The organism is Nocardia sp. NPDC005998, from assembly GCF_040614395.1.
In the GTDB taxonomy this organism is placed as follows: Bacteria; Actinomycetota; Actinomycetes; order Mycobacteriales; family Mycobacteriaceae; genus Nocardia.
The window spans coordinates 55,766-170,528 of record NZ_JBEXUI010000012.1; the positions used below are offsets into that span (position 1 = coordinate 55,766).

Genomic DNA, 114,763 nt, shown 5'->3' on the forward strand with positions numbered 1-114,763 from the left:
CCGACAGCCAGATTGGAATAGAACGTCAACGAGCGCCCACCGTTCATCCACAGCAATCCGAGAACCAATGTCCCATAGGCGATATCACCCGAACAGTCACCAAACCGTAAGGCAGACATTAAGAAGGCGTTTTGAAGCTATGTGTCCGAGGCGGCGGGATAGGGTGAAGATCATTGCGAGGTAGACCATGGAATCGTGGTGGTCGGGTCGGCGTTCGTAGTCGCGGACGCATCGGCGGTGCTCGAGGATCCAGTTGAAGGTTCTTTCCACAACCCAACGGCGCGGCAGGACGTGGAAGCCCGACATGTCATCGGTGCGTTTGTGCCATCCGGTCACCCAGTTGCACTCTGACTTGGCGCAGCTCGCTATCGACGCTAGGGGGTTCACCCGCGACGGATGTCAGTGTGCCGATTGTCGTGTGAAATATCGGCTGTATCCCGCGAACATGGATCGATAGATGTCCGCGAACCAGGCTGCCGCAGCCGAACTGGCATCCGGTTGTGTCGCGTCGAATGTCGATGCGATGTGTACCACACAACCTCCGTCGGCTAGATCGTCGACATACGTGGTGGCGACATATCCTACGACGTGCTGATTGTCAGCCTTGATGTAGTGGATTCGCCGTGTTTCGTCGTTCTGGTAGAAGATCGTTTCCTCGACGACTCCACCATCGCTCAACACCATTCGCCGGGTACGGGGTACCGATCCCGGTGCGCCGACCAACTCGCAACTGATCAGTTGAGGGCCTTGGAGTCCACCTTCTTCGGCAGGCAGCCACCAGCGCGACATACCGGCCCAATCGCAGATCAGCTCCCAGACTTGCTGCGCGGGCGCGGATATCTCTATCGAGTCGTGTAGTGCTACCCGGCCGCTTCCGCGGTGGTCGGGTGAGCCGTCGATTTCCATCAGTGGATTACTTCCTCGAATTCGAAGATCATGCTGCGAAGCATGTCGGGCTTGGTCAGGTTCTCCACGTCGCGCGCGGCCGCCTCACCCTCGGGCGAGGCGAATGCCGCTTTCAGGGCTGCCATGTCGTCCCATTCCAAGGACGAGACCCAGAAGTACGGCTCACCACGACCCGGTGTCGGAGAGTGACCGAAGGCGAACCGGCGCAGTCCAGGCAGCACCTTGATCAGCGGAATGTGCGACTCGCAGTAGTGCCGCTCGAAGGCATCGGGGTCCTCGGGTGTTGCGTACAGCACGAGGTAGCGGACCATGTCTCGTTCATCCTTTTCGGTTGTGGATCGGTCTCAAACGCTCTCGATGGGCAGGGTTCGGGGCATGCCGAACCGAGGGAACAGGCCGGTGTCGAGGAAGGCGGTGAGTTGAGCGATTCGGGTGCCATCCAGCGTCAGCACCGTGATCCCATGTGCGTGGGCTATGCCTGCGTGGTGATCTCGCAGATAACGCGCGAATGCCGGCTGGCCGTTGGCTCGGGTGGGTATGAGCCGGAATCGCCGTGTGCCGTGCGCGAAGCCCCACTCGGTGAAGAAACCCGCGATGGCGTCACAGCCCTGGTATTCCTGTGTCAAAGGCGGCATCGAGAATATCGCGTCGTCGGTGAGCAGCTCGACCATCGCTGGTACATCACAACGCTCGAACGCGGCGACAAAGGCGTCGACGACGCGCCGCTCGGCAACAGAATTCGGCAGCACCGGGCGCTGGGGTGCCCGCTGCCGGGTCGAGAGTGCCTGTCGGGCTCGTTTCAGTCCACTGGCCACCGCGTCCGACGTCGTGTCAAGCAGGCCCGCGACCTCGTCTCCTCGGTATCCGAGCACATCGCGCAGTACAAGGACGGCCCGTTGGCGAGGCGGCAGCGTTTGCACCGCAGCCACGAACGCCAACGACACGGCTTCACGGCTCTCCAGTAGCGCCTCCGGGCCGGGCTGCGCATCAAATCCCTCCGCCGCGTCCGGGTAGGGCTCCAGCCACGGCACCTCGCACAGCCGGCCCGTCTCGGGAAGCTCGTTCGACGAAGTCGCGGTGACCTCTTGCGCGCGGCGGCTGTGATCGCGCAGGGCGTTCAGGCACCGATTGGTGGCGATCTTGTAGAGCCAGGTACGCAGCGAGGAACTCCCCGCGAAACGGTCCATTCCCCGCCACGCCGCCAACAGCGTCTCCTGAACGAGGTCTTCGGCTTCGGCAACCGAACCGACCAGGCGATAGCAGTGCACCTGCAGTTCTTGCCGGTATGGCCCGGTCAATTCACCGAATGCCTGCCCATCGCCCTGCCGCGCTTGCGTCAGCAAGAAGTCGTCCATCATCCCGTCCTTACGATGATCGGGCCTATTCATCTCCCACTTGTATAGACACCAACTACCCAGAAAACGGGGCGCGCCGATCTCGCACCGCACTGCCTCGTCCGGCAGCGCCGGGTGCTGCGGGTAGGTGGCGGCTTCGATGCTCTCCGGGCGACGACTCGCGACGAGGCGAATTCCGGCTTCCTACTCAACGGACCCGACGCCGGGCGGCCGGGTTGTTGTCGGCGTGGAAGCGCCGCAGCCCTTCGTCGGGCACCTGCGCGTTCTCAACCAGGCTGCGCACCGACCGCTGCCCGGACAGCTCCGCCAGCACCGGCGTGGGGCAGCCGCGAAGTCCGCAGTTGGTGCAACGTATGCGGGCCGTCGTCGTAGTGCTCGGTGCGCCGGGTGTCTGGTCGAGTGGACCAAAAAGGTTCTCGCACTGACGATTCAGGTGATCAAACGCACCGATGACATGTCGGGCTTCCACGTCCTGCCGCGACTGTTCTACCAGTCGGGCACGGAGTCACCGGCGCTAACATGTATGCCGAGGTGTCGACTCTTGCTTCGCACCTACGACTTGTCTTGGCGTGGACGAGATGCAGCGGGACTCTGCGTTCCGCGCGGGTCGGGCAGCCGGTTGTCGTTCCGTCGACGGCCCCGGATGCCGAAAGCGTCGCTGTCGCACCGGAATCAATGGTTCCTGCCTCGCCCACGACGCATCGCTCACCACCTCATCAACCACAGCAAGAATCTCAAAGATATTGCGCGGCAAGCCAAACCGACACGCCATTCATTCTGAACCGAGTTCTGAGCACAGTGCACACCATTAATCTGCCACGGCGCAAAGCGCTCGGGCAGATCCCGCCACGGGCGGCTGATGCGCAACCGATACAGCATCCCGTTCACCACCAGGCGATTGTGGTGAAGTTGACAACAGCATCATCCAAGTTGCACCGCGGCAGCTAGCTCGAACCACTGGGCCGACGCGCACAGGCGTCGGCTGGTCAGCGCAGCAGGGACCGCGCGGTCGGCGCCAAACGCAATTGCTGCACCGGCTCCGACAGTCGCTTCAACAGCTCTGGCCGCACTTGTTCCACCCACACTCGCGAGCGAGCGAGCACATCGAGGTGCTCATCGAGCCGGTCCGCATTCTCGAACAACGCGAATGAAACGAACACGGTCTCGGCGCGAACCGGAAGCATCGCGAAGGTATTCGGCGCTGGCTCGGTGACGTAGCTGCCGATCAGTGCTGCCCCGGTGGCGGCAAGAACGGGCTGCACTTGGCTATTGAAGAATTCGGCGAACTCGCCGGTCGCAATGTCGGGTTTGTAAATCGTGGCCAGGACACGCGATTGCGGCAACAGCGTCGCTTCCACCCCTGGGCGATCGGCAGGGAGCGAGAATTCGGAGGTCGACGTCGCCGGACGCAGTAGCAGCGCGTTCGTCGTATCGACCATCGTGGCGCGGGCGGCCGCGGCGTGCTCTTGCCAGGCAGCTCCATCGATATAGAAGGCCGTCAAACCCGCAGTGCGGGCGGTCATGTCACGGAAGGCACGTATCCAGACGAAGCGGTCCGGATCATCCTCATCGCGGAACTGGGCAATTACGCGAATACCCACGGCCTCTTGGGTTTCCACGAACTCTCGATCGAACAGGTCGATGAGCACATCACGGCTGCCTGGTCGCAGCGTGTACTGCCTGAACTCGACGACCGGCCAGTGGTTTTGGGTCACCATTCCCACAATGCCACTGTCGATACGCGCATCGCGAGCGGTTGGCCGGCCCCGGGGAATCGAACCCCTGTGGTGCACCCTTTCTACCTGCGGCAACGATTGTCGCACCGCTCTGTCCTGCAGTTACTCGGGACTGGTGCACCTCGGCACCTGCGGCGTAGGGAAATGCCGAAGAGCGAGTGTTCGCATGGTGGTGTCAGTGCAGTTGCGAGCCGACATCAGTCCGGCATGTCCACCGCCGCCGTGCAGCGCCGGTGCTGTGTCCGGTAACTCGATTGCCAGACGAGCCGCGCGCAGGGCACAGGGGTGGTGTGATGTCTAGCGCGCAAGTCGGGGGACAGGCAACTGGGGTGAACGACAATTCCGCCCACCCCGTTGCGAGAATCAATCTAGTGGGGCCAGCACCTGGGAGCAGTGCTGTCCATCCAACAATCCGAGCTTCCTGTGGGTACCAGCAGTGGGCCGAACAACCCTAAAGCCATCGATATGAACAACATGGCTTCAAACCTTTCGTAATGTGAACAGAACCTGGACGGTAGTCCGCCGCCGCGTCGGTGTGCAGCCCCAACTCCCAGGGGCGCCGTTTCGCGGCCTCAGGTACTGCCGACGAGGCCGCGACTTCCCAAGGAAGGTGCGAAGATTCGCGGCCAGGGGGAGAGAACAATGCCAGGCGTCGTCACCGGCACGGAGAGAATGCGTTCCGACTCGGTCGGCGTCGATTCGACGTGAGACCGTTCAGAATCAGTGCGCCGCTCCGTCTTCATTCACATGAAGCTCACCGTTCAGACGTTCCTGACCCTCGACGGCGTGATGCAGGCCCCCCGACGGACCTGAGGAAGATCTCAACGGCGCCTTCACCCACGGCGGCTGACAAGCCCCGTTCCCGGACCAGGCCGTCGGCGAGTTCGTCACCGCGCTCAACAGCCACGCCAGCGCGTTTCTGTTCGGTCGCAGAACGTTCGAAATCTTCCGCAGCTAGCTAGTCGGGTTTCAGCCAGATACCGTCGGGATTCAAAATAGGGGCCTTTCGTGGACGACGTCCACGAAACGTGCCGCCGATCGCTGCCCACTGCTACGGTCGTGCCATGTTCGCTCTCGTGGTGAAGTTCGACTTGTTCGACCAGGACGCGGCCGACGCGTTTGACCAACTCGTCGCCGACACCGTTCGGCAGATCATCGAACACGAGCCCGGCACGCTGGTCTATGCGACCAACACCGTTGACGGTGAACCGCTCTCGCGGATCTTCTATGAGGTGTACCGCGACCGCGATGCGTTCGAGGAGCATGAGCGGCAGCCACACACCCGGCGGTTCCTGGACAAGCGCAGCGAATACGTCGCGTCATTCCGCGTCGAGTTCCTGGCCCCGGCCGTCGCGAAGGGCCTACCCGCCTAGAGTCGCTGGGCAATCCCGCACCACATGGCGAACCCGTGCACGCTGTCGACGGCGCGGGCTTCAGCGCGTGCAAGTGCTCGAGCGGTCTCGTGAACCATTGGGTTGTAGCGGGTCTGCGCCGGTGCGATCGACTTCGCAGTGAGCAGCGCGTCGAACGCACGACGACGGTCGCCGTGAAGTAGGTAGGCGCGCGACAGGTCGATGTAGTGGTGGCCTGCACGCTCTTTCGGTGCGTCGGCGGGGAGTACCAGAGCGCGGGCGCGGTTGAGTGCCTCGGTGCCGTCCATCGCTTCGACTGCCAGCGCGACCGACCAGATGCCGACGTTCGTCGGGCCGAAGCTGAGGACCTGGTCGCGGTCGTCGCCGAGTCGCTCGGCAGTGGCTCGAGCCTCGGAGAGATGCTCGTCCGCCAGGCTACGGCGGCCAGATCGTGACGCAGCCAGACCGGATTGCAGGTGCAGCCCACCCCACGCGATCAGGTCGTCACGGCGGCCGACGCCGAGCCGAGGCTCGATATCGCCGCGGCATCGCTCGAGGAAGCTGAGCGCAGCCGTCCAGTCGCCGCCAGAAGTGAGCAGCGCTGCGCGCTGAAACTGGGCTGTTGCCTTCCAGAGCGGGTTGTCAGCTTCGGCGGCGGCCCATGCGATTCGATCTACGGCGAGCGCGGCGAGGTCGGAGTAGCCGAGCTTGTGCGCTAGTGAGTGCGCGGAGTAGTACAGCTCGCACAGCATCACTAATGCGCGATTACGGTCGTCGCCGGTCGCGCGGTGCACGGTGGCGCGTAGTTCGCCGAGCAAGCCAGGTAGGTGCTCGCCGAGCTTGTGGAAACTTGCCGCCCGCCGCCAGGTGCACACTTTGTCGACTTCGGCGGCGAGCTGCGGAAGGAGGCGGGGCTCGGCTACAGCGGCGTTGTCGATGTCGTAGGCGGCCAGCTCAGTACGAAGCACGGCGATCGCAGAGCGCACTTCGGTGTCCGGGCCAGGTGCGGGCGCGTACGGTTGCCCGGTCAGGTCGGTCACCGACAGCCGCAAGGCTTTCGACACGGCGCCGAGAAAGGCGGGCGTTGCTGGCGCTCGTCGCTGTTCGACAGAGCGGATGAGCGCCGTCGACACGTTTGCTTTCTCTGCCAGTTCCTTTTGCGTGAGTCCCGCCAGTCGTCGGGCCTCACCGACTCGGGCAGCTACTGCCGCGCGATCTGCGCTCATGGTCACCACCGTTTCATTGAACGCCGTGCCAAGTCCGTAGTGCTAAGAGTACGAAAATCCTTCGCACTTCACAGTCGGAAGCTGCGCCATCGTTCTAGACACGCCGCGTCGCCGAGTCGACCCTCATCCTCGGCGGCGGGGCGAATCAACCGTCTACCTGCCGGGGGTGGCCCTGTGGTCGCATCGTCCGATTCAACACTGCCGCAGCGTGATCCGTTCGTCGGACCGCCCGGTACATACTGCGGCGCACCAGGCGATGTGGTCGAGGTGTTCGCGGAAGCGGTCCGCAAGTGGGCAGATCTACCCGCACCCACAGCCCCAACGGCGAAGCCCTGCCCCCGCTGCACCTATGAGGACGCCGAGCCGGACACCGGCATTTGCCGCTACTGCACGGCCGCCATCGAATGCGCAAGCGGCGCATTGGTTGTCGCGATGAGCGATGCCAACGCCGGAACTGATCGCCCGGCGGGGTGGTTGCAGCGCGACGACGGATCATGGGCGCCTGTCGACGATCACGGGTATGTCGGCCAGACGTTCGCGTTCGAATTGGATGACCACCACGAGATCGACGAGCACGCCGTGATCACGGTCGAGCCGATCTCGATCGACGACACGGAGGTTGACTAGCCGTGTCGACGACCGGACTTGTATGTGGCACGGTCGCCGGGGTTTTGACGTTGGGCGTCGTGCTCTTTTACGTACTGCCGTACCTCGTCGACCGTCCGGTGCACGTCGACGGTGAGCGTCCCAGCGCGGAGATACTCGCGCGCATCGCTCGCGACCAGTGCCACCGTGCGCCGGATCATCCGTACAGCGTCGATGAAGCGCGCCGCGTATTCCGTCAGCGCATCAACTGCGACGCCGACTCATGCGGCGCAAAACATGAGGCTGTCTGGACTTTGATCGACGCGGGGGTGCTGCGGCCCGCCGCATATGTCGAGCGGTAGGGCGCCTCGTTCGAGGCGGTTCTGATCTCTCCCGTGGGGTGCGGGAGTAGTAGGTAATGGAGGGATATCTATGAGATTCAACGCGATTCGGGCATCCATCACGGTTGTCGCTGTCAGCGCCGCACTACTCGGCGGGCAGGCGCTCACCACCACATCGGTCGCGCACGCCGGGCCGTGCTTGCTCGGGCACGTCGACCCAAACAACGACAACAGTGCGTGCAAGGGCAGCGACTCGGCGAACTGGACGGAATCCGAGGCGAATCCAGACGGAAGCCCCACACTGTCGTGTTCCCGGCTCAATAAGGGAGCGGGCGTCAAGACCTGGACCGGTAAAGGCTGGCGGAAATGGAAATGCATGCAGATAACCGAGCTCGGCCAAGAGTATTGGAAATGGTATGAAGTCCTCGGCACCTAGGCAGGAAGATGGGTTGATGAACGATATCCCCCGCACGCCGGAGGTCGATCAGATCCTCGCCGCCGCCGAGCAGCTCGGGCAGCGTGACGGGTACGTGGGCGTCGAGCACCTGTTTCTCGCCATCCTCGGCGACCTCGAAACGGTGCCCACGCGACAGTTGCAACGCATGGGGGTCGATCTCGACGGCATCATCGCGCAGCTGAGGGAAACGATGGATAGCGAGAGTTTCCGAGAGGTCCGCAACCGCGCTCGGTTCCTCGATGGCCGCGAGGTCGAGCACTTCCCGGACGGCCGAGTGGTCACCGAATATCCGGATGGCCGCGTCGTCGAGCACTACGAATAGGGCTGAAACGCCGAACGTGCCCCGCCTCCGTTGATTCGGAGGCGGGGCACTGTTGTTCGTCGGACAGACCGACCGAGGCGGACTGGTTTCCGGAATCTGTTTCTGCTAAAAATCTGCCCTGTCAGGATGAGTCGGCACGCGACGACTCCTGTCCGGGGGAGCCGCCCTGTCGGGGCCTGTCAGGTCGCATCCCATCCAGTTTCCAGGGGAGAAATTGACGTACCAGCATCCGGCCGAGCCCCATGGCCAACCGCCCCGCCCAATGCCGCAGAGGCATACGCCGAAGAAACCCCAGCAACCGAACCGCGTGGATCATCGGCGGCTCAGTCGTTGCGCTGTTCGCGATGCTCTTGGTAACCGGCACCGTGACCGGCAAGGGCGACGACAAGGCAGAAGCCGCACCCGCGATGGCGTTGGACTGCGTGCCCGGCGTGTGGCAGGGCCGGATAGTTATGCGGGCGACGTGGGACACCGGGACCGATGAGGGCCGAAACGAGACCATACCCACCTTCATCCAGTGCTAGGTTGGCCCCCGATGAAGCTGCTCCATATCAGCAGCGGCCTGACCACGTGGCAGGGCCGCTGGTTTAGGCTGCGTCACAATCTGTACTTCCGGTTTAGGCGTGTCTCCCGTGAGCCCGGCTACACCGGTGAGAACCAGTGGAATCCTCATCGTGAATACGGCTGGTGGGTCATCCGTCCGGCCAGTGGATGGCGTCGGATCCGCTGGATAACCCCGGCCCTGCACTACACGCGCGCCATCCCCGCTGATGACATGTACGCCGTCGGCAGTTGGATGCTGGAGAAGCTGGAGAAGTAAGGCCGGTAATCCGGATATAGCGTCCAGGGTCCGGTTGCGCCCCGCCTCCGAATCAACAGAGGCGGGGCTGTGTCCAGTGCCAGCCGACCCGGCACCGTCTCCGGCCCGAATCTCGGCGATGCGCCGCTCGCTCCGTTCCGACGCCACTGGACACCGCCACGGCTACTCCCCGGCTCACCGACGGGCCGGGGAGTTGGCCGCCTCTCGTCAAAGCCATATCGTCGTCTACCGACACAGACCTGCCTGCGCCGCCGATGCTCCGCCTGGTCGGCAGCCGAAGCCGTCCGATCGTATGCAGGCGATGCTCGACTGGTTGACCGTCGGATCCACCTCATGCGTTCTCGCGCTGGGCTTTATCAGTCCAGCCGGGGCCGAACAGCTGACCGTGACCGGGAGGTGTTCTACACCTGTCCGGTCGTCCGCTGGGACCGCGACTTCCAAATCAGCAGTGCGGCTTGTGCGATGAAGAAGATGCCGCCGCCGGTGGCGTAGACGGACAGGACATCCAGAGATGGGGCGGGGCCGATGGCTTGGCTGACGTAGACGGCGCCGACCAGGAAGGATAGGCCGCCGGAGATCAGGGTCGGCCATTGTTTGCCCAGGGTGGGGCCGCGGCGGTAGAGGCCGACGGCCAGTTGAGCCGCACCGGATATCGTTGCCCAGATACCGAATACGGCCAGCACGGCGGCCACACCGCCAATGGTTCCGGCAATGCCGAGGGCGATGGCGACCAGGGTGCTCAATGCGCCGTTGAGGGCGGTCACGCGGCGTTCGGAGCCGTCCGGCACCGCGAGGTAATCGATGGCGGAGGACACCGCATCGATGAGGGGGTAGGCGATCAGGAGGGTGAGCGCGACGGCGTTCAGGGGGTCGTGGGCCGCGGCGAAGGCGATAGCCCACACTATCGCCAGGAAGCCGCGGACCAGATACAGGCGGATCATCGACGAACGTTCGGACGTCGAAACAGGCTGGACCGCAGTGGTGTTCATGAAAACTCTTCCATTCGATCGGTGTGAATGAACAAAGGCAGTGGAATCGCTAGCCGATGAGATCCCGTACGGTGGGTCCCCGCCCGTGCAGTACCGCGAGCTCGGCCCAGCTCCACAGCGCCGCCGTACCCGCGAAAACCGTTGCCACACTGCGCTGCTCGCCCCATCGGAACGCGCGAAACGGGAACATATCGATCACTCCTTGGATGCGAAGACGAATTCCCGGACCGCGGAGTCGAAGCGCTGGGGTTCCTCCAGATGCCCCATGTGCCCGCTGTGTTCCAGCACGACCAGGCGCGAATCGGGAATCAATTCGTGCAGTTCCCGTCCCCAGCGCGGCCCGCAGATGACATCGTGGCGGCCCACGATGACCAAGGCCGGGACGGTCAGGTTCGGCAGATCGGCGCGGTCATCGATGAGATCGGGAGACAGGTCCGCGTCCAGTCCCGAGATATAGCTCGCCCGCAGGCCGGCCCGGAAGCGAGCCCACCGCTGTTCATTTCCCCAGTAGTCGGCGAAGTAGGACGGCAGGATTCCGCGCGCGACGGAGAGGGTCTGTTCGTCGCTCGAAATATCCTGCATGGCAGCGAATGCCGCGAGTACCTCATCCAGTTCGGGCCGGTCCGCGTGCGCGGCGGCGAACTCCTGGATTCGGCGCGTGGCTTCGGTCCCGTGCTCGGGGCCGGTGACCGGTGCGCCCTCGTACAGGACCACGCCCGCGAGCCCGGTCGGTCGGTGCAGTGCGTGATAGGCGGCGACGAACGCCCCGTGCGAGTGGCCGAGCAGATACACCTCGGGCACGCCCAGGTGGTCGATCAGCCGTTGCAGGGCGCGGCTGTAGCGCTCCCGGATGTAGCCGTGCGGATGGGTGGGCAGGCGACCGGATTCGCCGGTGCCGAGCGCTTCGACGTACACCATGGTCAGGTGTTCCTCCAGGGCGGGCATGCGCAGGTAGTCCCAGAAGATCCCGGGTCCGCCGGGGTGCGCGAGGCATACCGGTCCACTGCCGTGCACGTGGTACCGCTGTGCGATGCCATCGGAGTCGAAGGTGTGGGTGCCGGGCGCGAGGGTCTCGCGGATCGAAGGCGGTGTGGACATCACGCCGCCCGCAGCGGGCCGATGAACGACTTGCGCAGCGCGGACGGTCCGACCAGGGGCAGCAGTGCCGCCAGGATCTTGCCCTTGAACGCCTGCGGGGTCCGGGTCAGTTCGACATCGACGCGGCAGCCGGGCAGATCCGGTGTGATTCGGAAGACCCAGCCACCGCCCGCGCCGAAGAGCTTGGAATCCAGGGTGGTGACGGTGACGGTGTCACCGGCCGGATCCCAGTCGTAGCGGGCGCGTTCCCAGGCGGCGGCGGTGCCCTCGGTGACCTCGGCCCAGGTGTCGCCACGATCGTGGACGACGAAGTGTTCGGCGTCGATGCTCGGCCACACCTCGGCACGGGTGGGCCCGAAGTCGGTGAGCACGTGCATGACCTCGGCGGGAGACAGCGTGGACATCAGGTGAAAACGGACGGTAGCCATGGAAATACCTTCGCCGCCGACGGCATGGCGCCGAATCAGTCAGTTGACGCTGTCTTGACGTAATCCTGTTTCGGTAGGGTCGCGACCGGTCCCGTATGCCATAGCGGGTCCGGGAGGAGAGCGCCACACATGCCGATGTTCGGACGAGATGCCGAGCTGAAAGACCTGTCCGCCCTCGTGGACGGCCCCGGCGACCAGAGCGGCATCCTGATCGAAGGCGAACCCGGGATCGGGAAGTCGACGCTCGTCGAGCAGACTGCCGCCGCCGCGGCCATCGCGGGGCTGCGGGTGCTGCGAACCGCCGGAGTGGAAGCCGAACGCAATCTCGTCTTCGCCGGACTGCATCGACTCCTGTACCCGCTGCGCCGCGAGTTCGACGCCCTGCCGCCGCGTCAGTTCGACGCGCTGGCGACCGCCTTGGGCATGTCGGATGCCACCGACGAGCCGAGCATCCACCTGGTCGGGCTCGCCGCCCTGACCCTGCTCGCCGATACGGCGGCCGACCGAGCGGTACTGGTTGTCGCCGAGGATGTGCACTGGCTCGATCTCGCCAGCGCCGAGGTGCTCGCCTTCGTCGCACGCCGCATCGACTCCGAACCCGTTGCCATGCTCGCTACCCTGCGTGACGGCACGACCTCACCGCTGCGCGATGCCGGACTGACCGTCATGTGTATCGGTCCGCTGCCCGATGACGACGCGAACGAGCTACTCGACAGCACCGCACCGGAGCTGCCCGCTCAGGTCCGCCACCGGGTGCTCGCCGAGGCTCACGGCAACCCGCTGGCGCTGACCGAACTGCCGATGGCCGTAGCGGATCTCACCGACACCGCCCTGGCGCTGCCTTTGACCGAACGTCTCGAACAGGCCTTCTCAGCGCGCGGCGCCGCACTGCCCGGGCCGACCCGGTCCGCGTTGCTCGTCGCGGCCCTCAACGACGGCGACTCGGCCGCCGAAACACTCACTGCCGCAGGGATCCTCCTGCAATCCGCGGTGACATCCGAGGTGCTCGCGCCCGCCGTGGCGGCCCGGTTGATCAGCGTCGGTTCCGGCACGGTGACTTTCCGCCATCCGCTGGTTCGGTCGGCCCTCGCGGCGGCGGCGACCGCCGCGGAACGCCGCCGCGCTCACCTGGCACTCGCCGAAACACTCGATGACTTGCCGGAACGCCAGGTGTGGCATCGTGCGGCGGGTGCCGCTGGCGCCGACGAAGACGTGGCCGCGGCCCTCGAGGGCGCCGCCGAACGATCCCGGCACCGCGGCGGCACGGTCGCGGCGCTGGAACGCGCCGCGGCCCTGAGCGTCACCCCCGGTCGACGCGCGGATCGCCTGCTGCGCGCGGCCGAACTGGCCGTCGACTCCGGTCACCGGGACACAGCCGAACGGCTGGTCGGCGCCGCGCGCACGCTCCCCCTCACGGCGGAGCAGGAGGCGACCGCGAAGTGGGTGCTCAGCGGGTTCGAGGACGGAATGCGCGACAATCCTTCGCACATCGGTGAACTGGCCGCGCTCGCGACCTCCGTCGCTGCCGATGGGTTTCCGGATGCCGCGCTGCGGATCCTGTGGGGTGCGGCAGCGCGATGCTTCTGGTCCGAACCCGGGCCCGATATCCGGCGCGCGGTACTCGCGGTCGCCGACACCGTCGGCATTCCCGAAGGTGATCCGCGCAAGCTCGCGATCGACTCGATCGTGGCCCCGTTCGAGCGCGGAGAACAGGTCCTCGGCCACCTGCGTGTGCTGGCCGCGACCACGGGGCGCGATACAGAGACCGATCACTTTCTCAGCAGCGCGGCCTATCAGGTCGGCGCTTTCGACCTCGCGGCACACTTCGCCGGTGCGGCCGCACCCGGATTCCGTTCCGCCGGGCAGCTGGGGCTGCTGACCCGGGCACTCGCGATCCAGGCCTGGAGCCTGGCCCGGGTCGGTGACCTCGCCGCCGCCGCGCCCATCGCAGCCGAGGCCGTGGCCTTCGCCCGGGAAACCGGGCAGCCTTTCATGCATGCGACCGTCACCACGGTGCAGGCCGAAATTGCGGCTCTGCGTGGGGACTACCCGCAGGCCGCGGCGCTCACGGCCGACGCCGAACGGACCGGACTGGCCGCCGGCGCGCGCCCAGTGCTGGCCACCGTGCAGCTCACTCGGGCGCTCATCGCGCTCGGCGAGGGCCGATTCGATGACGCCTACGCCGACCTGGCCCGCATCCACAATCCGCGCGACCCATCGCATTCACCGGCGTTGTGCGCATATTTCCTCTCCGAACTCGCCGAGGCCGCGGTCCGCGCGGGGCGAACCGACGCCATGGCGGACCTGCTGCGCGAACTGGAGCCGACGGCCGCGTCCACGCCATCGCCCGCTCTGCACATCGGAATGCGTTACGCCCGAGCGGTTCTCGCCGGTGACAAGGCCGGGGAGCTGTTCGCCACCGCACTGGCGGCGGATCTCACCGGCTGGCCCGCCGAACGCGGCCGCCTGCACCTGGCCTACGGCGAATGGCTGCGGCGACAGCGCCGGGTCGTGGAATCCCGCACCCATTTGCGCATGGCCCGAGAGATTTTCGACGCCCTCGGCTTCGCCGCGTGGAGCGAACGGGCCCGCCTGGAGCTGCGTAGCGCGGGAGAATCCAGCCCGAATCGCGACCCGGACGCCCGGGAACGGCTCACCCCGCACGAGCTGAGCATCGCGCAACTGGCGGCACAGGGGCTGACCAATCGGGAGATCGGGCAACGGCTCTACCTGTCGCACCGGACCGTCAGCACCCACCTGCACCGCATCTTCCCGAAGCTCGGCATCAGTTCACGCGGGGACCTCGCGGCACTGCTGCCCGCCTCGGACGAAACGGCCGATTGATCGACCGGTCGCCGGTGCGACCGATCGACACCGATTACGTCATCCGACGCACGCGGCGGCGCCGGTGCGCTGCCTAGCGTCGATGGCATGAACATCAACCGACGACGACTTTTCAGTGGAGTGCTGGCGGCGGTCCTGGCCGCGGGTACCCTCAGCGCCTGCGCCACGGACTCCTCCACCACGCCCGCGACCGCCACGCCAGGCTCGGCCCTGCGGGCGGGATCGGGAGCCAACACCAGCCTGGGCCCCATCAAGAAGATCGACGCCGGTGTCCTCTCCGTCGCCTACGCCGAATTCGGGCCCGCCACCGGGCAACCCGTGATCCTGCTGCACGGCTGGCCCTACGACGCGTACAGCTACGCCGATGTCGGCCCGCTGCTGGCCGCGGCCGGATACCGGGTGCTCGTCCCGTTCCTGCGCGGCTACGGTGAGACCACCTTCCTGTCCGCGCAGACCGTGCGCAACGGACAGCAGTCGGCCATCGCGCGCGACATCATCGACTTCATGGACGCCCTGCACATCGACAAGGCCGTCCTCGGCGGATTCGACTGGGGCGCACGCACGGTCGACATCATTGCCGCACTGTGGCCGCAACGCGTCAAGGCAATGGTCGCGGTGAGCGGATACATCATCACCCAGCAGGCCGCACAGCAGCAGCCGCTGGCACCCGAAGCCGAACTCGGCTGGTGGTATCAGTACTACTTCGCCACCGAACGCGGCCGCCTCGGCTACAACCGTAACCGACACGATTTCAACAAGCTCATCTGGCAGCGTGCCTCCCCAGCATGGAATTTCGACGACGCCACCTACGACCGCAGCGCAACCGCCTTCGACAATCCCGACCACGTCGACATCGTCATCTCCAACTACCGGTGGCGGCTGAGCCTGGCACCGGGCGAACCGCAATACGACGCCTACGAACAGCAACTCGCCACCGGACCGGCCATCACCGTGCCCGCCATCACCATCGGCAGCGACTTCGACGGCGCGGCCAAGGACGGAAAACCCTACGCCGCCAAGTACACCGGCAAACATGAGCACCGCATCCTCGACGGCATCGGGCATAACGTCCCGCAGGAAGCGCCGCACCCGTTCGCCCAGGCGATCATCGACGCCGACCGTCTGTGAGGGCGCGAAACCCCTTGCCGTGCAGTCGATATCCGGCTCCGGGCACTGCGTGTGCCCGGAGCCGGACGCGGTTACAGGGCGGCGCGCTGCTGGATGCGGCCGCTGCGTTCGAGCTCCACGACGGTGTCGATCCCGATCCTGCGCAGGAACGAGTAGTCGTGGCTGACCACCAGGATCGCGCCACGATAGTCGGCGAGAGCTTCGACCAGTTGCTCGACACTGGCGATGTCGAGGTTGTTGGTCGGCTCGTCCAGAATCAGCAGCTGTGCCGGTGGATCGCCGAATAACAAGCGCGCCAGCGATACTCGAAAGCGTTCACCGCCCGACAGCGTCGAGACGGGCCGTTCCACACTGCTGCCGCGGAGCAGCAAGCGGGCCAACCGATTGCGGATCGTGGCGGGCGCGGTGGCGGTGGCCACCGCGTGGACGTTGTCGAGCGCGCTGGCTTGCTCGTCCAGGCTGTCCAGACGTTGCGGCAGATATCCCACCCGATCGGTGAGCAGGGTGCCGCGTTCCGGGTGGCGGCCCGCGAGCAGGTTCTCGATCAGCGTCGACTTGCCCGCACCATTGGGGCCGATCAGGGCGACGCGTTCCGGGCCCTGAATGACGACGCGCCGGTCACCGTCGCTCAGTTCCGCAATGCGACGATTGCGCGGCACATCCGGATCGGGCAGTTCGAGATGGATGTGTTCGTCGCGGCGGACCCGAGCGGACGTGGCATCCACGATGTCCTGGGCCGCACGGATTTTCGCATCGAGAGTGGTGCGCATCGCCCCGGCCGACCCTTGCGCCCTGCTGGCCCGGTTGCCCGCGAGAATCCGCGGAATTCCCCCGTCCCGCTGTGTCGCGCGGGCGGTGCGCTCACGTCTGGCGAGCTTGGTCTCGGCCTCGATCCGCTGCCGCTGCTCGACCTTCAACGCCTGTTCAGCGGTCCGAGCCGCCTGTAGGGCCGCCGCCTGCTCCTGTTCGACGTACTGTTTCCAGGCGCTGTAGGGCCCGCCGAACACCTCCAGCGCCGCGCTACGCAATTCCGCGGTGGCATCCATCCGCTCGAGCAATTCGAGATCATGACTCACCACGACGAGGGTGCCCGGCCACGAATCCACGAATTCGGCCAGCTTGGCTCGGGTTTCGCGGTCGAGGTTATTGGTCGGCTCGTCGAGCAGGGTGATCGGGGTGCGCTGGATCCGCAGTCCCGTGATCGCGACGAGCACGGCTTCACCACCCGAGATCTCCCCTACCTTGCGGTTCAGATCGCCGGCGCTGAAACCGATTTCGTGTAGCGCCTCGTCAGCGCGGGATTCGATGTCCCAGTCGTCATCGATCGTCTCGAAGTGCTCGTCCGCGGTTTCGCCGGACTCGATCGCGTGTAGGGCTGCGAGTTTGCCTGCGATACCGAGTAATTGCGCGATGGTGGCCTCGCGGCCGAGGGTGAGGGTCTGCGGGAGGTAACCCACCGCACCGCTGGTTTCGATGCGCCCGGACGTCGGCATCAGGATTCCGGCGATCAGCCGCAACAGCGTCGATTTCCCGGCGCCGTTGCGGCCGACCAAACCGGTGCGCCCGGTGGTCAGCGTTGCGTTGAGCCCGGATACCGCGACGGTGCCGTCGGGCCATTCGAAGGACAGATTCTGCAAGGTGATCGCAGCGGACATGGGGGTGGACATGGGTCGTCGACTCTTTCCTGCTCGCGAACGAGCGGCCGCAAGTTTCACGCCGTGGTCGAGGTGACCGTCGGCGCGCATGATTTCGGAACTTTGCGGAGGCAGGCGAAGGCGAGAATGTCTCGGGCCGTTCGAAGACACCGAGGGAGAATGTGCGATGGGAAGCGCCGCCTTCGACTGGGCGGCTAGATTCTGTCGACTTCCTCGATGAGCACGTGACTACCCTACCAGCGGTGTCAGATAGTGATGGTCTGGTATTCGGTGTACTGGCCCAGACCCACAGCCCCGTATTCGCGACCGATCCCACTGGCCTTGAAGCCCCCGAAGGGACCGTCGAATCCGATCGGTGCACCGTTGACGGTGACCGTACCGGTCCGGATTCGGCGGGCGACGGCCACAGCCGCGTCCTCGTCCGCCGACCACACACCACCGGAGAGCCCGTAGTCGGAGTCGTTGGCGATGCGGATCGCATCGTCGATGTCGTCGTAGGCGAGAACGACCAGGACCGGGCCGAAGATCTCCTCCCGCGCGATGCGCATGGTCGGCGTCACATCGGCGAACACCGTTGGCGTGACATAGAAGCCGTCCCGCAGACCGGGTGGAAGCTGCGGGCCGCCGCAGACCAGGCGCGCGCCTTCGCCGATACCGACCTCGATATAGTCGCGGACCCGCTGTTGCTGATCGCCGCGGACCATGGGGCCGATGAAGGTGGCCGGGTCGCGTGGATCACCGACCGGCAAGGACTCGACCAGCGTTGCCAGCGCCGCGACGACCTCCTCATAGCGGGAGCGCGGGGCGAGGATCCGCGTGTGGGCGATGCAGGACTCTCCGTTGTTCAGTAGGGAACCGAACTTCAGGCCATTCATCACCGCCGTCAGATCGGCATCGGGCAGGATCACCACCGCCGATTTGCCGCCAAGTTCGAGACCGACCCGTTTGAGCTGCTCGCCCGCGATGGACGCGATCCGGCGACCGGCCCTGGTCGAGCCGGTGAACGCGATCTTGTCCACCAGTGGATGCGATATCAGGTACTCGCTCGTTTCCCGTTCGGCGGGCAGCACACTGATCACTCCGTCCGGCAGGCCGATGCGATCCACCAGCTCGGCCAGCAGGCCCATGCTCAGTGAGTTCTCCGGAGATACCTTCAGCACCACCGAGTTTCCGGCGAGCAGGGCGGGCAGGATCTTCGATGTCGCTGAGGAGAAGGGCGAGTTCCACGGGATCACCGCAGCCACCACGCCGACCGGTTCGCGCCGCACCACGCTGCGCACGCGCGCATCCGGGTCCGACGAGGTGAGCGTGCGCTCCCAGTCGAAATTCTCGGCGGCTGCGAGGTAGGCATTCGCCTGCCGGGTCAGACCGGCCTGACCGGCCTTGGTGAACCATGCGGCGGAACCGTTTTCGGCGGTAATGAGCTCGGCGATCCGGTCGGCCTGTGCCTCGCGCAGCTCATTGAACCGTCGCAGCACGGCGATTCGCTCGGCGGGCGGGGTGTCGCGCCACACGTGGCCTTCGAAAGCCGCGTGCGCCGCCACCACCGCCCGATCCACATCGGGAGGTTGCGCCTGCGCCGCCCGGCCGATGAGCGATCGATCGTGCGGAGACAGGATCTCCAGCAGTGCCGGTTCGCTGGGTTCGGTCCACGAACCGCCGATGTAGAGCCGGTCGTAGGTGATCATCTGTTTTCTCCTGGGGTTGGCGAATTGTGTTGGTCGCGATAGGTTTCCAGCAGCCGCAACCAGACTTCGCCGATGGTGGGGAACGCTGGCACCGCATGCCAGAGGCGGTCGATCCGGACCTCCCCGGTGATGGCGATGGTGGCCGAGTGCAGCAGTTCGGCGACGCCAGGTCCGGCGAAGGTGGCGCCGACGATCACTCGGCGCTCCGGGTCGATGAGGACCCGAGCGTGTCCTCGATAGCCCGGATCGTGCTGGATCGCGCCCGCGACCCTTCCGATGTCGTAATCGATAACGTCCACCACCCGCCCGGCGCGGGCGGCATCCTCGGTGGTCAGGCCGACCGCTGCGATCTCCGGATCGGTGAACACCACCTGCGGCACTGCCTCGAGGTCGGCGGTCCCGGTGTGCGGGCCCCATCTCCCGGTGTCCAACGTGAGCCCGCGTGCCCGGGCGGCAATGACCGCCCCGGCGATTCGGGCCTGGTATTTGCCCTGATGGGTGAACAGCGCACGGTGATTGACGTCGCCGACCGCGTACAGCCACTGGCCCTCGACCGCGGTCACAGTGAAGGTGTCGTCGGTGATCAGCCACTGGCCGGGTGTCAGGCCGACGGTGTCGATGCCGAGATCCTCGGTGCGAGGTGCGCGTCCGGTCGCCAGCAGCAGTTCGTCGGCGACCAGCCGCGTGCCGTCGGCGAGGGTGAGGTGGATGCCGTCATCGGGTCCACCCGCCCGTTCGGCCGCGGTGATGGTCGTGCCGAACCGCAGCTCTACACCGGCCTCCCGGAGCCGCTCGGCGACCAGGTTCGCGGCGAATGCCTCCATGCGGCCCAGCAGCCGGGACTCGCGGGCGATGAGGGTGACCCGCGCACCGAGCGCTTGCCAGGCGGTGGCCATTTCGACGGCGACCACCCCGGCTCCGAGAATCGCGAGCCGGTCGGGTACTTCCCGGGCACCGGTGGCTTCGCGACTTGTCCACGGCCGCACCGCATCCAGGCCCGGCAGCGGCGGCAGGGCCGCGGACGTGCCGGTGCACACAGCCACCGCGCGCCGAGCGGCGAGCCGCACGATGCCGCCCTCGGGCGTGTGCACGGTCACCTGCCGCGGTCCATCGAGTCGGCCATGGCCACGAATGAGGTCGACCCGCACGGAGTCGAGCCAGTTGACCTGGTCCCGGTCGTTCCAGCCGGCCGCCATGCGGTCACGGTGTTTCAGCACCGCGGACACGTCCAGGCGGCCGGTGACCGCGCTACCGACTCCCGGAAAGCGTACGGCCTCGCCGTAGAGCAGGGCGGGGCGCAGCAGGGCCTTGCTGGGTTCACAAGCCCAGTACGAGCATTCGCCGCCGACCAGCTCGGATTCAACGATCACGGTGCTCAATCCGGCGGCGCGGGTGCGGTCGGCGACATTCTCACCGACCGGCCCGGCCCCGATGACCACGACGTCGTAGGTACGAACTTCCTTGTCGGACATGATGTTCCCTTCGATAGACCAGTCATCGGCCGGGTGCGCGCTGCGTGATTTCCTGGAGGAACCAGTCGTTGCCGTCCGGATCTGTGAACGCGGCGAACGATCCGTAGCTGCGCCGCTGCGGATCCACCCCGGGGACCCGGCTTTCGGTTCCGGCATGGTGGAACACACCGGTCGCGTCGCGGAACGGTCCGTCCACGGCGATCCCGCGTTCGGTCAACTCCGCGATGGTCTTCTCGATATCGGTGACGATCAGATGCAGGCCCCGCAGAGATCCGGGCACGGCCGCGGTGACGCCGGTGCCGAAGATGATCGAGCACGCCGAACCGGGCGGGGTGACCTGCACGACGCGATAGCCGTCGTCCACCGGGAAATCGGCATCGAGACGGAAGCCGAGCCGCTCGGTGTAGAAGGCCTTGGCGCGGTCGACGTCGGCGACGGGCAGGACGACGACTTCCAGTTTCATATCCATGATTCGTGTTCTCCTCGAAGGTCTTTCGGGATGATCAGTGGGCGGATTTCACGGCGGCCTGCTCGATTACCTCGGCCACCCGATCGGGATGCGAGACGGCGACCGAGTGCGAGGCCGCCACCTCGGTGACCTGCGCGTGCGCCCGTTCGGCCATGAATCGCTGCGCCGCGACCGGGATATTGAGGTCCTCGGTGGTGATCACGTCCCAGCTGGGCCTATCGGTCCAGGCGGCGACGGTGGCCTTCTCCTGGAGCGCGGCTTGGAGGATCGGGCGCTGGGAGGCGGCGGCCAGGGCGGCGCGGTCGGCGGGGACGTCGGCGGCGAACTGGTCGCGGAACTTGGCCTGCTGGATATACAAATCGGTACCGGTGCTGCCGTCTGGATTGGTGAACGGGACCGGATCGAGCGTGCCGGGCAGGGTGGACCCGGGGAACTTGCCGGTCAGCTCGAGCGCGGTCTCGCCGGGCGCGGGCAGGAACGCCGCCACGTACACCAGCGCCTTGACCTGATCACTGCCGGCCGCGGCGGCGCTGATGACCGATCCGCCGTAGGAGTGCCCGACCAGTACGACGGGTCCGTTGATGTGGCTGATCAACCCGCGCAGGGTGCTGGCGTCGGCAGCGGGCCCGCGCAGCGGATTCGCCGCCGCCACAACCGGATAGTGGTCCTTGCGGAGTTTGTCGATGACGTCGTTCCAGCTCGATCCGTCCGCGAACGCGCCGTGCACCAGGACGATGGTCGGCTTCGGCGCGTCCTCGGTCGGCCCGGCGTGAGTGGTGCTGGCGGTGCACGCGACGGCGAGGCTACCGGCCGCGACTGCGGCCGTGACCGCCGCGATCGCCCGGCCCGCGCGCCAGATCCGGGGGCGTCGAATGTCGACCATGTCATTGTCCCTTCGAGGAGCGGTGAAGCACGTTGTGCGGCTTCCACTCTGGTTCCCGCTCCCCCGCCGCCACATCTGTCAACCGACGCAGACCATGACGTAGTCAGCACCCGACGCACCCGCCGAGCCCCGGCCGGTTACCGTACCGGCACTGCGGCCGAGAGCCGCCGAAGCTGGTCGTCGGAGAGCCGCAGATCCCCCGCGGCGACGTTGTCCGCGAGGTGGGACTGCGAGGTCGTGCCCGGAATCGGCAGCATCACTGGCGATCGGTGCAGCAGCCAGGCCAGCGAGACCTGTGCGGGTGTCGCGCCGACCTCGGCCGCCACCTCGGCCACGGGACCGTCGGCGACGGCGTGCGCACCGGCCCCGATCGGGAACCAGGGAATGAACGCGATGCCCTGTGCCGCAGCGTATTCCACCACGTCCTCGTGACCGCGCTCGCCGATGTTGTACAGGTTCTGCACACTGGCGACCGGAGTGATCGCGGCCGCCTCGCGCAACTGCTCGACACTCACCTCGGAGAGACCGATATGGCGCACCTTGCCCTCGTCGACGAGTTGCTTCAACGCGCCGACCTGATCCGCCAAGGGGAACGCAGGGTCGACGCGATGCAGTTGCAACAGGTCGATGCGGTCGAGTCGCAGTCGGCGCAACGACAATTCGGCCTGCTGACGCAGGTAAGCCGGATGCCCGAGCGGAATCCACTCCGGCGGCGCGGGCCGCACCGCACCAACCTTGGTCGCGATGACGACCTCGTCCCGATACGGTGACAACGCCTCCGCGATCAGCGACTCGTTCTCGCCGAGTCCGTATGAATCAGCGGTGTCGAACAGATCCACCCCGAGCTCCACGGCACGACGCAAAACCGCGATGGCGGCCCGCCGATCATCCGGCGCGTTCCAGATGTGAAACATGGCGTTCGAGAAGCCGGGCACCTGCGGTGCGGTCAATCGCATGGTGCCGTATCCAATTCGACGCACCGCCAGGTCTCCGCCCAGCTGAAATGTCGTTGTCATCGGCTCGATCTCTTTCTCTTCATGAGCTGCGAATCGCGGCCTGCAGTGGCCGCGTCGACGAAGCTAGGTTTCGCGGGCGCGCCGCCGCGAGCGTCGAATGACGTAATCACCGTCGGTGCGGCCGAGTCCGGGGAAGGTGCGATGCAGATGCGAGCCGACCGTGCGGGTCGCAGGCCAGGGCATCGAGTTGGGGTCCCGTCACCGTGGCGGGCTGGTCATCGAGGACACCGATCTGACCCGGGTGATCGCGTCGATCGGCGCAACCTCCCGATGATCACTCTGCTTCAGCTCTAGCCAGCACAGATCAGTTCCAGGGGGCCAGATCAGTGGCGGTAGGTGCCAGCTGCACCCCGAAGGTCCACGATCCGATCATGCCGAAACCGAGCGCCGGTTCAGCCGTCTTGACAATTGACCGCGCCGGATGGTGAATGACAGTGCGCCGGTTCGAGAAAGGGTCCATCGTGCAGCCTGGGGATGACAGTGTGTTGGATGGCTTTGCCCGGCGGGCGGTTTCGCTGGAGGGTGCGGAGAAGACCGTCTACGTGGCCGGGTCCGGTCCGGCGGTGATCCTGATGCCGGAGATGCCCGGCATCAGCCCCGACGTGGTGCGGCTCGCCCGGTGGGTGCGCGATGCCGGATTCACGGTGTACATGCCGTCGCTGTTCGGGGTCGACGGCGCATACCCCACCGTCGAACTCGGGGACCGGATCGCGAGACGGGCCTGTATCAGCAAGGAGTTCCGCGCCTTCGGCGGCGGGGAGACCAGCCCGATCGCGGTGTGGCTGCGAGCATTGGCGCGGGTCGCACACGAAGAGTGCGGCGGTCCGGGTGTCGGCGCGATCGGTATGTGTTTCACGGGCAATTTCGCACTCACGATGACTCTCGAGCCCTCCGTCATCGCCCCGGTCGTCAACCACCCCTCACTCCCCCTGGACAACCCGGCCGCCCTGGAGCTGTCCCCGGACGATGCCTCCGCAATCAAGCGACGCTTCGAACGCGACGACCTGCAAGCGCTCGCCTACCGCTTCGAGGGCGACAAGTGGTGCACCGCCCAACGTTTCGCCGCCTACCGCCAACTCCTCGGCGACCGCTTCGACGGCCGCGTAATCCCGGCCGAGTACGCCAACCAGGAACCGCCCCCGTTCTTCCGCGACACGGTCGAGACCCCGCACAGCGTGGTGACCGCCCACTTCGTGGACGAGGAAGGGCACCCGACGGTGCAGGCTCGGGACGAGATCCTGGCGTACCTGCGCAGCAGGCTCCGCACGTCCTGAGTCGGCTGTGCGCGCCGAGCGATGAGCAGACCGGCGTCAAGGCCGTATCTGCCGAGGTAGATGACAAGATCCGGCGCCCCGTGAGTGACGTAGGTGCGGTCATCTAGGTAGGTGCATGGTGAGTGCGAGCCATTCGGTGATGGCGATGGCGCCGCGCCCCTCGGGACCGAGCGCTCGATCTTCATAGCGGCGTCACCATTGATGGTCACAGTGATGTGGCTGCCCGAACACGGCGGCACGAGTCTGCCCGCCCCCCCGGACTGTGATGCCTGTGGAAGAAGTACCCCGGTCGAGCCGCATAAGTGGCCTGCCGCCAACTGCGAACGACAGTCGAATGTGCGACCGCCGCATCGGGCCCCCCGCGCGGCATCCGCAAAACCTCGAGACGATCCACAACCACCCGCCCCAACTCTGCCGAACCAACAAATCCGCAAACCTGATCGGTCGAGAATGCGCTGATGCAGGGGTGCTCTCGGCGTTTGCCTGCATCAGCGCATGGTGATCGCTTGTCCAATATTCGGGGGTGTCGTGTGGGTGGCTGTCGCGGACCTGCCAGCGGCGGCGGGGGCATCGTGCGGCGCGGGGTCGCGACACATTGGCAGGGCAGCACGTTTCGGATGCCGTGGCCGCAAGTGAGCGGCCGGGATATTCTGGCTGGTGCCCGCCGGGTAGCTCACGAGTAGCCAATGGTTGAGATCGATCCGCTCGAGACACAGCGTGATGTTGGTAGTGATGTCGTCACGGAGTTGAATGCTGCCGGTTTCGCGGACGCGGAGGAGATCGGGCGGGGCGGGTTCGGGGAGGTGTATCGATGCACCCAGATCGATGTGGACCGCACGGTGGCGGTGAAGGTGCTGACCGGCGAACTCGACGAGAATCGGGAGCGTTTCTTTCGCGAGCAACGTGCAATGGGGCGGCTGACCGGGCACCCGAATATTGTCGACATGCTCGAGGTCGGTGCGACCGGAAGCGGTCGCCCGTACCTGGTGATGCCGTACCACCAGCGCGGCTCGCTCGATGCGCGCATTCGCGGCGACGGCCCGTTACCGCTGCCGGAAGTGCTGCGGCTCGGGGTGAAGATCGCGGGTGCGCTGGAGACGGCGCATCGGGCCGAAATTCTGCATCGCGATATCAAGCCGGGAAACATCCTGCTCACCGACTACGGCGAACCCGCGTTGACGGACTTCGGTATCGCCCACATCGCCGGTGGGTTCGAGACGACGACCGGCACGATCACCGGTTCGCCGGCGTTCATCGCTGCCGAGGTGCTGAGTGGGGAGGCCCCGAGCCGGGCATCGGATGTGTACGGGGTTGGGGCGACATTGTTCTGTGCCCTGACCGGGCACGCGCCCTTCGAGCGCCGCAGCGGTGAGCAGGTGGTCGCGCAGTTTCTGCGGATCACCGAGCAACCGGTCCCTGATCTGCGCGAGCGGGGAATCCCGGGCGATATGTGCGCGGTGATCGAGTCGGCGATGTCGCGCGAGCCGCGGGACCGCCCGACCGCTGCGGCGCTGGGAGAGCAACTGCGGCAGGTAGAGCGCAATCATGGTTTCGCGGTCGACGAGATGGCCCTGCAAACCGAAATAGGAGCCGAGCGTGCATCAGTTGCGACATCGGTGCCTGCACCGGAGACAGGTGTGGGGAACCTGCCGCTCGAACTGACCAGCTTTGTCGATCGGCGGATCCAGGTGGCCGAGGTCAAGAACCTGCTGGCCGGGTCGCGTCTGGTGACGCTCACCGGGATCGGCGGGGTCGGCAAATCACGGCTCGCACTGCGAGTCGCCCACAAAATGAAACGGGACTTCGCCGGCGATGTGTGGCTGGTCGAGTTGGGTGATCTGCGGGATGCAACATTGGTGGTCGACGTCGTGGCCGCCGCCCTCGGTCTGCGCAGCCAAGATGCGCGACCCGTACTCGAAGTGCTGGCGCAACTGTTGTCCCCGCGCAGCCTGCTGCTGGTGCTGGACAACTGCGAGCAGGTGATCGATGCGGTCGCGAAACTGACCGAGTCGCTGTTGCGGACCTGCCCGCAGTTACGGATTCTGGCGACCAGCCGCGAAGCTCTGAACGTGGGCGGGGAGTCGGTATTTGCGGTGCCCCCGTTGGGAATTCCCGATCCGACGAGCAAGCCGACGCTGCGAGCAGCGGCTCGGTACGACGCTGTGACCTTGTTCGCCGAACGAGCTGCCGCGGCCGTACCGGGCTTCACGGTAACCGACGACACCAGCCTCAGCGTGGCCCGGATCTGCGCCCGACTGGACGGGTTGCCGTTGGCGATCGAGCTGGCCGCAGCCCGCCTTCGGACGATGTCGCCCGAGCAGATCCTGTCCCGGCTGGACGACCGGTATGCCCTGCTGACTCGCGGGAGCCGGGGCGCCCCGATGCGACAGCAGACCCTGCGCTGGTGCATCGGCTGGAGCTATGACCTGTGCACCACGGTTGAGCAGCAACTGTGGAACCAACTGTCGGTCTTCTCGGGCGGTTTCGAGCTCGACGCCGCCGAACAGGTGTGCAGCACCATCTTGACCGAGGCGGAATTGCTCGATGCGTTATCCGCGCTGGTGGACAAGTCGATCCTGATCCGCGAGGAAACCGATGGCACCATCCGCTTCCGGATGCTCGAGACCGTCCAGGAATACGGGAGGCAGAAAGCCGAAGACAGCGCAGAGTACCCAGAATACCTTCAGCGCCACCTGGATTGGTGCGAGCGATTGGCTCTCCGAGCAGAGGCGGAATGGATCAGCCCACATCAGCCGCACTGGGTTGCCCGACTGGAACGGGAGTTGCCGAATCTGCGGAAGGCGCTGGAATTCAGCCTGACGGAGTCGAACGAGAGCGGGGTCCGAATTGTCGCCGCCCTATATCCCTTCTGGGTTTGGCGTGGGTGGCTCAGCGAGGGACGTCACTGGTGCGAACGCGCGCTCGCCCATACGACCGGTGTGCAGACCGCCGACCGAGCCAAGGCACTCTACGGAGCCACTGCCATGGCCGCGATGCAGGGTGAACCAGGAGCGACCACAGCCTATGTGACCGAACTCCAGACCCTGGCCGAGCAGACGGCGGACCCCTGGGTCAGAGCCTTGCTTGCACATTCCGAGGGCACCAAGGCTCTCGCCGAGGACGACGGTGATCTGGCCCGCGCCGACAGAAACCTGGCCGACGCGGTAGGAATATACGAAGCACGCGGCGACCTCATATTGCAGCTGGACGCCCAGTTCTTGCTCGGATGGGTTCATGCACTGCAAGGCCACACATCACAGGCCATTGCCTGTCTCGAGAAGACGATCGCCATCACCAAATCCTCCAAAGAAGCGTTGGAACGGGCGTGGGCGATGTGGGTAACGGGATTCGCGGAGTGGCGAGAGGGCGAGTCCAACCGGGCCGAGCAATTGTTGAAGGAGGGTCTTCGGTTGGCCGAACTGGTGGCCGATCCGCTCGTCGCTGCGGCCTGTACGGAAATGCTGGCCTGGATCGCCAGCAAACAGCACTATGCCCGGCGCGCGGCTATCTTGATGGGTGCCGCCGACTCGTTGGGCAACGCTGCTTGCAGCTCCGCATACATATTTCGCAATTTGCGCGTCTATCACGAGGAATGCGCTCGGAACAGCCGCAAGGCGCTCGGACAACGAGCATTCGAGGGCGCCTACCGTGCAGGCGCCGCGATGAGTCTCGATGCCGTGGCCGACTTCGCGCTCGGCGACGAATCCGAAGCCGCGCCGGTCCGTGCTCCGGCAGGGAATTTGACCAAGCGTGAGCGCCAGGTCGCTGATCTCGTCGCTCGAGGTCTGACGAACAAGGCAATCGCCGCCCAGCTGGTAATTTCGCAGCGCACCGCCGAGGGACACGTGGAACATATCCTGACCAAACTGGGCTTCACCTCGCGCACCCAGATCGTGGCGTGGGCCGCCGAGCAATCCGAACTGTGAATCTTTCGGCGGTTATACGCATTTCGCCCGTACAGTCACGCGCCGAGAAACAATCGTTCGTTCGGCAAGCGGGTTTCGGGCAGGCCTTCCTCGGCGGTATTGAGCATCAATTCGATTGCGCACCAGTGGTTTTGCTGGCAATCACGGATCAGGTTGTATGCCGCGGCAACGCCGGCTCGATAGTCGAAGGCCATTTCGCCCAGCCAGATGCGCAAGTGCACATCACCGTGCGTCGGGAACCCCGCTCCCCCGACGGGGCTCGCCTCCTGGGCCGGCCCACGTAGTGGCGGTGGCCGCTTCGCCGACGAACGGCGCGCATCGTGAACCGCACGCTGTCGATGCTGTGGATTCATGAGTGTCCTCGAGAGATAAATCCTGGCCTGTCGCCTGCAGCCTTCTTTCCGCGAGCACGATCAGCGACCGGAAAACTACCTAACCCGCATACGTGTTTCTTTCTGCCTGCGCAGGGGCCGTGGCCCGACCGCTGAATCCCGACTGCGCTGCGACGGGCCGCAGAAGCGTGGATAGTCCAAGGGGCAGCACCTGGGCGACGCCGCCGCTGTAGGTAGTCAGAAGCGCAGCGATCGAGCCACGCGCGGATCTGCCACCAAGTCGTTGCATCGACGGTCGAGACAGGTGGAGTCCGAACCTCGACCGCTTGGCGCCGGATCCCGGGCGTCTGCACCACTACCGCCCACGACGTCACAGGCGTGCAGCAATCTGGATCGTGCACCGAGGGCGCTCGCGCCCGGACGCGGCGGATCAATGTAGAGCGCCGGCGACCGTGACGACACCGGCGAACGTCGCGACAGCGGTGCTGCCGATGGCGAGAACCCACAGGTCGCGCGCATCGGGCATGTCGGCACCGGATTCCAGGGCTTGCCGCACCTGCAGCCACCTGCGCAGGCCGGCGACCGGCGCGGCGACCGCCAACAGGATCAGCACGGTACCGAGCAGGGCACGCACCGACCCAGTGCTGAATTCGGGAACCAGGTGCACCATTGCGATCCCACCGGCGAGTAGACCGAGCGAGGTTCGAATCCAGGCCAGAAAGGTCCGCTCACTGGCGAGTGTGAAGCGCTCATCCGGTCGCGAATCGGGTTCGATGGGAGTCGTATCTGCCACGTCACGTCACGTTAGGAGACCCAGGTCCCATTCTCACGGCGCTCCGCACCAAAGTTCGATGCCCCGATTGTCGTCACGTCACAATTCCGTGGGCCAGGACTGTGTCCGGCCGGGCAAAATGGGCAGCAGCGCCAGCGCGACGCGCTGCTTCAGCGTCTCGGTGTCGATGCTCCGACCCGACAGCCATTCGATTTCCGTGCCGGGCGAATCCACCCACGTTTGTCGTGGGCTAACAACGAGTCACACACACATTGGCATGCGCTCACAAGCGCTCTCGTGCACGTCGACGCTAGCTTGTGACCATGATCACGTTACCTCCGCGAACCAAAGCGGATCTATCCGCCCAGGTCGTGGCCACCACCGGCGCTGGCAGCGGAATCGGGAGCGAACTCGCCATACTGCGCGCCGCCCGCGGCGCGTCCCTCGCCCTGTACGACATCAATGAGGCCGGCCTCCTCGACACGACCGACGCGGTGCGATCCCCCGGGCGTGCGGTCCGCACCAGCTGGGTCGACATCTCCGACACAAAGCAGATGGCCGGGCGCTGCGCGTGGAACTCGAGCCGCACGGAATCGGAGGCACCGCGATCTGCAACGGTCGCCGCGCAAGCCCACATCGGATACACGCTGTCCCGGGCCACCCCGCCGGTGGGTCGCGACGAAGCTCGGCGCCGTCACCGAATGAGTGTGCAGTGACATCGGTTTCCCCTCAGCCCTTGCGGGTTTCGGTATCCGATCGGCTCGAACGTCTGCCTATCTGCCGCTGGCATCACATGGTCTGCGCCCTGATGATCGGCGCTTTCATGTTCGAGCTCATCGACCTCTATACGTTCGCGTTCAGCGCGCCGGCACTGATCGAGCACCTTGGATTCACCGTGCGTGATGTCGGCGCCATCACCGCCGCCACCGGCGTCGGTGCGTTCATCGGAGCGTTCGCCGGTGGATGGGCGGCCGGGCGGTTCGGCCGCAAACCGACACTCGTCGCCTGCCTGCTGCTGTTTTCGGCGCCGTCGTTGTTCAACGCGGCAGCCTCGACACCCGAGTCGTTCGTGCTCCTGAGGTTCCTCATCGGAATCGGGTATCAGGGGATGACGGTGGTCGGTGCGGTCCTGCTGGCAGAACTCGTCCCCGGCCGGGTGCGTGGTCGCGCCATCGCGTGGGTGATCACCATCGCCGGAATCGGTCCGACGTTGCTCGCGTGGCTCGCATTCGCCCTGATACCCAACTTTGAATGGGGATGGCGCGCGCTGTACATCCTCGGTGGGCTGGGGCTGTTGCTGGTGGGTCCCTTCCTTCGGTATCTACCGGAGTCACCGCGCTGGCTCGAGTCCCGCGCGGACCTTGCCCGCGCCGATTCGATAATGACCGGCATCGAGGATGCGGTGCGCGCGGCCGGGCACACGATCACACCCCTGCCTGCATCGGTACCCGCCCCGATTGCGACCTCCACGTCGACAGAAAATCGCGGCAGCGGGATTCGCACCCTCTTCCGGGAGGGATACGGCAAACGATTCGTCGTCGCCTGCGCGTTATGGATTCTCGGTGTGGTCGCCTACTTCGGGTTCACCGGATGGCTGTCGACGCTGCTGAAACTGAAGGGGTATGACCTCGGTCAATCGACACTTATCACCGCTGTCGTCACCACCGTCGGCGTGCTGGGATTCTTCGCAAGCACCATGGTGACCGATCGTTGGCAGCGCAAGCATTCCCTCGCCGTCATCGGCACAGTGTTGGGCATAGTCGCGTTGCTGTTCACCGCGGGAAATTCCACCGCCTACGTCCTGGGAATCGGTTGCGTGCTCCAGGTCCTGTTCCAGGTAGTCGTACCGCTCACGCAGACGTATTCGGCCGAGATCTTCCCCACCCGGTTCCGATCGATAGGCTCGGGCTGGGCCAGCGCCTCGGCCCGGCTCGGCAATATCCTCGGCGCATTCGCCATCACAGCGATTCTGGATCACTTCGGAATCCCCGCGGTCTTCTACTTCATCGCTGCCCTGATGTTCATCCTCGCCATGGTCATGGCGTTCCTCGGGGAGTCCACGAGCGGCTCCCTCGAACGGTCCGATGAACTTGCCGCCCCCGAGAGCGCGGTCCCAGCCGACGGGAACTGACGCCGGACAGTCGCAGCGATCGTCAGCACCCGGTCCGGCCGGAAGAAGCGATCGGCTCTGAACGACGGTCTGCCGCTCGGCCCACTGGCCGACCCCACACCCGCAGTCTTCCCCGACCTGACGCGCTAATCGCGCAAAGAACCCAGATAGACAGCGCTTTCGCCAGCGCTGAGCAGAGGAGCAATGCATGGCATTGAACGAGTACACCCCTGGCACCGCCTTTACGGGAACGGTCGGACCCACCATCGACCAATCCAGTCCCGCCTGGCCGAGACCGGTCCGCGCCGCCGCGGGCGCACCGAACGTGGTGCTGATCGTGTTCGACGACGTCGGCTACGGACAATTGGGGTGTTACGGCAGCCCGATCGAGACGCCCCGCCTCGATGAGCTAGCTGCAGATGGCCTGCTCTACAGCAATATGCACACCACCGCGCTGTGCTCACCGTCGCGCTCGTGCATCATCACCGGACGCAATCATCACGCCAACGGGATGGCAGCGGTCACCGAGTTCTCCACCGGTTACCCCGGATACGACGGAAACATCCCGTTCTCCAATGGGTTTCTCTCGGAGATGCTGCTAGCGCGCGGTTACAACACCTACGCGATCGGCAAGTGGCACCTGACACCCGCCGACCAAGAATCGCCCGCCGGCCCCTACAACCGCTGGCCGCTGGGACGCGGCTTCGAACGCTTCTACGGCTTCCTCGGCGGCGACACCAGCCAGTGGTACCCGGATCTGGTCCACGACAACCACCAGATCGAGCCGGAACGCACTCCCGAAGAGGGCTACCACCTGAGCGAAGACTTGGCGGACAAGGCAATTCAGTTCGTCGCCGACGCCAAACAGGCGGCACCGGATAAGCCGTTCTTCCTCTACTTCTGTCCCGCCGCCGCCCATGCTCCACACCATGTGCCCAGGGAGTGGGCCGACCGCTACAAGGGCCGATTCGACGAGGGCTGGGAGGCCTATCGGGAAATGGTGTTCAACCGGCAGAAGCAGATGGGCGTCATCCCCGCCGATGCCGAGCTGTCCGAACGCGATCCCGATGTGCCGGAGTGGAACTCACTGAGTCCCGACGCGCGCCGACTGGCAGCCCGGATGATGGAGGTGTACGCCGGCTTCCTCACCCACACCGACCACCACATCGGCCGCGTGCTGGACTTCCTGAAGGAAATCGGCGAATTCGACAACACCATCGTCGCCGTGGTTTCCGATAATGGCGCCAGCTCGGAGGGCGGTGTCACCGGCACGACCAACGAACTGCAGTTCTTCAACAACGCGCAAGAGCCGCTGGAAGACAGCCTCAGGGACATCGACGAACTCGGCGGCCCCGACACCTTCAACCACTATCCGTGGGGCTGGACCTGGGCCGGCAATACCCCGTTCCGGCGGTGGAAGCGTGAGACCTACCGCGGCGGCACCAGCGACCCGTTCCTGATCCACTGGCCGCGCGGCATCGCGGCTCGCGGCGAGGTGCGCACCCAGTACGCACATTTGATCGACATCATGCCCACCCTGCTCGAGCTGCTCGACATCGAGCCGCCGGAATCGATCAACGGTGTGGCACAAACCCCGCTGCACGGCGTCAGCTTCGCCCACACCCTCGATGATCCCGCCGCGCCGACCCGTCGCCACACCCAGTACTTCGAGATGCTCGGCCACCGCGCGATCGATCACGACGGCTGGCGAGCGGTATGCCCTTGGCCGGGGCCATCTTTCGCCGAGTCCGAGCGACCATTCGGCACCCCGATCATGGCCCAGGACCTCGCGGACCTGGATGCCAGCCACTGGGAGCTGTACCACGTGGCCGAGGACTTCGCCGAGAACTACGATGTGGCCGCCCAGCACCCCGACAAGCTCGCCGAGCTGATCCGGCTGTGGTACGACGAGGCCGAGAAGTACCAGGTCCTTCCCATCGACGGCAGAGCGATGGCCCGGCTGTTGGACGAGCGACCTCAACTCACCGAGAACCGCACCCGGTACACCCTCCGGCCCGATACCCAGATGCTGCCCGCAGCGGTCGCACCCCGACTGTTCAACCGGCCGCACACTATCACCGCTGAGGTGACCATCCCCACCGACGGAGCGGAGGGAGTGCTGCTGTGCGAGGGCGGCTACACCGGGGGTTGGTCGTTCTACCTGCAGCACGGCCGACTGCACTACGTGCACAACTATGTGCGCCGGTCCTGGTTCACCGTGTCCTCCGAGGAAGCGATTCCGGCCGGGCGCCACCGGCTCGGCTTCGAGTTCCAACCCACCGGACTCCCCGACTTCATGCAGGGCAAGGGCGCGCCCGGCCGTGCGTTGCTGTACCTCGACGACCGCCTTGTCGGCCAGGCCGATTTCCCGGTCACCACGCCGATCATCTTCAACCCGGGCGGCCTGCGCTGCGGCGCCAACCCGGGGTCGGTGGTGACGTCGGAGTACCAGGCGCCGTTCCGATTCACCGGCGCCTTGCACAGCGTGACCGTCGACATTTCCGGTACTTCGATCACCGATACCGCAAGCGAAATACGCGCGGCCATGGCCCGGCAATAGTCGCCGTGCGCTGAACGTCACGGGTGCGCGTTCGCACCCGTGCATCAGGTCCACCCCCACGGGGGCGGCGGGCGGCGCGGTTACGACCGCCGCGGCGCCCGCCTTTGTGGACCTTTCAATCCAAGGTGAGGAAAAAACAATGAGAATACGATGGTCAGCATTCGCGGCCGCCTCGACAGTCGCCGGCGTCGTGCTGACAGCAGCGACCGCGACAGCCGCGCCGACCGACGTCTCCCCTGAGGTGTCGTACCGGACACAACTGACAACCGACCAATCGGTGGTCACGGTCCTGGAGAACGGGACCTTCGCGCTGTCGGAGGATGGCAGCGCGGTCTCGATCTCCAATAACGCGGGACGCGTCCTGGACTCGCTGCCATTGCGGGTCCGAATCGACGATCAAACGCTACCGGTCCGGCACCAGATCGCCGCCGACGGTCACACTCTCACGTTGACCCCGGACGTCGCCGCGATTCGACGCGACGAATTGAAACCCGTTGCGTCACCGGTCGAGAATCAGCTCGCGATGAACGACCTCATCAATGCTGTCAGCATCGGCACGTCGGTGGGAAGCCTGCTCGGCACGGCCGTCGGAGCGGTTCTCGGCGTGGGCGTCGGCGTCGCGCTCGCCGGCGCGTCCTGTCTGGTGCTGAGCCTGGGATGCGTTGTTGCCGTGCTGCCCATCGTCGCCCTCGCCGGCGGCGTCGGCGGGATGGCGGGCCTGGTCGTCGGCGGCGGTCCGACGGCGGCGATCGCGGTGTACCAGTACCTCACCACACTCAACGCCCCGCCCGGAACCAGCAAGTACGCACCGGACCTGCATGCTCATGCCGAATCTCCCTCCGCCACACCGGGAGCCACGCAATGATCGCGCGAAACGATGCGCACCCGGTCTCGCAGCGTGCGTGGCTAGGTGTCCTGACGGCCGTCGTCGCTACCGGGATCGCCGCACCGCCCGCAATCGCCGACGCACCGCCGTCGCCATCGGTGCACTACCGCATCGAGGTCGTGGGCGACCGTGTGATGACCACGGTCGACAACGCCCACTTCGCTGTCGCGGCGAGTCGTGACCAGGTCGAACTGCGCGACTCCACAGGTCAAGTGCTGGATTCGCTGCCGATGGCCTATTCGATCGACGGTGCGGTTCATCCTCTTGCGGAGTCGATCTCCGACGACGGGCGCACCCTGACGCTGCAACCCGATGTGAGCCATGTCGAGCTTGCGCCGCGAACCGTCGCATCACCGTTGGAGGACCAGCGCGCCCTGACCGAACTGGCCGACTCGCTCAGTCGCGGCCCGCTGCTCGGAACAGTGGTGGGGACCGTGGTCGGCGCCGTGGTCGGCGCTGCGATCGGCGCCGCATCGTGCCTCATCGTCGGGCCGGCCTGCGTCGCAACCATCCCAGCGGCCGCACTGGCTTTCGCCGCCGCGGGCGGGGTGGCCGGCACGCTGGCCGGCGGCGGCATCGCGCTGGCCGGCGGCCTGTGGAAGTACCTCTCGACACTCCAGGCGGCGCCCGGACAGAGTGCTTACGCCGACCGTGACGGGGTGGAAATGCCGGATGGCGTAGTCGTCCCCGACGCCAACCTGCGGCTGCCGAGCGGGTCGGCAAGCGGCATCCGCACCGGGTCGTCCTCCGGTTCGGCACGCTGATGACAGACGGCATCATCCCCGGCGAACCAATGCCGGGGATGATGCCGGTGCGTGGTGGACCGCAGGCGGTATAGCCACCGCATTTAGATCTTCGGGACGATTGCGGGATCCAGTCCGATCAGCGCGGGATGCGAGGTGGCGACATCATCTCTAGCGCACCGGAACTCACCCGCCTTTAGGTGAGTTCAGTAAGACCGGCGGGGGTGGTGAGCTCTTTCATGGCTCACCGCCCCGCGTCCTGGTTACGTCCGGCGCTGCCAGGCGAAGTCGCCATCAGATCCGAGCTCGTACCGTCGGACACGACCAGCGATCTCGTTCCACACAGCGCGAAGCCGCTTCGCCGATCTGCACATCGCCATTACCGGACGTTCCCGCACTCGAGTAATGCCCCGCCTCAGGACGTGGTCCGTTCGCCGGCCGGTTCACGAGCCGTGTGGGTGGTATGCGCGGATGAACGCGCGAACGCCGGCCGTGACGGTTTCTCGGATTTCTTCGTCAGGCAGAGGCCTTGCGCCGTAGAAGGTTTGGTTGTTGACATCGGTGATGGTCAGCAAGGTTAGATGAGCTGCGGCCGTGTTGGCGTCGTCGATGCGCAGCAAGCCGCGGTCGGCGATCTTGCGTAGGTATGGGGCGAGGCGTAGATGTGCGGTCTGTGGCCCGACTTCGATCCAGGCGCGCAGGATCGGGAGTGGAATGCGGTTCGCCTCGGCTTCGATGACACGGACGAGGGCGAAGTGGTCGGGGAATTCGGTGACCGCAGCAATGCGGTCGAGGGAGAAGTCGATCAGATCCTGTTCCAGGTCGACGATCTTGCGCAGGTGGCGGTCCATGATCTGCGCGATGGTCGCGGTGACATCGTTGGCGCCCTCGAGTGCGACGTCGAGAAACAGCCGCTCCTTGTCCGTGAAGTGGTTGTAGATGGTGCGCTTGGATACCGCCGCTTCGGCAGCGATCGCTTCCATGCTGGCCCGTGTATAGCCCTCGTTGCCGAACACTTTCCGAGCCGCTCGCAGGATGGCCTGCCGCTTGTCGGGCCTACCGCGGCGCTGCGGCCGAAGCTCGTTCATTCATATTCCTTTCCGTCGCCCTCGTCGTCGCAGTTCAAGTGCGCGGCCGCAGCTTCCCGGCCAGTGCCGCCAACAGATCGCGGAGCAGCTCGGTCGTCCGGGGATCGGTCAATGCACCGCCCCCGGTAAACCGGGTATCCGATCGAAACACCGCGACGTCGGGTTTCGCTACGACATCAGCACCGACCGAAGCGAGGACCTGACGCAGGGCCTGCTGAGCCCGGATCGACCCGAACTGGCCCGGTGATGCACCGGCAATCGCGATTGGCTTGTCCAGCAACAGAGCACCGGAGGCGGTACTGATCCAGTCGATGGCGTTCTTCAATGCCGCAGGAATCGAGGAGTTGTGTTCGGGGGTCGCGATCAACAACGCATCCGCCGCGGCTACGCGTTCCCGGAGCGCGATGACCGGGCCCGGCGCAGGATCGGTGTCCAGGTCTTGGTTGTACAGCGGGAGCCGGCCTAGCTGGGTTTCGGGCCGGATCGCGAACATGCCGCAGTCGATGCGGGCAGCCGCACGCAACAACGCCGTGTTGTAGGAACCCGCCCGCAAGCTCCCGGAAATGGCAAGGACCTCGAGCTGTTTCGTCATGTCAGCCTCCATCGTCATCGACCATTAAAGTAAACCACACAGTGCATCTATTGCACTACGTGGTTTACATTGATAGGTGTGACCACCTCCCTTACTCGGACTGCACCGTTACCGATCCTTCTGCTTGTGGCGCTTGCGACACCGACAGCGCTCAGCGCCAACAGCGCCACCACGGTGACCGCCTACCTCGCCGACGACCTGGGCGTGAACGTGTCGGCCGCCACCTGGGTCGGCACTGCCTTCGGATGGGGGGTCCTCATCGGCACGCCCCTGACCACATCGTTGCTACAGACCCGTGGCCTGCGCACAGCCATCGCGATCAATACCGCACTCGTCCTGCTCGGGGCAGCGCTGGTTGCCGCCGCTCCAGCGCTGCCTGTCCTGCTGGTCGGGCGGTCGATAGGCGCCGCTGGTAGTGGCGGGCTGGTCACCATCGCGATCAGCATTGCCGGCACGACCCGGCGCACCGGAGCGATTACCGCGAGCGTCGGCCTCGTCGGCGCCTTCGGCCCCCTGACGGGCTCTGTTCTGTCGGCGCTGTCGTGGCGGCTTCCGCTCATCCTGGCCGCGGTAGCGACGCTGGCCGTGCCATCACTGTTGCGACGCCTGCCGCGCACCCAAATCTCCGAGGCGCTACCCCGTGATCATCTCGGTATCGCGCTCGTTCTCGGGTTCGTCACCGCGGTCGTGCTCATCCCGCGAGCACCACTGACGGCGATCGGCACCACGACCGCCCTTGCCATCGCCCTGGCCGTCCATATCGTCCGCAACGGCAACGGGTTCGTCCCCCAGGCGGTCCTACGTTCCCGACGGTGGATCACCGGCAGCTTCGCCGCGTGCACGCTGTCGACGGTGTACTTCGTTCTGCTGTACACCATTCCGCACCTACTGCGCACCCAATGGTCACCGGACCGGATCGGTCTCACGACCCTGCTCACCCTCACTTGCGGCGCAGCCTTGGCGCTGCTGTTCACACGATTCGCCCAGCAACTACCGGCCGCCACGGTAGGCATCGGCCTACCCGCGGTTGCGGCTGTCGCCGCAGCGCTGCCGATATCCATCGCGACTCCGGCCGTCTACGCGTGCTCGACAGCCCTCGCAGTCTTCGCATCCAGCGCTGGAATGGCCTGGTATGCAACCCGCATCACCGAAGCCACGCCACCACTGCACCACCGAACTGCTCTCAGCCTCTACACCCTTGCCTACCAGCTAGGCGGAGCAATCGGACCCGCCATCGCTACCGTGCTGCTCACCTAGTACTGCAACGACACATACGTGAGTTGGTGCTGGTAAATCTGGTGTGTGGTGTTGGATCAGGTTGTGGCGGAGTTGGATTCGTTCTCTGCTACGGATCACACTCGGCCCGGCTGATCGACCTGGTCTGGACCGCCGGATCCCGCTGGCACTTCGAAGAAGCATTCCTCAGGCCAAGAACGAGGCCGGGCTCGATCACTACCAGGTCCGCACCTGGCGCGCCTGGTATGCCCACATCACCTTGTCCATGCTCGCCCCGGCCCGGCCGGCCGCATCGAAAACCCTTGCCGCAAAGGGGTACTCGCCGACACAGGCGAAGACATGATCGCTCTGACGCTACCGGAAGTCCGTCGCCTGCTCATCGCCTTCGTGCTCACCCGCCACCACCGTGCCGACCACATCTGGGCATGGTCGAGATGGCGACGGCGCCGACAACACCAAGCCCGCCCATCCCACCACCGACGCCGCGGCCACCCACTCACCTGAGTGTCGTTGCAGTACTAACCCCGAACATCGCCGCGGTGCACCACGAGTGGTTCCCGAGCGCTGGGTTTGTCTGTCTTGATCGATGCCAGTGACGTCGGAGGCGCGGCGCGGGGCCGGGAGTGTGTGCGAATCTCCGGTTACGCGACTCCTCCCCTGGGCCAGAGGGTTTCGCGAAATCCGATGCGGACCTCGCTCGGGTCGAGGCAGGGCCAGTGGTGCCCTATTCCGGATGATGGCCTCGGACATTGCGTTACGGCAAACGAATCCATGGCCGATGTAACTGTTTCGCCAGAAAACAAGAACGCCAGCAATTTCTGGGTACAAGTCGTGCAAGCCGGGCCGGACCCGGAGGCACGAAAATGAATGAAGTACGACCATGCGTAGAGCAACGGCGCTCTTCGCCGCATTACTGTTGGCCATCCTCCTTTCCATCACATACGCGACGATCCCGCACGCGCACGCCGATGACTGTACTGGCGACTGGGCCATCGGCATCGGCGGTCTCGGGGACAACACCTCGTCGGTGTTCATCCCATTTGTGAATCAGCCTGTCGGATACAACTCCGCCGACCCGATGTCGGGGTTGAACGAACTCGACCGGCTGTTCTGGGTGCATCGCAGCCAATGCCCGGGCGACCACATCAGATTGATCGGGCACAGCGAGGGCGCGGGTATCGCCCACGCCTGGGTCACCGCACACCAGGATGTCGGCAATGCCAATGCCATTCTTCTGTCGGATCCCAAGCGAGCCGCCGGGCCCGGATGGGCCGGATTGTCGTCGACACCCGGGAGCGGGATCATCGGTTATCCACTGGCCGGTGTCGACGATTGGTTCGGCGATTTCCCGGTGTTGACCGTGTGCAACCACGACGACCAGATCTGCGATACCTCGGCTGGTTGGTGGGGTTACCTCTTCGGAGGTGCACATGGTCGCTACGATTTCAACGTCTGGGACTACGGTGACTGGGATTCCGGTGTCTGGTACCGGTAGCCAGTGATTCATGGGGATCAGTAGCCATGCGGCACTGGTCCCCATTGGCTGAACCCGTGCCCCATCGAGGTACACACTGCCGCACCTTGAAAGGTGATCTGGCAGTTCGCTCCGGCATAGGTGACCGAATACTGTGGATCGTGGTAGTTCTCGGGTGTAAGGCGCGGCAATAATGGATTTCCGCCCGGCAGCGTGTGACTGCGGTTGGCGTTCCACTGCGGATGCGCCGGCCACGTAACCGAATCGATGATGATGGCAGACACATTCGGCAACGACATCTGCATTCCGGCATACAGCACGTCCATAGACGAAGCCGGGACTGCGAGGTCGCATCCCACCACGCCATCCGCACCGATCGAGCAGTTCCAATCGCCCAAAGCGAAATACTCTGTGTCACCGACCAGTACCGGGCCGGGCGCATCGTCGGCGTGCCCGGTGCCCACCCCGAACAGGCATGCAACCATCCCGAGAATTACCCCGCAAACCCTTGCGGCGGCAACCTTCACAGCCCTGGACACGGAATCTCCCTCGATGAATAGCGAGATTTTGGTCTAGTTGACCATAGAGAAAAACTATCACGATACGGCACAATCGCAAAAGATCTGTCGAGGGGGCTTTCACAGAAAATCGACCGCCGTTTCAGCACATCGACCCCGAAATCAGCGACAGGGCAGCAGATTCGCTTTGCACGGCGAAAGATCCCCGCCCGGATCGGGGATTCGGGCGGAACTTTCCTGTCCCCAGAGGCGCAAGAAGCAAGCCCGCGGCAAGGCCCGAGACCAACAGGCGTTATCGGCCTCCCAGGTCCGCGCGTGGGCTCACGGTGAAGCGATTCCCTATGCGCCCGCCTACACGAGATCACCGAGGTCCCGCTTGCTACGTTGCCGCCAGGCCGACCGGATTGATCCCGACCCAGCATCCGAAAGGGACAGTCACGCCAACTGATCGGCCGGTGTCCCGTTTTCAGGGATTCGTGGCCCAAGAAGTGGGGCCGCCGCCCGCCCATACCGCGAAGACTGGAGCGCGTGCTCGCGCTGCGCGCACATCGGCGCGACGAAAGGAAGGCGACCCATGGCGGGCAATCCGCACGGCATCTCGCTGGAGCCCGCGGCCCGGGCATTCGCGGACGCAACTTCGGAGCCGCCCTCCCTACACCAGATGGCACCGGAGACGGGCCGCAAAACCATTGCCGGCGTGCAGGATTCGCCGATCTTCAAACCGGTGGTCGACCACACCAACGCGGCCGAAGCCGCGGTCGCACCAACGGTCGGCGTCCTGGCCCAGGCCCCGCGAGACTGATACGTTTCGCATGGATCGTGACGCATTGACGGTGGTGCCCGAAGCTGCCGCAGCACCGACTCTTCGACCAGCTGCCCGAGCGAACGCGTTCCGGGCCCTGCGGTCGAAACCGTTCCGCTGGTATTTTGCGGGCCAGATCGCTTCTGCCAGTGGAACATTCGTGCAGGCGACCGCGATCGGCTGGCTGGTGCTGCAGTTGACCGGCTCACCGGCCTCGCTGGGCATGGTGCTGGCAGCGGGCGGGGTGCCGTCGCTGCTACTCGGACCGTGGGGCGGAGTGGTCGCCGATCGGGTCGATCTGCGCCGGTTGCTGATCGGCACCCAGATCACCTACGGACTGCTGGCGGCGTTGCTGTGGGTGGCCGCGGTGACCGGGCGGCCCGGTGTGCCGCTGGTCATCGCGGTAACCGTGGCGGGCGGGTTGGTGCAGATCGTCGACTCCCCTGCGCGCCAGGCCTTCGTCGCGCAGCTCGTCCCGCCCGCGGATCTCGCCAGCGCGGCCAGCGTCAACGGTGTCGTGATGAACAGCGCCCGCGTCGTCGGGCCCGCGGTCGCCGGGGTGCTGATCGCATCGGTCGGGACCACGCCGTGTTTCGCACTGAACGGGATCTCCTACCTCGCCGTTGTCGCAGCGCTGCTGGCGATCCGGCCGCTCGCGGCCACCGCGGCGGCCCCCGGGAAAACAGGCGGGGTGGTGTCCGCACTGCGTTACGCCCGTACCCGTCAACAACTTTGGCTGCCACTGACAATGATGGCCCTCGTCGGCCTGCTGGCCTTCAATTTTCCAGTCATACTCCCGGTTTTCGCCGAGCGTACATTTCACGGCACCGGCGGCACCTACGGGTTGATGTCGACAATGCTCAGCATCGGATCGGTCGCCGGATCACTCGCCGTCGGCCTGATCCGCCACCCGCGCCGAACATACCTGGTCGCAACGTCAGCAACCTTCGCCGCCGCCCTCACCGTCACCGCAGCCGCACCGAACCTGCCGACCGCCTGCGCGGCACTGGCACTGACCGGCTTCACCGCGTTCAGCTTCGTCACCATGGCATCGACTGCGCTGCAATTACATTCGGACCCCAGCTACCGAGGCCGGATCATGGCCCTGTGGGTCTTCGTCTATCTCGGCACAACCCCCATCGGCAGCGTCATTTCCGGCTGGATCACCGACTCGTCAGGCCCACGCGCCGCCCTGCTGGTCGGCGCGGCCGCTTGCTTGGTAGCCACCGGCGTCGCAGCTCGGGTACACACACCACCCAACCCCGACGCCGCCGTCTAGTGCGGCCGAGATGAGCTCGAACACGTTGTCACCGCGAACGCCATAGCCGATTGCTGCGCATACACAGGGGCCCGGCAGCGCTATTTCAGATCCACGTGTTCGACGATGTCGCGCAGAAAGCTCTTCAGCATTTCGGCGGCGTTCGAATACAGTTCGCTCATCATGCTGCTCGGGCCGACCGCAAGACGATCGACCCGAGCGCCCTACCCGGTCGGTCGACCGGACCGGCTATCGCTTTTCGGCGGCGACCGGTTGCGGCATCATTGCCTGCCACAGCGGGGTCGCCTCGCCGCGGGTGGCCGTGCTGAACTCTTCCCAATACCAGTCCTGACCGAGGAGTTGCTTGACGCGTGGGATTGCCTCGCCGTCGGGACCGCTGTAGTAACGGACCTTACCGGTCTTGCCGTCGGTGACCATGCGGAAGATGACGTCGGCGGTAATGGCCGGGTCGGAGCGGACCAGGTTCAGCGACGCGAACCGGCTCATCGAATCGAGGTATTCGTCCGGGACTTCCTGGGCTCGGTCGACCTTGTCGAAGATCCGCGTATTCATGCTGCCGGGCAGCAGAGCCTTGACCACGACACCGAATTCGGAAAGTTCGGTGTGCAATCCCTCGCTCAGTGATACGACCGCGGCCTTGGACGCCTCATAAACGGAGGTGTACGGATATCCCTGGTCGGCGCTGATCGAGCCGACATTGACGATGACGCCGGATCCCTGCTTGCGCAGGATGGGGATGAACGCCTTGTTCAGGGCGATGAGCCCGAAGACGTTGGTTTGGAACTGTCGGTGCACCTGGTCCATCGTCGTGGCCTCCAATGGACCGGCCTGGTAGTAGCCGGCGTTGTTGACCACGGCGTCGATGCGGCCGAATCGAGCGAGCGCGAGCTCTCCGAACGCCAGGTCGGCGTCTTCGTCGTTCACGTCGAGCAGCAGGGTCGCGACGTTGTCGATTCCCTTGTGCACGTTCAGGTCCGAGTGTTTGCGGACCGTCGCCACAACATTCCATCCGGCCGCGGCGAAACGTTCGACGCTCAGCCGTCCGAAGCCGCTCGAGGTTCCGGTGATCACGATGGTGCGGTTGGACATCGTCACTCCTTCGTAGTCGGTGATGAGGCGGTCGGAGGAAGCGAGCCTCCGAATCACTTAGTTAGTACAACACCGTTTCGTTAATAGCGCAACAGTGTTGCGCTATCGTGTGGGTCATGAGCCCGACCTCTCCCCTGCGCGCTCGCAGCGCCGCCGCCAAACAGCAACGCGAACAGGCGATTCTCGACGCTGCGCGAAGACTGGGCAGCGAGCACAGCGTGCGAGAGGTCACTCTCACCGATATCGCCGCGGCCGTCGGCATGCACAAATCCGCCATGCTGCGCTACTTCGAGACCCGCGAGCAGATCTTCCTGGCGCTCACCGCCGAAGGCTGGCGGGAGTGGTCGGGCGCGGTCCGGACCGAACTGGCCGACCTCAGCGACCCGAGCCCCGGAACGATCGCATCCACACTCGCCCAATCCCTCGTGGCACGGCCGCTGTTCTGCGACCTGCTCGCCCAGGCGCCGATGAACCTGGAACGCAACGTCTCACTCGAAGCCGCCTACACATTCAAGACCGACGTCCTGGCTGAAGTCGCTTCGCTGACAACCACATTGGGACAGCTACTCGGCATCAGTGAACTTGCGGCCATCGACGTCGTCTCCACGGCAACCAGCATGGCCGGAGCGCTGTGGCAGATGGCCGCGCCCGGCACCGGATTGCGCGCGCTCTACGAATCCCGCCCCGAACTCGCGCACGCCGTGGTCGATGTCGAACCGAAGCTCACCCGCATCCTCACCGCACTGCTGACCGGCATGCACGCGGGCCGGGACTACCTCGACGGCTGATGGCCTTGCCGCGATCGGGTGCTGCCGCTCGCCACGAACTCGACAGGTTGGCGCGCCGATCGAGCTGACAATCGAGGGCATCTGCACCGGGGCGGACTGTTCGACGGCCTCACCTGAACGTGTGGTGCCGCTGCCGCGGCGGATCGGGCAGGCTGTCGATTCTCCGGGGCCGCACGGCTCGGATCGGGTAATGCTGGTGACAAGGAGCGCTTTCCATGACCAAGAGCGACGAATCGGTAATGACCGTGGAGCAGGCACGAAAGATCTCCGCCCCGCTCTACGCGGCGTTGAACAGGCCGGCAGAGAAGGACGTCGCAGCGCTGTTGGCCGAGGCCTGCAACGACGACTACCGGTCGTACCACACGAACCAGGATTTCCTGACCCGCGACCAACTGGCCGAGGTGTTCGAGGCCATGGGGAAGACCGTGCCAGATCTGACATGGGAGGTCGTCGCCATTCACGTGGTCGACGATCTGATGGTCGTGCGCGGCGAGGCGACCGGTACGCCGGTGGCCGAGTTCTGGGGGGCTGCCCCCACCGGCAAGTCCTTCCGGACGATGGCCATCGACGTGTTCACCGTCCGCGACGGAAAGCTCGCCACGGGCTACCACATCGAGAATTGGGCGACGGCGCTCGAGCAGTTGCGCGCCTCGTAGGCGGCTTTTCGGCCGCCAGGACGATGAGCTCGGTGACGGCGGCCGCGGCGACCGACTCGATGCGCCCGGGTTCGCGGCTACAGTCCCGCGAGGCCGATGAACTCGTGCACCGAGCGGATGCAAGCGGAGCCGTCGCCGACGGCCGCGGCGATGCGCTTCATCGATCCGGCGCGCACGTCGCCGACCGCGAAGATCCCCGGCACGCTCGTCTCGAACGGCAACGGACCACGACCGAGCTTGTCCCACATGTCGTCTGCTGTGTCGGGGCCCAGTGCGACATCCGTGAGCACGAATCTGTGGGAGTCGAGGCGGATATCCGACAGCCAGGAGGTTTCCGGGTCGGCTCCGATGAAGCAGAACAGACCGGCACACGGGAGCCGGTGCTGTTCCGGCGAATCCTCGCCGGACACGGCGATCGCTTCCAATCGATCACCGCCGTGCAGAGCGATGACCTCGGTTTCGAGCCGGACATCGATCGCGGGGTCGGCCTCGACGCGGTGGGCCAGATAGCTCGACATCCCGGCGTACAGATCCCCCGACCGGACCACGAGGGTGACGGCGCAACCTCGGCCGGCCAGGAACAGAGCGGCTTGTCCGGCCGAGTTCGCACCGCCGATCACCGCCACGGGCAGACAGGAACAGGTGCGGGCCTCGATTTCGGTGGCCGCGTAGTAGATTCCACGCCCCTCGAACTCCGTCCAGCGGGGCAGCTCCAGCGACCGGTACCGCACCCCGCCGGCGAGAATGACCGCCCGCGAGGATGCGACGGCGCCGTCGGATAGCGTCACCTCGAACAGCGCGCCGACGCGCCGCACCGAGACCACAGCGCACGGACTGTTCAGGCGCGCACCGAATTTCTGCGCCTGCACCATCGCGCGGCCGGTGAGTTCCGCGCCGCTGATGCCGTGCTCGAACCCGAGATAGTTCTCGATGCGGGAGCTGGCACTGGCCTGACCACCGACTCCGACCGCATCGAACACTACCGTCCGCAACCCTTCGGAGGCGCCGTAGACCGCCGCGGCCAGACCTGCGGGCCCGGCACCGACGATGATCAGATCCGTTGCGGCCGAGTCCGATTCGTATTCGGCCGAATACGCGAGGCCGAGGGCTTCGGAGACCAGTGCCGGGTTCGCGTCGGTGATGACCCCCGATGGCGTCAGCGCCGCAGGTAGCCGCTCCACGGCGATGCCGGCCGCCCGCGCGAGCGCCGCGCCGGCGGCACTATCGATATCGAACCAGGTGTAGGCGATGCGTGCGTGCGCCGCCCAGGAGCGCAGCGCCAGCGACTCACGTGACAGCGCGCTGCCGAGCATGCGCACGCTGAGCGCGCCGGCGCCGGACTGGAGCTCGCTGCGGCGGGCGAGGAAGGCTGTGAGGATGAGGTCGGATAGCTCGGTGTCCTTGTCCATCAGGCGGCGGAACGCGGCCGGGTTGATCCGGATGATCGAGCCCGCCTCGGTGGCGCGTGCGGTCAGATACACCGACTGCCCGGTGAGCAGGTTCAGCTCGCCCAGGAACTGACCCGGTGTGCACGAGACCACCACCGCTTCGGGAAGATCCGCGGTCGCCTCCCTGACGATCTGCACCGATGCGGTGGTGAGCACGATGAAGTCGTAGGCCACCTGGCCGGTCCCGTACAGCACATCGCCCCGGTGCACGACCTCTGCTTCCCCGTATCCCCGCAACCGCTCGAGCTGGTCGCCGGACAGCACGGGGAAGCCCTCCCCTTCGGGGTCACGCGCAGGCTCGGCCGGGTTCACGAGGCGGACCGCTCGTTGTCGCCGAGGAATCCGCTGATATCGGCGGCGAATTCGCGGGCATACTGGAACAGGAATCCGTGCGCGGCGTCCGGGTAGATCTTGGGGGCGCGCAGCACACTGCTGGGGGCGGTCCCGTAGCCGAGCTCGGACGAGGTCATGTTGCTTCCCTTCGTGGGACTCCCGGTCAGCGGGGTCATCGCCGACCGGTCCGACCAGGCTGTCATTCTCCGGCGCGGAGATCTCTCACCTATTCGCGTGACGGCAAGGTGTTGCGAGTATTCGCGAGCTGGACCCGGAATTGGCTGCCGACAGGCCGAGCCAGCGGACACCGCCCTTTCGCCGAGGCCGCCGCCAGATATCCATCCTGCTCCGCTCATCGCGGCCGCACATCACAAATTCGTGCGATCCGGCCGAGTTCCTCACCTGTTTGCGGTAGGGACGCCCCGGTCGCCCCGCTGGATCATGGAATCGACGATCCGCGGTCCAGTACACGGATCGTCGGACGGTCCCACGCGTGGCTGGACCGAGGAGGACTGCATGCACGACGCATACGCCAGGGATGCCCCCGCGGGGTCGGCTGATGGCGCGTCGCAGCCCGCCGAGCCCGGGCCGCGGCTGGGTTGGCAGCGCAGTGGCCACGGAGCGCATTCGACTGTGTTCCTGCACGGCTGGCCGCAAACGTCCTATGCGTGGCGTCGAGTGCTTCCGCTCCTCGACGAGGTCTGTTCCGCGGTCGCGCTGGATCTGCCGGGAGTGGGCCGGTCCGCACCCCAGCCACACGCGTTCGACAAGGTGACAATGGCGGCGAATGTACGTGCCGCACTGGATGATCTGGGACTGGGACAGGTCTTCCTGGTGGGCCACGACATGGGTGCGCTGGTCGGTTACGCCTATGCGCGACGGTATCCCGCCGCCGTCCGGGGATTCGTCAGCGTCGACACGGCACTGCCCGGTATCGCCGGCTGGGAGGACGTCACACGCTCGCTGGCCTACTGGCATCTCGGATTCCACAGCGACAGCGCCCGCGGCCGCTTCACTGCCGAGAAGCTGATCCAGGGCAATCAGCGCGAATACTTCCGCCGATTCATCGACCGCTTCGCCGCGCACCCGAACGCTGTCGACGACACCGATATCGCCACCTACGTATCGGGCTATCGGGACACGAACCGACTTACCGCTGGGTTCAAGATGTTTCGCGCGCTGCCGCTCGACATCGCCGACAACGAGCGCGCCACCGAGCAGCTCGACGTGCCGATCTTGCTCGCGTTCAGCGAGTTCTCACACGCCACTCTCGCAGACACCGTCGCGCAGGGCCTGCGCGACGTCGGAGTCGCCGACGTGCGCACCACCGAGATCCCCGACGCTGGGCATTGGCCGGCCGAGGAACAACCGGCGGCACTGGCCCGCGCCATCGTCGAATTCGTCGAATCGATCCAACCCCATCGATGAAAGGATGCCGATCTGGTCTTCGAACAGCTGGTGTGCCATTTGGTACAGCCCAGCGGTGCTGTGTCCCGAGTAGACCTGACCTCGGCGTTCGCGGAGACGGCGGTCACTGTGCGGAAGACAATCACGATGTCGTTCTTCGTCCACTCGAGACAAGAGCGCGCGTTCGCTACCGGCCTACCCTTTAGCTACCGGCTGCACCGCATCGAAGAGCGCACCGGCCGGTCGCTCTCACGTCCACGAGATCTGGCCGAACTGTGCTTCGCCTTCGAAGTACACCGGCTGTTGCTGTAACCCTGGGCTGGGCACTGTCGCCAGGCCAGCTAGCCGACACCCACCCGCGCGGCGGTGTCCTGCCGTACACCATCGCGGCGGCGAGATTGTTCGCCACCACATCGACTCCGATCTTGCCAGGACAAACCATGAAGAAATCGAGGAGCCCAATCGAAGTACGGAGCTTCCGAATCGCAGGAGAATGAGCACATGGTGACCTATTCCGAACACGCCGAGGAATTGACAGCGGCCGACGAGATGGCCGCCCCGCTCGATTTGCTGCTGACCAGTTCGGCCATTGGCATCGGCCGCCGCCTGCTGCCCAACAACTCCTGGAGCCGGCTTGCGGTGCACCTGGCCCGCCGTCCGCGCTCGGTCGGGAAACGGGTCTCGGCGTTGGGCCAGGAATTGGTGGACATCGCGCGTGGACGCTCGCAGGTCGCCCCGGCCAAGCCGGATAAGCGGTTCGCCGATCCCGCCTGGCAGAGCAATCCACTGCTGAAACGCGCCATGCAGGTGTATCTGGCCGCGGGCGAGACCGCAGAGACCATGCTGACCGACGCTCACTTGGACTGGCGCGACGACCAGTGGATGCGTTTCGTGGTCGACAACGCGGTCGATGCACTGGCTCCGAGTAACAATCCGCTGCTCAACCCGCTGGGCTGGAAGGCGCTCATCGATACCGGCGGGCTCAGCGCCCTACGCGGGCTGCAGCATTTTGTCACCGATATGGCCGGTGCGCCACGAATTCCGGCGATGGTGGAGCCGGACGCGTTCGCCGTCGGCGAGAACCTCGCCGTCACCCCGGGATCGGTCGTGCTGCGCACCGATGTCTTCGACCTCATCCAGTACGCGCCGCGCACCGAAAAGGTGCGCACCGTTCCGCTGCTCATGGTGCCGCCGGTGATCAACAAGTTCTACGTGATGGATATCGCACCGGGTCGCAGCATGATCGAGTACTTCCTCACGCAGGGGCAGCAGGTATTCGCCATCTCCTGGCGCAACCCCACCGCCGCGCAGCGCGAGTGGGGATTCGACAGCTACGGGCAAGCCATCCTCGACGCGCTGGCCGCCGTGCAGCGCATCACCGGCAGCGAGCGCACCCATCTGCAGGCCTCCTGCTCCGGCGGCATTCTCGCAGCCATGACCGCAGCCCACCTCACCGAGATCGGGCAGGACCATCGGCTGGCCGGGTTGACGCTCATGGTGACGGTGCTGGACGAGAGCCACGCCGGATTCGCCGCGGCCACCCTCGACGAGGAGACCGCCAAAATGGCGATCGCGATGTCGGCGCGCAAAGGGTACCTGGACGGCCGGGCGCTGGCCGAGATGTTCGCCTGGCTGCGGCCCAACGATCTGGTGTGGCGGTACTGGGTCAACAACTACCTGCAGGGACGTCAGCCCGCCCCGTTCGACGTGCTGTTCTGGAACGCCGACACCACCCGGATGACCGCGACGCTGCACCGCGACATGGTCTTGCTCGGCGTGCACAACGCGCTGACCGTCCCGAACTCTGTGAGCATGCTCGGCACGCCGGTCGATCTGTCGCGGGTGACCGCGGACAGCTACGTGGTCGCCGGATTGACCGACCACATCTCTCCCTGGCAGGCGTGCTATCGCAGCGCGCGGCTGCTGGGCAGCAAGGATCAGCGGTTCGTGTTGTCCACCAGCGGCCACATTGCCGCCCTGGTGAACCCGCCGGGAAATCCCAAGGCCGCCTATCGGATCGGGCCCACCGACGACGCCGATCCCGGCAGGTGGGTGAATTCGGCACCACAGCAGCGGGATTCGTGGTGGCCCGATTTCGTGCTCTGGCTCGCCGAACGCAGCGGGCCACAGCGTGACGCGCCCGCCGGGCTCGGCTGCCCGGAACTGCCGCCGCTGGATCCGGCGCCCGGAAAATACGTGCTCGCACGCTGAAAGGCTGGTCATGACAACACAACTCGAAACGCCCGCCGATCTCGTCGGCATGGTCGGCCACCAACTCGGGACCACCGCCTGGATGGAGATCACTCAGCAGCAGGTGGACCGGTTCGCCGAGGCCACCGGTGATCACCAGTGGATCCACACCGATCCGCAGCGTGCCGCGGCCGGGCCGTTCCACGGCACTATCGCGCACGGGTATCTCACCCTGTCCCTCGCGCCGGTGGTGATCGCCGACGTACTGGAGATTCGCGAGCTCGCCGCCGCGCTCAACTACGGCCTGAACAGGGTGCGCTTCCCCGCACCGGTGCCGGTGGGCGCCAAGATCCGGGCGGCGGTGACGCTGAATTCCGCCCAGCAGAAGACATCCGGCGTGGAGGCGGTCTTCGGCCTCACCTACGAAATCGACGGCGGCACCCGCCCGGCCTGCGTCGCCGACGTCGTGGTGTTGTACCTATGAGCGCCCCCGTGCCCGCCGACGCCGTCGAACAACGGCTGATCGCCGTACTGGGACAACAGATCCGCGTCGACGTGCGCTGGGGTTCAGGTGTGCCGCTGGTGCTGTGCAACGGTATCGGCGCGGCGCTCGAGGTATTCGATCCGCTGGTCGCCGCATTGAATCCGGCGACCACGGTGGTGCGGTTCGACGTGCCCGGCGCCGGCGGGTCTCCGGATTCGCCATTGCCGTATGGATTTCCCTATCTCGCCGCGGTACTCGGCGCAGTGCTGCGCAAGCTGGGCATCCACGGGCAGGTCGATGTGCTGGGCCTGTCCTGGGGAGGTGCGCTGGCGCAGCAGTTCGCCTTTCAGTATCCGCGGCGGTGTCGTCGACTCGTGCTGGTCTCCACCGGCACCGGCGTACTCATGATCCCGGGCCCGCCCCGTGTGTTACTGAAAATGCTTACGCCACACCGGTTTCTGGACCACCGCTATGCTGCCCGCATCGCCGGGGAACTCTACGGAGGCAGTGTCCGCCGTGATCCCGCCATTGTCCAGCGGCTGTTCGATCGGCAGCTGATGGCGGGCTCCCGTGTCGGCTATCTGCATCAGCTGCTGGCCGGGTCGGTGTGGACGAGCCTGTTCGCACTGCCGCTCATCCGCCAGCCCACGTTGATCCTGGCCGGCACCGACGATCCGATCATCCCGGTCGCCAATGCCCACATCATGGGTCGATTGCTGCCGCATGCGACGGTGCACTTGCATCCGGGCGGGCATGTCGACCTGATTGCCAACGCATCGGTGCTGGTGCCGGTGATCGAGACCTTCCGCGCGCCGTGGTCCTCTCGAGAATATGCCGCGAAACAACAGACCAGGGATTTCGTTGTCGACGGTGACATTGTTCGGGCCGAAACAGAGGGCGCACCCTAAAATAGGTGATGTAGGTCACACATCATTATTCGGATGATTCCTCGCGCAGGGAGCTCGAAATGGACCTTCAGATCGGTGTCGCCGACGCTCTCGGAACCGACTACTTCTTCTTGCGGGAACGCATCACACCCGCTCAGTTCGATGTCCTTTCGCGCACAAGGGAGTTTGTCGCGAAAGAGGTTCGCCCGGTCATCAACGACTATTGGGAGCGGGCCGAATTCCCCTTCCCGCTGCTGAAGAGCCTGAGTGAGGTCGGGATCATCGGCGACGGCATCGTCGGCTACGGCTGCCCGGACCTGGATCCGATTTCGGTGGGCCTTGCCTACATGGAACTCAGCCGCGGTGACGGCAGCATCGGCACCTTCGCAGGCGTGCAGGCCGGACTGGCCATGCAGTCGATCGCCCACTGCGGTTCGGAGGAGCAGAAACAACGGTGGTTGCCCGAGATGGCGCGGCTGGAGAAACTGGGTGCTTTCGCGTTGACCGAGCCCGACCACGGCTCGGATTCGATCGGGCTCGAGACGAGCGCCCGCCGCGTCGGCGGTGACTACATCATCGACGGCGCGAAGAAATGGATCGGCAACGGCAGCATCGCCGATGTGATCGTCGTGTGGGCGCGCGACACCGAGGACGGTCAGGTCAAGGGTTTTCTGGTGGAGAAGGGCACGCCTGGCTATAACGCGCAGGTCATTACCGGGAAGGGTGCGCTGCGGGCAGTGTGGCAGGCGCAGATTCAGCTCGACGGGGTGCGGGTCCCGGCCGAGAACCGGCTGCCCGGCGCAAACTCGTTCAAGGACTGCGCCACGGTGCTGGTCGGCACCCGCAGTGCGTGCGCGTGGATGGCGCTCGGGCACGCGCTCGCCGGATTCGACACCGCACTGACCTACGCCAAGCGGCGCATCCAGTTCGGAAAACCCTTGGCGGCTTTCCAGATCGTGCAGGACCGTCTGGTGAAGATGCTCGCCGACGTCACCGCCATGCAGCTGTACTGCCTGCAGATCGGCACGCTCGCCGCCGAGGGACGTCTGCAACCCACCCTCGCCGGACTGGCGAAGATGCACAATACGAGCACCGCCCGCACGGTCCTGCACACGGCGCGCGACTTGCTGGGCGGCAATGGGATTCTCCTGGACTTTCAGGTCATGCGGCATATGGCCGACGTCGAAGCCGTGCACACCTTCGAGGGCACCGAAACCATGCAGACCCTGATCGTGGGCCGCGACATCACCGGTATCAGCGCGTTCGCCTGACCGGGCGCCCAGAGCATTGTCAGGAGCAGCGATGCCCGCCATCACTGATTTCCCCACCACGACGGCGGCCCGCGACAAGGTCGTCACCGCAGCGGAAGCCGTGCGTCTGATTCGTGACGGTGATTCGGTCGCCATCGAGGGATTCGGGGGACAGTGTTTCCCCGAAGAGCTCACCCTCGCGCTCGAACAGCGCTTCCTCGAATCCGGATCGCCCCGCGATCTCGGCATTGTTTTCACCGTGGCCCAAGGGGACCGCCGAGGCCGGGGGCTGGACCGTATCTGCCATCCCGGATTGCTCTCCCGGGCCATAGGAGGGCATTGGGGGATGAGTCCCGGCATCCAGAAACTGGCTGTCGGCAACGAAATCGCCGCGCACAATCTGCCCCAGGGCGTGCTTGCCCAGCTGTTCCGCGACACGGCAGCCGGAAAGCCCGGCCTGCTCACCCACGTCGGGCTGGGCACGTTCGTGGACCCTCGGTTCGGCGGCGGCAAGGTCAACGAGCGCACCACCGAGGATCTGGTCGAACTGATCACCGTGGCGGGCCAGGAATTGCTGTTCTACCGGGCATTGGCGTTGGATGTCGCGCTGCTGCGCGGCACCACCGCCGATCCCGACGGCAATATCACCATGGAGCGTGAGGCACTCACCCTGGAGGCGCTGTCCATCGCCACCGCCGTGCACAACGCGGGCGGACTGGTAATCGTGCAGGTGGAGCGGATCGCCGAGAGCGGGTCGCTCAGTCCGCGCGAGGTGAAGATTCCCGGGGTCCTCGTCGATTGCGTGGTGACGGCGACACCGGACCACCATTGGCAGACCTTCGGCACGCCGTACTCACCGGCCTACAGCGGCGAGATCCGGCGCGTGCCGCTGCACTACGCCACGCCGCTACCGCTGACCGAACGGAAAGTCATCGCACGCCGTGCTGCGCTCGAACTGCACGCCAACAGCGTGGTCAACCTCGGTGTCGGCATACCCGAGGGGATTGCCGCCGTCACGATGGAAGAGCGCATCGCCGACTTCCTCACACTTACCGCGGAACCCGGCGTGATCGGCGGAATACCTGCCGGCGGAGCCGATTTCGGCGTGGCGGTCAACGCGCACGCCGTGCTCGACCAGCCCTACCAATTCGACTTCTACGACGGCGGCGGACTCGACGCTGCCTTCCTCGGCATGGCGCAAGCCGATCGGGACGGCAACGTCAATGTGAGCCGGTTCGGCGCCAAGCTGGCCGGTTCCGGCGGTTTCATCAACATCAGCCAGAACGCCAAACAGGTGTTCTTCCTCGGCACTTTTGTCGCACCAAGTCGCACGGCCGTCGTGGACGGCCGGGTCGTCGTCGATCCGACTCCTGCCGCAGCGAAATTCCTCGATGCCGTGGAGCAACGTACGTTCAGCGGTGCACAAGCGCTGCGGACCGGTCAGCCGGTCTTATACATCACCGACCGCTGTGTGTTCCGATTGACCGAGGACGGATTGCTGCTGACCGAAGTCGCGCCCGGAATCGATGTCGAGCGAGATATTTTCGCGCACATGCCATTCAAGCCCATCATCGAGGCCGAACCGGCCCTCATGGATTCCCGCATCTTCGCGCCGAACCCGATGGGACTGAAAGACCGGCTGCTATCGGTCCCGATGCAGGCCCGCATGACCTACGACGACAAGCGGAACATCTTCTTCCTCAATATGGAAGGCCTCGCGCCGACAACCGCGGACGACGTCGAAACCATCCGCGCGGCAATCGAATCCCGGCTGCTCCAGATCGGCCGAAAGACCCACCTGGTGGCCAACTACGACAACTTTGCCCTCCCGGCGGACCTGCGCGACCTCTACGCCCGCTCGGCCCAGGACTTCGCCGATCGCTTCTACCTTTCGGTAAGTCGTTACAGCACAAGCTCCTTCATGAGACTGAAGCTCCGAGATCATCTCGCCGCCCGCGGAGTCGCCCCGCACATCTACGAGAACCGCACCGAGGCCCTCGCCAACGTCGGAACCCCACTCACCGACTGACGCCCGGCAGCGATCACTGACGCCATCGTCCCGGGAGCAGGGAATCCGAAACCCGCGCCCTGATCGAGCGAAGCGGCGAGCAGGAAGCGGCGGTCTACCGAACGGCTGGCGCCGCCATTAGGGCGTGAGGACGATCTTGCCGCGGGTGTGGCGGCGTTCGAGCTCGGTGTAGGCCTCGCGGACCTGCGTCAGCGGATAGCTCTTCGCGATCGGCAGCTCGAGCTGTCCGGGCGATCAGGCGAGCCAGCTCGGCGAGTATTTCGGCGCCCGACCCGGCCTCTGCCCCGCCGTCGGTCTTCACCCCGTACTTCGCGGCGGCCGCGTAATCGGCGATGGTGTCGATGCGTTCGGTCGCGACGCCGAGGGCAAGAGCCAGCTCGACATACCCGCCGCCGTAGGTGTCGATGAAGGCGTCCACGCCACCGGGCGCGGCGGCCTTGATCTGGTCCCCGACGCCGTCACCGTATGCCACCGGGAGCACGCCGTGGCTGCGCAACCACTCATGGTTGCCCTCGCTCGCCAGGCCGATGACCGTGGCCCCTGCACGGCGCGCGAGTTGGACGGCGAGCGAGCCGACGCCCCCGGTGGCGCCAGAGATGACGACGGTGTCGCCCGGCTCGAGGTGAACGGAGTTGACCGCGCCCCACGCCGTCACGCCGACGACGTACAGGCCGCCGGCCACCGCCCAGGAGACGTGCTCCGGCTTGTGGACGAGGTCGCCGGCCTCGACCAGGACCAGCTCGGCCTGGGAGGCCCGGTTGTTCGAGAACCCGATCACCTCGTCGCCGGGCGAGAATCCGCCGACCCCGGCGCCGACCTCCTCGACGACCCCGGCGAGGTCGCTGCCCTGCCCGGACGGGAAGGTCGAGGGGAACATGTCCGCCAGTGCTCCCGTGCGGATGACCGCCTCGCTGGGGTTGATGCCGGCCGCCTTCACCCGTACGAGGACCTGCGCCTCGCCGGGCACCGGGCGTTCCACCTCGTCGATCCGTAAAACGTCGATCCCACCGAATTCGTTGTACCTGACTGCCTTTGTCGTCATCTCTGCATTCCTTTCGGTTGGAATACCCCTGATGACACCCCATGCTGGTGAGCACGAAGCGGCGCACACCGGCCTGCGACGCCGCGGTGGCGAGGTTGGCGTTGCTGACCGTGTCGATCTTGGTTCTTGTTCGAGCCGGTGTACCCGGCGGCGGTGGTAATCACCGCGTCCGCACCGTCCATGGCCGCGAGCAGGGAGGCCGGGTCGCGCATGTCGCCACGGGCGATCTGCACACCTCGGGCTGCCGATCTGGTTGCGCCGGTGGCCGGGCGGACCAGCGCGCGCACGTTCTTGCCGCGGGCGAGGAATTCGTCGACGACCTCGGAGCCGAGATGCCCGGTGGCACCGACCACGAGCACTAGCGCGGCCGGATCCGGTGCGGTGCTGGACATCATGGCTACGCCCGACTGAGTTCGAGCACGGGAATGGTTCGCACTCCGGCAGTTTGGCGTTCATACGCGGCGAAGCCCGCGTAGCGCCGCGCCTGCTCGGCGTAGACGCGATCGCGTTCGGCGCCGGGCAATTCGCGGATCGTCACCGGGTATGCGTCGGTTCCGCGTTCGACGCTGCCACCACCTGCGGCGGCCAAGTTGAAGTACCAGTCCGGGTTGGTGGGTGCTCCACCGCTGGTCGCGAAGACGTAGATGATGTCGGGCTCGGTGTCGTGCGGAAGGTACATCACCGGGCTGACGAACTCCCGCCCGCTCTTGCGGCCGCGATGATGTAGCAGGACGAGCGGAGCACCGTCGAAGACCCCGCCGACCCTGCCCGCGTTCGCTCGAAACTCCGCGATGGTCTGTGCGTTCCAGTCGCTCATGTCGAACTCCTGTCGTTTGTTGCTATGTAAACAAATCTAGGAGTCAGATGGTTACATGTCAACAAATCGAAAATCCGGGTAGGGTCGATCGCATGGATCAGGAGTCGCTGAACGAGCGGGAGACCCGCGCGTGGGTCTCGTTCCAGCACATGCGGATCGAAGTGAACGTTGTGCTCGCCCGCATGCTGGTCCGCGACTTCGGGCTGACCGAGGCGGACTTTGTGATCCTGCTCAGACTGTCCAACAGCCCGGGGCACAGGTTGCGGGCCCGTGATATGGCTGCCGCGCTGCAGTGGGAGCGCAGCCGCCTCTCACGCCAGGTCTCTCGGATGGAGACCCGCGGCACGGTCATGCGCGCGCCGAGCGACGGCGACGCCCGCGGCTACGACGTTGTACTGACCGAGGCCGGGCGCGCCGCATTCCAGGCTGCCTGGCCGTCGTACGTGGCGGGCATTCGCCACTGCTTCGCCGACGTGCTCTCCACGGCACAACTCGATGCCCTCACCGACATCGCCGAAACGATCGACAGCCACTTCAGCGCGCAGCACTGCCCCGGCGGACTTCAGGACCCGGCCAAGGCCCCCGGAACCCGCACGACAGCGGCCGGCATCGAGTCCGCCATCGCAGCGGATGCGCTCGAATCAGCTTGCTGAGAACACGGTGGTGGCACTCCACCACCGGTTGCGCAAGGCATTCGCCGACCAGCTCGAGCGCCTCCGCGATGCCTTCCATCGCGATCGAGGAGGGTACGGCCGCCGGTGACGGCTCAGGGGCCCGCCGCCCAGTTCGGATTCGCCGCCGTCGACCTGGACGCATTGCGCAAGGGCGGCCGCCTGATGCAACTCGGCAGTCCCCTACCTGCTCGAGGCCCGCGCCGTACGGCGGCTTCGAGGCTTACCATAAGCGGGCTAACAGGCATTCAAAGCTGGGTTATCGCACGCCGGCCGAGCACGCTGCTGCCCGCACTCACACCCACCACCGATGGCGTCCTGCATCAACTGAATCTGGATAGGTATTACCCGGACTCAATTACCAAATAATCTCGTCATCGCGACCGATCAGAAACCTTGCGGACAGAGCGGAACTCATTGCACAGCTTGTGACACAGAGCGGCTTCGTCAGCCAAATAATGGGTTCAGCTGCTTTTGAGTACGTTGCCGGTCAAACGCACACGGGACGACCACAGAAATGCCAACAATGACATCGTCGAGCCATCAGACCGAGGAGACGTCGTGACCACGTACCGGGTTGGCTATATCGTCGGCAGCCTGTCGCAGAAGTCCATCAATCGCGTACTGTCCAAGGCGCTGATCCGCTTGGCGCCGTCCGAACTCGAGTTTGTCGAGATCCCCATCAAGGACCTTCCGCTCTACAACTACGACTACGACGCCGACTTCCCTCCCGAGGGCCGGGCGCTGAAGGAGGCCCTCGCCGGAGTTGATGCGATCCTGTTCGTCACCCCCGAGTACAACCGTTCGATCCCAGGAGGGCTGAAGAACGCCATCGACTGGGCGAGCCGGCCATGGGGTGAAAACTCCTTCACCTACAAGCCGTCCGCGGTGATCGGGACTTCGCCCGGCAAGCTGGGCACGGCAATTGCCCAACAGAGCCTGCGTAGCGTGCTGGGCTACCTCAACTCGCCGCAGATGAACGCCCCCGAGGCCTACATTCAATACCACTCGGATGCCTTCACCGAAGAGGGCGAGGTGCTCGACGACAACATCGCGCGGTTTCTGCGTGCCTTCATGGACGAGTTCGGAGCCCATGTGACGCGCGTGCTCACCGTCCTCCCGCCGCCGCGTTGAGATACCACCTGCCACCCATGGATCAGCGGACGCTCGCGACACCTGCACGGCTTTCGCACATAACGTCAGAGCGCTACGCTTCGCGAGGCCGAAGCGTACCCGCGATCACCATCATCAGTGCCTGCAGCGCATCGTCGCGGGCCGCGGCGGGGTCGGGCGCGTGCGCGACGAGCATGCCTGCTTCGGTCGCGGCGCTGAGCAGTAGCTGCGCCAAGATATTCACCTGCACGTCCGGGATCTGCCCCGCCGCGCGTGCGGCCTCGAGCTGCGGGGTGAGCAGTCCCAGTCCGTTGCGGGCTTCGAACTCGCGCCACGCCTGCCAACCGAGGACGGCGGGCGCGTCGGATAGCGCGATCTGGATCATTTCGGGACGACAACAGATATCGAGGAAGGTACGCAGACCGATGGCCAAGGTGTCGAGCAGGTCGTCGGGGTTCGGGGCCGCCGCCATGGCCGCCGCGATCTCCTGGGTGTTCTCCCATTCCAGTTGTTCGAGCACAGCGACGAACAGGCCGCGCTTATCGGCGTAGTGGTACTGCAGGGCACCCCGGGTCACGCCGGCGACCGCGACCAACTGCTCGGCCGGAACGGCGGTGAAGCCGTGCTCGGCGAAGAGCTCGCGCCCTGCCCGCTCCAAGGCGAATCGGGTACTACGAGAACGGTTTTCATGGTTACGGAGTTGCATGCATGCGAGTGAACTCCACAATCAGCTCGGTCAGCAACTCAGGCTGATCCTCGGGGCTCGCGGTGTAGGAATCATCGATGAGTTTCAGTGTGGCGTTCGGCAGGTCGGCGGCCAGCCGCTCGGCCAGCGCGACTGGGAACAGCTTGTCCTCGCGGGCCCAGGCCAGCAGGATCGGGATGTCGATGGACGGGTAATGGGTTGCCGCCTCGAGGGTGTAGCGGCGATTCGCGGTCTTCAGGAATCGGCGCAGATCCTTGCGGATGGCGGCGGAGTTGCGGCTCGGCAGCAGGTAAGTATCGATGATCTCGGGGTCCACCTTGTGCTTGGCCACCCAACCCAGCGCGATGGGCAGCGGATGCAACGCACGGATCCGCAGTACTTCGGTCAGCGGCCGGATCGAGCCGGGGATGCGCGCCAGCGGTGGCAACAGATTGAACGGCGGCGGCAGGAAGCGCTCGTAGCAGTCCACCGACGCGAGCACGACCCGGCCGATCCGCGAGGTGCCGCGACTGAGCAGGACCTGCGCGATCGCACCGCCGGTATCGTTGGCGACCAACGTGACGTCGGAGAGATCGAGTTCCGCCATGAACGCCTCGACCAGATCGGCGAGACCGGTGGGGGTCAGATCCGCGTCCGGCACCGGGATGGAATGCGCACCGAGCGGCCAGTCGGGGCTCAGACACCGATAGCCCGTGGCGGCGATGGTCGGAATCATCTTGCGCCACAGGTTCGCGTTGACGAGCAGGCCGTGTACGAACAAGATGGGCGCGCCGGATCCGGTCTCGTAATAGCGAATGCGGCCGCTGGCGAGATCGACCTCGTGCGGCTGACCGAGCGCGGTACTGAGATGCATATGTTCCTCCGAGGACTTGGTAGGCGATCGACGGGCTGAGTGCGCAGGTGCAGGGCGTCCGGACTTCGCGACTTGTCTACCGCACGCCGTGCGGATCATCGGGCAGGCTGGACTCCTACGGTATTCAGCTCCGGCGCGGGTGGCCGCGAATCCGGTGCATCGGGCGTTTTGCTGCGTCGGCCCGCGAACCTGCGCATCAGCGGGTCGTCGATCCAGTGATAGATCACTGCGGCGGCGACGGTCGAGACGATCAGGCACAGCGCGGCGAAGCCGAGCCAGCCGAGGAATCCGAACTGCCGACCGCCGATGAACCACCGGGTGATCAGCACCATCACCGGAAATTGGATGAGGTAGAAGGCATACGAGATATTGCCGAACCAGACCATGCGCGGGGTGGAGTTCAGCCCACGCAGACCGGCCAGGTCGCGGGCGGCCAGCGTCGCCACCACGGCCGTCATCGGGCCGACCAGCAGCGCCGACATCTTGTAATTCACCGGGACGACCCAGGTGGCTGCATAACTGATCGCCAACGCCGCCAACGGCATTCGGACGCTGGTCAGTCGCCAGTGTCCTTCCAGTACCAGTCGTCCGGCCAGTACGCCGAGGAAGAATTCCGGCAGTCGTGATGCCGGGAAGTTGTAGCTCAGCCAATACGCCGGGGACACCGGGATATCCGGCTGCTGAAACCACGCTTGTGAAGCATGCAGTTCGAAAAAGGGTGATACATCGCCGCGAACCAGGCGCGGTGCGAAGACATTCGCTATGCCCTTGGGCCCCGGCACCCACAGGTAGTACGCGGTATGCAGCAACAGGATGAACATCAGCAGACCCCCCAGCCACCACCACAGCCGGTGGCTGGGGATCCGACGTACCAGCGGCAGCAGCAACGGAAAACTGAAGTAGAACAATATCTCCGAGCACAACGACCAAGACGGCACATTCAACCCGCCCACCGTCGTCCACTTCGGCACCCAGGTGTGCACCAGCGCCAGATTCGGCACCCACACCACCAACCGGTGCAGCGGCACACTCGCCGCCACCACGAATACCGCCGCCGCCACCAGATGCGTCGGGTAGATCTTCAGGACCCGCCGCCAATAGAACCGCGGCACCGAACTATTCGGCTTGAACGACCAGAAGATGATGAAACCCGACAGCACGAAAAAGAACGTCACACCGGCCGCGCCCAGTTGCATCGGCAGCAGCTGATGCAAGTGCCGGAACAGGTCCGACTTCTGGAACGGGTAGACCGGCAGGAAGACCAGCGCGTGCAGGACGAATACGGCGAACGCGGCCCACCAGCGCGCCCCGGTCAGCGACGGCAGAGCGGGGCGTCTCCGGTCGAGTTCCGCCAAGGCGTCCCGATCCCCCGCCACCACCTCGCTCGCCATCATCAGCCCGCGATCAGCTGCCGCAGCGCGGCAGCCACCACGCCGTCACCGTGCGACGACGGGTGCACCGGGGTGCCCATCAGTTCGCTGTTCGGGTCCAGGATTCCGGCCAGCCACGGCTCCGGCGAGCACAGGCCGTGTCCGGCGGTGACCGCCTTGGCGTCGAAGAATTCCACGCCGAGGGTCCGCGCGGCGGCGCGCTGCGCGGCATCCATCCGGTCCCACAGTTCGATCGGCGCGCCCGCGCGCTGCTGGACGATCGTGCCGACACCGAGCACGTTGATGCACCAATGCTGTTGCCCTGGCGCGTTCATCTCCGGATAGCCGACGAAGACAATGCGTGCGTTCGGCGCGTAATAGCGGACATAGTCGACGACCGGCTTGATCCGCTCCAGGTACTGCTGGGTGCTGACCCCGCGATAGTCGGTGGCGCGCCCCTCCGCCGCGGCCTCGGGGCCACATCCGCGAATCAGGTCGAGCACACAGTTGAGCAGGGTCTGGCGCAGCCGCACCGTGTTCTCGCCCCAGGCGTCGTTCAGCCCGGTCTGGATCAGCACGGTCTTGGTCCGCGGCCCGAACGATCCGGCCGAATCCGCGCTGCGCGCCTCGTGCGCCAACGTGAACCCCGGTCCACTGACCAAAGACGCACCACGACAGGACATATCGATGAAATCGGAGGTGCCCCAAACGTTCAGGTTCTTGGCCAGCTGCGTCGGCCACGAGGTCGGGCCGTGCGAGCAGTCCGGTTGAGCGCCGGGGGTGACATTTTCCAAGGCCGCACCGATATCGCCGTTCGCGGTGAAGGAGTCACCCAGCACCACAAGGGATTTGCCGCCGGCTCCGGGATCGGCCGTGGCGAACGGTGCGGACGCGAGCAGCATGGCCGAGGCGAGACCGAGCGCGGCCGTGGTCAGTGTGCGGTAACGGGTCGAGTACGTCATGGGCGTCCTTGTCGAGAGCAGGCCGAGTCGGGTGACCGGCGGGTCAGTAGCCGGGTTTCGGTTCGAATCCTGGATCGGGCAGCGTCGGTGGCTGCTGCGGTTGCGGCGCGGGTTGGGTTTGCGGCGCGGGTTGGGTTTGCGGCACTGGCTGTGGTGCGGGTTGGGGCTGTGGCGCCGGAGCCTGCTGCTGGGTCGGCGCCGGTGCGGGCGGCGGCGCACTCGCACTATCCGTCGTGGTGGGCGCGGGCGTTGCGGCGGGAGCGGTCGTCGGCGCGGTGGTGGCGATCGGCGCCACCACCGGCGCGGAGGTGGTCGAGGTGGCCGGCTTGGAACTGTCGTCCCCACATCCAGTGAGACCCAGCACAATTCCGCACAGCGCGGCGCAGGACAGCGCGAGTTGCGCTGGTCTCGATCGGGCTGCGATAGGTGTCATCTCAGTTTCTCCCAACTCGTATCTCGGTGAATCGCGTGATCCTGGGATGCCTGCCGACATCCGGACAGCCCTCATCCATCCGGGAGACGCCGACGGCCCGCATACCCGCCGCGGCCGCCGCGTCGAGTTCGGCGACATTGTCGGAGAGGAAGCCGATGCGATCGGGGCGCGCCCCGATCGCCTCCGCGATCACCCGGTAGGACCGCGCGTCGTTCTTCGGTCCGGCGGATGACAGGTCGAAGTGGCCGCTGATCAGTGCGGACAGATCGCCGAACTGGGTGTTGGCGAACCAGAGTCGCTGCGCCAGTTCCGAACCCGAGGAGAAGATGTACACCCGATCGCCCCGGCGCACCCACGCCCGGAGCAGCGGCGGTACATCGTCGTAGAGCGTTGCCGTCAGCACTCCGGTGGCGAAGCCGTCCTGCCAGATCAGCCCCTGCAGGGCTTTGAGCGGCTCGGCCTTGATATCGGCATCGCTCCATCGCGCGAGTTCGGCCGCGACCACATCCAGGTCGGCATGCGGATCGTGCAGCGCCGACCGGACCGCTTCGGCAATGCGCCCGATCCGGGGGTCCGGCCTACCCAACCAGTCGGCCAGGCGCGGTCTGGCGTAGCCGAACAACGTATTCCGCACGGCCGCCACGGGACTCACCGTTCCCTCGATATCGAGCAGCACCGCGTCGCCGGTATCGACCATTGGCTCGCCGCGCTCGCTCATCCGAGTAGCTCGTCCAGGCTCGGCATCCGCGCGGAGATCGGATCGCCGGTGAAGTCGCCGATCCAGCCGTCCTCCTGCTCGAAGAATCGGATGGCGCAGAACTGCGGTGTGGCGCCCATATCGAACCAGTGCGTCGTACCGGCGGGCACCGAGATCAGATCGCCTTCAACACACACCACCGCGTACACCTTGTCGCCGAGGTGCAGGTAGAAGCAGCCCCGCCCTTCGACGAAGAAGCGAATTTCGTTCTCCGCGTGGCGATGTTCGTCGAGGAACTTGGTCCGGGCGCCGGCAGCTCGGGTCCGCCATTCCGCGTTCTCCGGGTCCGGAACCATCCGCACCACATCGACCAGCCGGTAGCCGCCCGCCGCACACACGTCGTCGATTTCCCCGCGGTAGGCGGCGAATATCTCGTCCTGCGTGGCGTCCGCCGCCAGCCCCCTGGTCGGCCACTGTTCCAGGTGGATATCGAATGGCGCGAGCAGTTCCGCGATTTCGGCTCGCTCGGTCGTGCGCACAATTACCTCGTCGCGGTTGTTGTCCGCCATTACCTGCACGATCGTCATGGCTGGCCTCCTCGGGTCCGAAGGTGTAGTCCACACAGCATTTCCAGGCACTCCATCCGATTGCGCGCGGTCTCGAGGTCGGGTCCCCACACGGTCGCGCCGTGCCGATCGATCAGCACGGCCGGTGCCGAGTGATGGTCGAGCCGCGCGCGCAGTTCGGCCGCAATCCGGCGCACATCGTCGTGATTGGGCAGCACCGGGACTTCGAACCCGCCGTTGCGGCGCAGCCCGAATCCCTTGACGATCTCGAAGTCGTCGAACTGCACGACGGGTCGCTGTGCCAAGGTGGCGACCAGGGTCGCGTGCGGCGGATGCGCGTGCACCACGGCGCCGCAGTCCGGGAAGATCTGGTACAGCGCGGCATGGATCGACACCTCGGCCGACGGGCGCTGGTCCGGACAGCCAACCGCCGCACCGGTTTCCGCGTCGACCAGCACGAGATCCCGTGCGGTCAACGCCCCTTTGCTTCGGCCGCTCGCGGTAATGAGCGCATCGCCGGTACCGGGCACACGGACCGACAGATTGCCCGCGGTCCCGTCCAGCCAGCCGCGCCGGTGCAACTGCGCGGCCATCTCCGGCAGCCCGTAACCCAGTGCGGGCCATACCGTTCGGCGTTCGGTCACCACGGCGGTGACCAGGTCGCGTGGCGTCACATCGAAGGCCGGGTTGTAGGCGGCGCTCCCCTCGGGCGCGACCGGATGACCGGCGACCGAGGTGACTTCCTCGGCCGCGCGCTCTTCGATGGTGATCGCGGCGCCATCGATGATCGACGCGTCCATCGTGGATTCCGGCGCGACCACGACGAATGGAATGCCCGCCCGGGCCGCTGCCAGGGCCAGCGGATACGTGCCGATCTTGTTGGCCACGTCGAAGTGGGCGGTGACCCGGTCCGCGCCGACCAGCACACAGTCGACCAGCCCACCGGCGATCGCGGCCGAACTCGCCGAGTCCACACAGATCCGATGCGGGATATCGGCCTCCGCCAGCTCCCACGCGGTCAGTCGCGCACCCTGCAGCAGCGGCCGCGTCTCGCCGACCAGCACGCTCTCCAGCCGGCCGCGCTGGGCCAGTTCGCGGATGGCGCCCAGCGCGGTGCCCCACGCCACGGTCGCCAATCGGCCGGTGTTGCAATGGGTCAGGACCCGCAGACGGTGTCGTCCGACCATCGTCGACACCGCATCGGCCGCGCGCGCGGCCATCGTGCGATTGACCTGTTCGTCCTCGGTGAGTAGCGCGAGCGCGGCGTCGAGCACCGCGTCCGGCCCCTGGGCCAGGTAGGCGCACACTCGCCGCACCGCCCATGCGAGATTGACGGCGGTGGGCCGCGCCGCCACGATGCGTTCGGCATCCGCGGTGACCGCTGCGGCGTCCCCGCGATGGGCGCGGACGGACAGCGCGACCGCCAGTGCCCCCGCCGCACCGATCGCGGGTGCGCCCCGCACGGTGAGCGTCTCGATCGCGGCGATGACCTCGTCCACCGTCGTCATGCGCACGATCCGGAATTCGCCGGGCAGTGCGCGCTGGTCGACGGCGTAGATCACGCCATCCACCCAGTCCAGTGAGCGTTCCAAGGCCGGTACCTCCCCTGTCTCGGTAGTCCGGGCGGTCAAGCGCCGACGGTGAAGATCTCGAACTGGTAGACGAAGGCGTAGTCGTCGTGGAACAACTGCGTGCACAGGTCGTCGTCGCGGCGCAGGCCGCCGAGCAGTTCCGGTGCCGGCGTATGCCGAGACAGGAAGTTGCGGTAGCAGATTCGACCGTCGGTGCGCGCGATCCGCACCACTTCCTTCATCAGCGTGCCGAACTGTTCGCGGTCGATGCAGCTGGTCACATCGGACAGCGAGAACTTGTCGATCGAGCGGTCCGGCAGCGATCGGAGATGATCCATCAGGTCGGCACGGACGATCTCGACCCGAGTGTCGGCGGCTCTGATGGCCGCGACATTGTCGCGAAGCAGGTAGTGCGGCAACACCTCTCGGTTCGGGTAGCGGCCGTGGAACATAAACGACACCCAGTCGTTGTCCTTGGCGAGATGGTGGGTGAAGGTGTGCTCGAGCCGCTCCAGGACGTAGTCGCCGCACGATTGCACGTCGGTGACGACGCGGTAGGAGTCGTCGTTGAGGACCGTCTTCAGGGTGCGCTCGGTGAAACCGTGGCGGATCATGGCCCGCCACCGCCAGCCATCGATCCGGGTGCGATAGATCTCGCGCTGCGTATCCAGGTCCGGCGCCGCGAACAATGCACGCATCGCGGAGCCGTACAGCACTCGCATGGCGGGCGCGACCACCCGGACATACAGCTGCTCATGTCTGCCCGCCTGCAGCACCCCATTGGCAATTGCCTTGCGATACTTGGTGAAGTAGGCGACGGCACCGGGTGAGAGCTGTGGCGTCAACTCCTCGAACAGTCGCCACCGGTCGGCCGAGGCGTCCACGCCGAGGAACTCCAGCAGCGTGTCGTAGGAGAAATGCCGGATCGCGGCCAGCTTCAGCTCGAGTAGGTAGGTCTGCCCGGCGGAACTGTCCACCGAGGTCACCGAGCGGGGATTGCCGACCACCAGACTCAGTGCGCGGCAACCACTACCGGTCACCGCCAAGACATCGTCGCCCTCGGCGATGTCGAGCGCACGCAACTCCGAGCGGGAATCCTCGTCGCAGGTGCTGTAGAGCAGCCAACGATCTTTGTTTTCAGTACTTTTCACGGTCTGCTACCCCTCCGGGGACATACATCGGGCGAGAAGATGCGCGTCATGCCTGCGCCACATCCGACTGTTCGGCCTCGGCATCGACCGGCGGCGGTGGCGGTTGCGTCGGCAGCAGCGCGCCTGCCGCGACGGCCGCCACGGCGCATACGCCGGTCACGACCAGGCAGGTGATCTGGAATCCGTGCAGAAATGCCGTCTGCGCGGCGTCCTGCAGTGTGTCGGCCAGGGCGTTCTGGCCGCGGGCGGCGAATCCGGCCGCCTGTTGCAGCGCGGCACCGACCGAATCCCGACTCGACTCGAGTACGCCGCCGGGCACGCCGGGCACACTGCCGTCGGGCAGTTTGTCGATGTAGAGCGAGTGGTGCACACTGCCCACCACGGCGATGCCCAGCGTGCCGCCGAGCAATCTGGTGGCGTCGTTCATGGCGGAGCCGATGCCGGCCTTCGCCGCGGGCACCACACCCATGATCGACTCGGTCGCGGGGATCGCCACCGACCCGATGCCGAGGCCGATCAGCACCATCTGCGCCGCGATCACGGTGTAGCTGGTCACCACATCATCGACCGAGAACCAGGCGTAGGCGATACCCATCAGGATCAGTCCCGCGGTCACCACACTTCGGGTGCCCAGTTTGACGACCAGTTTGCCGCCGAGCACCGACCCGATGATGATCGCCACCGCGACCGGGATCAGCCGCACACCCGCGCCGAGCGGTGTGTAGGACTTGAGGAATTGGAAGTATTGCGTCACCAGGAAGGTGAAGCCGTTGAGCGTGAAGAACGTGATCGTGATGGTGCCGCACGCGGCGGAGAACCGCAGATTTCGGAACAGCCGCACGTCGATCATCGGATGCTCGGTATTCAACTCACGGAACACCAGGACGACCAGCAGCACCGCGGACCCCGCGAAGCCGAGCAGACTCGCCCCGCCGAGCCACCCGCGATTCGGCGCCTCGATAATGGTGTAGACCAGCAATCCGATGGCCACCGTGGACAATACGAGGCCGGGATAGTCGAGACCGGGTGCCCGGGGGTCCTTGGAGTTCGGCACCACCAGCGCGACCAGCAAGATGCACAGCGCACCGACCGGTACCACGACGACGAACACACTGCCCCACCAGAAGTGGTCGAGCAGCAGTCCGCCGATGATCGGTCCGAGCACCACGCCGATCCCGGATACCGCGCCCCATACGCCGATTGCCGCCGCGCGCTCGCGGCGTTCGACGAACACATTGGTCAGGATCGACAGCGTGGACGGATAGATCAGCGCCGCACCCAGACCCATCACGGTGCGCGCCGCGATCAGCTGCCCGGTCGAGTCGCACAGCGCGCCCGCGCCGGTCGCCACCGTGAACACCACCAGACCGGCCAATAGTGTGCCGCGCCTGCCGAATCGGTCACCGAGACTGCCCGCCGCGAGCACCAGCGCCGCGAAGGTCAGCGCGTAGGCGTCGACGATCCATTGCAATCCGCTGGTGCTCGAGCCGAGTTCGCGCACCAGGCTCGGTAGCGCGAGGTTGACGATCATCGCGTCCATATAGATCGCGATGACGCACAGGCACAGCACGGCGAGCACGAGCGATCGTGATCGCGATGTCGTTGCGGTCATGAGATATGAACTCCTGCTTCGTCGTTCGCGCGCATCGCGGTGGCGACGAGCGCGGCCTGGAATGACAGTGCGATCACGTCGTTTGTCACCAGCACCGCACCGCGGACCAGATCACCGACGACATATATCCCGCGCACCGGTGCGCCGAACGCATCCAGCGGCTCGAAGGTGCTCACCTCGATACGGACCCCACCGTGCGGGTGGGCGGTGAGCAGACCGTCGTCCAGCAGTCCGGCGAGCACGGGCTGGGTTCGCAGCGCCGCGATATCAGTGCCCGCACCGGTCGCATTGATCACTACGTCCGCGAATTCCGTTGTGCCGTCGAGGTGTATCGCGAATCCTTGGTCGACACGTTCGACCGCGTGCAGTCCGCCGAATACGCGCAGTCGCCCCGCACCCATGGCCGCGAGCACCCGCCTGGCGGTTTCGGGTGGGATGGGTGCGCCGTGCACGAGCAGCGGCGTCAGCCACTCGGCGAAGAATTCGGTGCGGTCCTGCTCCACGAGCAGCTGCCAAGCGGGCAGCAGCATCGGCGACGCGCCGTTGACCACCTGCTGCCATCCGCGTTCGATTCCCCCGTCGAGTCCCGCCAGCTCGTGCTCGAGCATCGCCTGGGTGGTCGGACCGCAGTCACGCACCTCCGACCAGTCCGGTGGTTCGGTTGAGGCGGCCGCGATATCGGCCATCAGCGCCCGGCCGAAGTCGACCAACCGCAGCATTCCGGCATCGACCGCCCGCTGCATACACTGCTCGACGTGCGGAATGGGTGCGGTGGTCTCCGGACCGCGCAGCCGCGGCAGCCGTCCGGACCGCGAAGCCAGCAGAACCGGGCCGGTGTGCCCCCGCGCGGCCAGTGTCAACGCGGTATCGATGGCGGTGAGCCGGGTGCCGAGCACCGCGACGCGCGCATCATTCGGCAGCGCGGGCAACTCCCACGGATCGGCGAAATAACCCGGCGCGCCGACCAGATCCGGAAAGCGATCCGACTGCGGCAGCATGCCGACGCAGATCGCGATGCGATCGGCCGCGAGCACGCGGCCGCTCGCACACTCGATCCGCCACCGCCGCATATCACCGACCGCCACCCGGATCGCCTCATCGGCCACGACATCGACCACGACGCCCGCCGCGGTCGCGTCCTGCACCGCCTGATCGAACATGTCGCGCACATATCTGCCGAACAGGGCGCGAGCGGGAAATTCCGCGACCGACTGACCGGCTGCCGCTGCCTGATCGGTCAGCCAGCGCTGGAATTCGTCCGGATCGGCGAGATTCAGGCTGGACTTGGCAGCCCGAGTGTTGATCAGGTGTGTCGGCTCGGGTGTGCCGAATGGCAGCCGCGTCGCGACCGGATCGCGGTCGACGACGACATATCGGGTGCCCGCGGGCAATCCGGGCAGTAGTTGCCTGGCCAGCGCCGTGCCCGTCGGTCCGCGCCCGATCTGGACGATTACCGCGTCCTCGGCCTCGGAAGTCATGGGTTCAACCTCGAATTCTGATCTGCGGCAATGGTTGTCAGGTGACGATCAACGGCTCGCCCGCCACGAACCGATCCAGCGGTCCGGCGATGCCAGTGCGCGATGGCGGATGGAAGGCCAGCGCACGACAGGCGGTGTAGAGCAGCGCGCTGGAACCCACCATGAAGGCGACGCCGCCCAGCAATTCGGTCGCCAATGCCGAGGTCCGCTCTACGGCGCGCTGCACCGCGAATCGGACATGCAGTGCCCGCGCGACGGTGCTGGGTTCGCCTGAGCCCTCCATGATTTCGGTCGCGACGGCCTCGATGGCGGCCATCGCCGCCTCCAACTCACCCACCAGCAGCATCCGGTCGACGGCGGTGCCGCGCCCCTGTTCCGATACCCGCTCGACCAATCCGCTGGCCATACCCAGATAGCAGGCCGATACCAGCAGCTCGAAGGTCAGCCAGCCGGCGGTGAGCGCCGCGTTGAGGCTGTCGGTCTTGCCGAAGAACGACACCGAATCGTCGGTGATCTCGACATCGGTCAGCACGACTTCTTCGGTTTCCGAGCCGGGAAAGACCAGCCCGGTGCCCAGCGGACGCACCTCGATACCCGGTGACGTAGCGGGGATGACCGCCAACGCCAACTCCGCTTCGTCGGCACCGTCGGGCCGCAGCAGCACGCTGGCGGTGAGAATGTCCATGGACCGCGACAGACTGCACGGCTTCTTGCTGCCGTTGAGCTTCCACCCGCCCGGTATCCGCTCACCACGCAGCGTCGGTGCGATGACACCGGCACCCGGAATCCCCTCGGCGAAGGCCGATGCCAGATAGAGTCCACCCGCCGCGACCATCCCGAGCATGGCCTCGGTGCCGGGGCCCGGTGGGATCGCAGCGACCGTGCACGAATGCATATTCACCGCGATCGCCAGTGACGGCGACCGGCTGCCGAGCACGCGGTGGATATGCGCGGCCTCCAGCAGTGAGGCGCCGAGTCCGCCCGATGCCTTACCGACGAGCAGTCCGGGGCCGCCGAACTCGCGGAAGATCGACAGCCCCGGGCTGTCCTTGGATTCGAGAACTTCCAGCGGCACCTCGCGCAGTTTTGCATCGAGTCCGGGGACAAATCGTTCGGCCGTTTCGCGTTCCCGCGCCATGAATCGCATTGCATTCTCCGATGATCGAGCTGAGTCGTTGATCCCCCCGTGTGTGTTTGGGTCAGATGACGAAGAGTTCGTCGGCGAGCATTTCGTCGAGGCTCTTCTCGAAGGCATGCGCGATCTGATCCAGGTCTTCGGTGGTGTGCGCGGCGCTGATCAGAAAACTGTGCAGTTCCGGCAGATACACCTGGTGCTTGCGCATGTAGTAGGCCAGGGCGATGGTGGCCTTGAAGTTGCTGCCCGCCATGCGTTCTCGGTACAGGCCCGCCTCGCGGTGGCTGAAGTTGAGCGAGAAGATCGAGTTGCGGGCATTGATCCGGCAGGCGATATCGCGCTGCTCGGTGGCTTCGCGCATCATGTCGGCGAGACGCTGGGTGTTGTCCTCCAGTTCGATATAGATTTCCTGGTGCTCGCGCAGATAGCGCAGTGCGGCGAGGCCGGCCGCGCAGGTGAGCGAATTACCGCTGAGCGTGCCGCCCGCGAAGACCTTGTTCTCGTAGTCGTAGAACGGATCCTGCGAACTCTTGGCCATATCGATGATCCGCGCGTCACCGACCACCGCACCGCAGGGCAGACCGCCGCCGATCACCTTGCCCAGACAGGTGACGTCGGGATGGATATCGGCCAGTACCTGCACGCCGCCGTAGGCAACGCGGAATCCGGAGACCACCTCGTCGAAGATCAGCGGAATATCGAGTTCGGTACACAGCCTGCGCAATTCGGCCAGGAATTCGCTGTGCAACGCGACCACGGAGGTAGGCATCGGCTCGAGGATGACGCAGGCGAGTTCGTCGGCGTGCTCGCGGAGCCGGGCCAAACCGGGGATGTCGCCGTACTGCAGCACGACGGTGCTGGCCACGCTGCCCGGATCCGAACCGAGCGATCCGGCCACCGGTGCGGGACGGTCGCGGTCGCCGGCGAAGCGGAACCAGGAACTGACCATGCCTTGATCGGAGAAGCCGTGGTAGTGCCCCTCGAATTTGGCGACCACATGCCTGCGTCGATACCCGCGGCACATCCGGATGGCGAACAGGATCGCCTCCGTACCCGAATTGCACAGGACGGCCTTCTGGGCGGCGGGCAACGCGTCGACGAGTAGTTCGGCCAACTCGATTTCGGACCGGTTGCCGATGCCGTTGACCAGCCCCCGCCGCGCGCCGTCCGCAATCGCGGCATTGATCGCGGGATGCGCGTAGCCGAGCAGGTGCGGACCGTAACCGCCGGATAGGTCGATGTATTCGTTACCGTCGAAGTCGCGCACCTTGCCGCCGGTTGCCTCCTCGACGAATACCGGGAAGCCGCTCGGAAAGAAGTACCGGTCGATATGCGTCGGCGCGACCAGTGTGTCGTGGGCGCGGTCCCGCAGTGCCAGTGAGGTCGGCATCTGCTGCTGGAAGCTGGTCGCGAAGCGCCGTTCGACCTCGGCGTTCATATACGGCGAGTAGCGGTCGGTGAATTTGCGCGCGTTGGCCCAGATGTCGATCTCGGGATTGATCTGGGAGGCGAAACCCTCGCAGGAGAGGAAGACGAGTTCGACCTTGGTGAAGTTGGTGGTGTACTGCGAATCATATTTGCGCAGAACGGCGCTCACGTCGTTGAAATAGGAGACGGTCGACCACTGACTCGAGCTGATGTCGAAGTGATAGCGCAATACTTCGGCCATCTCGGTCCGATAGGACTCGCGCCCGCGCTCGAGTTTCTCGTTCGCCACCACGAAGTACCGGGTGAACCGGTCGATCGCGATATCCCACTCTTTGCGGGTGCACGCGTAGTAGAACGACGACAGACCCCACTTCTCGTCCTCACTCAACTCCACCGTGACGCCATAGTCCAGCAGGACCAGCTTGCCGTCCGGGGTGAACAGGATATTGCCCGGATGCGGATCACCGTGGCACATGCCGTGCATGTACAGCATCGTGTAGATCACGTCCTGTAGCCGCTGCGCCAGCCGCTCGCGCGGGAAATCGACTGTGGCGGACTCCTTTCCGGGGATGCCGTCCATATATTCCATCACCAGCATCCGATCGGTGACCAGCTCCGGCAGCGTCTGCGGCACCAGCACATACGGGTGCGATACGAAATTGGCGCGGATCCGCTCCTGCTGTTGCGCCTCCAGGGTCATATCGGCCTGCGGCCGCAGCAGCCGTGCCACCTCGTCGAATCGCTTGGGCAGGTTCAATTCGCGCACGCGAGGCGTGGTCCGATGCACCAGCTTCAGCATCGAACCGATCGCGCCGAGGCTGTGGTCGATCTGCTCGGGAACTCTGTTCTTGACCAGTTTGACCGCGACCCGGCGGCCGTCGAGCAACTCGGCGAGGTGCACTTGCGCCACCGACGCGCTGGCCACCGGCCGCAGATCCAGCGTGCGGAAGGTCGCCGCGAGCGGTCCGCCCAGTTCCCGCTCGATGGCCGCACGCGACTCGACCGGCGACATATGCGGCGTCCGGTCCTGCAGCACCCGCAGCGTATCCACCCACGACGGCGGCAGCAGATCCGAGCGGGTCGCGGCGATCTGGCCCATCTTGATATAGATCGGCCCCATCCGAATAAGGAATTCCAGGATCGCGTCGGCGCGGCGCTGTTCGGCGTTGCGACCGCGCTCGCGGATCGACGTGATCGAATACTCCACGGCGCCGAGTGCGGTGAAGGTCGCCGCCTTGGCCAGATGTCTGAGCATGGTCCACCTGTTCCGATCGGGCGTCAGAAGACGAAAGAGAAGGCGCCGAAGGACATTCCGGCGCTGCCGACCCAGCCGACCGCGCGATCGCCGGGATGCAACCGGTCCTGCTCGATCGCGGAGGCGATGGCGGTCGGCACCGAGGCCGACACGACATTTCCGGTCCGGTCATAGACGTGGTGCACGGCGTCGCCGAGCCCGACCTTGTCGGCCATGCCCTGCCAGTACCGCTTGCTGGAGGCATGGGTGAACAGCGCCGAAACCTCGTCGGTGCGCACCTCGAGCCGGTCGAACACCTCGAGCGCATCCGTGGCGCCCATCTCGTGCATCTCGAATCCGTAGGAGGTGAAGAAGCCGACACCGTTGGCGGCCAGCTTGTTCGAGGGCTCGCAATAGCCCTCGTAGCCATCGAGTGTCACGTTGCACAAGGCCGCCAGATCGGGACGCGAGGCGAACCGGAACTCCCACGGCTCATTGTCCTCGGCGGTGAGCACGGTCGCGGTGGCCGCCTCGCCGAGGGTGTATGCCGGGAACGTCGATTCCAGCGCCTCGAGCCGCGGCATGCGGAACAGGTGTGGGAACACCACACCGCCCCAGCGCAGGTTGCACTCCGCGTTGACGATCAGCGCGTTGCGGAATTCTCCTGTCCGGAACAGGGATTCGGTGACCTGCACCGCCCTGGTCCAGCTCATGCAGGCATCGAGGATGTCGAAACAGTGCGGGTTGTCCAGCCCGAGCGCGGCCGCCGTATGGTAGGCCCCGCCCGGTTCGATGAATCCGCGGCCGATCCCGGTATAGATCAGCAGGTCGATATCCCGCGGCCGCAACTGCGCCCGTTCCAGCGCCGAGTTCGCCGCGTCGCGCAGCAGCTCTATCGGGCGCTCCCCCTGATCGAGCCATTGCCGCGACGCCGAGCCCGCGTACCGCAGGTAGTAGTCGACCTTGCGCAGGGCGTCGTCGAGATCACCGGTGAAGCTGTCTGCGCTGTGGGTGGCGATCAGGTCGGTGATGTCGGCATTGGTAACGGTCCGGGAGGGTAGTGCGGCGGCCGCCGATCGGAGCCTCATCTCGCCGCGCTCCTGACCCCGGTGGGATCCCCATCCTGCGGCGCGCTCACAACATCATCGACGGCCGGTGTCAGATGGTCCGCGATGATCCGGGTCATCGCCGCGATGGAGGTTGCTTCCCACATCAGTTCCGGCGGGAACCGCTTGCCCGACCACATTTCCAACCGGTCGTGCAGGTTCATCTGGTCGACCGAGCCGAGCCCGTGCTCGGCCAGCGAACGAGCCGAGTCGAGCCGCGGACCGTCCGACCCCAGATTTTCGGCCATCCATTCCTGGATCTGGGTGAGCAGCCCGTGCTGTACCAGCTCACGCATCGACGGCGTTGCCGACATGCCTGTGTCGGCGGATGTTTCGATGGTCACCATGCCCTCCCAGCGGTGGACCTCGGCGAGCGCACCCGCGAGGAAGTCGGATTTGCATTGCTGGCGGCGAAGTTTGCCGCTCGTGGTGCGCGGAATCGTGCCCTGGCCGATGAATACGATGGCGACGGGCACGATGGCGTGCTTACGCGCGACCGCGTCGTGCACCGCGGTGACCAGCGCCTGCGGGCTCGGGCCCGCGTCCGCCCGGTACTCCGCGACCAGGACCAGGTTCTCCTGACCGTCACGTTCGACCGAGAAGGCGATGACCGCTCCGGCCCGCAGCGATGCCACGCCGTTCACCACGGTGGTCTCGATATCCTCGAGGTAGTAGTTCACGCCGTTGACGATCATCAGGTTCTTCACCCGGCCGCAGATATACAGCTCACCGGCGTACCAGAATCCGAGATCCCCGGTGCGCAAATAGGTTCGGGCATCGCCCTCGCCGGTGATCCGAGCACGGAAAGTACGTTCGCTGTCCTCGGGGCGATTCCAGTAGCCCGGTGACACGATCGGTCCACTGACCCAGATCTCGCCGACCGCGCCGTCGGCCGTTCGCTGCCCGGATTCCGGTGTCACGATGGCGATGTCGGTGCGCATGACGGAAATTCCGCAGCCAACCAATTCGGTCCCCGGAGCATCGCCGACGGGCACCGCCTCGCGCGCGCCGAGTGCCGTCGTATCGAAGCTCGTCGCGGCAAACTCGACACCCGAAGTCCCCGAGGTGACCTTGAGGGTGGCCTCGGCCAGGCCATATCCCGGCGTCAGCGCGGTCGGGGCCAGGCCGTGCGGCTCGAACGCGGCGCGGAAGCGGTCGAGTGTGGCCTTGCGGACGGGTTCGGCGCCATTGCTCACCAAACGCCAACTGCTCAGGTCGAGTTCGGCGCGTTGTTGCGGTGTCGTCCGGTCCACGCACAGGTCGAACGCGAAATTCGGTGAGCCACTGTGGGTTCCGTGATAGGCAGAGACCGCCGACAGCCAGCGGATCGGGTTCTTGACGAATGTGGACGGCGCCATCAGAACCGCTTTGGTCCCGGTGAATACCGGCAGCAACACGCTGCTGACCTGCCCGAAGTCATGGAAGTGCGGTAGCCAGGACACCACGACACTTTCGGTATCGACGCCCCAGCCATACACCAACTCGGCGCACTGGTGCAGCATCATTCCGTGGTGGATGATCACACCCTTCGGCACCGAAGTAGACCCGGACGTATATTGCAGATAAGCGATGTCCGTCTCCGCGATTTCCACTTCGACAGCATGTTCCGGTGGTTCCGTTATTGCGTCGGACGCAATTCTGGGTAGTCCCGCGATGTACCACTCGTCATCGAGATCTGCCATTCCTCCGACAATATCGCCGGTGCTCAATACAATGCTCGCCTCGGCATCGCGGGCAATCGTATCGACCTGTTCCAGCACATTGGGCTGCGGCGGGAACAGCGGTACCGCGATAACGCCCGCGTACAGGCACCCATAGAATGACACCACATAATCGAGGCCCGGCGGATGGAGCAGCAAGGCCCGATCACCAACCGCGACCTCCCTGGTCAACTGGCATGCGATCGCCTGTGCACGCTGCTGGAGTTCCCCGTACGTCAGCGCCTCGACTTCCTGTCCCGCGCTGTCGAGGAATACGAAAGCGGTTTCCGCGCGATGCGTTTCCACTCGCGCATTCAACAGGTCGACCCAATTACGACAGTCCGCGTCAGGAATCGACGGTGAATTCTTCATGAACACCCCTGAGTCATGCATATGCCCCGCGCGATGGACAGCGGAAGTCTCTCCACGGAATTGTCCGCTTCACCATTGAAGCCTGCGCCATCCAGAGATACGAGCACTGATCGCGAAGCTATCGCCGACATTAGCGGAGCCTAAATCGGGCGTCAACCGTGACAATCTGAATTCAGCAATATGACATCCATGTTAAATGACGCGTGCCGGGGCGCCCGCAGAGACGGCGTTGCCGGCTCGGCCGACCGCGCCGCCCACCCGGCAGACGGCTCTGACCAGGCACTCTGATTGCAAACCGGTCGGTTGGTCGCCATGCGTTAACACATTGTGCCCCAATAGGTTTCGAGACTGTTTACCCAAAGTGGCCGCTCGCCAGGGCATTTCGCCGCTAATGTCGGAGCGCATGACGAACACCAGTGAAGTGGATGACCTCGTTCTCACTCCCGCGGTGGAACTCGCACAACGTATCCGCGGCCGGTCGCTATCACCGGTCGAAATCGTCGATGCGTACCTGAAACGCATCGACGCCCATAACACCGCGATCAACGCCTACGTGTGCGTCCTTGCCGATCAAGCCAGAACGGCGGCGCTAGCGGCGGAAAAGGACGTGATCACCGGGCGATTACGGGGACCTCTGCACGGCGTCCCGATCGCCGTCAAGGATCTGTTCGATTTCAAGGCAGGCGTGCCGAATACCTTCGGCGTCAAGGAATTCCAGGCATATGTGCCCGCGGAAACCGCGCCGCACGTGACCAGACTCGAGCAGCTGGGCGCGATCGTCCTCGGTAAGACGAACACCCCCGAGTTCGGGCATAAGGCCACCACCGACAACCGACTGTTCGGCCCAACCAGCACACCATTCGCGCCCGGACACAATGCGGGTGGATCCTCCGGCGGCAGCGCCGCGGCCGTCGCCGCGGGGATGTGCGCACTGTCGCAGGGCTCCGACGGCGGCGGCTCCGTGCGTATTCCGGCCGCGATGTGCGGCGTCGTCGGCCTCAAACCTTCTTACGGACTGCTCGCCGGTATCGTGCGACCGGACGCGTTCTTCACCCTCGATCCGTTTATGGGCAATGGGCCATTGGCCAGGTCGGTCGAGGACTGTGCGCTCATGTTGGACGCGATGGCGGGCTTCGACGCGCGGGATCCGGGCAGTGTCCCACTCCCCGAACAGCGCTACCGCGACGCCGTCCTCGCCCCCGTCGCCGGCTTGCGCGTCGCGTATCTGCCTACACTGGGCGGCTTCCCGGTGGCCGAGGAGGTGCGTGCGGTCCTCGACGAGTCGGTACGCGCGCTCGAAACGGCGGGCGTGACCGTCGAGATGCCGGAGGTGACACTGCCCGCGCCGCATCAGGAGATCACCGATCTGTGGATGCGGCTGACCGGCTCGGCGATGGTGTGTCTGATGGAGATGTTCGGCGATCTCGGTCTCGATCTGCGCGCGGTGGCCTGGGCGGACCTGCCACCGCACCTGCGCGCCGTCGCCGACCGCGGCTTCGCACTGAGCACTGTCGAGAACCGCCGAGACCAGTTCCTGCGCACGGCGGTTTTCGACATGATCAACGGCGTACTGGAGGACTACGACGCGATCGTCACCCCCACAACCGCGGTAGCGGGCGTCGCCAATACCGAAGACGGCTGGACCGTCGGCCCGGACACCGTCAATGGCGAGTCGGTGGATCCATTGCTCGGCTGGTGCCTCACCCACCCGTTCAACTACAGCGGGCACCCGGCGATCTCGGTACCCGCAGGCACGAGTCCAGTTGGACTGCCGGTGGGAATGCAGATCGTCGGCCGCCGCTTCCGCGACGACACCGTACTCGGCCTCGCCGCAGCCTACGAACGAATCCGACCCTGGCAGCACAACTATCGAAAACTGTTCGTCTGATCGGGTGAAATCGCTGGGCGCACAGCGACTGCCGAATTGACGTTCCGCGCCAAAGTCAGGTGCTCTGCGCGCCGCAGGCACGCAGACCATTCACAACCCTCATCGCCAGAACGAGACTCAGATGCGCAGCACGCTGGTTCCTAGCTTGACCGCCACGACCGGAAGGTCGTGAACGGAGAACAACCGACCCGTATCGACGAGCCGGTTGTTCCGCATGCGCGACGCTTACGCCGTGCAGGAGCGAGGGCCGGGCCTCCGCTCACTAATCGCGATGTCAGCCGATCTGCGTTGCGACGGGGGCACTGATGTCACCGGCGGCATGCAAGGTGTTGTATGCCTGCGCCAGGGCGGCAATCCCGACCGGGACGCCAACCACCAGACCACCGATGATGGGGCCCACCGCTGCCCCGATCCCCAGGCCAGGGATACAGCCACCGATCGCGCCGACGACCGCGCCGACGACGCATCCACCCACGAGCCCCACCACGCCACCGGCCATGGTGCCCACTGTCACGGCCAGCATGAATTCGTTGCCCGCCTGACTCAGCGCATTGTCGATATCGGCCTGCGGATTGGCACCGTCGACTGCCGCAACCGGGGTCGAACCCCGGAGAGACGGTGAAAGCGGCTGCACCGCAGTAGTATTCGTCTGATCCGCAATCATCTGATCCTGCGTCACCGGCAGCGTCGACGGCATGGCACTGCTCCAGGTGTCGGCGCTGAGGATGGCCGGTTCCGTTTCTGCGGCCGTCAGCGTGGTTGGTGCGGGGGCGGCCGTAGCCACCTCTGCGGTGAGGGTCATCAAGGTCGCGGTCATCGCGGAAGCGACGATGATGCGGGAACGGTGGTTCACTGGATCTCCTACAGACAACATGGTTTTCTGTGCTACCAGCCGAAATATGCTGTGTAGCAAGGCGATCGGAGGGCGAGACGATTGCAGGACGCTTGCCCCCGATCACGTTCGAGGCCGCGCGGATTACGCGGATTCCGGGGCGGGTTCCAAGACGACGAAGATCTTGGAGGAGGGCTCGAGCGTCTCCCATTGCCCGGTGAATCCGCGCGGGAACAGGAAGGCCTCACCGGCGCGGAACACTCGCCGCTCGCCCGTATCGTCGATCACAGCGACACTGCCGGTGAGCATTACGCAGATCTCGTCGACCGGGTAGTCGACCACCCGCAGCACACCCGGTCGCCCCTCCCAGGCACTGCCGATCATGCGGCCGGTGGCGTCGGAGCAGCCGCGCCATTCGACTTCCGCCCAGTCTGCGGAGGCGGTCCAGCCTTCGGGCCACTCGGGCACCACTCGGGTGCCGATGCCCAAACCGATGGCGCGCACGTCCTTGACACCGATGGTCATGAGTTTCCCTTTTGCGCTTCCAGGACCGCGCCGAGCCGGCGCAGTGCGTTGTGTGTGATCTGTTCGGTGCAGAAATCGCGCTCGATGAGGCCGTTGACCCATTCGCAGGATCCGGCGTTGACAACCGTGCCCGCGCCGCGGGTGAACACGCCGACCATGCCCGCACCGTAGTGGCGATCACGCTGGTATTCGGGGACGTCGTCGCCGTAGAGGAACGGGAGCAGCATGTCCGCCTCGAACGCCGGTGCGCCGAGCGGGACCTCACCGTTCCATCGATCTTCCGCGCCGATGACGGCCGGAGCCAGCGCCAGGATCTCCAGGGTGTCCGGAGCCCCGTCTTCGAAGGTCGGGTAGGGCAGCCCCTTCCGGAAGGTGTAATCGACACCGTCGAGTTCGAAAGCCGCGGTGCAGACCGGAGCGCCACCGATCACGTCGCCGTAGTACAGATCGGTGCCCTCGAAAAGCCAATGCTCGGGCCGATATACGGTGAATCCGCCGCTGGAACGCGGTACCGCGTTGCCATACCGGCTGTACACACCACCGAACCCGGTCAAACCCATGGTCTGCGCGCCCGGGCGACCGACGATCGGAGCGTCCCACGCGGTAGTGACCCGGCTCGGATCGGTGGCATGGAGCGGGTCGAAGGCGGGAATCTTGTAGCAGGTTTGGGTAGCGCCGGTGTCGTCGAGCCGGACCTGCCAGAGGAAGTTGCCGGCGAAGCGGGCGACATTTCCCCCGTTGTCGACGAAATCGTCCACGGCGTCCCGCATTTCGGCTGTCCAGTACTCGTCGTGCCCGACGATCACCAGGCATCGGTAGTCACTGAGCGATTCCGGACGGAAGTGCAGGTCGTCCTGGGTCAGGTAGTCGAAGTCGTAGCCATGGCTCTCGGCCCACACCACGAATGGCCGCTCGTAGGTTGCCCAGAACGCGTCGGCGTGATGGCGGGAGTAGCCGTTGGCGAACGCCCACTCGTATGCCTCGTGATGTGGCTGCCAGAACGGTGGCGGGGTGTAATCATGTCGGCTGCGCGGTGCGCCAACGGGTTTGCGCAGCATCCCGCGGGCGATAGGGCGTTGCGTGGACACCACCGGCGCGGGGATGTCGACCTCCGGATCGTCACCAACCCCGCGGTAGTGATTCGCGCCGCCCCAGTCGTTGTATGCGGTCATCGTGGCGGTGGTGAGCATCAGCGCGTATCGGGTACGTCCGGCGACGGCGGACCGCAGGACGAAGAAGTGTTCGCGCTCATAGACCCGGCCTTCGACCTCGATCCGCGCGATCACCAGGTACATACCCGAGCGCCACTCCTCGGCGATGGGGATGCGCACCGCGACGGGCCAGCCGCAGCCGACGGCGTAGCTGTCGGCCGGGGTCGGGTGGGACTCGCCGGGCAGGTCGTCGAGCCGGTACACGATCTCCGGATGCGCTCCGTCGCGCGCCACTTCCAGGCTGTAGCGTTCGGCGGTGGTGTGCACGTGCACCGCGACCGAGTCTCCCGCGGTGTAGGAGAATTGGTCTGTGTAGCACCAGATTTCGGGTGTCGAAGGATCGCCGCCGGGGATCTCGCACTGCCATCCCGGCACGGACCAGGCGTGTCGCGGAAGCCGCTGCTGTTCGGTCATCGAACCACCTCTGCTGTGGGTAGGGTTTCGGTATTGCCGGATAGGCGCCGGTATCGATCAGGTGCCGCGGTGCGCAGCCACAATGCTCGTCCGGCTCCGATTGCGAATCCCACCGGCAAGGGCGACAGCATGATCGCGTTACCCACCGGTCCGAGGCCGGTCAGCATCGGCATGTTCTTCATGAGCAGCGCCATCACGACAACGAGCAGAATCGTCGCAAGTCCCGGTGCGATCAGCCTCTGCCACAGCGTTTCCCCGCCCGGGGCGTGCCGCAGGTAGCGGATCACGGCGATGCAGACGGCGATCTCCAGCGCCATCACACCAACCAGCGTCGGGGTATTGGTCCACAGCACGATCTGGGTGTAGGGGTCAAGGGATGTCAGGCCGAAGCCGATCAGCGTGCAGACCACCACCAGGGTGTGCACGAGCCCGGCCGACTGCGGGGTCTTGGTTCGTGCTCCGGTGCGGCTGAACCACGCCGGCAGCACCCCGTCACGGCCGAGCGCGAACAGATACCGGGCCCCGGCATTCTGCAGCGCGAGCGCGCCGGCGAAGAAGCTGGTGATGATGAGCACCTGCATGACCGAAGTCATTGTCGCGCCGACATATTCGGTATTGAGGTCGAACACCAGCTGAGACGGGTCTCCGGCCAGGAGTTCGGCCAGGCGGCTCGGCCCCGCGGCCATGAGAATCGCCCAGGAGATGAAGGTGTAGACCACCGCCAGCACGACGATCGCGATGTAGGTGGCGCGCGGGACGGTGCGCTGGGCGTCTCGCGCCTCTTCGCTGTAGATGGCGGTCTGCTCGAATCCGATGTACACAACGAAGGTGATCGCGAACAGCGCGCCGATCGATCCGGTCATCAGGTCTGCGGGATTGAAGCTGTCCGCCGAAAGCCCTTCGTGTCCACCACGGATCAATACGGCGATGGCGAGCACGAACAGGACGCCCACCTCGGTCAGCAGTAAGACCGCCAGCACCTTCGCGCCGATATCGACCTTGAGGTACGACAGCAACGCAACAACCGATCCGAGAACGACCGCAGTCATCTGCCACGGCACGGAGGCTCCAAGCAGCAGGGCGATTCCCTCGGATGCGAAAACGCCTGTGGCGGCGAGGAATCCGATCTGGCCGAGAGCGTAGGAGAGATAGGCGACCATGGCCGACCCGGCGCCGATGGTTGGTCCGATGCCTCGGCTGATGTAGGCATAGAAGGCGCCGCTGTTGCGGACGTGCTTGCTCATGGCTGTGAAGCCGACGGCGAACACGACGTACACGATCCCCGCGATCAGATATCCGGCAGGCGCCACCTGACCGGCGATCAGGAACCCTAGCGCCGCGAAACCCGCCATGACGGTCAGCGGTGCGGCGGCAGACAGTACGAAGAACACCAGATCGGTGGTGCCGACGACGTCGGATCTGAGCTCGGTGGATGCGGACTGCGTCCCGGCGGTCACACCGGTTTCGGAGTGTTTCAACGGATCCCTTCCGAGCGCGCCGACGAATTCCGGACGAGGCCCGCCTGATTGCAGGCCAGCACCGAGAGCAGTTCGTAGGCCGCGTGCGCTGCGGCGATCCCAGTGACCTCGGCGTGGTCATAGGCCGGTGCGACCTCGACGATGTCCGCGCCCACCACGTCGAGCCCGACCAGTCCGCGCAGGGTCGCGAGCAGTTCTCGGCTGGACAGGCCGCCGGCTTCCGGCGTGCCGGTGCCGGGGGCGAAGGCGGGGTCGAGCACGTCGATATCGAGCGATATGTACACCGGACCGGTGCCGAGGCGTTTGCGTATTCGCTCCACAACCTGCACAACGCCGTCGTATTGATAGTCGTCGGCGTGCACCACCTGGAAACCCAGGCACTCGTCGGACCGCAGATCATCGGAGCTGTAGAGCGGGCCACGGACTCCGACGTGCAGGCAGCGACGTGAGTCGAGCAGACCTTCCTCCGCGGCACGTCGGAAGGGAGTGCCATGGGTGAAGCGCGCGCCGAAATAGGTATCCCAGGTATCGAGGTGCGCGTCGAAATGCACGACGGCCACCGGGCCGTGCTGAGCGGCGACCGCGCGCAGTAGTGGCAGAGCGATGGTGTGATCACCACCGATGGTCAGCAGGCGTGTTCCTTTCGACAGCCAGCTTCGGGCCTCGCTCTCGATGGTGGCGACGGCTTCGTCGATGTCGAACGGGTTGACCGCGATGTCTCCGGCATCGGCGACCTGGTGGACCGCGAACGGATGCACGTCCAACGTCGGGTTGTACGGTCGCAGGAGCTTGCTGGCCGCACGGACGTGTCCGGGGCCGAAGCGCGCTCCCGGTCGGTAGCTGACCCCGGCGTCGAAGGGAACTCCGACGATCGCGACATCGGTCCGAGCGACCTCGTCGACACGCGGCAGTCTGGCGAAAGTGGCCGGGCCGCAGTACCGGGGAACTCGGCTCGCATCGATGGGGCCGAGGGATTGCTGCGATGACATGGAAAGATGCTAGGTGGGCCCCGGAGCCACCAACCATCGACGCAATGTAGAAACATCAACGAACCTGATGGACACTGTGTCTATGCCTTTCACTGTCGCAGACCTGCTCGAACAGGCACAATTGCGGCTCGAGCTGATCGCCGGGCAAGAAGCAGTCCACCGCACGATCGACGCCGCACATGTAACTGAGCTATTGCGGCCGGGTAGCTGGCTGCAGGGCGGCGAGCTGCTCATGACTGCCGGGTTGCAGTTGTCCACGGACGAAACACAATGGCGCGACTTTGTGCGTGATGTGGTCGACGGCGGGGCGAGCGCGCTGGCGCTGGGGCTGGGGCATGGCTTGCCGTATCAGCAAGCGCCGACCGCCCTCGTTGCAGCCGCTGAGGCCGAGGGGATTCCACTGCTGCTGGTGCCGGACGAGACTCCGTTCATTGCCATCACCAAGGCAGTTTTCGCGGCTCATGCCGCCGAAGAACGACAGGTGCTCGAACGCACGCTCGCCGTGCAGCGAAGGTTGACGGTCGCGGCCGCATCTGGGGGTGGTCTGGATGGACTGATCGGAGTGTGGTTCCAGCTGACGAGCCTGCCCGCGATAATCACCGACCCGCTCGGCCGGGCGATCGCCACCGTCGGCGACGAGACCGACCGGTTGATGGAAGCCGCACGCGGGCTCATCGATGAAATAGCACCGCACGGTCTGCGTGGCAGCTCGGTAACCGATATCGCCGGACGGGCGCTCAGCGTGCAACCGGTCGGCGCCGGTCGGGTGCGCGGTTACGCCCTGCTGGTCGAAGCGGACGCCCGCGAAATCCGGCTCATGAAATCGGCCTTGACCTCATTGGTCACGCTCGAACTCGAGCAACGGTATCTGGCCGGCGACGCCGAACGGCGCGCCCGGGCAATGGCTCTCGATCAGGTCCTCGCCCCGAGCGCGGGCGCGAGCGCGATCCGAGATATGTTCGACCAGCTGGGCATTCGCACCAGTTCGGTCGTGGGATTGGCCATCGAACCCCCTGCGGGACGCACCGAAGAACTCGCCGCCGATCTGGCCTACGCGTTACCCGGCGGTCTGGTGCGCACCCTGGGTAGCGGCGTCGAAGCGATTGTCATCGACGGTACGGATCTGCCGTTGCTGCTCCGCCGCTTCGCTGCCGAACAACCCGCCGGTATCGGCGACACTGTCGCGCCCGAACTGGCGGCTTTGTCTGTGCAGCAGGCGCGTTCGCTCCTGCCCGTGAGCGCTCGGCTCGGGCGGCCGGCCACCTCGCGTGAAGGCAGCACCAGCAGTCTGCTGCTGTCGATCGCTTCCCCCGACGTGCTCACCGCGTTCGCCGAGAACACGCTCGCGCCGATCGATATCGCCGATCAGACCGGTGAACTGGTCAGCACCCTCCGGGCTTGGCTCGATACGAACGGCACCTGGGACGCCACGGCCGAGCGGCTCGGCGTTCACCGCCACACCGTCCGCAACCGAATCTCCAAGATCGAGAAGCTGTTGCGACGGTCATTGGAACCGGCCGCCACCCGGCACGAGCTGTGGCTCGCCCTCCAGGCTCGAGATACCCTCGCCGCGCCGGTCAGCGGTGCGCGCTCATGACGTGCTTGATGCGGGTGTACTCCTCCATGCTGTACATCGACAGGTCCTTGCCGTAGCCGGAGTGCTTGAATCCGCCGTGCGGCATCTCCGCGGTCAGCACCATGTGGCAGTTCACCCATACCGCACCGAAATTCAGCGCGCGCGCCATGCGTTCGACGGTGCCGTGGTCACGTGTCCAGACGCTGGACGCCAGCGCATAGCGCACATCATTGGCATAGGTGATGGCCTGGGCCTCGTCGACGAACGGCTGGACCGTCAGCACGGGACCGAAGACCTCCTCCTGGACGATCGGATCGCTCTGACACACCCCCGTGATAACGGTTGGCTCGACGAAGAACCCGCTGTCTCCCAACCGTTCACCTCCGGTCACGACCGTCGCATGAGAAGGCAGCGCGGCCATGGTCTCCAGCACGGAATCGAAGTGGCGACGGTTGTTGAGCGGGCCGCAGAAGCTGTCCGGATCCTCGGGTTGCCCCGGCCGTAGGCTCCGGGCGTTCTTCGCCAGCGCTTGCACCAGATCCTCGTGGATGGATTCGTGCACCAGCACGCGTGTGACAGCGGTGCAGTCCTGACCTGCGTTGAAAAACGCCGCCTGGGTGATATCAGCGGCCGTGGACTCGATATCGACATCGGCGAACACCACGGCCGGAGCCTTGCCGCCGAGTTCCAGATGAGCGCGTTTGAGCCCGCGCGCGGCCGACGCCGCGACCGCCATCCCGGCTCGCACCGATCCGGTGATCGACGCCAAGCCCGGCTCCGGGTGCGCCACCAGCGCAGCGCCGCTCGTCGCGTCGCCGAGGATCACGTTGAAAACCCCGTCCGGCAACAGTCCCCGGGTCAGCCGCGCCAGCACCAGAGTGCTGTCCGGGGTCGTATCACTCGGCTTGAGGACAACCGTGTTCCCGGCGGCGAGTGCCGGACCGATCTTCCACATCGCCATGAGAAACGGGTAATTCCACGGCGTGATCTGAGCGACCACGCCGATCGGTTCGCGGCGGGTATACGAGGTGAACCCCTCGACGTATTCGCCTGCGGACCGGCCCTCCAACAGACGGGCCGCGCCGGCAAAGAACCTCAGCTGGTCGGCTCCCGCCGCAACCTCCTCCGCGGCGATCACCGCCTTCGGCTGCCCGGTGTTGCGGCATTGCGCCGCAACCAGCTCGGAGCTGTGCGCCTCGATGGCATCGGCCAGCTTCAGTAGAGCCGTCTGACGCTCCCGGGGCGTCGTTGCGCCCCAGCTCCGGAATGCCCGTGCGGCTGCGGCCACCGCCGAATCGACCTCTGCCGCGGTCGAAACCGGTACATAACCAGTGACGGTCTCGTCGACCGGATTCACCAGCTCGAGCACGTCCTCCGATTCCGAAGCCACAAACTTGCCGTCAATGAAATTCTCGAGCACACGACTCGCCATATCTCAACTGTCCATCCATGTGGGGAGCGATCAGCTCGAGTGTGCGGAGCGATAGCCGTGCAGCGCTACGACGCCGTGTACAACTGCCATCCGGTCTATTCGACGCTACGTCGGGCGATCGAGATCCCGCGAGGAGCGAATGCCCGCAGGCGCGTGACAGGCCCTCGATCCGGGTGGGATGGGGGTCGCTATTGCGTTCGAGGCCTGTAGGGGCGTGGTTTTCCTGTCATTCGCTGGCCGAGTCGGGGTTCCCGGGGCACCAGCAAAAGGCCTCGATGGACGCCAGCATCTCAGCGAGCTCGATCGCATCGTCAACCCGAACACGCGGCACCGCAACAACCTACAGGGTTGCGACCACCACAATATTTCGATAAGATAATATTGATATCATATAATATCATCTCAGTAAGATGCCTTCGGGTAGCGTCTCGAGATCATCGCGGTTCCGGCCGAACGCCAGGCGCCACGATCTGGACTCCAGTCATGCGTTCCCGACTGGGCCGATGCTGATGACGCGGACTACTGAGCTTCATCCACTATCAATGGAGAATTTCATGCCGAATACCGATCGTGTCGCCGTTGTCACCGGCAGTGGGCGCAGCATCGGCCGGGCGATCGCGCTGCGTCTGGCCGCGGACGGGGCGAAGGTCGTCGTCAACTACAAGAGCAATGCCGAGGCGGCCGAGGAGGTCGCCGCTACGATCGAAGCAGCCGGTGGGCAGGCCACCGTCGTGCAGGCGGATGTGGCCGATCCGGCCCAGCTGACGTCGCTGTTCGATGCTGCGGAACACCGGTATGGCGGACTGGATGTGTTCGTGCACAATGCCTATGGGTTCGCTGCCGGTCCGATCGCCGCGGCGTCCGACGAGGACTACGCGCGGTCGTTCGACGCCAACTCCCGAGCCACGTTCGTCGCGCTCCGAGAGGCCGCCAAGCGGGTACGCGACGGCGGCCGGATCGTGTACATTTCGTCGTCGGCCACCCGGGCCAGCGACCCGTCCACGCCGCTGTACTCCGCGAGCAAGGCGGCGGGTGAACAGCTGGTTCGAGCCTTCGCCCGCGAGGTGGGGCCACGGGGAATCACAGTGAACAGCGTATTGCCGGGGCCGACGAATACCGATGCGATGCAGCCCATGAAGGAGATGTTGACGGAGCGGGTCGCCCGGACACCGCTGGGCCGCTTCGGTGAGCCCGAGGATATCGCCGATGTCGTAGGTTTCCTGACCTCTCATGATGCTCGATGGGTTACCGGTCAGAGCATCGCTGCCGACGGAGGCCTCACAGCGTGACAGGCAGGCCATGTATAGCGACATCCCACAGGCTCAGCCATTGACAGTGCGGGGTACAGGTCACGGCCGCCGGCGACGCGTCGGTAACCGACGTACTCCCTACGCCGCCCCGTTCACCCATCCGACCGATTGTTCACGGTCGCCGAACGTCGACCGCTTTGTCAGAAAGGACCGGGCCAGATGGCCGACAGCAGTGCAGTATCGAACAACGAAAACGAATCAGCCGGAGTCGACTTCGACCTGGTGTACCGCGGCGAGACAGCCACCCAGGGCTTGAGCTTCGAGCGGGTGCCCTGGGACATCGGCAGGCCGCAGCCACTGCTCGTGGAGTTCGAGAAGGCGGGCAGTATCACCGGCGAGGTTCTCGACGCCGGTTGCGGACCGGGCGACACCGCCATCTACCTGGCCGGTCTCGGGTACCGGGTAACCGGGCTCGACATCGCGGCCACGGCGATCGACCAGGCAAGCCGCCGGGCCGCCGAGCAAGGGATGTCGATGGTGTTCGAGGTCGCCGACGCAACCGTCCTCGACGGATACGACGACCAGTTCGACACAGTCGTCAGCAGCCAGCTCATTCACTGTCTGAATCCCGAGCAGCGCCACGCGCATGTGGCCGCGCTGACCCGGGTGCTCAAACCCGGCGGCCGGTTGATCCAATTCAGCGCCAACTTCGCCGACGGCGTCGAAACCTTCGGGCTCTATTCCATCTCGGAGGACGAATTGCGTACCACGTTCACGGCGCCGGACTGGTCGATCGTCGGTCTGCGAGCCGGCCATATGGAGGGCACCAGGCCGCCCGAGCAGTTGTTGAATCAGTTCGCACAGTACAACTTCCACCCTGAATTCACCGATGACGGACTGATGCTGATGCCCGTCTGGGCACTGGAAGCACAGCGACTCTGACCAACTCGCCCGTGCGGGTGGCTCGTGCAGCACCGATACGGCGCGGCCACACCGGAGCCTCAAAAATTACGTCTTTGATGTTATATGAATCTCATATCTTATGAGATAGTCTGGTTCGCGTCAGCCGGATTGATCCGGGACCAACTCGAGAAGGAGCTGCTATGTATCTCGTCACCGGCGCAACAGGGGTGATCGGTCGCCCGCTCATGGACACACTCCTTGCGAGCGGAGCGCAGGTCAGGGCGGTGACCCGACAGCCAACCGTGAGCCTGCCCCAAGGGGTCCACGCCGTGACACCCGACGATCTCGACTCCGCCCTGCAGGGCGTCGACTCCCTGTTTATTCATCCACGAGCGACCAAGGACGACATCGCGAGCCTGCTCGCCCATGCCGCCGAACACCGCGTCGGATGTGTAGTAGTGATGTCGGCGATCAACGCCGACGACGAAGTGTCACTGCAGCCTTCATGGTTCAACGGCGACCGCAATACCGAGGTCGAACGCGCGGTTGTGAACAGCGGATTGCCGTGGGTGAGCGTACGGCCGAGTTCGTTTGCGATGAATACGCTTTCGATGTGGTCCGGTCAAGTGGCCAACGGCGACACGGTGTTCGGTCCATTCGCCGAATTCGCTGAGCCACTGATCCACGAGTGGGACGTCGCCGACGTGATCGCACGTGCCATGGTCGATGATTCACTGCTCGGCCGAAAGATCCCGATCACCGGCCCCGAGGCGCTGCGTATGGACCAGCTTGTCGCCATCATCGGAGAAACGATCGACCGGCCATTGGGTTTTCAAGAGGTCCCCTCCGAGATGGCCGCCCAGGGCATGATCGCGCACGGACTCGACAAGCAGTTCGTGGACGCCCTGATGGCTCGATACGCCCGCGAGATCAAACGACCGATCGCGGTGACCACCAATGTCGAGGACATCCTCGGCCGTCCGGCTCTCCCGTTTGCCACCTGGGTAGCCGACCACAAGGATGACTGGTCATAACACGCAGCATTCAGCTCCCGACGCATGGTGGAGGGTTGTACGGCACAGACACCGTGCGGACGGGTGGTTGTGGAGCAGTTTCGGCCACAACCACCCGTTTTTCGTGGTGGCAGGTGAGCTTCAGGCCGAGTCGTCGGTAGGCCTCGAGTTCCCCACCAGGAGCTACATCACCGTCGAAGTCGGCTCCTCCATCGGCCTGCACGCCCGGTCGGCCAACATCATCGCCGAGACCGTGCAGGCCGCCGACGTTCCGGTCACGCTGTCCGTGCTCGGCGGCGAACCCGTCGACTCGGCCGATGCGCCGACGCCGGATAGTCGCGGCAGCGCATCGGATCGGAATATTTCGCGTTGAGCCGACCTGATCGGAACATGTGGTCCGCGAAGCCTTCCCGCCTACTCCGGGTCCATATCGATCGCGGACCCTTTCGGCGAAAGAAGGGCTGCCGCGTCAGGGAAGCGTGTCACCGGGCGCTACGTCGATCGCGGTTCGGTACACCATCGGTCGCGCGGTGACGTCGAGTTCGGGGTCGTTGTTCATCCGCTGGATCGATTGCTGCCACTCCGGATCGGTTCGCGCCGCGTCCAGTGCCGTGCCGCTCGCCCATTCCGCGACATTGATGAACGTCAGCTCGGCGTTGCCACTCACCGCCTGGAGCATTCGGGCGCGAATGAATCCTGGTGCCGACGCCATACACCGAGCGTTGTCCTTCCAACGGCTCAGGAAGCGGTCCTTCTGCGACATGGGCACGGAGAACGCGTTGATGAGTGTCACGGGCTGTTCGGTGCCGGAGGCCGTGTGGCCGGTAGGAAGCGTCATATTGTCATATTAGATGACAATCCTGTTAGTTTGCTACTGGTGATGGCGCGCGGAATCAGCCATTGGATGGTCAAGTGAGTTCCTGCCGCCCCCAGGTCGGCCATCATGTCTCGAACCGGTTCACGGCGCGCCTAACTCCACTCGGGCTCCAACCCGCCCATTTCGGGATCCTCAGCCGTCTCGTAGCTGCCGATGGACGTAGCCAGAAGAATTCACCGATCTCTTGAACCTGGATCCACCGGTGGAGGTCAGGAGTGGTCTGCGCGCGCAGACCACATGGTGTGAGGGCGCGGGGTGGCCGCTGGTCTGCCCAGCTTTTCCACTGTTGTTCCTGGTCGGCCCGACGTGGGCAGGAGTGGATGGGGTCAGGTCGCTGCCGATGGGGCTCGAGCGGTGTCGAACAGTTGCCGCCAGGCGTTTTCGGCGGGCCAGCTGGCAGCTAGATGCCAGATCTGTTGCCGTCCAGACGATGCCAGCCGGGCAGGGATATCGATCAGGCCGGCGCGGATCGTTCGGATGGCGGCTTTGGCGTGGAACAGTGCAGCGATCGCACCGGCGGCGCAGGTCAGGTTGTAGGCAAGATCTGCCAGCTGCAGCCACGCGGCATTGGCCGCGAACGCGGTCAAGGGTCGGGCTCGTCGACGAACCAGAAGAACGGGGACCGGTGCAGCGCTGCCGCCTCCCGGTATACCCCGGCCTCGTCGACGGCGCCGCTGAAGGCGTGGCCGGATTCCAGCGACGGCGGCGCGGCCCGCGGTGCCGAGGCCGCGGACGAAACCCCTCGACGGTAATCAAGTCGTAGCGACCGTCATTCCATGTCCGCCGCTCTCCGATCTACTGACGACTGGCGACGATCAAGCGCAGCGACACTCAGACAGCAGAAGGCAATCGCGGCTGCGACGGTGCGTACAGCGTGCGAGACCTGCCAGCGATCACGCACTGTCGCCCAATCCGGTGGCGGCATCGAGACGATCCAGTCGCGTTGATCGGCGTTGATCGGCAGGTTGACGACAATCGTCAGGATCAGAACTCCGACGAACAGGACCAACGCGAAAGACGGTAGCCAGCGCGCGGCGCCCTTCTTCCGGAAGGTCGCCGCGACGAGAATCGCGGTCGCAAGCAGAGCGGGAAGCAGCGTCACCGTGGCGAGTACATCCAAGCCGATCAGCTCGATTTGCCGGACCTGCGCGTATACCGAACCGACCTGATCGCGCATCGAAAGTTCTAAAACGAGAACCGTAGTGAGGAACCCAGCGAAAACACCACTGAACAGCAGGCCAATTAGTCGGGCGATCCGAGCCAGCATTGGTTCACGCTGTTGCTTCTCAGCGACGAGCATGATCTCTCCATTCTTTGCATTTCGTAATATACGAGATACATATTAGATATGAGATCTGCTACATGCCATATGATTTCCGTAACATTTGACGAAATCGTTCCTGGCGGCACCGCGTGCGGCCTGGCTCACCGTCGCTTATGTCGTGCGCGAATCCCGTTCGTCCAGAGCACAGAGAGATCGTTATTCGGCGGCTGAAGCGCGAAGTGATCGCAGACTTCCTGCTGCGGACCGGCCAGTGGGTCGCGAGACAGCGGAGGAGTTGGCAGAGGCTGAGAGGTAACAGCCCATTTGTATTGCTGAGTTTCTGGCCGTTCGGTTGCACCGCTGACGCTCGGCTTCGTCCTCGGTCAACCTCAGCTCGCCCTTCGGCCGCCCCGACCACTCACCGTCACGCAATCTGTCCCGCCGCGACTGGACAAACCGCTCGAGCCACTCGCCCACCGTCATCGAGGTCACGCCGAGATCGTCGGCCAACCGCCCATAAACTACCCTGGCTCGGCGCAAGCGAGCAGGCCGTTCGATGCAAGCCATCGCATGGCGCGCAAGGGGTGGGTTATTGTCATCTTATATGACAATATGACTAGCTTGCTACTGTTGATGCGTGCCGAATCAGTTGTTGGACGATCGAGGGGTGTTCCTGCTGTCCCAGATCGGCTATCACGTCTCGCGCAGATTCACGATGCGGCTTGCCCCGCTCGGACTCGACCCCGCACACTTCGGGATCCTCAGCCATCTCGCCGCCGCCGATGGGCGCAGCCAGCAGGAACTCGCCGACCTTCTGAGTGTTCACCGCAACGCCATGGTCGGGCTCGTCGATGAATTGGAAGAACGGGGATTGGTCCAGCGCCGACCACACCCGGCCGACCGCCGCGCGCACGCGATCCATCTGTCCGATCGCGCTCGCACGCTACTCGAAGCCGCCGAGGTCGAGGCCAATTCGATCGAGGACGAAATTCTCGCCCCGCTCGGCGAGGCCGACCGGACCCAGCTCAAGCGACTGCTGCGCCGCGTCTCCACACACGCCGGGTTGCCCCCCGGTGTACATCCCGGCCTGCAGCGCCGACAACGCACGGCCCGCACCACATCAGCCGAACCCGCTGATCCAACAGGTAGCGACCGGCCGACACAGTGACACTCGAGAAAGTAACAACTGATCCCAACCGCGGAGCTCCAGACAGCAGGTCGTCACGCAGACGGTCCTGATCGGGAAGTCTGGTGCGACCCACTGCCTGGTTACGCTGCTGCTGGCCGACGAAGGTCGCCAGCCGCATCTGCCTCGACCTACTCAGCTCGGTACGGGCCGGGCGGGAGAATTAGTGGGCGAGTGGGCGCCGGAGCCGATCGTACCGAGTGGATCAATGCAGTTGGCGTCGTCGGCGCATGTTGACGCGCGGACACTGAACCTACTGATGGCCGTTGCCGACGTTGAATGTGCTACGCCGCGTGAGTCTTTCGCCAGCCGGTCCGCCATCGGTGGGGTACACCGATTCGGCTGCGCTTCAGCAATCGAGACGGCAGCTATCGCGTCAGTTCTGCCAGATCCGCGCGTGCCGCACGCCGGGTGACCTTCTGCAGCAGCGGGGTATGCGGGAACCTACACCGGCCACACCGCTACCCCCGAGGACTGCAACACGTCTTCTACACCTCGGCGCTGATCAGCATCCGATACAACGAACAATCGCGAATCTTCGACGACCGCAAAAGATCCGAGGGCAAACGCCACACGCAAGCCGTGCTCGCCCTCGCCCGCCGACGAGTCAACGTCGTTTGGGCACTACTGCGCGACAACCGCCGCCACACACCAGCACCGCCCGCCTCACCCTCCATCGCCGCCTGAGTCCAGACAAAGCAGCCACGAAGCACTCGACATCCCGATTAGGAATCGTTTGCCGGGACGATCGGCACGTCGCCACCGGGTCCAGGTGACAGCGGAACCAGTGCTGCGGCAGGCGGGCTGGCCGGAATGCCAGGCCCAGGCGCTGGCACCATCGGGGGCGGAACAGGTGCAGGATCCAACCGTGGGGCCTGATCACCCTGATGCTCGGCTGGGACAGGAGCGTCGCATCCAGTGGCCGAGTCCGAGGTCTCACATGTCGCGTTCGGGGGCGCGGGAATAATCGGGGCTGCGTGTCCGGATGCCGCCGCGGTTACCATCGATGCCGAAACGCACCAGGCCAGGATCCAGCCCTGCCAGCATCGCGGAGTGCGCATCACAACCACGTCGGGTCCCCGTAAACGGCTGTCGAATTATCCGCAGTAGCTGTGGATATCGTTACGATCGCGAAGGAACGCAGACTGACCTGACCGAGGCATCCGTCGATCTTGATTTCTACCTGATCGATAGATATCGAGCCGTGCGCTCCAGCAAGCATCTTCGTGCCGAGCGGAATGGAGGTGATGGTGCCGGGCTTGATATTCACTGCCAAACTCGGCATGAGCTGTGCGCCGGCACCGACCGCGACTCCTGGCGCGGGTGCGACCGTCACCATCACATTCGGCCCTGCCATGGCGGCCAGTCCGGCAGTGAGACCGTTGGTGACATCGGCCTGGCAGCCCAACTGATACCCCAACTGTACTGTCCCGGAGTTCACCGCGGTTCGCCCGGTTCCGGTGATATCAGCGGCCGCCGTTAGGCTGACGAAACCCTCGTGCGTAAACGGCGAATCAGCCAGATTCGGCTGCCTGTCAACACTTTCCGCAACTTTCGTGATCTGCAGTTCCCAGCCGTCCACGGTGCCGACAGCGCGAGATTTGTCCGCGATCGGATCCGCCGAAGCCGTGGCGCAAGTGCCGAATATCGTGGCGACCGATACAGACAGCAACGCTGCAATCGAGCCCTTCATCAATGTCCTTCCGTAACTTCTGTAGGCGACCCAACGCCGACCTACGTGGAACCAATGTCTTCCGTCGGGTGCATCGCTACCCCGGATCAGTGCCACCATCGCCGGTTGCGATAGCGGCGTTCCCACAGCAACCGGTTGATCAGGGCGACCGGACCGGGCATCGCGGCCAGGAAACGACGCCGCTGTTCAGGCGTTGTGTCATCGAGAACCCAGGGGATATAGACCGCGGCACCCGATGGACCCTGTTTTCGGGCCATTGCGCCTCGGAACGCATCCCAGTCCTTCGGAGTCAGGACTTCCTGGATGAGTGGCAATGCACTGCTTTCCTCGTGTGCCATGTGCTGGCTCAGAATCTCCGTCAGCTTGTGGATGCTCTCCGGCAGATCGGCGGACTGTCGGCGCATCCCCTTCTCGACGGCGGCCAGGGCTGGGTCCAGCGCCGCGTGCTCGGCTTGCATCTCCGCCATCAGTGCCCGGTCGTGCGGGCGACCGGGCAGCGCGTCGAGTACGCGCGGCCATAGCGCGGCGTCCTCGACGCTGTGATGAACATGCAGTTGACGGTTGAAATTCGCCCATCCGGCGCGGACACCAGGCGAGTCGGCGAGACCGGACTCCGCGGCCGCGGCCAGTCGGCTCAGGTCGCGGCGGAAGGCATCGTGCGTCGCGTACATGACGGCGAAATCAATAGGCATAACAGACCTTTCGAGTACGGCAGGACAGATGCGTCTCTTCGGCTCCGACGGGACGAACGCCCATGGGTCAGGTCGCCGTTCGAATTCGGGTCACCGCCGACATGGCGACGCCCGGATCCAGCAGCATGGATGCGCCTGAGCGACCGATTGTCCGGCCACTGGGATGGCAACGATCATCGCGGCCTCCTCCGCCCGGTGAATCGCTCACACGAGTCACCGCAGGGAACCGTAAGACACGAGAATCATATCAATTATTTTGAAATAGATATTATATGATATACGTATCATATCGAGTGATGCTTGCCACTTCGCGATCGGACCAACAGGTGCCCCCGCCGTAAATTCCAGCCCTACTCTGCCGTTGCGGCATCGATCGCCGGGTTCAGTTGGCGCGTGGCGTGGGCCCGAACAGAGGACAGCCGGTCAGGCCTTACCGGTTTGGCGACGGCCCGAGACCGCGAGCACATTCAGACATACGAATGCGATGGTGGCGGCGATGGTGCGGATCGCGTGCGCGACCTGCCAGCGATCTCGTTGAACAGCCCAGTCCGCTGGCGGCGCCCCGACGGTCCACCGATCTTCGGCGGCGGTGATCTGAACGTTGATCGCCGAGGAGATAGCGAACACGGTCAACAACAGCAGCAACGCGGACAGCGCCCACCACTTGGCCGCCCCCGGCCGCCGGATCGTGACGACCACCGAGAGCGCCGCGCACAGCATCGCGGGAATCAACGTTGTACCGGAAAGCCATGGGATCCCGATGAGATTGATCTGCGCTACCTGCGTGTACACCGAGCCGTCGAAGCGCCGCAGCTCCAATTCGAGGACCAGCAGGGTGAGCAGAGAGCCTGCATAGAGACCGGTGAACACTGGCCCGGCGAACCGAGCAACCTTGGCGACAGGACCCATGACGCTGATACTCCTTACTGGGCAACCGATGTGGGAGAGCCAGTCAAATAATGTGAATTCAATATTATATGAAACTGATAGTGTCCACAGTGGCAAATGGACCTCGGTCGGGCCCCGGCGTCGACGACACCGCGAACCGGCGTCATCACCTCTGCCGCCATTGCCGCATCACGACGAGCTCGGCCCATGACTGTTTCGCTCACCACTAGGCTCAAACCTTTGTGCCCCAATGAGATCGGGATACCCACCCACGTCGAACCAGCGAACCCTCCAAAACACGACATGCACGGCGAGTCACGCTGACCGGGATGTTCCGCGCGGCGGCTCGGTTGTGCGGGAGGGGTCAGCGAACTCCCGGATGACCCGGGCGAGTCTCGCTGGTTGGTCGAGTGGGATGAGAGTGTAACTATCTGCTATCTCGATCAACTGTGCCCCCGGGAGGAATTCGACGAGGCGCCTGCCATGTTCGGGTGGCATTACACGGTCGTCGGCCGCCCAAACCACGAGGGCGGGGCGGTCGAAGCTCGGCAGATACTCGGCCGAGGCGAGCAAGAAGCTCGTATCTGCCGCCGCCGCTCGCAGCATTCGCACTGCGTCGCGACGGATCTCCGGCTGAGTCAAGGTCGGCTCCATCCAACCGACGACCGTTGCGTCTCCGCGTTTGGTCAGCCACCCGAACGCGAGCGGGCTCTGCCGCAGCATCCGGAACCGCATTTGCTGCATGAACAGCCCGAACAACGCTGGCGAGAGCTTTCCAGTGAGCATGAGCAGCTTGCCGGTCAGCCCGGGAGGGAAGTTGTCGAACGCCTCGCACGAGACGAGTACGACCCGCCCCACGCGTTGTCGCGCAAGTGCGGTGCCATCGCCCATGAGCAGTTGGACAAGCGCGCCGCCGGTGTCATTGCCGACGAGGGTCACGTCATACAGGTCGAGGCGGTCGAGGAATTCCGCGACCAGCTGGGCTATCGCGGGCAAAGACAGGTCGGCGTCGGCGTGCATCCCGTGCCGATGCGCGCCGAGCGGCAATGTCGGCGCCACGCATCGGTGGTCGACGGACAGTTCGGCAATTGGTCGATCCCACAGCGAAGCGTCCATCATCAATCCGTGCAGCAGCACAATCGTGGGGCCGTCACCGCCGGTGTCCTGGTAGTCGATAGTCCCCGCAGACAGCTCGATCTGCTTCATACCGTTCGCTCCCGCGAGGTATGGGGAACGCCGGAGTGATCCGCTGCCGGATGATCGAACAGGTGCCGGCGCAGGAAAGATAGCTGCGCTTCGACGGCCTGCTCGTGCTTATCCAAGAACGGGGCGTAGTGGGGACCGGATATTTCGACGACCTCCCCGCGTGGGGCGCGGCTCGCCGCCTTCACGGATGGCTTGACGAGGGACGTCTGATCGTGGTCACAGACCATGACAAGTAGCGGCGACTGCACCTGGGACGCGGCGCGGCCGGGCTGATAGAGAGTGAAGCGAAGCGCGGTGCGGGCAGCGATCATCTGCTGCCAGTCCGGGTACAGGTGCGAACGCAGTGCGAGTCCGGTGTCGATTCCGTCCGGCGTCGTGAGCATCGCGACGGTCCCGGGCTCTCCGACGAGCGGCACCAATCGCGGTGGACGCCCCACGAGACTACCGAGGGCATCGAGAACGCCCAGGCCGGTGAAACGTAGCATCGCCAGTGGCTTCTGGTGGCGCATGGCGTTGCGGCTCAGGGCCGGACCGTCGGGGTTCGGTGTCTGTGCGATCGCAGCGCCGAGCTGCGGGTTGCGCGCCGCGACCCGAAAGATGTGACCGCCGGTGGCGGAGAACCCCCAGATTGCGAGTTTGGTCGGATCGACTCCCGGCAGAGTCCGGGCGAAGTCGATCGCGGCCTGCCAATCGTTGAGCTGGTTTCTGGCCGAAAACGCGAGGCGCGGCTGCCCATCGCTCTCACCGACGCGGCGGTAGTCGAAGGCCAGGACCGCAAACCCCGCATCGTTGAATCGCTTCGCGAACTGGTCGGTGGCCGGCTCCTTGGGTACCCCGAACCCGCCTGCCATGATCACGCAAGCGCCGTTGGTTCCCCGATAATGCCAAGCGGCACATGCAGTGTCGCCGCTGACGAATCGAACCTTCTCCCGTTCGACGGACTCGGATGTGTCTTGTTCGGTCATTTGGGGCTGTCCTTTTCTGATAGTTGGGTGCTGACCGGTATGGCTGTTGACTCGCGATGGATGGCCGATCGTGTCGGACTGCTCGAGGGCACGAGCCTGGCGTTACCCCAAGCTGGGAGGCCGGATCGGCCAATGCCGCTCCGCCTCCCCTGACCCGCGGTATGGTCCTCGGACCGCGGGTCGGGCAGGATCCGCACGAGCGGGCGCGGCAACCACCAGTTGGCCTCGCCGGGCAGTTCCATCACGGCAGGGACCAGCAGGAGCCCGACGTCACGTGCTCTGCGCGGGCAAAAGCTGCGAGCACGCTGGTCGCGCAGTCACGCACTGCTGGGCTCGTGATCGGCTGAATGGAGCGAACCGCCAGGGGTGAGGCGGTCGCCCGACTGGCGTGGGAAGTGCTGGTTGATCAGTTCGGTACCCGCGTCGGTGGTGGTGCCGGTCTCCTTATCTCGGGTGCCCGCGGGGACGTGGGTGAAAGAATCGGGCCGTGGTTTCCGGCTTCCGAGTGCCGGTTGCGTCTCATTGCTACCTTTCATCCCTGGCCTCGTCGGGGCTCAGCCGGCGCACCGAGACCAGACATAGTCCGAGGTCGCGGACTTTGGTCAGAACACCGTGCAACGCAGGTTGATCAGCAATCAGGCCAAAGATGGCGGTCTCAGTGGCCTCGCCGTTGACCTGCAGTCCGCCGAACCAGTCGGCCCACCGGTCGTCGAGGATGCCATCGACGCGGATCTCGTAATATGCCGGCCATCCCGAGCCCGTCACACCCGCTCACGGTCCTGGTGGAGGACCAGTGCCCGGCCGCATCGGCGCTGCCGTTCGAGGAGCCCGAGGGCGGCGGCCATGGCAACGGGCAAGGCGTTACGCGCAGGGAACGCTTCCCCGGCGCCCGCGGGACAGGTCGTGTACTGGTCGAGCCTGAGCGCATCCATTGCCGATTCCTCCTGGTGATGGGCATTTCCGTCACCGATACGCTACGAACGCCCCCGGGCCGGCGCGTCACCCAAAGGTGGATATGCAGGTGGAATCTCCGAAGACGCGTCCGGCCCGAAAGTGGTGCCAGGGCAGGCACAGCATTCTCTGGTTGCCGCCCATGCCGGGCGGTCCCACAGCGGGATCTCCTGGTTGGCTCGCCATTACAATCGGCCCAGCCAGCAACCGAGCTAACCATCGCTGGACGTGCTGAGCGGCAGGTTACCGATGGCTGAGCCGTCCGCGGCTTACCCGTTACGAGGTGTCATGTCCGAGCAGGATGCGCTGCTAGCCACCAAATTGCGTGTGCCCGGGCTACGCCTGGGCTTCGTGCCCCGCCCGCGGCTCGTCGGTCGGCTCGACGCAGATCTGGAGCAGGGGCTGGTTCTGGTCTGCGCCCCGGCAGGGTTCGGCAAGACCGGCTTGCTGGCCGAATGGGCTCGAGGTGGCCGACGGCCGGTTGCCTGGCTGTCGCTTGATGCCGCAGACAATGACCCGGCGCGGTTTTGGCGGCACGTGGTTGCGGCGCTCGATCGGGCGCGCCCGGGAATCGGCGAGCAGGTCGGCCCGCTGCTGGGCCCACCTGCCCCAACCTCGTTCGAAGGACTGGTGACGGCGCTGATCAATGAGCTGGACGCTTCGTCCGGTGAGGACGAGGTAGTGCTGATCCTCGACGACTACCACCTGATTGATACACAGCCGGTTCACGCCACGCTGACGTTTCTGCTGGAGCACCTGCCGACAGGTCTGCGGCTGGTGCTGGCCAGCCGGTCCGACCCGCCGCTGCCGCTAGCACGGTTGCGGGCGCGGGGTCAGCTGGCTGAGCTGCGCGCCGACGAACTCCGCTTCGCACCGGACGAAGCGGCAGCGCTGCTGCGTGGAGCGACCAGCGGCGGCTTGCCCGACGCGGCAGTGACGGTGCTTACCGCCCGCACGGAGGGATGGGCAGCCGGCCTGCAGTTGGCCGGCCTCTCGCTGCGAAGCCAGGCGAATCCCGCCCAGTTCGCAGCAGCGTTCAGCGGCAGCCACCGCTATATCCTGGACTACCTGGCCGGGGAGGTACTCGAGCAACTGAGCGAGCAGATGCGCGGGTTCCTGCTGGAGACCTCAGTGCTCGAGCGCCTCAGCGGGGAGCTCTGTGATGCCGTCACCGGCCGGGCGGATGGCCAGGAGATGTTGGAAGGGATCGAGCTGGCCGGCCTGTTCCTCGTGCCGCTGGATGAGGTACGCGGCTGGTGGCGCTATCACCATCTGTTTGCCGAGCTGCTCCGCGCCCAATTGCAACACGAACAGCCCGGACATGCCTCGGCACTGCACCGAAACGCGGCAGCCTGGTGCGAAGCGCATGAGCTCGCCGACGAGGCCGTACACCACGCATTACGTGCGGACGACACAGGCTGGGCTGCACGGATGATCGAACGATACTTTGACGGGATCTTCCGTCAGGGCGAGCAGGCAACGGTGCATCGTTGGCTTTCCGAACTGCCCGTTGAGCTCATCCGGTCACGGCCCCGCCTGTGCCTGGCTCAGGCGTGGATGGCGCTCGTGGGTAGCGACATGGACGCGGCTGGGCCGCGGCTCGACGCTGCTCAGCGGACGCCTGCAGATGCTGGTGAAGAGCCGTTCGAGCCGTCGGTCGGCAGGTCCGCGAGCTGGCTGGCGAACGTCCCCGCAGCGATCGCACTCGCTCGTGCCTGGCTCGCCTATTTGCACGGCGATGCCGAGGGAACGGCCGCGCTCGCCGCACGGGCACTGGCCGAACTCGGCGAGGACGAATGGATGCTGGAGTCCGTAACCTGGTGGCAACTGGGCTTGGCCGAGTGGCTGCGCGGCAGGCTCGTAGCAGCCGAGCAGGCTTTCACGTCGAGCATCGCACAGTGGCAGGGGGCGGACGAGCGTTCCCTGGCTGTTCGAGGTTACTACCACCTCGGCCAGGTGCAGCGCGCCCAAGGCCGCCTGGACGCAGCACTCGGCGCGTACCAGCAGGCACTCGAGATCACCGCACCACGCGGTATGCCGACTCTATCGACTGCTGGCATGGGATACGTGGGCATGGCGGAGGTGGCCTACCAGCGAGGCGAGCTCGATGCCGCCCTCCGGGACGTAACAGAGGGCATCGCACACTGCCGGCAGCTAACCTACACTCAGCCGCTGGCCGCGGGGCTGGCGACGCTGGCGTGGATTCGGCAGGCCAAGGGTGATCCGGCCGGGGCCATCGAAGCGATCGGCGAGGCCGAGCAGCTCACATCGGGTACAACCATGGCCGACCTGATCAACCCTGTTCCGGCGCAATGGGCGCGGTTGCACCTCGCACACGGCGACGTCGTCGCGGCGGCCCATTGGACGAAGGAACGCGACCTGAGCGCGGAGGACGAGCCGGACTATTCCCGGGAGCTCGAGTATCTCGTGCTGGCCCGGTTGCTGCTCGCCCAAGACTTGCCCGGCCCGGCACTTGCACTCTTGGACAAATTGCTCGCGGCGGCGGCCACCCAAGGCCGTGTGGGGAGCATCATCGAGATCCAGGCGCTACGGGCGCTGGCCCTAGCCGCTCGCGGTGCGGAGAACGACGCTGTCGACGCACTGGCCGATGCGCTCACACTCGCCTGCCCGCAAGGCTATGTTCGGGTTTTCGCCGACGAGGGTGCCCCAATGGGCGTCCTACTCCGCCGACTGATCGCGGCCCAGCGGGCCGAACACGCCGCCCCCGGCCTGCCCCTCGGATACCTGGCCCGGGTGTTGCAAGCGCTCAGCCAGCACGGCGTCCAAGGTTCCGAGTCGAGTTCCGCGGCAATGGTGCCGGGCCTGGTCGAGCAACTGACCGCCCGTGAGCGCGATGTACTGGGCCTGCTGGTCGCAGGCAGATCGAACAGGCGGATCGCCGACGAATTGGTAGTCAGTGTCGACACCGTCAAGAAACACCTGACCCACATCTTCGGCAAGCTCGGCGCCGTCAACCGCACCGAGGCTGTCGCCCGAGCACGGCAACTAGGTTTGATTCGCTAGAGCAGCACCCCACCTCCACCGAGGCAGCTCACGGGTTGGTCGAAGGTGCTGACGCTCGCAATCAGGATGCCACTTCGCGCGGTTCCCTTTGGATTTGGAGGTCTGAGGTTCACACCCAGCTCCGTGCGTGGCGATTTCAGCCGCCGCTATCAAGCGCACGTATCAGGACCGGGCTCTCCCATTGTCCCCGGGCCGTCGAGGCGATCGCCGCGATCGGTGCGCACCGCGACGAGAGTGTGGGCGGTGCCGCCCTGGATTGAGTCCGCCTCTCGAATCGCCTGTGGCACAAGATGCATCGGCTCCGACGTACCCGCCCCATCGGCCGTCGACATCGCCATGTGAGATCTGCGCACAGATCGCTGGTCTACCGCCGCATGCTGAACAGCTACGTTTCAATGCCCCGTTCGGCGCCACCTGGGCATGGCAGGCGTTCCACGCTCATAACCGCCGCCGCAGGCTGGATGCGAGGTTAGTTGTCCGCCAACCAGTTTGATATGTGTTCTAGATTATATGGTTCTAGTATTTTATCGGGTAAGGTCGGCGGCATGAGTGCAGATAGTTACCGCCGTACGACCAACACCTTCAACAAGATCATCGTCGGGCTGCAGCGGGCAGGTGTCGCTTTCGGGCCTATGCAGCTGCTCACCGTCAAGGGCAGACGCAGCGGGCAGCTGCGCACCTTTCCGATCGCCGTGAACAAACTGGACGGCGGTCAGTACATATTCCAGGCGTTTCCCAGGGCCGCATGGGTGGCCAACGCGCGGGCCGCAGATACTGTCACGTTGAGACGGGGACGAAAGTCCTCGACGGCTCGCCTTGTCGAGATTCCGGTTGCACAGCGCCAACCCCTGCTGCGCGAACTCGTTGCGACGAGCCCGAAGAGCGTCGGCAAGCGCTTCGTAACCACCGGGTTGGCCAACGCACCGACTCCGGACGGAGTGGCCGCCGCAGCAGATCGGATCGCAGTGTTCCGAGTCGAATACGCTTGATCGAGCACTAGCGGACATCTCTCCCACTTGCAGGAGTGCCATACACCCGACCGCCGCGTGTCGTACCTAATGCGGAAGCCATACAAATAAGAGTTGTCAACGGACATTGGGACTTCCGGGCGGGCGGACTTGGCTGGTCCGGCTGGGCGGACGGCAGATCTCCGGGCCGATGGACATCAGTTCTCCGGATGAATGGTTATTAGGCCAGGGGCATCACGCCCTTGCCGGCGAGGGCTTCGGCGAGCCGGTGCGAATCGCCTTTTGTCAACACGAGATGCGCGTGATGAAGGAGCCGATCGACTGCCGCGGTGGCCAACGTCTTGGGCATGATCGTGTCGAATCCGCTGGGGTGGATATTGCTGGTCACCGCGATAGAACGCCTCTCGTATGCGGCATCGATCACTCGGTAGAACGCTTCGGCGGCCTCCGGGCCCACCGGCAGCATCCCGATGTCGTCGCAGACGATCAGGTCGCAGGAGCAGATGCGGGCGACCGCGCGAGCGATCGACCCGTCGGCTTTGGCCTTGCCGATGGTGGCCGCGAGGGATTCGAGGGTGAACCACGACACCCGCAAGTCCTTCTCGATCGCCGAATGCGCGAGCGCTTCGACGAAGTGACTCTTGCCGGTGCCGGAGGCTCCGGCGACCACCAGGTTCTCATGCCGCCCAACCCATTCCAGGGTTGCCAGAGCGTTCTGGGTGGCCTCAGGAATGGTTGATTCCTCCGACAGCCAGGACGAAAACGTTTTGCCGGTGGGGAAATTCGCGGTCTTGCGGCGCTGGCGCCGCGTCGCCGAATCGCGGCCGGTGACTTCTTCGGACAGCAGCACCCGCAGCACTTCGGCCGGATCCCAGCGTTGAGCTCGCGCGGTGGCGAGCACGTCGGGTGCGGCTTTGCGCAGATAGGGCAACCGCATCCGGCGGCAGATCTTGTCCAACTCCTCCGGCAGCACCGGGGCTTTCGGGGCACTCATGCGCCGAACCTCCCCCAACCAGCGGTTCCAGGCTGGACCGAATGCGCTTCGTCGGCGCGCACCACTTCGGCCAGACCGGAAAAGCGGGCCAGGTGATCGAGGATCGAGGCCAGATCACCGTCGTCGAAGCGGCCGGCGACCGCGGCGACACCGAGTGCTTCGTCCACCGACTCGGCTCCGGTGAGCGCGGCGAGTTCGAGAGCGCGGGTCATCTTCGCCCGAATCCGAGCGACTCCGGCCGCGGATGCCTCGGTCAGCCAACGGCGCGCGCCTTCACCGAGGTCGAGGAACGCGATCTCCTCGACAGTCCGCGGGCGGAGTTTCCGCACCCGCGGCAGATCCCCGCCCTCATGATGCGGGTAGTGCTCGTCGAGGATGCGCGGATTTCCCGGGGTCGAGAGCTGATGGCGAGCGATCTCGGCCAGTCCCACCGGATTCCGCCCGGTGATCACCAACTCCTCACCAGCCACCCGGCACCACACCTTTTGCCCCTGATACCCGTCCGGGGTCGAATACCGCACCGATCCCCACCGGATGGTCTGATCGTCACCAACCAGGCGCTCCTCGCCGAGCGCGATCGCATGCGGTGCGCTGGGCAGCACATGCAGATGTTCGCGCTCGATCCCGAGCCGGACGATCGGCGCGACACCGGTCTCGCGATGCGGGCGCGCGTTGACCCGCTCGCACCACGCCCAGCAGGCGTCGGCCAGCTCGGCGAACGACGAATACTCCGGCAGCAGATTCGCCGTCGTCGGCACCAGATCGGCTTTCGCGATCTTCACCGTGTGCTCGGCACCGCCCTTGGACTCCGGGTCGAACGGCTCGCAAGTTTCCACCTTGCAGCCGTAATGCCTTCCGGCAGCAACGATTTCCGGATGCCGCACCGGCACCCCAGCGATCCGGTCCACGGTCACCGTTTTCGGGTTGTCGGTGAGCAAATACGTTGGCGCGCCACCGATCCTGCGCAATGTCACATCGATGCCCAGCACGAGCGAGCCCAGGGTTTGATCCCACGACGGGATCACCACCCGATACCGCGACCACGCCAGCCACGCGCAGAACAACTGCGTCCGCCGACCATTCACTCGTGGGCCTTCGCCCCAATCGAATTGCAGCCACATCCCAGGCTCTGGCAGCCACGGCCGATATTTTCTGCGGTGGCCGGCCTTCCACGCCGCCTTCGCCTCGGCGACAGCGCGACGCGTCGAACGTTCGGTGCCACCGAACCCCATCGCGGCCAACCGCTGATGCACGACATCAGCACGAATCTTGCCCTGGGACTTGTCCACCAATTCCTCGATCTTGCCCATGAACGGGTCGATCGACCGCGACCGCCGCTGCTTGCCCAGCGGATCGCGGCCCTCGTCACGCAGGCCCACATACCGGGCCACCGTCTTCTCATCCACCCCCGCCAGCACCGCGGCCGAATGCGCGCAGCGCGTCAGATCGAACGCTTCCAGAATCTCCATGATCTTCCTGTCAGACTTGGTCAACGGGATCCCTTCGACGCAATTGGCAAGCGATCACACACCGCCAGCCAACTCGCCTGAAGAGATCCCGTTTCGCATTTACTCAGGCGTGTCCCGGAGATCCAGATGTCCGCCGATCCGGAGAAATCATGTCCGCCAGCCCGGAGCCACATGTCCGCCCAGCCGGATTATCACGTGTCCGCTAGCAAGAGTGGAGAAGTAGCACTACACGGGTCCCGCAGCAGGCAAGCGAACGGCACGAAACCGACGAGGGCACACCGGACTCGCACGAGAAGCGTTGTGCCACTTGGACATCCAACTCTCGCTAAACGACCGAAGATGCAGCGGCCGCACCGAAACGGCGACTGACGAGCCTCGACATCACTGACCGGTGCGGCCCGCTCACGCGTACTAGCGCCTCGAAGAGGAGTGTTCTCTGCGTCAACGAGAAGAGCCCAAGTCCAGGCCGTCGACCGCTCGCAACCGGTACTGCCGATGATGCCAGGCATGCTCGAACGCCGCACCCAAGACTACCTGCGCCACGGCATCACCAGCCTGTTCGCCGCGTTCGACATCGCCGACGGCACCGTCATCAGCGAACTACGCCGCGGTTGATCTTCTCGGTGAATTCGGGATCGTTGCTGGCCTTCCATGTCTTGGTCGCCTGCCACGACACCCACCGCTTTCAGGATCTGCCGCAGCGTTTCCCGGCTGATGTCCGCGATCTGGTTGATACGCAACACTTCTGCGAGTTTCGACAGGCTCCATGTCGAGAAAGGCCACCCCAGGTCAGCCTTCAGCCAACTCCTCCGCGGCCTCGTGACCCGCCGCGCCGGTCCGCTGCAGGAAGTCTGCGATCACTTCGAGCTCAGCCACCGAATAACGAGCACACAACTTATCCATGCGGTTGTTCATCCCGGAGAACAACTCGAACAATTCGGCATTCCGTTCACGCACAGCACGCAACGTGACCGCACGACGATCCGAGGACTCTGGATCACGCTCGCGCACGATCCACCCACCCTTCTGTAACCGATCCAAGATCCCCGTCATCGTCGCAGGATGCAACCCGGCACGACGTGCCAGCGCCGTGGGTGACAGCGGGCCATATCGGTTGATCAGATCCAGGCACGTCCAATCGACATCCTTGACCTCAACCCGACCACCGAACCTCCGATTGAGCAGCGACAACTGAATATTCAAGTCACGCAACGCTTCCCGCACGTCGGCCGTCAACCTCCGCTTACTCCGCGTCGAAGCACGACCTGCTACTGAACTCATCTTGCGCCACCTCGCCCACATTTGTACGGCTTACATATCATACGCAGACCCACGCAAGCATAGAAATGGCGCGCCGATGCGAACGAACCAAGGGGTGAATGCGCATCATCAGACCGGCATGACGTTCAAGACCGCACTTCGATGTACCCCGCCGCCATGGCACCACCCAACGACCGTTCGACGGGCGGTTTCCGCCCCGGCCGCGACGGCACACTCCGCGACCGGCTCAGCGCATCGATCGGATGAATTCGTCGATGATGACGGCCAGAGCGGCCCCCTGATCTTCCTGCACAAAGTGACCGGCGTTGGCGATCGTCACGTGCGGTTGCCCGGCCGCGCCCGGAACATGCTCACGAAATACCCGGTCACCACCGCCGACTCCGTAATCCTTGTCGCTGAACGCACACAAGAACGGGATCTGCAGCGTCCCGAGCGCGTCCCACGCCTGGCGGTTCGCCGGTGCCGCAACGTCGAACGGCGCGATAGGCACCAGTAGGGGAAATTGGCGAGCGCCCGCCAGATACGACTCATCGGGAAACGGTGCGTTGTACGCCGCCAGGACTGCCGGTTCGAGCTCGGTCACGGTGCCCCGGTCGACAACCTGGCCGATGTCAAAGGGATTCGCACGCTGACTGAGCTGCAGCCACAGGGCAAAGGAGCCTCCGAGATCCTCGTCGCCCGTAGGGAACGACGTGTTCGTCGCAATCACGCGACGAAACCGGTCTCGATGCTCCGCCAGCAAGCGTAGCCCCAGCAGACCGCCCCAGTCCTGACACACCATCGTGATGTTATGAAGGTCGAGGCGATCGAATACCGTTTGCGACAGCCAGTCGACGTGACTCTGATACGTGTACACGAAGCGGTCGGTGGGCTTGTCCGACTTGCCGAACCCGACGAGATCAGGCGCTACGCAGCGATGCCCGGCGCTGACCAGCGGCGGTATCACGTGCCGGTACAGGAAGCTCCACGACGGCTCTCCGTGTAGCAGCAGGATGGTCTCCTCAGTCTCTCGCGCCGGGTCGACAGGGCGTTCATCGAGATAGTGCACCCGCAGCCGCGTGCCAACGCCATCACCAGCGTCGATGTCGGTGTAGTGCGGCGCAAACGGATAGGCGGGCAAGCCTTCGAACCGCTCTTCCGGCGTGCGCAACACCGACATCGTCTGCGCGGCACCCACGCGGACTCTTGCGTTGGCCATTGTCAGGCTCCTCACTCTCGCACGGCCAATGCCCTATGGCCTCTAATACCTTTATCATATTATATGGACTTCATATAGCAAGAATGAGGCTTGCAATCGTCGGGTGTTGGTCCGTGCCCCGTTGGACGGCACGCGGGACCGGCGGGGTCCATGTTCGAGAACGGACCCGGTCCAGTTCGGCAGATGAGCGACATACCGCCTGGTGAAGCCGGCGGAACTGAATGAATCAGGCCGGGCGCCATGCGGGATTCGGCCGTCTTTCTTCCGACAGCGAGCGAGTTGTGTGCGCCCTATGGGGAACGCGGATACGCGGTTATGCGTCCTGGCGAGCGCAGGATCTCGTCGCGATGCACGGCCCTGCAGAGCAGGCTGGGTCGCCTCGGCAATGATCAGTTCGATCGCCGCCCGTTGCCGGTTATACTCGGTATTCATACTTGTCGGCACACCGTCGAGCGTCGCCCGCCTCCGTGTCATCGGCGCCATCGCCAAGCGATGCTCCAACGCGACCTTGCCGAGCTCGGTCGGTTGCGACAACAGTTCGTTCGTCACGGAGACATCACCACCTGGATATTCACTTGGACAAATCAGGTAGCCACGACGCGAGCTGAGCCAGACATGGGCTTTACTATTCAGCCAGCTCTTCAGCCGATTCGAACCCCGCGGTGCCGGTCCTACGCAAGAAATCAGCGATCACTTCGAGTTCGGCCTCGGAGTATCGATCGCAAAGCTCGTCCATGCGCTTGCCCATACCCGCGAACGCCTCGAACAGCATCGAATTACGCTCATGCACCGCATGCACAGTCACCGCACGCTTGTCGGACGATTCGGGATCACGCTCACGCACGATCCACCCACCCTTCTGTAATCGGCCCAAGACTCCCGTCAACGTCGCAGGATGTACCCCGACCCACCGAGCCAGTTCCGACGGACTCAGCGGACCGTGTCGATTGATCAAGTCCAGACACGTCCAATCGATCTCCCTCAGCTCGACCCGACCACCGAAACGCCGATTCAGTAGCGACAGCTGGATATTCAGATCACGCAATTCCTCCTTAACTGCAACGGCCAGCCGTCGGCGGCGGCGCTCACCTGCCCGATCCCATACCGAACTCATTCGGGGTACTCGGATGACGGAGGGATCCGCGAGCCGCGGTGGCCCCGCCCGGCGCGACCGAGGGAACCGGTCGCCCCATGTCCGATCGGTACTCATACACCCGACTATATCTCAAGAAATACCCATCTCATATTATTCGCATCTCATATAAAATATAAGGTGGCGCCTTTCGCCAGGGCTCGCCGGAGCGGGTTGCGAGGTCGCGCTAGAAGAGGCCGAGGAAGCGCCCCCGGTGCTGCTGCCCGTATTGGTACTCGAAGCGCAGCGAATCCAAGGATCCAGCCTTCGAAGCCGGAATAGACCTGCGCCCCACCTGATTCGCACCGACGGATGCGACCATCACCAATCCGACAACTGCGCCGGTCGGCATCGATACATCCGACCTGCGGTGCAACTGCCTTCTTCGATGTCGTGCGGCGGCGATGATGGGCTGTTCGAGCGCAGCCCGCTCGGCGAAGGCAAGAGGTGCCCCTCTATACCAGGCGTGCACCGCCTTTGGGAGCACACGTACGGCCATGTGATCGGCTACGAGGCCTATGTGACCAACATTGTTACGCGTCCGTTTCCCATCAGAGCTCGGTTTGTCAGGGTCGAACGCTCGACGACGTCTGGCAAATGAGGACCGCCGGTGTCAGTCGGTCCACCGCCACAGTCGTGGGTTTGCCGCTGCCTCAGGACGACCGCTCCGCTGCCCTGGGTCTCGGACAACCGCTCGAACAGCCCGGGCAGACGTGGCGCACGCCGAGGACGATAAGCGCCTTATCCTCCTCAGCAAGTCGTTTCCCGTGGCTTTCTTCGGTCGCTTGGCACGTCGGTGCGCTGAATGCGGGCGGGCGAGACGCTGGATCTCCGCCTAAACCGGCCCGGTCCCTGTCGTTGCTATGCCGCCCACCTATCCGGTCCGCTTCAACTGCCCGTCAAGGGGTCCGGGGCTGCGGCCCTGACTCCGTACTCTTACGCGACGATAAGCAAGGGGTGTTCCAGCAGGTCCTTCAGTTGCGCCAGGAACTGGGCGGCGACAGCCCCGTCGATGGCGCGGTGATCGGCGGACATGGTGATGCGCAGGATCTTTCGGCTCACCACTTGCATGTCCTCCAGCCGCAGCTCGTCGGTCGCCGCGCCGACGGCGAGGATGGCGGACTCGGGCGGGTTGATCACGGCAGTGAAGTGCTCGATGCCGAACATGCCCAGGTTGGAGATGGTGAAGGTGGCACCGCTCATCTCGTCGGCCTTCAGTTTGCGGTCACGGGCGCGTTCAGCCTTGTCGCGGGTCTCTGCGGCGATGGCGGAGACGGTCTTGCGATCGGCGTCGCGGATGACCGGAACCAGCAGGCCCGCTGGGGTCGCGACCGCAACGCCGATGTGCACGCCGTGGTGTTGGTAGAGCTTGTCCCCGGCGAAGGAGACATTGACCGTCGGGTTCGCTCGCAGTGCGACGGCGACGGCCTTGACCAGCAGATCGTTCACGCTGACCTTGGCCGAGCCGGTCTTGGCCAAGGTCGAGTTGATCTCGGCGCGGAAGGCGAACAGATCGGTCACGTCGATGGCGCTGGTCAGGTAGATGTGCGGCGCCTGCTGTTTGCTCTCGGTGAGCCGGGTGGCGGACACCCGCTGGATGCTGGTCAGCGGGATCTCGTCGTAGTCGCCCGAAGCCGGTGCGGCATACGAGACTTGGGCGGCGGCCGGGGCTGCTGCGGGGGCGGCGGTTTCGCCCGCGGTATGGGCGGATTCGACATCATGGCGGGTCACGCGGCCGCCGGGGCCGGTGCCGGTCACGGTGGCGATGTCGACGCCGAGCTCGCGGGCGATCTTGCGGGCCAGCGGCGAGGACTTCTTGCGCTCGTCGGAACCCACCGCCGTCGGGCCAACGGCGGGTGCGGAAGTCGATGGCGCACTGCGGTTCCCAGCTGCCGCGGCACCGTTCGCCGCGGCGGGCTGGGCCGCCGGAGCCGCCGACTGAGCGGCCGGTGCTGGGGTGGCCGGCTGGGCGGCCGGAGTCGCGGCGCCGCTTCCGTCGCCGACAATGGCGATCGGCTCGCCGATCGGGACGCGAGTGCCTTCGGCGGCGATGATCTGCTCGAGCACGCCGTCGTCGTAGGCCTCGAGCTCCATGAGGGCTTTGTCGGTCTCGATCTCGGCGACCACTTCGCCGCGGGTGACCTTGTCGCCGACCTGTTTGAGCCAGCTCGAGACGACGCCGTCCTCCATGGTGTCGGACAGGCGTGGCATGGTGATTTCGGGCATTGTTCTGTCCTCCGGTTTCCGGTGTCAGCGCCGCTTGCCCACGGCCGCAAGCGTTTCCACGGCGGCGGTGTACAGCGAATCGGCGGACGGCAGGGCCAGCCGTTCCAGTGGCTTGGCATAGGGCAGTGGCACCTCGGCCATGGCCACGCGGCGCACCGGCGCGTCGAGGTAGTCGAAGGCGCCGTCGGAGATGGAGGCCGCCACCTCCGCGCCGATACCGTAGGTGAGCCAGTCGTCCTCACCGATGACGGCGCAGCCGGTCTTCTTGACCGAGGCCACGACGGTGTCGCGGTCCAGGGGCCGCAGGCTGCGCAGGTCCACGACCTCGGCGGAAATACCCTCGGCGGCCAGCTTTTCGGCGACCTGGGTGCAGACGGTCGCCATGCGGGAGTAGCCGATCAGGGTGATGTCGCTACCTTCGCGGGTGACCGCGGCCTTGCCGATCTCGACGGCCGGAAGATCCTGCGGCACTTCGCCCTTGGTGTTGTAGAGCGAGAGGTTCTCCAGGAACAGCACCGGATCGTCGTCGTCGATGGCGGCCTTGAGCAGCGCCCGCGCATCGGCCGGGGTGCTCGGGGCGACCACCTTCAATCCGGGCACGAACGCGTAGTACAGCTCGATGTTCTGCGAATGCGTCGCGCCCAGCTGCTGGCCGCCGCCGCCCGGTGTGCGGATGACCATGGGCACGCTGGTCTGGCCGCCGAACATGCCGTAGATCTTGGCGGCGTGATTGACGATCTGGTCCAGCGCCAGCAGCGAGAAGTTGATCGTCATGATCTCCACGACCGGACGCAGGCCCAGCATGGCCGCGCCGATAGCCGCGCCGACAAAACCCTCTTCGGCGATCGGGGTGTCGCGCACCCGCTTCTCGCCGAATTCGGCGAGCAGGCCGGCGGTGATCTTGTAGGAGCCTTCGAAGACGCCGATCTCTTCCCCGATGAGGAAGACGTCGTCGTCGCGCCGCATCTCCTCGCGGAGGGTTTCGCGCAGCGCTTCGCGATAGGTCATGACAGCCACGGTGATGTCCTTAGTGGGTGAACAGCGGATCGGCGGGCAGGCGGCGGGAGTCGGCGGCCACCGGGGTTGCGTAGTTGTAGTCGAACAGGCTCGACGGCTCGGGATGCGGGCTGGCGTCGGCGAATTCGACGGCGGCAACTACCTGGGCGCCGACCTCTTGCTCGATGTCTGCGACCGAATCCTTGGTCAGCACACCGGCGTTCAGCAGGGCTGCCTGCCATAGCACGATCGGGTCGTTCTCGCGGGCGACCGAAACCGCCTCGCTGGCACGGTATTTCGCCGGATCCACCACGGAGTGACCCTTGAGGCGGTAGCTCACCGCCTCCAGCAGTGCGGGCTTGCCTTCGCGGCGCGCGGTCTCGATGAGCTCGCTCGCGACATCGCGCACGGCGAGCACATCGGTGCCGTCCACGCGCTCACCACGCATGCGATACGAGGACGCGCGCTTCCACAGATCCGGTTCGGCGGAAGACTTCTCGACGGTGGTGCCCATGCCGGTCTGGTTGTTGATCACCAAGAACACGATCGGCAGGTTCCACAGTGCCGCGATATTGAGCGACTCGTGGAACGCACCGATATTCGTGGTGCCCTCCCCCATCTGGCACACCACCACGTCATCGCCACCGCGGTAGTCGATGGCCAGCGCCGCGCCGACCGCCAACGGAACCTGGCCACCCACAATGGCGTAACCACCCAGCAGGCGAGTCGCGGTGTCGTACATGTGCATGGAACCGCCCCAGCCTTTGGAGGTTCCGGTGGAGCGGCCGTACAGCTCGGCCATGACACGTCCGGGCTCGATGCCCTTGGCGAGTGCGTAGCCGTGCTCTCGGTAGTTGGTGAACAGGTAGTCGGTGGGGCGCATGGCCGCGCCCATGCCGACCACCGTGGCCTCCTCACCCAGGTTGAGGTGGCAGTAGCCGCCGATCTTGGCCTGCTGGTAGGCCTGCGCGGTGCGCTCCTCGAAGCGGCGCACGAACAGCATGTCGCGGTACAAGCCACGCAGGGTACCGGGATCCTCTGCGGCGATACGGGATTGGACCGGGCCGGTCACGGCGGCGGCGATCGAGTCGGCCACGCCCGAGTCGATCGCGGCGGCCGCGGGCGGAGCGGTTTCCGCGGTGGCCGGGTGGCCCTCGGCGGGTCGGCTCGCCTTGCGGGACGGCTTGCGGGGTGCGGTGCTGGTGGTCATGAGGGGTCTCCTCAACGCTTCCTGGGTGGCGCGATGTGTACCGGCAGGCCGAGCCCGGTCAGGGCCGCCTCCATGCCGATCTCACCGAGGGT

105 protein-coding genes and 6 pseudogenes (1 of these 111 only partly in view) are annotated in these 114,763 nt (G+C 65.3%); 42 read left to right on the plus strand and 69 right to left on the minus strand.

The annotated features are described in order from the left end of the window. Positions 1-96: 96 nt before the first annotated feature. The 6 genes and pseudogenes from ABZ293_RS18495 to ABZ293_RS18520 all read right to left on the minus strand — a co-directional run. Positions 97-300 (minus strand): annotated as a pseudogene (locus tag ABZ293_RS18495) (hypothetical protein); the annotation flags it as partial. Between the two features lie 99 nt (positions 301-399). After that, the gene (locus tag ABZ293_RS18500; protein ID WP_355182045.1) at positions 400-906 is read right to left on the minus strand and encodes an SRPBCC family protein; all 507 of its coding nucleotides are present in this window, start codon (positions 904-906) and stop codon (positions 400-402) included. After that, entirely contained in the window at positions 906-1,217 is a 312-nt protein-coding gene (locus tag ABZ293_RS18505) for an EthD family reductase (RefSeq protein ID WP_355182047.1), read from the minus strand. Before ABZ293_RS18505 ends, ABZ293_RS18500 begins: the two co-directional genes overlap by 1 nt. Before the next feature lie 33 nt (positions 1,218-1,250). Continuing rightward, entirely contained in the window at positions 1,251-2,261 is a 1,011-nt protein-coding gene (locus ABZ293_RS18510) for a sigma-70 family RNA polymerase sigma factor (RefSeq protein ID WP_355182049.1), read from the minus strand. A 705-nt stretch (positions 2,262-2,966) separates the two neighbouring features. Beyond that, a complete protein-coding gene (locus tag ABZ293_RS18515; RefSeq protein WP_355182310.1) occupies positions 2,967-3,155 on the minus strand; it encodes a hypothetical protein in 189 nt (62 codons plus the stop codon). Positions 3,156-3,247: 92 nt separating this feature from the next. Then, a complete protein-coding gene (locus tag ABZ293_RS18520; protein WP_355182051.1) occupies positions 3,248-3,976 on the minus strand; it encodes an NIPSNAP family protein in 729 nt (242 codons plus the stop codon). A gap of 1,085 nt (positions 3,977-5,061) precedes the next feature. Between ABZ293_RS18520 and ABZ293_RS18525 the strand changes: the two genes are divergently transcribed. Continuing rightward, the gene (locus ABZ293_RS18525) at positions 5,062-5,370 is read left to right on the plus strand and encodes an antibiotic biosynthesis monooxygenase (protein WP_355182053.1); all 309 of its coding nucleotides are present in this window, start codon (positions 5,062-5,064) and stop codon (positions 5,368-5,370) included. Here ABZ293_RS18525 and ABZ293_RS18530 read toward each other — a convergent pair. Continuing rightward, complete coding sequence (locus tag ABZ293_RS18530; RefSeq protein WP_355182055.1) at positions 5,367-6,575, minus strand: helix-turn-helix transcriptional regulator; 1,209 nt, start codon at positions 6,573-6,575, stop codon at positions 5,367-5,369. The genes ABZ293_RS18525 and ABZ293_RS18530 overlap by 4 nt on opposite strands. Before the next feature lie 258 nt (positions 6,576-6,833). On the opposite strand from ABZ293_RS18530, the gene ABZ293_RS18535 reads away from it, so the two are divergent. The 6 genes from ABZ293_RS18535 (at position 6,834) to ABZ293_RS18560 (ending at position 9,100) form a co-directional block, all read left to right on the plus strand. Next, positions 6,834-7,202 carry a hypothetical protein gene (locus ABZ293_RS18535; RefSeq protein WP_355182057.1) on the plus strand — a complete coding sequence of 123 codons (369 nt, stop codon included), beginning with the start codon at positions 6,834-6,836 and terminating at the stop codon, positions 7,200-7,202. A 59-nt stretch (positions 7,203-7,261) separates the two neighbouring features. Then, the gene (locus tag ABZ293_RS18540) at positions 7,262-7,522 is read left to right on the plus strand and encodes a hypothetical protein (protein WP_355182059.1); all 261 of its coding nucleotides are present in this window, start codon (positions 7,262-7,264) and stop codon (positions 7,520-7,522) included. A gap of 70 nt (positions 7,523-7,592) precedes the next feature. Then, a complete protein-coding gene (locus ABZ293_RS18545; RefSeq protein ID WP_355182061.1) occupies positions 7,593-7,937 on the plus strand; it encodes a hypothetical protein in 345 nt (114 codons plus the stop codon). A 16-nt stretch (positions 7,938-7,953) separates the two neighbouring features. After that, on the plus strand, positions 7,954-8,280 hold the full coding sequence (locus tag ABZ293_RS18550) for a Clp protease N-terminal domain-containing protein (RefSeq protein ID WP_355182063.1): 327 nt from the start codon (positions 7,954-7,956) through the stop codon (positions 8,278-8,280). 344 nt (positions 8,281-8,624) lie between these two features. Continuing rightward, positions 8,625-8,804: a hypothetical protein gene (locus ABZ293_RS18555; protein ID WP_355182065.1), complete on the plus strand. Its 180-nt coding sequence runs from the start codon at positions 8,625-8,627 to the stop codon at positions 8,802-8,804. 11 nt (positions 8,805-8,815) lie between these two features. Continuing rightward, positions 8,816-9,100 carry a hypothetical protein gene (locus ABZ293_RS18560; protein ID WP_355182067.1) on the plus strand — a complete coding sequence of 95 codons (285 nt, stop codon included), beginning with the start codon at positions 8,816-8,818 and terminating at the stop codon, positions 9,098-9,100. 401 nt (positions 9,101-9,501) lie between these two features. Here ABZ293_RS18560 and ABZ293_RS18565 read toward each other — a convergent pair whose 3' ends face one another. The 4 genes from ABZ293_RS18565 to ABZ293_RS18580 are packed head-to-tail and all read right to left on the minus strand — an operon-like array spanning position 9,502 to position 11,615. Next, entirely contained in the window at positions 9,502-10,089 is a 588-nt protein-coding gene (locus tag ABZ293_RS18565) for a DUF308 domain-containing protein (protein WP_355182069.1), read from the minus strand. 49 nt (positions 10,090-10,138) lie between these two features. Beyond that, entirely contained in the window at positions 10,139-10,279 is a 141-nt protein-coding gene (locus tag ABZ293_RS18570; protein ID WP_355182071.1) for a hypothetical protein, read from the minus strand. 5 nt (positions 10,280-10,284) lie between these two features. Beyond that, on the minus strand, positions 10,285-11,187 hold the full coding sequence (locus tag ABZ293_RS18575; RefSeq protein ID WP_355182073.1) for an alpha/beta hydrolase: 903 nt from the start codon (positions 11,185-11,187) through the stop codon (positions 10,285-10,287). After that, positions 11,187-11,615: a hypothetical protein gene (locus ABZ293_RS18580; protein WP_355182075.1), complete on the minus strand. Its 429-nt coding sequence runs from the start codon at positions 11,613-11,615 to the stop codon at positions 11,187-11,189. Before ABZ293_RS18580 ends, ABZ293_RS18575 begins: the two co-directional genes overlap by 1 nt. 129 nt (positions 11,616-11,744) lie before the next feature. Here ABZ293_RS18580 and ABZ293_RS18585 point away from each other — a divergent pair, with 129 nt between their 5' ends. Next, a complete protein-coding gene (locus tag ABZ293_RS18585; RefSeq protein ID WP_355182077.1) occupies positions 11,745-14,459 on the plus strand; it encodes an AAA family ATPase in 2,715 nt (904 codons plus the stop codon). An 87-nt stretch (positions 14,460-14,546) separates the two neighbouring features. After that, positions 14,547-15,587, plus strand: coding sequence for an alpha/beta hydrolase (locus ABZ293_RS18590; RefSeq protein WP_355182079.1), 1,041 nt, complete (start codon positions 14,547-14,549; stop codon positions 15,585-15,587). A gap of 71 nt (positions 15,588-15,658) precedes the next feature. Here ABZ293_RS18590 and ABZ293_RS18595 read toward each other — a convergent pair whose 3' ends face one another. From ABZ293_RS18595 to ABZ293_RS18620, 6 genes are all read right to left on the minus strand, one after another. After that, entirely contained in the window at positions 15,659-17,254 is a 1,596-nt protein-coding gene (locus tag ABZ293_RS18595; RefSeq protein ID WP_355182081.1) for an ATP-binding cassette domain-containing protein, read from the minus strand. 233 nt (positions 17,255-17,487) lie between these two features. Beyond that, positions 17,488-18,930: an aldehyde dehydrogenase gene (locus ABZ293_RS18600; RefSeq protein WP_355182083.1), complete on the minus strand. Its 1,443-nt coding sequence runs from the start codon at positions 18,928-18,930 to the stop codon at positions 17,488-17,490. Then, entirely contained in the window at positions 18,927-20,402 is a 1,476-nt protein-coding gene (locus ABZ293_RS18605; RefSeq protein WP_355182085.1) for an NAD(P)/FAD-dependent oxidoreductase, read from the minus strand. Before ABZ293_RS18605 ends, ABZ293_RS18600 begins: the two co-directional genes overlap by 4 nt. 22 nt (positions 20,403-20,424) lie before the next feature. Beyond that, a complete protein-coding gene (locus tag ABZ293_RS18610) occupies positions 20,425-20,871 on the minus strand; it encodes a VOC family protein (protein ID WP_355182087.1) in 447 nt (148 codons plus the stop codon). Positions 20,872-20,905: 34 nt separating this feature from the next. Further along, the gene (locus ABZ293_RS18615; protein ID WP_355182089.1) at positions 20,906-21,754 is read right to left on the minus strand and encodes an alpha/beta hydrolase; all 849 of its coding nucleotides are present in this window, start codon (positions 21,752-21,754) and stop codon (positions 20,906-20,908) included. Between the two features lie 137 nt (positions 21,755-21,891). After that, entirely contained in the window at positions 21,892-22,770 is an 879-nt protein-coding gene (locus ABZ293_RS18620) for an aldo/keto reductase (RefSeq protein ID WP_355182091.1), read from the minus strand. A 461-nt stretch (positions 22,771-23,231) separates the two neighbouring features. Here ABZ293_RS18620 and ABZ293_RS18625 point away from each other — a divergent pair, with 461 nt between their 5' ends. Together ABZ293_RS18625 and ABZ293_RS18630 are read left to right on the plus strand one after the other, a co-directional pair. Then, a complete protein-coding gene (locus tag ABZ293_RS18625) occupies positions 23,232-24,044 on the plus strand; it encodes a dienelactone hydrolase family protein (protein ID WP_355182093.1) in 813 nt (270 codons plus the stop codon). 686 nt (positions 24,045-24,730) lie between these two features. After that, on the plus strand, positions 24,731-27,970 hold the full coding sequence (locus tag ABZ293_RS18630) for a protein kinase (RefSeq protein ID WP_355182095.1): 3,240 nt from the start codon (positions 24,731-24,733) through the stop codon (positions 27,968-27,970). 35 nt (positions 27,971-28,005) lie between these two features. Here the strand turns inward: ABZ293_RS18630 and ABZ293_RS18635 are convergent, their stop codons facing one another. From ABZ293_RS18635 to ABZ293_RS18645, 3 genes are all read right to left on the minus strand, one after another. Beyond that, positions 28,006-28,185, minus strand: a complete 180-nt coding sequence (locus ABZ293_RS18635; RefSeq protein ID WP_355182097.1) for a hypothetical protein — start codon at positions 28,183-28,185, stop codon at positions 28,006-28,008. Positions 28,186-28,732: 547 nt separating this feature from the next. Then, complete coding sequence (locus ABZ293_RS18640) at positions 28,733-29,077, minus strand: DUF202 domain-containing protein (RefSeq protein ID WP_355182312.1); 345 nt, start codon at positions 29,075-29,077, stop codon at positions 28,733-28,735. 96 nt (positions 29,078-29,173) lie between these two features. Next, positions 29,174-29,308, minus strand: coding sequence for a hypothetical protein (locus ABZ293_RS18645; protein WP_355182099.1), 135 nt, complete (start codon positions 29,306-29,308; stop codon positions 29,174-29,176). A gap of 89 nt (positions 29,309-29,397) precedes the next feature. Here ABZ293_RS18645 and ABZ293_RS18650 point away from each other — a divergent pair, with 89 nt between their 5' ends. The 5 genes from ABZ293_RS18650 (at position 29,398) to ABZ293_RS18670 (ending at position 35,394) form a co-directional block, all read left to right on the plus strand. After that, on the plus strand, positions 29,398-29,790 hold the full coding sequence (locus ABZ293_RS18650; RefSeq protein WP_355182101.1) for an SDR family NAD(P)-dependent oxidoreductase: 393 nt from the start codon (positions 29,398-29,400) through the stop codon (positions 29,788-29,790). Further along, a complete protein-coding gene (locus ABZ293_RS18655) occupies positions 29,787-31,205 on the plus strand; it encodes an MFS transporter (RefSeq protein ID WP_355182103.1) in 1,419 nt (472 codons plus the stop codon). The genes ABZ293_RS18650 and ABZ293_RS18655 overlap by 4 nt, the downstream gene beginning before the upstream one ends. A gap of 187 nt (positions 31,206-31,392) precedes the next feature. Then, positions 31,393-33,744 carry an arylsulfatase gene (locus ABZ293_RS18660; RefSeq protein WP_355182105.1) on the plus strand — a complete coding sequence of 784 codons (2,352 nt, stop codon included), beginning with the start codon at positions 31,393-31,395 and terminating at the stop codon, positions 33,742-33,744. Between the two features lie 139 nt (positions 33,745-33,883). Continuing rightward, a complete protein-coding gene (locus ABZ293_RS18665; protein WP_355182107.1) occupies positions 33,884-34,609 on the plus strand; it encodes a hypothetical protein in 726 nt (241 codons plus the stop codon). Beyond that, positions 34,606-35,394: a hypothetical protein gene (locus ABZ293_RS18670; protein WP_355182109.1), complete on the plus strand. Its 789-nt coding sequence runs from the start codon at positions 34,606-34,608 to the stop codon at positions 35,392-35,394. Before ABZ293_RS18665 ends, ABZ293_RS18670 begins: the two co-directional genes overlap by 4 nt. A gap of 422 nt (positions 35,395-35,816) precedes the next feature. On the opposite strand, the gene ABZ293_RS18675 is transcribed toward ABZ293_RS18670, so the two are convergent. Further along, entirely contained in the window at positions 35,817-36,461 is a 645-nt protein-coding gene (locus tag ABZ293_RS18675) for a TetR/AcrR family transcriptional regulator (RefSeq protein ID WP_355182111.1), read from the minus strand. 34 nt (positions 36,462-36,495) lie between these two features. Continuing rightward, the gene (locus ABZ293_RS18680) at positions 36,496-37,053 is read right to left on the minus strand and encodes an NADPH-dependent FMN reductase (RefSeq protein WP_355182113.1); all 558 of its coding nucleotides are present in this window, start codon (positions 37,051-37,053) and stop codon (positions 36,496-36,498) included. A 126-nt stretch (positions 37,054-37,179) separates the two neighbouring features. On the opposite strand from ABZ293_RS18680, the gene ABZ293_RS18685 reads away from it, so the two are divergent. The 3 genes and pseudogenes from ABZ293_RS18685 (at position 37,180) to ABZ293_RS18695 (ending at position 39,784) form a co-directional block, all read left to right on the plus strand. Beyond that, positions 37,180-38,310 carry an MFS transporter gene (locus tag ABZ293_RS18685; protein ID WP_355182115.1) on the plus strand — a complete coding sequence of 377 codons (1,131 nt, stop codon included), beginning with the start codon at positions 37,180-37,182 and terminating at the stop codon, positions 38,308-38,310. 119 nt (positions 38,311-38,429) lie between these two features. Next, positions 38,430-38,632 (plus strand): annotated as a pseudogene (locus ABZ293_RS18690) (IS701 family transposase); the annotation flags it as partial. A 537-nt stretch (positions 38,633-39,169) separates the two neighbouring features. After that, positions 39,170-39,784: a hypothetical protein gene (locus ABZ293_RS18695; protein WP_355182117.1), complete on the plus strand. Its 615-nt coding sequence runs from the start codon at positions 39,170-39,172 to the stop codon at positions 39,782-39,784. A gap of 17 nt (positions 39,785-39,801) precedes the next feature. Here ABZ293_RS18695 and ABZ293_RS18700 read toward each other — a convergent pair whose 3' ends face one another. Next, a complete protein-coding gene (locus ABZ293_RS18700; RefSeq protein ID WP_355182119.1) occupies positions 39,802-40,302 on the minus strand; it encodes a hypothetical protein in 501 nt (166 codons plus the stop codon). Positions 40,303-40,855: 553 nt separating this feature from the next. Between ABZ293_RS18700 and ABZ293_RS18705 the strand changes: the two genes are divergently transcribed. Together ABZ293_RS18705 and ABZ293_RS18710 are read left to right on the plus strand one after the other, a co-directional pair. Then, a complete protein-coding gene (locus ABZ293_RS18705; protein WP_355182121.1) occupies positions 40,856-41,083 on the plus strand; it encodes a hypothetical protein in 228 nt (75 codons plus the stop codon). A 10-nt stretch (positions 41,084-41,093) separates the two neighbouring features. Further along, positions 41,094-42,362: an MFS transporter gene (locus tag ABZ293_RS18710; RefSeq protein ID WP_355182123.1), complete on the plus strand. Its 1,269-nt coding sequence runs from the start codon at positions 41,094-41,096 to the stop codon at positions 42,360-42,362. Between the two features lie 228 nt (positions 42,363-42,590). On the opposite strand, the gene ABZ293_RS18715 is transcribed toward ABZ293_RS18710, so the two are convergent. Continuing rightward, positions 42,591-43,451: an SDR family oxidoreductase gene (locus ABZ293_RS18715; RefSeq protein WP_355182125.1), complete on the minus strand. Its 861-nt coding sequence runs from the start codon at positions 43,449-43,451 to the stop codon at positions 42,591-42,593. 116 nt (positions 43,452-43,567) lie between these two features. On the opposite strand from ABZ293_RS18715, the gene ABZ293_RS18720 reads away from it, so the two are divergent. Beyond that, positions 43,568-44,239 carry a TetR family transcriptional regulator gene (locus ABZ293_RS18720; RefSeq protein ID WP_355182127.1) on the plus strand — a complete coding sequence of 224 codons (672 nt, stop codon included), beginning with the start codon at positions 43,568-43,570 and terminating at the stop codon, positions 44,237-44,239. Positions 44,240-44,454: 215 nt separating this feature from the next. After that, entirely contained in the window at positions 44,455-44,895 is a 441-nt protein-coding gene (locus ABZ293_RS18725) for an ester cyclase (protein WP_355182129.1), read from the plus strand. Positions 44,896-44,972: 77 nt separating this feature from the next. Here ABZ293_RS18725 and ABZ293_RS18730 read toward each other — a convergent pair whose 3' ends face one another. Together ABZ293_RS18730 and ABZ293_RS18735 are read right to left on the minus strand one after the other, a co-directional pair. Next, positions 44,973-46,655, minus strand: coding sequence for an FAD-dependent oxidoreductase (locus ABZ293_RS18730; protein ID WP_355182131.1), 1,683 nt, complete (start codon positions 46,653-46,655; stop codon positions 44,973-44,975). Continuing rightward, complete coding sequence (locus ABZ293_RS18735; RefSeq protein WP_355182133.1) at positions 46,652-46,813, minus strand: hypothetical protein; 162 nt, start codon at positions 46,811-46,813, stop codon at positions 46,652-46,654. The genes ABZ293_RS18730 and ABZ293_RS18735 overlap by 4 nt, the downstream gene beginning before the upstream one ends. Before the next feature lie 379 nt (positions 46,814-47,192). On the opposite strand from ABZ293_RS18735, the gene ABZ293_RS18740 reads away from it, so the two are divergent. The 6 genes from ABZ293_RS18740 to ABZ293_RS18765 all read left to right on the plus strand — a co-directional run bounded on the left by ABZ293_RS18740 (position 47,193) and on the right by ABZ293_RS18765 (position 54,923). Next, positions 47,193-48,104 carry an alpha/beta hydrolase gene (locus ABZ293_RS18740; protein WP_355182135.1) on the plus strand — a complete coding sequence of 304 codons (912 nt, stop codon included), beginning with the start codon at positions 47,193-47,195 and terminating at the stop codon, positions 48,102-48,104. 528 nt (positions 48,105-48,632) lie between these two features. After that, positions 48,633-50,294, plus strand: coding sequence for an alpha/beta fold hydrolase (locus tag ABZ293_RS18745; RefSeq protein ID WP_355182314.1), 1,662 nt, complete (start codon positions 48,633-48,635; stop codon positions 50,292-50,294). Between the two features lie 10 nt (positions 50,295-50,304). Continuing rightward, the gene (locus ABZ293_RS18750) at positions 50,305-50,757 is read left to right on the plus strand and encodes a MaoC family dehydratase (protein WP_355182137.1); all 453 of its coding nucleotides are present in this window, start codon (positions 50,305-50,307) and stop codon (positions 50,755-50,757) included. Continuing rightward, positions 50,754-51,665 (plus strand): alpha/beta fold hydrolase, encoded by a 912-nt coding sequence (locus tag ABZ293_RS18755; RefSeq protein ID WP_355182139.1) that lies wholly within the window; start codon positions 50,754-50,756, stop codon positions 51,663-51,665. The genes ABZ293_RS18750 and ABZ293_RS18755 overlap by 4 nt, the downstream gene beginning before the upstream one ends. Before the next feature lie 59 nt (positions 51,666-51,724). Then, positions 51,725-52,915: an acyl-CoA dehydrogenase family protein gene (locus ABZ293_RS18760; RefSeq protein WP_355182141.1), complete on the plus strand. Its 1,191-nt coding sequence runs from the start codon at positions 51,725-51,727 to the stop codon at positions 52,913-52,915. Between the two features lie 31 nt (positions 52,916-52,946). Next, positions 52,947-54,923 carry an acyl CoA:acetate/3-ketoacid CoA transferase gene (locus ABZ293_RS18765; protein ID WP_355182143.1) on the plus strand — a complete coding sequence of 659 codons (1,977 nt, stop codon included), beginning with the start codon at positions 52,947-52,949 and terminating at the stop codon, positions 54,921-54,923. 117 nt (positions 54,924-55,040) lie between these two features. Here ABZ293_RS18765 and ABZ293_RS18770 read toward each other — a convergent pair. The 3 genes and pseudogenes from ABZ293_RS18770 to ABZ293_RS18780 form a co-directional block, all read right to left on the minus strand. Then, positions 55,041-55,965 (minus strand): annotated as a pseudogene (locus ABZ293_RS18770) (NADP-dependent oxidoreductase). Further along, entirely contained in the window at positions 55,962-56,360 is a 399-nt protein-coding gene (locus ABZ293_RS18775) for an NAD(P)H-binding protein (protein WP_355182145.1), read from the minus strand. Before ABZ293_RS18775 ends, ABZ293_RS18770 begins: the two are co-directional and overlap by 4 nt. A gap of 2 nt (positions 56,361-56,362) precedes the next feature. Beyond that, on the minus strand, positions 56,363-56,782 hold the full coding sequence (locus tag ABZ293_RS18780; RefSeq protein WP_355182147.1) for a nitroreductase family deazaflavin-dependent oxidoreductase: 420 nt from the start codon (positions 56,780-56,782) through the stop codon (positions 56,363-56,365). 92 nt (positions 56,783-56,874) lie between these two features. Between ABZ293_RS18780 and ABZ293_RS18785 the strand changes: the two genes are divergently transcribed. After that, the gene (locus ABZ293_RS18785; protein WP_355182149.1) at positions 56,875-57,435 is read left to right on the plus strand and encodes a MarR family winged helix-turn-helix transcriptional regulator; all 561 of its coding nucleotides are present in this window, start codon (positions 56,875-56,877) and stop codon (positions 57,433-57,435) included. Positions 57,436-58,014: 579 nt separating this feature from the next. Further along, a complete protein-coding gene (locus tag ABZ293_RS18790; RefSeq protein ID WP_355182151.1) occupies positions 58,015-58,587 on the plus strand; it encodes an NADPH-dependent FMN reductase in 573 nt (190 codons plus the stop codon). Positions 58,588-58,660: 73 nt separating this feature from the next. On the opposite strand, the gene ABZ293_RS18795 is transcribed toward ABZ293_RS18790, so the two are convergent. From ABZ293_RS18795 to ABZ293_RS18865, 15 genes are all read right to left on the minus strand, one after another. Continuing rightward, positions 58,661-59,224, minus strand: coding sequence for a TetR/AcrR family transcriptional regulator (locus ABZ293_RS18795; protein WP_355182153.1), 564 nt, complete (start codon positions 59,222-59,224; stop codon positions 58,661-58,663). Positions 59,225-59,258: 34 nt separating this feature from the next. Continuing rightward, the gene (locus ABZ293_RS18800) at positions 59,259-60,125 is read right to left on the minus strand and encodes an alpha/beta hydrolase (RefSeq protein WP_355182155.1); all 867 of its coding nucleotides are present in this window, start codon (positions 60,123-60,125) and stop codon (positions 59,259-59,261) included. 95 nt (positions 60,126-60,220) lie between these two features. After that, positions 60,221-61,519, minus strand: a complete 1,299-nt coding sequence (locus tag ABZ293_RS18805) for an acyltransferase (protein ID WP_355182157.1) — start codon at positions 61,517-61,519, stop codon at positions 60,221-60,223. Then, entirely contained in the window at positions 61,519-62,457 is a 939-nt protein-coding gene (locus tag ABZ293_RS18810) for an SGNH/GDSL hydrolase family protein (RefSeq protein ID WP_355182159.1), read from the minus strand. Before ABZ293_RS18810 ends, ABZ293_RS18805 begins: the two co-directional genes overlap by 1 nt. A 43-nt stretch (positions 62,458-62,500) precedes the next feature. Further along, a complete protein-coding gene (locus ABZ293_RS18815; protein WP_355182161.1) occupies positions 62,501-62,890 on the minus strand; it encodes a hypothetical protein in 390 nt (129 codons plus the stop codon). Between the two features lies 1 nt (position 62,891). Continuing rightward, entirely contained in the window at positions 62,892-63,608 is a 717-nt protein-coding gene (mtnC, locus tag ABZ293_RS18820) for an acireductone synthase (RefSeq protein ID WP_355182163.1), read from the minus strand. Next, the gene (locus tag ABZ293_RS18825; RefSeq protein ID WP_355182165.1) at positions 63,605-64,174 is read right to left on the minus strand and encodes a cupin; all 570 of its coding nucleotides are present in this window, start codon (positions 64,172-64,174) and stop codon (positions 63,605-63,607) included. The genes mtnC and ABZ293_RS18825 overlap by 4 nt, the downstream gene beginning before the upstream one ends. Continuing rightward, complete coding sequence (gene mtnA / locus ABZ293_RS18830; protein ID WP_355182167.1) at positions 64,171-65,784, minus strand: S-methyl-5-thioribose-1-phosphate isomerase; 1,614 nt, start codon at positions 65,782-65,784, stop codon at positions 64,171-64,173. Before mtnA ends, ABZ293_RS18825 begins: the two co-directional genes overlap by 4 nt. Next, positions 65,781-66,875 carry a DUF3419 family protein gene (locus ABZ293_RS18835; protein ID WP_355182169.1) on the minus strand — a complete coding sequence of 365 codons (1,095 nt, stop codon included), beginning with the start codon at positions 66,873-66,875 and terminating at the stop codon, positions 65,781-65,783. The genes mtnA and ABZ293_RS18835 overlap by 4 nt, the downstream gene beginning before the upstream one ends. A 46-nt stretch (positions 66,876-66,921) precedes the next feature. Continuing rightward, positions 66,922-68,487, minus strand: coding sequence for a DHA2 family efflux MFS transporter permease subunit (locus tag ABZ293_RS18840; RefSeq protein ID WP_355182171.1), 1,566 nt, complete (start codon positions 68,485-68,487; stop codon positions 66,922-66,924). After that, positions 68,484-69,965, minus strand: a complete 1,482-nt coding sequence (locus tag ABZ293_RS18845; RefSeq protein WP_355182173.1) for an FAD/NAD(P)-binding protein — start codon at positions 69,963-69,965, stop codon at positions 68,484-68,486. Before ABZ293_RS18845 ends, ABZ293_RS18840 begins: the two co-directional genes overlap by 4 nt. 37 nt (positions 69,966-70,002) lie before the next feature. Continuing rightward, a complete protein-coding gene (locus ABZ293_RS18850; protein ID WP_355182175.1) occupies positions 70,003-71,103 on the minus strand; it encodes an acyl-CoA dehydrogenase family protein in 1,101 nt (366 codons plus the stop codon). Positions 71,104-71,164: 61 nt separating this feature from the next. Next, positions 71,165-73,783: an aminotransferase class III-fold pyridoxal phosphate-dependent enzyme gene (locus ABZ293_RS18855; RefSeq protein ID WP_355182177.1), complete on the minus strand. Its 2,619-nt coding sequence runs from the start codon at positions 73,781-73,783 to the stop codon at positions 71,165-71,167. 23 nt (positions 73,784-73,806) lie between these two features. Further along, positions 73,807-74,850, minus strand: coding sequence for a 3-oxoacyl-[acyl-carrier-protein] synthase III C-terminal domain-containing protein (locus ABZ293_RS18860; protein WP_355182179.1), 1,044 nt, complete (start codon positions 74,848-74,850; stop codon positions 73,807-73,809). Continuing rightward, entirely contained in the window at positions 74,847-76,874 is a 2,028-nt protein-coding gene (locus ABZ293_RS18865; RefSeq protein ID WP_355182181.1) for an AMP-binding protein, read from the minus strand. Before ABZ293_RS18865 ends, ABZ293_RS18860 begins: the two co-directional genes overlap by 4 nt. 469 nt (positions 76,875-77,343) lie before the next feature. Between ABZ293_RS18865 and ABZ293_RS18870 the strand changes: the two genes are divergently transcribed. Beyond that, positions 77,344-78,828: an amidase gene (locus tag ABZ293_RS18870; protein WP_355182183.1), complete on the plus strand. Its 1,485-nt coding sequence runs from the start codon at positions 77,344-77,346 to the stop codon at positions 78,826-78,828. 274 nt (positions 78,829-79,102) lie between these two features. Here the strand turns inward: ABZ293_RS18870 and ABZ293_RS18875 are convergent, their stop codons facing one another. The 5 genes from ABZ293_RS18875 to speB form a co-directional block, all read right to left on the minus strand. Further along, complete coding sequence (locus ABZ293_RS18875; RefSeq protein WP_355182185.1) at positions 79,103-79,681, minus strand: hypothetical protein; 579 nt, start codon at positions 79,679-79,681, stop codon at positions 79,103-79,105. 123 nt (positions 79,682-79,804) lie between these two features. Next, positions 79,805-80,185 carry a cupin domain-containing protein gene (locus tag ABZ293_RS18880; protein WP_355182187.1) on the minus strand — a complete coding sequence of 127 codons (381 nt, stop codon included), beginning with the start codon at positions 80,183-80,185 and terminating at the stop codon, positions 79,805-79,807. Then, positions 80,182-81,810 carry a N,N-dimethylformamidase beta subunit family domain-containing protein gene (locus ABZ293_RS18885; RefSeq protein WP_355182189.1) on the minus strand — a complete coding sequence of 543 codons (1,629 nt, stop codon included), beginning with the start codon at positions 81,808-81,810 and terminating at the stop codon, positions 80,182-80,184. The genes ABZ293_RS18880 and ABZ293_RS18885 overlap by 4 nt, the downstream gene beginning before the upstream one ends. After that, positions 81,807-83,288: an APC family permease gene (locus ABZ293_RS18890; RefSeq protein WP_355182191.1), complete on the minus strand. Its 1,482-nt coding sequence runs from the start codon at positions 83,286-83,288 to the stop codon at positions 81,807-81,809. The genes ABZ293_RS18885 and ABZ293_RS18890 overlap by 4 nt, the downstream gene beginning before the upstream one ends. Next, on the minus strand, positions 83,285-84,277 hold the full coding sequence (gene speB / locus ABZ293_RS18895; RefSeq protein WP_355182193.1) for an agmatinase: 993 nt from the start codon (positions 84,275-84,277) through the stop codon (positions 83,285-83,287). The genes ABZ293_RS18890 and speB overlap by 4 nt, the downstream gene beginning before the upstream one ends. Positions 84,278-84,359: 82 nt before the next feature. Here speB and ABZ293_RS18900 point away from each other — a divergent pair, with 82 nt between their 5' ends. Next, positions 84,360-85,874, plus strand: coding sequence for a PucR family transcriptional regulator (locus ABZ293_RS18900; protein ID WP_355182195.1), 1,515 nt, complete (start codon positions 84,360-84,362; stop codon positions 85,872-85,874). Here ABZ293_RS18900 and ABZ293_RS18905 read toward each other — a convergent pair. Beyond that, a complete protein-coding gene (locus ABZ293_RS18905) occupies positions 85,855-87,285 on the minus strand; it encodes an aminobutyraldehyde dehydrogenase (protein ID WP_355182197.1) in 1,431 nt (476 codons plus the stop codon). The two genes, ABZ293_RS18900 and ABZ293_RS18905, sit on opposite strands and share 20 nt — an antisense overlap. Before the next feature lie 554 nt (positions 87,286-87,839). Between ABZ293_RS18905 and ABZ293_RS18910 the strand changes: the two genes are divergently transcribed. The 4 genes and pseudogenes from ABZ293_RS18910 to ABZ293_RS18925 all read left to right on the plus strand — a co-directional run. Continuing rightward, on the plus strand, positions 87,840-88,574 hold the full coding sequence (locus tag ABZ293_RS18910) for an SDR family oxidoreductase (protein ID WP_355182199.1): 735 nt from the start codon (positions 87,840-87,842) through the stop codon (positions 88,572-88,574). 180 nt (positions 88,575-88,754) lie between these two features. Then, the gene (locus ABZ293_RS18915; protein ID WP_355182201.1) at positions 88,755-89,477 is read left to right on the plus strand and encodes a class I SAM-dependent methyltransferase; all 723 of its coding nucleotides are present in this window, start codon (positions 88,755-88,757) and stop codon (positions 89,475-89,477) included. A 161-nt stretch (positions 89,478-89,638) separates the two neighbouring features. After that, positions 89,639-90,472 carry an NAD(P)H-binding protein gene (locus tag ABZ293_RS18920; RefSeq protein WP_355182203.1) on the plus strand — a complete coding sequence of 278 codons (834 nt, stop codon included), beginning with the start codon at positions 89,639-89,641 and terminating at the stop codon, positions 90,470-90,472. 166 nt (positions 90,473-90,638) lie between these two features. Continuing rightward, positions 90,639-90,764: pseudogene (locus ABZ293_RS18925) on the plus strand (HPr family phosphocarrier protein); the annotation flags it as partial. A 156-nt stretch (positions 90,765-90,920) separates the two neighbouring features. On the opposite strand, the gene ABZ293_RS18930 reads toward ABZ293_RS18925, so the two are convergent. The 3 genes from ABZ293_RS18930 to ABZ293_RS18940 form a co-directional block, all read right to left on the minus strand. After that, entirely contained in the window at positions 90,921-91,289 is a 369-nt protein-coding gene (locus ABZ293_RS18930) for an antibiotic biosynthesis monooxygenase family protein (protein ID WP_354953986.1), read from the minus strand. Positions 91,290-91,654: 365 nt separating this feature from the next. Next, entirely contained in the window at positions 91,655-91,915 is a 261-nt protein-coding gene (locus ABZ293_RS18935) for a transposase (protein WP_355182205.1), read from the minus strand. A gap of 182 nt (positions 91,916-92,097) precedes the next feature. Next, positions 92,098-92,628, minus strand: coding sequence for a DUF1772 domain-containing protein (locus ABZ293_RS18940; protein WP_355182207.1), 531 nt, complete (start codon positions 92,626-92,628; stop codon positions 92,098-92,100). 601 nt (positions 92,629-93,229) lie between these two features. On the opposite strand from ABZ293_RS18940, the gene ABZ293_RS18945 reads away from it, so the two are divergent. Both ABZ293_RS18945 and ABZ293_RS18950 read left to right on the plus strand, forming a co-directional pair. Further along, on the plus strand, positions 93,230-93,760 hold the full coding sequence (locus ABZ293_RS18945) for a MarR family transcriptional regulator (protein ID WP_355182209.1): 531 nt from the start codon (positions 93,230-93,232) through the stop codon (positions 93,758-93,760). Positions 93,761-94,210: 450 nt separating this feature from the next. Next, positions 94,211-94,465: pseudogene (locus ABZ293_RS18950) on the plus strand (IS110 family transposase); the annotation flags it as partial. A 373-nt stretch (positions 94,466-94,838) separates the two neighbouring features. Here ABZ293_RS18950 and ABZ293_RS18955 read toward each other — a convergent pair. The 6 genes from ABZ293_RS18955 to ABZ293_RS18980 form a co-directional block, all read right to left on the minus strand. Then, positions 94,839-95,471 (minus strand): MspA family porin, encoded by a 633-nt coding sequence (locus tag ABZ293_RS18955; RefSeq protein ID WP_354953978.1) that lies wholly within the window; start codon positions 95,469-95,471, stop codon positions 94,839-94,841. Positions 95,472-95,557: 86 nt separating this feature from the next. After that, the gene (locus ABZ293_RS18960) at positions 95,558-96,163 is read right to left on the minus strand and encodes a hemerythrin domain-containing protein (RefSeq protein ID WP_355182211.1); all 606 of its coding nucleotides are present in this window, start codon (positions 96,161-96,163) and stop codon (positions 95,558-95,560) included. A 423-nt stretch (positions 96,164-96,586) separates the two neighbouring features. After that, positions 96,587-97,072, minus strand: coding sequence for a DUF1772 domain-containing protein (locus ABZ293_RS18965; protein WP_355182213.1), 486 nt, complete (start codon positions 97,070-97,072; stop codon positions 96,587-96,589). Positions 97,073-97,366: 294 nt separating this feature from the next. Then, the gene (locus tag ABZ293_RS18970) at positions 97,367-98,257 is read right to left on the minus strand and encodes an alpha/beta hydrolase (protein WP_355182215.1); all 891 of its coding nucleotides are present in this window, start codon (positions 98,255-98,257) and stop codon (positions 97,367-97,369) included. Next, positions 98,254-99,222 carry an alpha/beta fold hydrolase gene (locus tag ABZ293_RS18975; protein ID WP_355182217.1) on the minus strand — a complete coding sequence of 323 codons (969 nt, stop codon included), beginning with the start codon at positions 99,220-99,222 and terminating at the stop codon, positions 98,254-98,256. Before ABZ293_RS18975 ends, ABZ293_RS18970 begins: the two co-directional genes overlap by 4 nt. 525 nt (positions 99,223-99,747) lie before the next feature. After that, entirely contained in the window at positions 99,748-99,987 is a 240-nt protein-coding gene (locus ABZ293_RS18980) for a hypothetical protein (protein WP_355182219.1), read from the minus strand. Between the two features lie 474 nt (positions 99,988-100,461). On the opposite strand from ABZ293_RS18980, the gene ABZ293_RS18985 reads away from it, so the two are divergent. Together ABZ293_RS18985 and ABZ293_RS18990 are read left to right on the plus strand one after the other, a co-directional pair. Further along, entirely contained in the window at positions 100,462-103,197 is a 2,736-nt protein-coding gene (locus ABZ293_RS18985; RefSeq protein ID WP_355182221.1) for a LuxR C-terminal-related transcriptional regulator, read from the plus strand. Between the two features lie 545 nt (positions 103,198-103,742). Next, positions 103,743-104,186: a nitroreductase/quinone reductase family protein gene (locus tag ABZ293_RS18990; protein ID WP_355182223.1), complete on the plus strand. Its 444-nt coding sequence runs from the start codon at positions 103,743-103,745 to the stop codon at positions 104,184-104,186. Between the two features lie 199 nt (positions 104,187-104,385). On the opposite strand, the gene istB is transcribed toward ABZ293_RS18990, so the two are convergent. Further along, positions 104,386-105,159 carry an IS21-like element helper ATPase IstB gene (istB, locus tag ABZ293_RS18995; RefSeq protein WP_355182225.1) on the minus strand — a complete coding sequence of 258 codons (774 nt, stop codon included), beginning with the start codon at positions 105,157-105,159 and terminating at the stop codon, positions 104,386-104,388. Beyond that, a complete protein-coding gene (gene istA / locus ABZ293_RS19000; RefSeq protein WP_355182316.1) occupies positions 105,156-106,628 on the minus strand; it encodes an IS21 family transposase in 1,473 nt (490 codons plus the stop codon). Before istA ends, istB begins: the two co-directional genes overlap by 4 nt. Positions 106,629-107,078: 450 nt before the next feature. Here istA and ABZ293_RS19005 point away from each other — a divergent pair. Beyond that, positions 107,079-107,228, plus strand: a pseudogene (locus ABZ293_RS19005) (IS630 family transposase); the annotation flags it as partial. Between the two features lie 189 nt (positions 107,229-107,417). Here ABZ293_RS19005 and ABZ293_RS19010 read toward each other — a convergent pair. From ABZ293_RS19010 to lpdA, 8 genes are all read right to left on the minus strand, one after another. Then, positions 107,418-107,864, minus strand: a complete 447-nt coding sequence (locus tag ABZ293_RS19010; protein WP_355182227.1) for a MarR family transcriptional regulator — start codon at positions 107,862-107,864, stop codon at positions 107,418-107,420. 271 nt (positions 107,865-108,135) lie between these two features. After that, entirely contained in the window at positions 108,136-109,068 is a 933-nt protein-coding gene (locus ABZ293_RS19015; protein WP_355182318.1) for a haloalkane dehalogenase, read from the minus strand. 93 nt (positions 109,069-109,161) lie between these two features. Then, positions 109,162-109,656, minus strand: a complete 495-nt coding sequence (locus ABZ293_RS19020; RefSeq protein ID WP_355182228.1) for a hypothetical protein — start codon at positions 109,654-109,656, stop codon at positions 109,162-109,164. A gap of 76 nt (positions 109,657-109,732) precedes the next feature. Beyond that, positions 109,733-110,317: a MarR family transcriptional regulator gene (locus ABZ293_RS19025; RefSeq protein WP_355182229.1), complete on the minus strand. Its 585-nt coding sequence runs from the start codon at positions 110,315-110,317 to the stop codon at positions 109,733-109,735. A gap of 858 nt (positions 110,318-111,175) precedes the next feature. Next, positions 111,176-112,465, minus strand: coding sequence for a dihydrolipoamide acetyltransferase family protein (locus ABZ293_RS19030; protein ID WP_355182230.1), 1,290 nt, complete (start codon positions 112,463-112,465; stop codon positions 111,176-111,178). 24 nt (positions 112,466-112,489) lie between these two features. After that, positions 112,490-113,473: an alpha-ketoacid dehydrogenase subunit beta gene (locus tag ABZ293_RS19035; protein WP_354953944.1), complete on the minus strand. Its 984-nt coding sequence runs from the start codon at positions 113,471-113,473 to the stop codon at positions 112,490-112,492. A gap of 19 nt (positions 113,474-113,492) precedes the next feature. Further along, positions 113,493-114,671, minus strand: coding sequence for a pyruvate dehydrogenase (acetyl-transferring) E1 component subunit alpha (gene pdhA, locus ABZ293_RS19040; protein WP_355182232.1), 1,179 nt, complete (start codon positions 114,669-114,671; stop codon positions 113,493-113,495). An 11-nt stretch (positions 114,672-114,682) separates the two neighbouring features. Next, positions 114,683-114,763: the final stretch of a dihydrolipoyl dehydrogenase gene (gene lpdA / locus ABZ293_RS19045; protein WP_355182234.1), read on the minus strand. 1,377 nt of this gene lie beyond the right edge of the window; only the last 81 of its 1,458 coding nucleotides appear in the window; its start codon lies beyond the right edge, outside the window; the stop codon is at positions 114,683-114,685.

What these genes read in the sequence shown, in the direction of transcription:
- ABZ293_RS18710 (WP_355182123.1), top strand. Translation starts at nt 41,094, where the DNA reads ATGGATCGTGACGCATTGACGGTGGTGCCCGAAGCTGCCGCAGCACCG.
- ABZ293_RS18920 (WP_355182203.1), top strand. Translation starts at nt 89,639, where the DNA reads ATGTATCTCGTCACCGGCGCAACAGGGGTGATCGGTCGCCCGCTCATG.
- ABZ293_RS18955 (WP_354953978.1), bottom strand. Translation starts at nt 95,471, where the DNA reads ATGAAGGGCTCGATTGCAGCGTTGCTGTCTGTATCGGTCGCCACGATA.
- ABZ293_RS18505 (WP_355182047.1), bottom strand. Translation starts at nt 1,217, where the DNA reads ATGGTCCGCTACCTCGTGCTGTACGCAACACCCGAGGACCCCGATGCC.
- ABZ293_RS18870 (WP_355182183.1), top strand. Translation starts at nt 77,344, where the DNA reads ATGACGAACACCAGTGAAGTGGATGACCTCGTTCTCACTCCCGCGGTG.
- ABZ293_RS18545 (WP_355182061.1), top strand. Translation starts at nt 7,593, where the DNA reads ATGAGATTCAACGCGATTCGGGCATCCATCACGGTTGTCGCTGTCAGC.
- ABZ293_RS19025 (WP_355182229.1), bottom strand. Translation starts at nt 110,317, where the DNA reads ATGAGTACCGATCGGACATGGGGCGACCGGTTCCCTCGGTCGCGCCGG.
- ABZ293_RS18910 (WP_355182199.1), top strand. Translation starts at nt 87,840, where the DNA reads ATGCCGAATACCGATCGTGTCGCCGTTGTCACCGGCAGTGGGCGCAGC.
- ABZ293_RS18900 (WP_355182195.1), top strand. Translation starts at nt 84,360, where the DNA reads ATGCCTTTCACTGTCGCAGACCTGCTCGAACAGGCACAATTGCGGCTC.
- ABZ293_RS18755 (WP_355182139.1), top strand. Translation starts at nt 50,754, where the DNA reads ATGAGCGCCCCCGTGCCCGCCGACGCCGTCGAACAACGGCTGATCGCC.
- ABZ293_RS18585 (WP_355182077.1), top strand. Translation starts at nt 11,745, where the DNA reads ATGCCGATGTTCGGACGAGATGCCGAGCTGAAAGACCTGTCCGCCCTC.
- ABZ293_RS18960 (WP_355182211.1), bottom strand. Translation starts at nt 96,163, where the DNA reads ATGCCTATTGATTTCGCCGTCATGTACGCGACGCACGATGCCTTCCGC.
- ABZ293_RS18565 (WP_355182069.1), bottom strand. Translation starts at nt 10,089, where the DNA reads ATGAACACCACTGCGGTCCAGCCTGTTTCGACGTCCGAACGTTCGTCG.
- ABZ293_RS19035 (WP_354953944.1), bottom strand. Translation starts at nt 113,473, where the DNA reads ATGACCTATCGCGAAGCGCTGCGCGAAACCCTCCGCGAGGAGATGCGG.
- ABZ293_RS18560 (WP_355182067.1), top strand. Translation starts at nt 8,816, where the DNA reads ATGAAGCTGCTCCATATCAGCAGCGGCCTGACCACGTGGCAGGGCCGC.
- ABZ293_RS18970 (WP_355182215.1), bottom strand. Translation starts at nt 98,257, where the DNA reads ATGAAGCAGATCGAGCTGTCTGCGGGGACTATCGACTACCAGGACACC.
- ABZ293_RS18845 (WP_355182173.1), bottom strand. Translation starts at nt 69,965, where the DNA reads ATGACTTCCGAGGCCGAGGACGCGGTAATCGTCCAGATCGGGCGCGGA.
- ABZ293_RS18675 (WP_355182111.1), bottom strand. Translation starts at nt 36,461, where the DNA reads ATGAACGAGCTTCGGCCGCAGCGCCGCGGTAGGCCCGACAAGCGGCAG.
- ABZ293_RS18550 (WP_355182063.1), top strand. Translation starts at nt 7,954, where the DNA reads ATGAACGATATCCCCCGCACGCCGGAGGTCGATCAGATCCTCGCCGCC.
- ABZ293_RS18850 (WP_355182175.1), bottom strand. Translation starts at nt 71,103, where the DNA reads ATGGCGCGGGAACGCGAAACGGCCGAACGATTTGTCCCCGGACTCGAT.
- ABZ293_RS18500 (WP_355182045.1), bottom strand. Translation starts at nt 906, where the DNA reads ATGGAAATCGACGGCTCACCCGACCACCGCGGAAGCGGCCGGGTAGCA.
- ABZ293_RS18800 (WP_355182155.1), bottom strand. Translation starts at nt 60,125, where the DNA reads ATGCATCTCAGTACCGCGCTCGGTCAGCCGCACGAGGTCGATCTCGCC.
- ABZ293_RS18670 (WP_355182109.1), top strand. Translation starts at nt 34,606, where the DNA reads ATGATCGCGCGAAACGATGCGCACCCGGTCTCGCAGCGTGCGTGGCTA.
- ABZ293_RS18610 (WP_355182087.1), bottom strand. Translation starts at nt 20,871, where the DNA reads ATGGATATGAAACTGGAAGTCGTCGTCCTGCCCGTCGCCGACGTCGAC.
- ABZ293_RS18825 (WP_355182165.1), bottom strand. Translation starts at nt 64,174, where the DNA reads ATGACGATCGTGCAGGTAATGGCGGACAACAACCGCGACGAGGTAATT.
- ABZ293_RS18760 (WP_355182141.1), top strand. Translation starts at nt 51,725, where the DNA reads ATGGACCTTCAGATCGGTGTCGCCGACGCTCTCGGAACCGACTACTTC.
- ABZ293_RS18765 (WP_355182143.1), top strand. Translation starts at nt 52,947, where the DNA reads ATGCCCGCCATCACTGATTTCCCCACCACGACGGCGGCCCGCGACAAG.
- pdhA (WP_355182232.1), bottom strand. Translation starts at nt 114,671, where the DNA reads ATGACCACCAGCACCGCACCCCGCAAGCCGTCCCGCAAGGCGAGCCGA.
- ABZ293_RS18715 (WP_355182125.1), bottom strand. Translation starts at nt 43,451, where the DNA reads ATGTCCAACCGCACCATCGTGATCACCGGAACCTCGAGCGGCTTCGGA.
- ABZ293_RS18600 (WP_355182083.1), bottom strand. Translation starts at nt 18,930, where the DNA reads ATGATCACCTACGACCGGCTCTACATCGGCGGTTCGTGGACCGAACCC.
- ABZ293_RS18555 (WP_355182065.1), top strand. Translation starts at nt 8,625, where the DNA reads ATGCTCTTGGTAACCGGCACCGTGACCGGCAAGGGCGACGACAAGGCA.
- ABZ293_RS18985 (WP_355182221.1), top strand. Translation starts at nt 100,462, where the DNA reads ATGTCCGAGCAGGATGCGCTGCTAGCCACCAAATTGCGTGTGCCCGGG.
- ABZ293_RS18805 (WP_355182157.1), bottom strand. Translation starts at nt 61,519, where the DNA reads ATGATGGCGAGCGAGGTGGTGGCGGGGGATCGGGACGCCTTGGCGGAA.
- ABZ293_RS18860 (WP_355182179.1), bottom strand. Translation starts at nt 74,850, where the DNA reads ATGAGGCTCCGATCGGCGGCCGCCGCACTACCCTCCCGGACCGTTACC.
- ABZ293_RS18705 (WP_355182121.1), top strand. Translation starts at nt 40,856, where the DNA reads ATGGCGGGCAATCCGCACGGCATCTCGCTGGAGCCCGCGGCCCGGGCA.
- ABZ293_RS18750 (WP_355182137.1), top strand. Translation starts at nt 50,305, where the DNA reads ATGACAACACAACTCGAAACGCCCGCCGATCTCGTCGGCATGGTCGGC.
- ABZ293_RS18650 (WP_355182101.1), top strand. Translation starts at nt 29,398, where the DNA reads ATGATCACGTTACCTCCGCGAACCAAAGCGGATCTATCCGCCCAGGTC.
- ABZ293_RS18590 (WP_355182079.1), top strand. Translation starts at nt 14,547, where the DNA reads ATGAACATCAACCGACGACGACTTTTCAGTGGAGTGCTGGCGGCGGTC.
- ABZ293_RS18780 (WP_355182147.1), bottom strand. Translation starts at nt 56,782, where the DNA reads ATGAGCGACTGGAACGCACAGACCATCGCGGAGTTTCGAGCGAACGCG.
- ABZ293_RS18665 (WP_355182107.1), top strand. Translation starts at nt 33,884, where the DNA reads ATGAGAATACGATGGTCAGCATTCGCGGCCGCCTCGACAGTCGCCGGC.
- ABZ293_RS18855 (WP_355182177.1), bottom strand. Translation starts at nt 73,783, where the DNA reads ATGCTCAGACATCTGGCCAAGGCGGCGACCTTCACCGCACTCGGCGCC.
- ABZ293_RS18745 (WP_355182314.1), top strand. Translation starts at nt 48,633, where the DNA reads ATGGCCGCCCCGCTCGATTTGCTGCTGACCAGTTCGGCCATTGGCATC.
- ABZ293_RS18620 (WP_355182091.1), bottom strand. Translation starts at nt 22,770, where the DNA reads ATGACAACGACATTTCAGCTGGGCGGAGACCTGGCGGTGCGTCGAATT.
- speB (WP_355182193.1), bottom strand. Translation starts at nt 84,277, where the DNA reads ATGTCATCGCAGCAATCCCTCGGCCCCATCGATGCGAGCCGAGTTCCC.
- ABZ293_RS18510 (WP_355182049.1), bottom strand. Translation starts at nt 2,261, where the DNA reads ATGGACGACTTCTTGCTGACGCAAGCGCGGCAGGGCGATGGGCAGGCA.
- ABZ293_RS18595 (WP_355182081.1), bottom strand. Translation starts at nt 17,254, where the DNA reads ATGTCCACCCCCATGTCCGCTGCGATCACCTTGCAGAATCTGTCCTTC.
- ABZ293_RS18785 (WP_355182149.1), top strand. Translation starts at nt 56,875, where the DNA reads ATGGATCAGGAGTCGCTGAACGAGCGGGAGACCCGCGCGTGGGTCTCG.
- ABZ293_RS18930 (WP_354953986.1), bottom strand. Translation starts at nt 91,289, where the DNA reads ATGACGCTTCCTACCGGCCACACGGCCTCCGGCACCGAACAGCCCGTG.
- ABZ293_RS19015 (WP_355182318.1), bottom strand. Translation starts at nt 109,068, where the DNA reads ATGTCGGTGTTGCGCACGCCGGAAGAGCGGTTCGAAGGCTTGCCCGCC.
- ABZ293_RS18680 (WP_355182113.1), bottom strand. Translation starts at nt 37,053, where the DNA reads ATGACGAAACAGCTCGAGGTCCTTGCCATTTCCGGGAGCTTGCGGGCG.
- ABZ293_RS18810 (WP_355182159.1), bottom strand. Translation starts at nt 62,457, where the DNA reads ATGACGTACTCGACCCGTTACCGCACACTGACCACGGCCGCGCTCGGT.
- ABZ293_RS18815 (WP_355182161.1), bottom strand. Translation starts at nt 62,890, where the DNA reads ATGACACCTATCGCAGCCCGATCGAGACCAGCGCAACTCGCGCTGTCC.
- ABZ293_RS18530 (WP_355182055.1), bottom strand. Translation starts at nt 6,575, where the DNA reads ATGAGCGCAGATCGCGCGGCAGTAGCTGCCCGAGTCGGTGAGGCCCGA.
- ABZ293_RS18880 (WP_355182187.1), bottom strand. Translation starts at nt 80,185, where the DNA reads ATGACCATCGGTGTCAAGGACGTGCGCGCCATCGGTTTGGGCATCGGC.
- ABZ293_RS18905 (WP_355182197.1), bottom strand. Translation starts at nt 87,285, where the DNA reads ATGGCGAGTCGTGTGCTCGAGAATTTCATTGACGGCAAGTTTGTGGCT.
- ABZ293_RS18695 (WP_355182117.1), top strand. Translation starts at nt 39,170, where the DNA reads ATGCGTAGAGCAACGGCGCTCTTCGCCGCATTACTGTTGGCCATCCTC.
- ABZ293_RS18720 (WP_355182127.1), top strand. Translation starts at nt 43,568, where the DNA reads ATGAGCCCGACCTCTCCCCTGCGCGCTCGCAGCGCCGCCGCCAAACAG.
- ABZ293_RS18975 (WP_355182217.1), bottom strand. Translation starts at nt 99,222, where the DNA reads ATGACCGAACAAGACACATCCGAGTCCGTCGAACGGGAGAAGGTTCGA.
- ABZ293_RS18660 (WP_355182105.1), top strand. Translation starts at nt 31,393, where the DNA reads ATGGCATTGAACGAGTACACCCCTGGCACCGCCTTTACGGGAACGGTC.
- ABZ293_RS18725 (WP_355182129.1), top strand. Translation starts at nt 44,455, where the DNA reads ATGACCAAGAGCGACGAATCGGTAATGACCGTGGAGCAGGCACGAAAG.
- ABZ293_RS18605 (WP_355182085.1), bottom strand. Translation starts at nt 20,402, where the DNA reads ATGTCCGACAAGGAAGTTCGTACCTACGACGTCGTGGTCATCGGGGCC.
- istA (WP_355182316.1), bottom strand. Translation starts at nt 106,628, where the DNA reads ATGGAGATTCTGGAAGCGTTCGATCTGACGCGCTGCGCGCATTCGGCC.
- ABZ293_RS19030 (WP_355182230.1), bottom strand. Translation starts at nt 112,465, where the DNA reads ATGCCCGAAATCACCATGCCACGCCTGTCCGACACCATGGAGGACGGC.
- ABZ293_RS18735 (WP_355182133.1), bottom strand. Translation starts at nt 46,813, where the DNA reads ATGACCTCGTCCGAGCTCGGCTACGGGACCGCCCCCAGCAGTGTGCTG.
- ABZ293_RS18615 (WP_355182089.1), bottom strand. Translation starts at nt 21,754, where the DNA reads ATGGTCGACATTCGACGCCCCCGGATCTGGCGCGCGGGCCGGGCGATC.
- ABZ293_RS18525 (WP_355182053.1), top strand. Translation starts at nt 5,062, where the DNA reads ATGTTCGCTCTCGTGGTGAAGTTCGACTTGTTCGACCAGGACGCGGCC.
- ABZ293_RS18990 (WP_355182223.1), top strand. Translation starts at nt 103,743, where the DNA reads ATGAGTGCAGATAGTTACCGCCGTACGACCAACACCTTCAACAAGATC.
- ABZ293_RS18575 (WP_355182073.1), bottom strand. Translation starts at nt 11,187, where the DNA reads ATGTCCACACCGCCTTCGATCCGCGAGACCCTCGCGCCCGGCACCCAC.
- ABZ293_RS18885 (WP_355182189.1), bottom strand. Translation starts at nt 81,810, where the DNA reads ATGACCGAACAGCAGCGGCTTCCGCGACACGCCTGGTCCGTGCCGGGA.
- ABZ293_RS18965 (WP_355182213.1), bottom strand. Translation starts at nt 97,072, where the DNA reads ATGGGTCCTGTCGCCAAGGTTGCTCGGTTCGCCGGGCCAGTGTTCACC.
- ABZ293_RS18915 (WP_355182201.1), top strand. Translation starts at nt 88,755, where the DNA reads ATGGCCGACAGCAGTGCAGTATCGAACAACGAAAACGAATCAGCCGGA.
- ABZ293_RS18775 (WP_355182145.1), bottom strand. Translation starts at nt 56,360, where the DNA reads ATGATGTCCAGCACCGCACCGGATCCGGCCGCGCTAGTGCTCGTGGTC.
- ABZ293_RS18840 (WP_355182171.1), bottom strand. Translation starts at nt 68,487, where the DNA reads ATGACCGCAACGACATCGCGATCACGATCGCTCGTGCTCGCCGTGCTG.
- ABZ293_RS18740 (WP_355182135.1), top strand. Translation starts at nt 47,193, where the DNA reads ATGCACGACGCATACGCCAGGGATGCCCCCGCGGGGTCGGCTGATGGC.
- ABZ293_RS18940 (WP_355182207.1), bottom strand. Translation starts at nt 92,628, where the DNA reads ATGCTCGTCGCTGAGAAGCAACAGCGTGAACCAATGCTGGCTCGGATC.
- ABZ293_RS18580 (WP_355182075.1), bottom strand. Translation starts at nt 11,615, where the DNA reads ATGGCTACCGTCCGTTTTCACCTGATGTCCACGCTGTCTCCCGCCGAG.
- ABZ293_RS18570 (WP_355182071.1), bottom strand. Translation starts at nt 10,279, where the DNA reads ATGTTCCCGTTTCGCGCGTTCCGATGGGGCGAGCAGCGCAGTGTGGCA.
- mtnC (WP_355182163.1), bottom strand. Translation starts at nt 63,608, where the DNA reads ATGAGCGAGCGCGGCGAGCCAATGGTCGATACCGGCGACGCGGTGCTG.
- ABZ293_RS18630 (WP_355182095.1), top strand. Translation starts at nt 24,731, where the DNA reads ATGGTTGAGATCGATCCGCTCGAGACACAGCGTGATGTTGGTAGTGAT.
- istB (WP_355182225.1), bottom strand. Translation starts at nt 105,159, where the DNA reads ATGAGTGCCCCGAAAGCCCCGGTGCTGCCGGAGGAGTTGGACAAGATC.